A 111,083-nucleotide genomic window follows, 5' to 3' on the forward strand; every position below is an offset into this window, starting at 1 on the left:
TGTTGTTGTTCGCCGCGCCTCCACCGTTGTTGTTGTTATTGTTGTTGTTCGCCGCGCCTCCACCGTTGTTGTTGTTATTGTTGTTGTTCGCCGCGCCTCCACCGTTGTTGTTGTTATTGTTGTTGTTCGCCGCGCCTCCACCGTTGTTGTTGTTATTGTTGTTGTTCGCCGTGCCACCTCCGTTGTTGTTGTTATTGTTGTTGTTCGCCGTGCCCTTGCGGCATTCCGCGTTGTTCGCGCCGTTGCGGCACTTGTTGTTGTTGTTGTTATTGTTGTTGTTGTTGTGGTGTGTTCCGCCTCCACCTCCGTTGTTATTGTTGTTGTTGTTGTTTCCGCCGCCTCCGTTGTTGTTGTTATTGTTGTTGTTGTTTCCACCGCCTCCGTTGTTGTTGTTGTTATTGTTGTTGTTCCCGCCGTTGTCGCTCGGCACCACATGAGTCACCGTGGGCGTCGAAGCGGCAAATGCGACGGAAGGCACCACGGCGCCTCCGACGGCCAGAGCAGCCGATGCGGTCAGCATCGCCGCACGCTTTGCCACGTTGCTGTGCATGACACTTCCTTTCCATCTGAACCCTGCTGATTCGCAACCCGGTTCGGCTCGTCCGCTACTCGCCGCGGACCCGGTACGCAGATGCGCCTCGCGCGCGCTCACCGGCTTCGTTGCCGAGTTTCAGCGGCGCGGGATGGACGGCACGCTGCGCGCGGGGGCCCGGGTAAACGCGGGCCGGGGAGAGCCCCGGGTTCTGGACTCTGCCGCCAGGATGCGCCGCGGTACCCGGGGGTACATCGGGCGCGCACCCCAAGTTCCACGCCGGCCCGCCCCACGTTCGCCCTCAGGCCCGCCCCATCGCGCGCGACAGCGCCTGCGCCACCAGGCGGGGCCGGCCGGCCCCCGGCGCCCGGACCTTTTGCACGGCCCCGGGCACGGGGAGAAAATGGCAGGTGATGGACCTGCTAGAGCGAGAGTTCGTGCTCCAGGCCCTCGTCGGCCACCTACAAGCGGCCGTGAGCGGCCCGGGACGGCTGGTCCTTTTGCGCGGAGAGGCCGGTATCGGCAGAACCGCCGTCGTCCGCCGGCTGGAACAGCTGGCCGATCCGCGCATTCGGGTCCTCGTCGGCGCCTGTGACCCCCTGACCACGCCCCGCCCCCTCGGTCCCCTGATGGACCTGGCCCCGTCCCTGGGCCGACCGGTGCGCGCCGCCCTGGCCGGGGTGCCCGCGGCCTCGTGCCGCGCCGACGAGGTGTTCGACCACCTGCTCGCGGACCTCAGCACCTCCCCGTCCCCCAGCCTGCTGGTCGTGGAGGACGTCCACTGGGCCGACGACGCCACGCTCGACCTGCTCCGCTACCTCGTCCGGCGGCTGCCGAAAGTGCAGGCGCTCGTGGTGGTCACGTACCGCGATGACGAGATCGGCCGCACCCACCGCCTGAACGCGCTCCTCGGCACCCTCGCCGTCTACCCGTGGGTCTACCGGCAGGATCTGGCCCCCTTGAGCCGCCCGGCCGTGGCCCGGCTCGCGACCGGGCGCGCCGTCGACCCCGAGCAGCTCCACCGCCTCTCCGCCGGGAACCCGTTCCTGGTGACCGAGGTCCTGGCCGCACCCGCCGAGCCCATACCGGCCACGGTGCGCGAGGCCGTCGCCGGCCGGCTGGCCGGGCTGTCGGCCGCCGCGCGTGCGGTCGTCGACGTGCTGGCCGTCTTGGGGCGCCGGGCCCCGCTGCCGTTGCTGGTCGGCCTCCTGCCGGACCCGGAGGAGCCCTTGGCCGAGGCCGTGGCCTGCGGGATCGTGCGCACCGACGGGCAGGGCGCCGAGTTCCGGCACGAGCTGACCCGACTGGCGGTGCTGGACGCCGTCCCCGTCGCCTTCCGGCTGCGGGTGCACCGGCACGTGCTGGCGGTACTGGGGGCCGGTCCGGTCGCCGCAGAGGATCTGGCGCTGCTGGCCGATCACTCCGTCGGCGCCGGGGAGCCGAGTTCCGTGCTGAAGTACGCGCCGGCGGCGGCCGCCCACGCCGCCTCGTCGGGCGCGTACCGGGAAGCGGCCACCCAGTACGCCCGTGCCCTGCTGTACGCCGACCGCCTGCCACCCGATCGGCTGGCCCCGCTGCTGGAGGGCCATTCCGAGGCCTGTCTCCTGTCCAGCCGTCTGGATGACGGGATCGCCGCCCGTCGCACCGCGGTACGGGTACGCCGCGCACTCGGTGACCCGCTGCGCGAGGGGGACGATCTGCGCTGGCTGTCCGGCTGGCTGTGGCCGGCCGGGAGGGCCGCCGAAGCCCGACGGACCGGCCTGGACGCCGTACGGGTACTCGAAGGAGTGGGCCCGAGCCGGGAACTGGCGCGGGCGTACCTGAACCTCTGCCGACTGGCCTGCTACGCCCACGACGGGGTGGGGGCGACCGCCGCCCACGCCGAGAAGGCGGCCGCACTCGGCGAGCGCTTCGGCGACGCGGGGGTACCGGTACAGGCACGCTTCCATGCCGCTGCCGCCCGCGTGCTCTGCGAGGAGAGCGGCTGGGAGGGCTGCGAACACGCCTTGGCCGGCGCGATGGCCCAGGATCTGCCGGTGGACGCGGGCCTGTTGGCGCTCGTGACGTGCTGGTTGGCCACGCTGCGACGCGATGTCGACCGGACCGGCGCGGCCGTGAGCCGGGCGGAGTCGTACTGCCTCGATCACGACCTCCCGTCCTACCTGCTGTGCGCGACGGCCTGGGGAAGCGCGGGCCTGCTGAACGGCGGCTCGTGGATCCCGGCCGCCGATGCCGCACGGGCGGTCCTGTTCCATCCCCATGCCCCGCCGCTCGCCCGGTCCACTGCCCTGACCGTCCTGGGGCTGGTGCGGGCCCGTCAGGGCGAGACCGGGGTGTGGCCGCTCCTGGAGCAGGCGGCGGATCTGGTCGACCCCGACTGCCTGCTGGACACGGGCTTGGGCCGGGAGGCCCCTGTGGAGGCGGCCTGGCTGGCCGGTGACCACGAGCTGGTGCGGGCGGAGGCCGGGCGCGCGCTGGCCGCGCTGAACGGTCGCACCCACCCCTGGCTGTCGGGCCCCCTGGCCTGCTGGATCGCGCGCACCGGGGGTACGCCGCCGCAGGTTCCGGCGGCCGGACCCCACAGGCTGGAGCTGGCCCACGACTGGGCCGGCGCCGCGGCTCGGTGGGAGGCGCTCGGCTGCCCGTACGACGCCGCGCTCGCGCGCCTGGCCGGCGATACGCCCGCCCTGCACCAGGCCCTGACCACCTTCGAGGCCCTCGGCGCCCAGCCGGCGGCGGTACACACCCGCGCCGTCATGCGCGCCCGCGGTGTCCGCCCCGGCCGGCGCGGCCCGCGGTCGGCGACCCGGGCCAATCCGTACGGGCTGACCAACCGGGAGCTGGACGTCATAAAGCTGCTGGACGAGGGCCTGACGGATGCCGAGATCGCCGCCCGTCTCTACATCACGCCCAAGACAGCCGGGCATCACGTGGGCGCCGTGCTGGCCAAACTCGGCGTCCACACCCGCCACGAAGCCGCCCGCAAGCTGCACCACCACGAACCCTGACCCGGGTGAAGAGGATGAGGATGAGGATGAGGAAAGCAGCGATTCGACCTACCGTCCTCGCAGCCACAGCCACGGCCGCGGCCTCCTGCTGCATCACCCTCGGCTCCTGGGGCGCGTCGGCAAGTGCGGCAGCCGTCCCGCCACCGAAGTCGCCGATCTCGACCGCGTCCGGCGCGACCACGTCCGCCGCGTCGGCGCCCCGGTGCTACGCGGCACGGGGCGACCCGAGCCGGGTCGTCTGCTACCGGACGTCGTGGAAGGCGGAGTACCGGGGCGGCGACATCGTCTACGTCCCCCGACTCATCCAGGTGCCCACGCCGTCGCCCCCGCCGTCCGCCGTCATCGTGGACAGCCTGAACGACATCCGTCCCGAGGCCGGGCAGGGCAGCGGCTCGTGACTCCGCCCCGTCGGCGAAGCCCTTGTCGACGACCGCGGCGAGGTTCGGCTCGATCCGGGAGGTCAGTGGATCTGGGTGACCACCACGTCCAGGGCCCAAGACCTGCCCGCCTTCGCGGGGGCCTCGGCCTCCACCGTGAGGCCCAGGTCCCGCAGGGCCGTCACCAGCTCCGCCGGGTCCGCCGGGTCCGCACCGGCCAGCAGCAGGTCCCGGACCATCCGGCCCTTGGTGGCCTTGTTGAAGTGGCTCACCACCGACCGCTTCTCCACCCCGTCCACCGTCTGCGAGTGCAGTACCCGCACGGTGGCCGTGCGTCCGGCGAGTTCGCCCTTCGGTTTCCAGGCGGACGCGTACGCCGAGGAGCGCAGGTCGAGCACGAGCCCCTCCCCCGCAGCCTCCGGCATCACCGAGGCCATCGGGGTGCGCCAGTACGCGCCCAGCGCGCCCAGCGCCGGCAACTTGACCCCCATCGAGCAGCGGTACGAGGGGATCCGGTCGCCCACCCGGACCGCGCCCCACAGGCCGGAGAACACCAGCAGCGAGCGCTCGGCCAGGGCCGCCGCCCCGGCGGGCAGGTCGGCCAGGCCGAGGGCGTCGTAGAGGACCCCGGTGTAGATCTCCCCCGCCGGGCGGGCCGGCGCCGAGCGCAGGGCGGTGTTCTTCGCGACCTCGCCCCGCAGCCCCTCGCTCAGCCCGAGGACCTCGCGCGCCTTGAGCTCGTCACCCGCGCACAGCTCGACCAGCTCCTCCAGCACGGCCGCCCGCGCCTCGGCCAGCCCCGGCAGCGACAACGTGCCGGGCTCCAGCGGTGCGCCGGAGCCGCCGGCGGCCTTTCCCTCGGAGGGCGGCAGCAGCACGAGCACGGTGGTTCTCCTTCAGTACGACACGGCGCAGGGGGTGCGGCCCCCAGGTCAGGGTAGACCCGCTCACCGCGCCGCCCGGACCCGCCGGTTCTCAGGGCTGTCCCGCGCTCCCCGGCGGGCGCGCGGCGGCAGCCACGGCACCTCGCCGCGTTGTCGGAACGCCCCGATACGACCGGTATGAGGACGCTCCTCCGCCTTGCGATGCACCGCATCTGCCGCCGCGCGCTGATCCACCAGGGATCACGGGACAGCCCTTAGGCTCGACCCATGCCACGCCGTCACATGCACATGACCGGCGCCGACGGCGCCGCCCTACGGACCGCGCTGCGCGAGCTGCGGACGCGACTGGACGTGCCCGGGGACTTCCCCGCGGCGGTGCTCGCCGAGGCCGAGCGGGCCGCCTCCGCTCCCCGGCTCCCGGACCTGGACGCCACCGACATCCCCCTCTTCACCATCGACCCGCCGACCTCCCTGGACCTCGACCAGGCCATGCACCTGGCGAAACGGCCCTCCGGCGGCTACCGCGTCCACTACGCCATCGCCGACGTCGCCGCCTTCGTCACCCCCGGCGGCCCCCTCGACGCCGAGGCCCACCGCCGGGTCACCACCCTCTACTTCCCCGACGGCAACGTTCCGCTGCACCCGACCGCGCTCTCGCAGGACGCGGCCAGCCTGCTGCCCGACCGGACCCGGCCCGCCCTGCTGTGGCGGCTCGACCTGGACTCCGACGGCCGCGTGGAGAACACCGACGTCCGCCGGGCCCTGGTCCGCAGCCGGGCCAAACTCGACTACGACGGCGTCCAGAAGGCCATCGACAACGGCACCGCCGAGGAGCCCCTCGCCCTCCTCAAGGACATCGGCTCCCTGCGCGAGGCCCTGGAGGTCGAGCGCGGCGGCATCTCCCTCGACGTCCCCGAACAGGAGGTCGTGGCGCGGGACGGCGGCTACACCCTCGTCTACCGGGCCCCGCTGCCCGCCGACGGCTGGAACGCCCAGATCTCCCTGATGACCGGCATGGCCGCCGCCGATCTGATGCTCGCCTCCGGGACCGGCGTCCTGCGCACCCTGCCCGCCGCCCCGGACGGCGCGGTCGGGCGCCTGCGCCGGGCGGCGCAGGCCCTGCGGATCGACTGGCCGCACCACGTCCCGTACGCCCGACTGGTCCGCTCCCTCGACCCGCACCGGCCCGCGCACGCCGCCTTCCTCCAGGAGTGCACCACCCTCCTGCGCGGTGCCGGCTACACGGTCTTCACCGACGGCCGGACCCCCGACCCCGCCGTCCACGCGGCGGTCGCCGCGCCGTACACGCACTGCACGGCCCCGCTGCGCCGGCTCGTCGACCGGTACGCGGGCGAGCTGTGCGTGGCCGCCGTGGCCGGAGTCCCGGCCCCCGACTGGGCGCTCCGGGCCCTGGACGCGCTGCCCCGGGAGATGGCGGAGGGTACCCAGGCGGCCAACACGGTGGAGCGGGAGTGCGTGTCCCTCATCGAGGCGGCCCTGCTCAAGGACCGCGTCGGGGAGACCTTCGAGGCAACGGTGATCGAGGTCAAGGAGCGCGAGCCGCTGGTGGGCACCGTCCACCTGGAGGACCCCGCGGTGGTCGGTCGCGTCGAGTCCGCCTCGGCCCCGCTGCCGCTCGGCGACCGCATCCGGGTCCGCCTCACGCAGGCCGACCCGGGCACCTCGAAGATCCTCTTCGCGCCCGTCTGACCGCCCCCGTCGAGCGCCCACCCTGGTCCCGCACCCACGCGCCTGTCATCATCGGTGCATCAACCGCCCGGGGAGGGACCGGAGATGGGTTCGGTCGACCTGCCGACGAGGCCCACGGCGCGAGGGCCCGCACCACCATCCGCACTCCCGCCCGCACCACCCCCGGGCGGACCCCGACACGGGCAGCCGCCGCCCGGGGGCCCCTCCGGAGCACGGCGGCGGCCCGCCCCCGTGCTGCGCCCGCACATCGTCAACTACACGGGGTTCCAGACCCGCTTCACCGCGCCCCGCCACCGGCTGGAACTCCCCACCGGCTTCGTCACCCTCGTGTTCACCTTCAGCGAGGGCCTGTGGGTGACCCGCACCGGCCAGCTGTCCGGCGCCCGGCTGCGCCCCGCCGCCGTCTCCCGGGCCCTGATCAGCGGCCCCCGTACGATCCCGGCCCTCGGGGTCCACTCGGGCGCGGTGCACGGGCTGGAGGTGAACATGAGCCCGTTGGGCGCCTACCGGCTCTTCGGGGTGCCGATGGCGCAGTTCGACGAGAGCCTGGTCGATCTGTCCGAGGTGCTCGGCCCCGAAGGGCGCCGGCTCGCCGAACGCCTCCAGTCCCTCGCCGGCTGGGCCGAGCGCTTCGACCTCCTCGACTCCGTCTTCGCCGCCCGCCTGGAACGGGGCCCCGTCACCACCCCCGAGGTGCGCGGGGCGCTGGCCGGGCTGTGGGCCGACAGTGGGCCGGGGGCGCTGGCGCGGGCCAGCGCCGAGACCGGCTGGAGCGGGCGCCACCTGCGCTCCCGTTTCCGCGAGCAGGTCGGTCTGGCGCCCAAGGGGGTCGCGCGGGTGTTCCGGCTCCAGCACGCGCTGCGCCGGCTCACGGCCGGGGAGGCCCCGGCCCAGGTCGCGGCCGCCTGCGGCTACCACGACCAGGCGCACTTCAGCCGGGACGTGAAGGCCATGACGGGCCTGGCGCCGAGCCGGTTCGTCCAGCTGCGCGGGGGCCTGCCGCCCGGCTCCGTCCTGGACCGGCTGCCGGGCCGGATCACCAGCGTGCTGCTGCCGCCCGACCTCGGGCAACTGCCGCCCGACCTCGGCTGACTGCCGCCGACAGCCGTTTTCTGCAAGACAGGCGCGTTCCCTCCTTGCCACGCTCGACGGACGACTCCTCCTCCCCCCGGAGAGTCCCCACGCAGTGCGGCAGCCCGTCACGGGGGTGCGGGTTGCCGCACCGCGCCGACCAGCGCGCCCGGGTCGTCCGCGTGGAAGCGGATCGTACGGGCCGACGCGCGGGCCCCGAGCGGCCGGCGGAACTCCAGCGGCCGCTTCAGCTCCACCGTCACCGTCGTCTGGCTGCCCACGATCAGGTCCAGCACCCCGTCCTCGGACAGCGTCACGAGCCGGCCCTCGGGATAGCGCCGGTCCACCCGGACCGAGGCCACCGCCTCCGGCGGGACGGTCAGGTCGAACAGGGCCCCGTAGCGGATCCGCAGGGTCCCGTCGGGGCGCACCACGTGCGGCCGGGTGACGCAGGCGGCGTGCAGGGCGAGCACCAGCAGCACCCCGTACACGTCGAGGACCAGGACCACCCGGTGCACGGCCGGCCAGGGGATCAGCAGGGCCAGCGCGACGGTCTCGATCACCGACACGAAGAGCAGCCCGTACATCATGGCCGTCTGGGGGCCGGTGTAGGCGCCGGCCAGGTCTCCCGGGCGCACCCCGTGCCGACGCCGCAGCACCCAGCGGCCGAGGGAGCCGGCGGCCCGGACCTCGTGGAGCAGGAGGCTGCGCACGGACTCGGGCACGGTGGCCCGCACCGCCTGCCGCCGGGCCGCGCGCGGGTCGGCGCCCCGGGCGCGGGCGGCGGCGTACAGCGATCGCAGCACCCAGGCCTCCAGGGCGAGCACCGCCAGGACGAGCGCCTCGGCGCCGACGAGCAGCCACCCGGGCGGGCGCGGTCCGGCCACGACGCAGAGGACGAGGAGCAGTTCACCCGGGACCACGGCGGCGGCCGCCAGTCGGGCGGCCCGTACCGGCGCGCTCACGGCCGGCCCCCGACCCGGCCCGCGAAGGCCTTCATGACCCGTCGGACCACTTCGGCCTGGGCGGGCGGGAAGTCGGCGAGCAGCGCGTCGGCGAACCCGGGGACCGTCGTCCCGCCGGTCGGGAACGCCGCGAACACCTCGGCGGGAACGGCGGCGACCAGCGCGTCGGCGAGGGGGCCGACGCGGGGGTCGTCGGCGGGGGCGTCCGCCAGCTCGTCGAGGCGCTCGTAGAGGGCGAGGACGGCCGGGTCGGCGGCGACGGGGGCGAGCGCGGCGTAGACCTCCTGGCCGGCGGCTCCGGTGGCGTCGAGCAGGAGGAGGTGCTCGCGGTCCTTGGCGGCCGAGGGCGACGCGGTGGCCGGGGCCCGGGCCAGAAGCGCGGCGAGCGCCGGCGAGACGGGCTCGCCGTACGTGCCGTCGCCGGCCCCGGGGGCGTCGGCGAGGAGCAGGGCGAGCCGGCGGCGGCGTTCGGCCAGGTCGGCCTCCTGGCGGGCGAGGTCGTCGTCCAGTTCCCGGAGCACCTCGGCCAACTCGCGCCCCGCGTCGTCCGCGAGCACGTCGCGCACTTCGTCGAGGCCGAGCCCGAGTTCGGTGAGCCGGCGCACGCGGGCCGTCAGCACCGCGTCGCGCACGGTGTAGGCCCGGTAGCCGTTGGGGCGCCGCTCCGGCTCCGGGAGCAGCCCGACATGGTGGTAGTGCCGGATCGCCCGGGTCGTGACCCCGACAAGCGCGGCGATCTCTCCGATCCGCATGGGGACCAGTAGAAACCCTGCCGCTGCGTCAAGGTCAAGCCGCCGTGACCCAGCCGGTAACATGGTCGCCACGACAGACGAGTCGGCCGGGCGGCCGCGTCGGGGTCTCCGGATCCCGCCGAGGAACGTCCGGGCTCCACAGGGCAGGGTGGTGGCTAACGGCCACCCGGGGTGACCCGCGGGACAGTGCCACAGAAAACAGACCGCCGGGGGCTTCGGCCTCCGGTAAGGGTGAAACGGTGGTGTAAGAGACCACCAGCGCCTGAGGTGACTCAGGCGGCTAGGTAAACCCCACCCGGAGCAAGGTCAAGAGGGGTCCTCCTCGGAGGGCCCTGCGCGGACGATCGAGGGCTGCCCGCCCGATGTTCGCGGGTAGACCGCACGAGACCGGTGGCAACGCCGGTCCTAGATGGATGGCCGTCTCCCCGGCGACCGCGAGGTCTCCGGGCGACAGAACCCGGCGTACAGGCCGGCTCGTCTGCCGACCCGCCCGGTTCGGGGTTCTCCTCGGACCGGGCGGGTTTTCGCATGTCCGGGCCCGGCCCGCGCCTGGGATGATGCCCGGGAGGCGCCGTACGGGCGCGGGAGACGGGGGTGCACGCGGATGACGACGCTGATCCTGATCGGGGTCCTGGTGCTGGCCGTGGGCGGCTGCGCCTGCGTGGTGTGGGCGGAGCGGGGCGGGCCCCGTTGGGTGCGCGCGGTGGCGGCCCTGACCCTGGGCGCGGGCACGATGGTGCGCCGAGCCGAGAAGAAGCGCCGCCGCCGGGGCCTGACGGGCGGCAACAACGGCGGGGGCGACGGGGACTAGGCCGTCTCTTTCGGCTTGGCGGGCCTGGCCCGGCAAGATCCGAGAGAGACGGCCCAGGTGCTGCGTCGGCGCTCCCTGGCGTCGAGAATGTGGCTGCGGCTCCGTCCCGGGGGTACCAGGGGCCGGAACGGTCCGCGCGACGGAGAAGGAGCACCCATGACGCTTCAGCGGATGGACAACGTAGGCATCGTCGTCGACGACCTGAAGGCCGCCGTCGCCTTCTTCACCGAGTTGGGCATGGAGCTGGAGGGCGAAGCGGAGCTGGAGGGGGTCTGCCCGGACCGGATGCTCGGCCTCGACGGGGTCCGCAGCGCCATCGCGATGATGCGCACCCCGGACGGCCACGGCAAGGTGGAACTGACCAAGTTCCACGCCCCCGCGGCGGTCACCGCGGAACCGCTCGACCCGCCGCCCCACACTCTGGGCCTGCACCGTGTCATGTTCGCCGTCGACGACATCGACGACACGGTCACCCGCCTGCGCCGCCATGGCGCCGAACTCCTCGGCGAGGTGGCGCAGTACGAGAACGTCTACCGCCTCTGCAACCTCCGCGGCCCCTCGGGAATCATCGTCGCGCTGGCCGAACGGATCGGCTAAGGGCTGTCCCGTAATCCGTGGCGCCCACCAGGGATGACGGGACAGCCCTCGGAGCGTCTCCTTCGGATCTCGGTGGGCTCGCCGAGATCCGAAAGAGACGGGCCAGACGCCCCCTAGCGCAGGTGCGAGGTGTCGTTCAGGAGGCGGACCGAGGCGTTGCCGTCGGCGTAGTAGGCCACCGCCGAGAGGGAGGCGGCCGACAGTTCCATCTTGAACAGGGACTCCGGCGGTGCGCCGAGCGCGAGCCGGACCAGCGTCTTGACCGGGGTCACGTGCGTGACCAGCAGCACGGTGCGGCCCGCGTACGCGGACAGCAGCCGGTCACGGGCGGCCGAGACGCGGCGGGTGACGGCGGTGAAGCTCTCGCCGCCGCCGGTCGGGGCCGCCTTCGAGGAGTCCAGCCAGGCCTGGAGGTCGGCCGGGAACCGCTCGCGCACCTCGGCGAAGGTCAGGCCCTCCCAGGCCCCGAAGTCCGTTTCGCGCAGGCCCTCTTCGACGACGACGGGCAGCCCGAGGCGGTCGGCGACGGCCTGGGCGGTCTCCCGGCAGCGCAGCAGCGGGGAGCTGACCACGGCCTGTACGGTGCCCCGCGCGGCCAGCGCCTCGGCCACCGCGGCGGCCTGCCGGCGGCCCGCCGGGGACAGCTCCGGGTCGGTGCCACCGCTGCCGGAGAAGCGCTTCTGCGGGGTCAGCGCGGTCTCGCCGTGACGCAGCAGCACGAAGGTGGCGGGGGTGCCGAGGTCCGGGCCCCACCCGGTGGTGGTGGCACCCGCCCGGCCGTCCCGCGCCGGGGGCGAACCGACCTGGCCGGAGCCGGCGACCACGAGGCGCTCCGCCTCGACCGTCGCCGGGGCGGACCCGAACGCTTCCGGGTCGCCGAACAGGGTGTCGCCGCCGGTCGCGCCCGTCGTCCCGGCGGTGACCGTCGCGCCGGCCACGCCCCGGGCGGCCCGGGTGTCCGAGGCGGCGGCCCCGGCCGATCCCGTACCGCCGCCGGAGGCCAGCGCCGCGCGGACGGCCGCCGCGCCCGCCGCCGCGTCGCCGGGGGGTCCTTCCGGGACGGGGGTGGAGCGGAGCGAGGCGGTGGAGGCCGAGGGCTCCCACTGCCGGCCGTGCTTGGCCGCGTCCATCGCCTCGTTGGCGAGCCGGTCGGCGTGCTTGTTCCGCTCGCGCGGGATCCACTCGTAGGTGACCTGCGCGCGCGGCAGGATCTTCGCGGCCTCGGCGGCGAGCGGCTTCATGTCGGGGTGCTTGATCTTCCAGCGCCCCGACATCTGCTCCACGACGAGCTTGGAGTCCATGCGGACCCGCACCTCCGCGTCCGGCGCCAGCTCGCGCGCCGCCTTGAGGCCCGCGATCAGGCCCTTGTACTCGGCGACGTTGTTCGTCGCCACGCCGATGGACTCGGCGCGTTCGGCGAGGGTCTCACCCGTGGCGGGGTCGAGGACGACCGCGCCGTAGCCGGCGGGCCCCGGGTTGCCCCGGGAGCCGCCGTCCGCCTCGACGACGAAACGCGGCATCAGATCCCCGAGTCCGCCGCACGGACCAGGATGCGGCCGCAGTTCTCGTGGCGGACGACCTGGTCGCGGGCCGCGGACTTGATCTCGTTGATCTCGGCCATGTCCAGCTCCAGCCGGCAGCCCTCGCAGCGGCGCTGGTAGAGGCGCGCGGCGCCGACCCCGCCCTGCTTGGTACGGATCTTCTCGTACAGCGCGATCAGGGGGGCCGGCATGGAGCCGACGATGATCTCGCGGTCCTTGCCGATCTTCGCGACCTCGGTGTCGATCTCGCCGGTGGCGGCGTCGCGGCGCGCGGTGGCGTCGACGAGCTTGGCCTCCAGGGCGGCGACGCGGTCGGTCAGCTCGGTGACGCGCTCCTGCGCGGCCTCCAGGCGCTCCATGACCTCCAGGACCACGTCCTCCAGATCGCCCTGGCGCTTGGCGAGGGAGACGACCTCGCTCTGGAGGTTCGCCAGGTCCCGGGCGGAGATGCCCACGCCGGTGTCCAGGCGCTGCTGGTCACGGGCCGCGCGCTGGCGCACCAGGTCGACGTCCTGCTCGGCCTTGGTCTGCTCGCGGGCGGCGTCGGCGGCCTGGGTCTGGGCGGCGACGAGCAGGTCGCGCTGCCGGCTGAGGTCCTTGGTCAGGGAGTCGACCTCGACGTGCTCGGGCAGCGACTTGCGCTTGTGGGCGAGCTGGGACAGCCGGACGTCCAGGGCCTGGACGTCGAGGAGTCGGATCTGGTCGGCGGGCTCGGCGTTCAGTTGGGGGCTCCAGTGTGGGAAGGGGGTGTGACGGACGGGGCGTGCGCCGTCCAGGGGTCGGTGACCGTGCGCGAGACGTGGGTCCGCAGACCCCATCCGTGGCGCTCGGAGATCGCGTCGAGCTGGGCCGCGGCCTGCTCGCACCAGGGCCACTCGGTGGCCCAGTGGGCGGCGTCGACGAGGGCCATCGGGCTCTCGCCGCGGGCCTCGGAGACCGGGTGGTGGCGCAGGTCGGCGGTGAGGAAGGCGTCCACTCCGGCGGCGCGGGCCTGCGCGAAGAGGCTGTCGCCGGAGCCGCCGCTGACGGCGACGGTGCGCACGAGGGCGTCGGGGTCGCCGGCGGCGCGGACGCCCTGCGCGGTGGCGGGCAGCCAGGCGGCGGCGCGGGCGGTGAACTCGCGCAGGGTCTCGGGGCGGTCCAGCTCGCAGATCCGGCCCAGACCCCGGCGGCCCGCCGGGTCGGTGGGGTCGGGCACGAGGGGGCCGGTGACGCGCAGGTCGAGGGCGCCCGCGAGGGCGTCGGAGACCCCGGGGTCGGCCGTGTCGGCGTTGGTGTGGGCGACGTGCAGCGCGATGTCGTTCTTGATCAGCGTGTGCACGACGCGGCCCTTGAAGGAGCCGGCCTCGACGGTGGTGGTCCCGCGCAGGTAGAGGGGGTGGTGGGTGACGACGAGGTCCGCGCCCAGGGTGAGGGCTTCGTCGACGATCTCCTGTACGGGGTCCACGGCGAACAGCACGCGGGAGACCTCGGCGTCGGGGTCGCCGCACACGGTGCCGACGGCGTCCCACTGCTCGGCCCGGGAGGGGGGCCAGAGAGCGTCCAGCGCGGCGATGACTTCGGAGAGACGGGGCACGGGCCAAGGCTACCGTCCGCGCGCCGCCCTCCCTCCGGAGCCCGGGCGCCACCGGGTGCCGCTCGACGGGGAGGCCGCGGAGGTCGTCGGGGACCGGGTCGGCCGCCCCCGTGCCCGGGGGTGGGAGGCGCCTCACCACCCTCTGACCCCAAACGCCCCGGTATGCCACAGCACAGTCGCGCCTCCTGTCACAGGGGAACGGGCGAGTGGCCACCCGTACGTGTGAAGCCTGCTGAGACGTGTTGTCCGGCGGGAAGCCGGAAAACTAGCTTCCTCGGCGGAGGTGACGGCGCCGATGACTGTCTGTGCCACCGAGATCGAGATGACGACCACCGCCCCGTTCACGATCGCCGCCGACGGCTCCTACGCCGCGCGGCTGGCCGGGGAGGGCGATGCGCGGTACCCGGAGCGCTGGACGCTCGGCGGACCGGAGCCCTACGCGGTGCCGTTGCCGCTGGCCCAGCCCGAGGATGCCGACAGCGAGCTGCTGCCGCTGACCGACGGGCGGGTGCTGATCCACCGCCGGGTGGCCGACCGGCACGCGTTCGCCCTGCTGTACCCCTCGGGCGGCCCCTCGACCGGGCCGCGCACCGGGGAGCTGCAACTGGGCTCCGTGCCGGCGCGGGAGGGCGTACGGGTCCGCATGCTGGCGGCCTCCCCGGACGGACACGCCGCCTTCGCCCTGGCGGTGGGGCCCGAGGAGTCCACCGTGTGGCAGGTCGCCGGGATCCCCGGCGGGCCGCGGCGGGCCGCCGTGCTCCCGGGCCGCTGCTCGGGCGGGGTCTGGCTGGACCGGACGGGCCGACTGCTGGCCCTGGACCACGAACTCGGGGGCCGCACCAAGGCCGTCGCCGTGGACCTGGCCCGGGGCGGCGAGGTCAGCCCGCTGCTCCAGATCGCCGAGGACAGCGACGACCGGCTCCTGCTGGCCGCCCCCGACAGCGGGTTGCTGCTGATCCGTTCCGACGCCCCCGGCGAGGACCGGCTCGGCTGGGGGGTGCTGGGCAGCGCCCGCCCGGTGCGGTTCCCGGAGTGCCTGCGGCTGGAGGACGCGCACCCCTTCGCCGTCCAGCCGGGGCAGGTCCTGATGCCGGAGACCTGCGGGGTCGCGCTGCGCGTCGGGGAGTCGGGCATCGCCCTGTGGCGCCCGGCCGACCGGCACGTCTTCCGGCTCGGCGCCCCGGTGGGCTGGCTCGGCGGGACCGGCCTGTGGAGCGCGGAGGGCCGGCTGTGCCTCCCGTACGCCACCCCGGACGCCCCCTGTGGCCTGATGGGGATCGGTCGGCCGGTCGCCCCACCCCCGCCCGTCCGCCTGGAAGCCCCGACTCCGGCCCCGGCGGACGCGCCCGCGCCCCTGCGTCCGGTCCCGCTCCAGCAGGCACCGCTGGGCTGAGCTACGGCCCCGGCCGGGGGCGTGATAGGCAGGGCGGGTGACGATCTCCCCCGCCCCCGGCGCGCCCCGGCCCTTCGACGCGGTCCTCTGCGACGTGGACAACGTCATCCGCTTCTACGACTCCAGCCCGCTCGGCGCCCTCGAACGCGCCGCCGGGCTCCCCGAGGGGACCACCGCCGGGGTGGCCTTCTCCCCCGCGATGGACGGCCCCCTGCTGTTGGGCCGGATCACGATGGAGCAGTGGGCGGACTCGGTCGCCGGGGAACTGGCCGCGACGGCCCCGGTGTCCGGGGAACGGGCCCGGGAACTGGCGGGGGCCCTCGCGGGATCCCCCTTCGCTGCCGACCCGGAGGTGGTCTCCGTCCTGCGGGCGGCCCGCGCGGCCGGGCTGACCCTGGTCCTGGTGACCAACGCCACCCTGGACCTGGAGCGGGACCTGGAGTCGATGGGCCTGACGGACCTCGCGCACCACGTCGTCAGCAGCGCCCGGGTGGGCGTGGTCAAGCCCGACCGGGAGATCTACGAGATCGCCCTCGGCCGGGCCGAGGCCGCGCCGCACCGGTGCCTGTTCGTGGACGACCTGCGGGAGAACGTCGAGGCCGCCGAGGCCCTCGGCATGAAGGGCGTGCACTACGGCGGCCCCGCGGACCTGCGCACGGCGCTCGGCCTGCCGCTCTGAGCGGCCGGAGCTACGTCCGCAGGGTGGCGCGGACCGCGGCGATCCGGGCGTGGTACTCGGCCGCCTCCCGCATCACGGTGTGGGTCACCCATTCCTGCGGGAAGTTCCGGTTCAGTCGAGCCTCGACGGTGTCGAAGACGGTCTGCGGATCGGCCACCGACCAGGTGCGCACCACCCACGCCGGCGGGTCGTTCATCGGCGGCAGTTCGGCCGACGGGAGGAACGGCAGCTGTCGCCAGGCGGTGGTGCTGCCGACCGTGCTCAGCCGGGGCTCGGCGAGGAAGGCCCCGAGCCGGGTGCCGAGCGTGGCGAGGTCGATGGTGCGCCCGCCGCCCCAGAAGGTGCGCATCGCCTCCAGGGTCTCCTGGTCGTCGGGCTTGCGCAGGGTCATGCCCTCGGTGGTGAGTCCGGCCCACCAGGGCGCCGTGTAGGCGCCGATGTAGCCCTGGTGGAGGACCGCCCCCTGGTCGGAGGGGCGCTTCTCGACGACGAAGTGGTGCAGCATCGGGTTGAAGACCTCGTAGACGGTCCGCACCGCGACGGGGGTGAGCAGGAGCTGTCGCAGGGCGGCCCCCTGCCCGTGTCCGAAGGTCGTCTCCGCCTCGCGCTGGATGTCGCCGCCGAGGTCGAGCAGCCGCCCCGTCATGTGTTCGCCGGTCATCCCGCAGGTGCCCCAGGCGTACGAGTAGCGGCGCTCGTGGTCGACGATGTCCTGCGCGCCCGTCACCACGCTCGACGGGTCATAGCGCACGAGCGCCGTCTGTGGCCGCACCGGGATCCTCCCCGCCAGCGCCGCGGGCGGTACGGCGCCCAGCCCGTTCCAGGCGCCGAGGGCGGTGGCCGCGGCCGCCCACGTCGGGAAGGCGTAGCCGTTGAGCGGATCGCTCGCCAGGGCCAGGAGACCCGGGTGGCGGACGGTCGCGGCGAGGGCCACCAGGCCCGTGACGGGCGGGGCCAGGGCGAGGGCCGCCGCGCTCGCGTACGAAACTCCGAGCAGGGTGACGGTTCCGCCGGGCAGGGTGAGGCTTGCCGGACGGCGGGCCACGGTCAGCATGTTGGGCAGGGTCTGCGGGGTGCGCTGCTCGGGCGGCGCGGCCTCGAAGATGTTGAGCGCCCGGTAGAAGGCGTTCTCGTTCGGGAAGGTCCAGGCGCTGCCCGGGACCCCGAACAGGAAGGTCAGCGAGGGGGCGTGGCCGCCCGCGCCGAGCCCGTTGCCGAGCTGGTCGAGCGCCTTGCGCCGGATGGCGATGTCGGCCGGCGGGTACTTGGTCGTGCCGATCTGTACGTACACGGATGCCTCCCCCTCGGGCGTCCGGGCGGCGGACGCCCCCCGGCACCTGCTGCTCCGCGACGCACCGTACTCGCGCGGTGACGCGGCGGCAATGGCCCGGCGGGGCGGGCGGGGACGGCCGTGTGCCCCGGCGGGGAGACCGGGGCACACGGTGGTCGCGAGGGACTCGGGCGGGTCAGCTCACCTGGAGGGTGGCGTCGTCCACCACGAAGGAGGTCTGGAGGGACTGGTCCTCGACCCCCTGGAACTGGAGGGTGACGCTCTGGCCGGCGAAGCGGGAGACGTCGTAGGTCTTCAGGACGTAGCCGGAGCCGGCGTCCACGTTGGACAGGGTCTCCAGCGTCTGGCCGCCGATCGAGACCTTGAGGGTGTCGTAGACGACGCTCTCCGTCTCGTCGGTGTCGATGTGCAGGTAGAAGGCCAGTTGGTAGGTGGAGCAACCCGACGGGACGGTCAGCGACTGGGAGGCGCCGTCCGTGTGCTGGCTGCCCCAGCCGTTGAGCCAGGCCATGTACGAGCCGGCGTGCGGGGCCTGCCCGGCCTGGTTGGTGATGACGCCCGAGGTGGCGCTCCAGGGGCTCGCGCCGTTCTCGAAGCCGCCGTTGGCGACGACCTGGCGCGGGGTGCAGGTGCCGCCGCCGCCCCCGACGGTCAGGGTGTAGGTGGTGCTGTGGGCGACGGTGCCGTTGCCGGTCACGGTCAGGGTGTAGGTGCCCTGCGCGGTGCCCGCGCCGACCTGCACGGAGAGCGTCGAGGACTGCCCGGACTGGACGGACGTCGGGCTCAGCGAGGCGGTCACGCCGGAGGGCGCGCCGGAGACGGACAGGGCGACGGTCTGGGCGGCGCCGCTGATGGTGGTGGTGTTCACGGTGGAGGTGGCGCTGCCGCCGGGGTTGGCGGAACCCGCCGCGGGCGAGGTGGCGAGGGAGAAGTCCTGCGCGGGGCTCTCGCCGCCGACGGCCTGCTTCCAGACGGCGTAGGCGACACCGTCGGCGCTGCGGTCCAGGACCGTGGCGCTGATGTTGTTCGTGGTGTCACAGGCGCTGTGGTAGCAGGAGTCGTAGGCCGCGTTGGCGGTGCCGCCCCACTTCGTGGCCTGGGCCGAGGTCTTGCGGGCGCTGGCGCCGGCCGCGTAGCCGGAGGTGGGGATGCCGGCCTGCTGGAAGGAGTAGTCGTCGCTGCGGCCCTGGCCTTCCACGTTCTCCTCGGGGGCGAGGTTCAGGGAGGTCCAGTAGGCCTTGAGGGGGGCGGAGGTCGTCGAGTTGACGTTGTTGATGAAGTAGCCGCCGTTGGTGGAGCCCACCATGTCGAAGTTGTAGTAGCCCTTGATGGCGGAGCGCTGGGTGGTGCTGAGCTGGTTGACGTAGAACTTGGAGCCGTTGAGGCCCTGCTCCTCGTCGGTCCACCAGGCGAAGCGGACGTGCTTGGTCATGGTGGGGTTCTTCTGGGCCAGGACCAGCGCGTTCTCCAGCAGGGTCGCGGAGCCGGAGCCGTTGTCGTTGATGCCGGGTCCGGCGGAGACGCTGTCGAGGTGGGCGCCGAACATGACGGTCTGGTCGGCGGGGCCGCCGGGCCAGTCGGCGATCAGGTTGTTCGACGGGTAGGTGCAGGAGGTGCAGTTCTGCTCGGTGACGGTGTAGCCGGCCGCCTGGAGCTTGCCCTTCACGTAGGCGAGGGACTGGGTGTATCCGGCGCTGCCGGCGCGGCGGTTGCCGCCGTTCTGCGAGGCGATGGTGTTGAGCTGGGTCAGGTGCGCCTGGACGTTGGCGACGTTGATGTTCGGCGGGTCGTTGCCCGGCTGGGTGCCGCCGACGTTGAGCGCGTAGTCGACGGTGTGCGCGATGCTCGGGCCCTGGGCCTTGACGACGATCGTGGAGGCCCCGGGGGCCGCGCTGGAGTTCGCGGACAGGGTCAGCGTCGAGGACTGGCCGGACTGCACGGTGGCCGGGTTGAAGGCGGCGGTGACGCCGGCGGGCAGGCCGGTGGCGCTGAGGGTCAGCTGCTGGGCCTGGCCGGTGGTGGTGCTGGTGGCGACCGAGGTGGTGACGGATCCGCCCTGCTGGACGGTGCCCGAGGCGGGGTTCAGGGCGAGCGAGAAGTCGTCGTTCTGCCCGCTCGGGGTGCAGGTCGGGTCGGCGCTCTGGGCGGGCACGCTGATGGCGTCCCAGGCGGCCTTCGTCTTGTTGAAGAGGTTGCAGGTGGTCGGGTCGAGCGACTTGGCGGAGCCGAGGGTCGCCGTGCGGTACTTCTTGTAGGACATGCTGCTGGTCTTGAGCAGCATGCCGCCGTAGAAGATCTTGCCCGCGTTCTGGACGCCGACGCCGGTCAGGGTGGTGGAGTTGCAGGTGCTGCTGTTGGGCTTGCCGCCGCCGGGGCTGGTGCCCTCGGCGAGCAGGTAGAACCAGTGGTTCAGCGGGCCCGCCGCCGCGTGCACCTCGGTGCCGGGTATCGCGGAGCTGTAGCAGGCCGGGTCGTTGTTGACGGCCGGCGGGTTGTACATGTTCCGGATCGGGCCCCGACCCTGGAGGTTGATCATCTCGCCGACGGTGTAGTCCGGGGTGTCGTACGGGGACGGCTCGTTGACGTACGCCTCGGTGAGCGCGCCGAAGATGTCTCCGGTGCCCTCGCCCAGACCGGCCTCCTGGCCGCTGGTGCCGCCGGGGGTGTTGGTGTCGATGGCGTGCCCGTACTCGTGGGCGACGACGTCCACGCCGGCGATCCACTCGTTGGCGCTGTTGTGACCGATGGTGACGGAGCTGCCGTCCCAGTAGGCGTTGAGGTCGCTCAGGCCGACCTTGCCGGGGAAGCTGCGGCCGTTGCCGCTGACGCCGTTGCGGCCGAGCCACTGGCCCAGCATGTCCCACTGCTTCTGGGCGGCGAACATCAGGTCCGTACAGCCGGTCTCCTTGGAGGTGGGGTTGCCCGTGCCCCAGGAGTCGGAGGCCTTCGAGAAGACGCTGCCGGAGCTGTAGTCGGCGCAGCTCAGGCCGGTCCGGTTCGGGTCGCGCAGGGAGTAGGTGCCGCCCGAGGCGGTGGTGTCGATCGTGAGCGGGTTCGGCCCGTTCCACTTGCTGGTGCCGCTGCCCGCGACGACCTCGTCGTGCCGGTCGACGACCTTGCCGGTACGGGCGTCCACGAACACGTGCAGTTTGCTGGGCGCGGTCTTGGTGCGGCCGGAAAGGACGGTCTCCCAGGCCAGGACCGGCTTGTCGGCCTTGAGGCGGACGACGAGGCGGCTGTCGAGGACCGTGTCGACCCGCTCCAGCTCGGCGCGGGAGGTCGCCTCGGCCGCCTTGGCGCCGACGGACGGGGTGGTGGCCACGTCGATCACGGTGGCGGAGGCCGACTGCACGGCGCGCACCTTGCCCTCGCCGTCGGCCAGGACGACCGCGTCGCCGCCGACGACCGGCAGCCCGCGGTAGCTGCGCTCGTAGGCGACCGAGTACAGGTCCTGCACCCAGGGGGTGACCAGGCGGCGTTCGTACTGCTGCTGGGGGGAGTTGACGAGGGTGTCGAGGCCGCTGCGAACCGCCGCGTCGGCGGCGGCGACCGCCCGGTCGGCCGACTTGGGGGGGTCGGCCTGGGTCCGGGTCTGGGGCGTGGCCGCCGCGGTGCCGGCCAGCGCGCCGGCGAGGCCCGCGGTCAGCGCCATGGCGGCCACGGAAGCCATCCATCTGGTGGGCTGCAAGAGTCCACTCCGATCGTGTGGGGGGGGTCCGGCCAGCCGTTCGCTCGCCGTTCGCCGCCGAGTATGGGCGTGGACATGGCGAGAACGGGACATCTCTGCGGGCATAAGGTCCGCGTTATGGTGCGCCCGGGTCACCCTGCGTAAGCTGCCCGGATGCAGCTGGAGTTGAGGCATCTGCAGGCCATCTGCGAGATAGCGGAGGTCGGCAGCCTGGGGGGCGCGGCGCGGCGGCTGGGGATCTCGCAGCCGGCGCTCTCGGCCCAGTTGCGCCGGATCGAGCGGGTCGCCGGGGGCGAGCTGTTCGTCCGGGGGCGGCACGGCGTGGAGCCCACGTCGCTGGGCGAGTTCGTACTGGCCAAGGCGCGGCGCGTGCTCAAGGAGATGGACGCCCTCGGCGCCGACGCCCGCGCCATGTCCACCGACGAGCCGCTGCGGCTCGGCTGCATCATGCTGGTGCTCCTGGACGCCCTGCTGGCCCGGACCGATCTGGCCCTGTCGGGCCGCGAGATCACCGTGGACCTGGAGGATTCGGTGACGGCGCTGGTGCGGATGCTCGGCGCGGGCCGCTACGACCTCATCGTGTACGGGGAGGTCAACGACCACGTGGTGCCGCTGCCGGCCGGCGTCCGGGCCCGGACCCTGGTGCCGATGGAGCCGTTCTGCATCCGGATGGCCGCCGGTCACCCGCTCGCGGCGCGCGAGGGCCTGGAGCTGGCCGACCTGGCGGACGAGCAGTGGATGACGCTCGTCGAGGACGACGACGGGGGCCCGGAGGCGCTGGTCGAGGCCTGTGCGAAGGCCGGGTTCGTTCCGTCGGTGCGCTACCGGATCATCGACCGCAAGATGCGGCACGACCTGATCGCGGCGGGCCGCGCGATCGCGCTGAGCCAGCCCACCGCCCCGGTCGCGGAGGGCACGGTGATGCGGCCGCTGATCGGCTCGCCGATCAACGGCCGCATCCGCCTCGCCTGGAACCGCTCGTCGGTCTCGGCGCTCCAGGCCGACATCCTCTACCGGGCGGCGGCCGGCGCGTACCTGGCCAACGTGGACAACCACCCCTTCCACCGGGCCTGGTGGGACGCGCACCCGGAGGCCCACCCGGTCCTGGACTGACCGTCCGAGAGCGCCGCGGTGCCAGCGGTGCTAGTCGTGCTTGAGGCCGAGGACCTCCGTCGCGGCGAAGGTCTCGTTCGCCGGGCGGGAGTCGTAGTGCGGGGTGAGGACCTCGACCAGCTCCTCGAAGGAGAAGGCCTCCTTGGTGGTGTCGAACTTGGCCGCCACCTTGGGCCGTTCCATCACGACGACGATGCCGCCGTGCACCACGAACAGCTGCCCGTTGGCCTTCGCCGAGGCAGGCGAGGCGAGGTAGCCGACCAGCGGGGCCACGTGCTCGGGGGCGAGGGCGTCGAGCCTGCCCTCCTCCGGGACCTGGAAGCCCGCGAAGACGTCCTCGGTCATCCGGGTCCGGGCGCGCGGGCAGATCGCGTTGGCCGTGACCCCGTACTTGGCGAGGGCCAGCGCCGTCGAGGTGGTCAGGCCGACGATGCCGCCCTTGGCCGCCGCGTAGTTCGGCTGCCCCGCCGAGCCGCCGAGGAAGGCCTCGGAGGAGGTGTTGACGATGCGGCCGTAGACCGGGCCGCCCGCCGCCTTGGACCGCTCCCGCCAGTGCACCGAGGCGAAGTGCGTGGTGTTGAAGTGGCCCTTGAGGTGGACCCGGATCACCGAGTCCCACTCCTCCTCCGACATGGAGAAGACCATCCGGTCCCGCAGGATCCCCGCGTTGTTGACGAGGACGTCGAGCTTGCCGAAGGTGGCGACGGCCAGGCCCACGAGGTCCCGGGCCTGCTCGAAGTCGGCCACGTCGCCCAGGTGCGCCACCGCCCGCCCGCCGGCCGCCCGGATCTCCTCGGCGACCTCCTCCGCCGGGGCGGCCGAGGCCTCCCCCGAGCCGTCCCGACCGCTCTGCCCGAAGTCGTTGACGACCACGCTCGCGCCGAGCCGGGCGAGTTCGATCGCCTCGGCCCGGCCGAGCCCGCGGCCGGCGCCCGTGACGATGGCGGAGAGTCCCTCAAGTGGCAGTGACATCCGTACGGTTCCTCTCGAAACGGGTCAGAGTTCGATGCAGGTGCGCAGGGCCACGCCCGTACGCATCTGGTCGAGGGCGTCGTTGATCTCGGCGAGCTTCACCCGGTGGGTGATCAGGCCCGCCAGGTCCACCCGGCCGGCCCGCCACAGGGCGATGGTCCGGTCGTAGGAGCGCAGGACGTCCCCGCCGCCGTACATCGACGGGAGGATCTTCTTCTCGTCGAAGAACAGCGAGAACATGTCGATCTGGTAGGTGTCGTCGAGGGCGCCCGCGCCGACGATGATCACGCTGCCGCCGCGCCGGGTCATCTTGTAGGCGGTGTGGGCGGTGGCGGACTTGCCGACGACCTCGAAGACGTAGTCGAAGCCCTCGCCGGCCGTGATCCGGTTCTTCGCGTCGTCGAAGGCGTCGGGGGCGATGGCCTCCGTGGCTCCGAAGCGCAGGGCGGCCTCGCGCCGGGACTCCACCGGGTCGACGGCGATGATCTGGGCCGCGCCCTGGAGCTTGGCGCCCTGGATGACGGAAATGCCGACGCCGCCGCAGCCGATGACGGCGACGGAGGAACCGGCCTCCACCTTGGCGGTGTTGACGGCCGCGCCGAGTCCGGTGGTGACGCCGCAGCCGATGAGGGCGGCGATGTCGAAGGGCACGTCGTCGGGGATCGGGACGGCGCACTTGGCGTCGACCACGAGTTCCTCGGCGAAGGTTCCGGTGGCGGCGAAGCCGAAGATGTCCCCGCCCGCGCGGCGGAAGTTGGGGGTGCCCGCGTTGACCAGGCTCTCCAGGCACAGGTGGCCCTGGCCCCGCTTGCAGGACGGACAGTGCCCGCAGGGCGGCAGCCAGCAGACCAGGACCCGGTCGCCCTGCTTGAGGTGGGTGACCCCGTCACCGACGTCGGCGATGACCCCGGAGCCCTCGTGGCCGGGGACGAAGGGCGCGGGCTGCGGCAGGACGCCGCTCATCGCGGAGAGGTCGGAGTGGCACAGGCCGGTGGCCTTGATGCGGATCTTCACCTTGCCGGGACCGAGGCCCACGGCCTCCATGTCCTCGACGACCTCCAGCTTGTCCTGGCCTATCTCGCTCTGCAGTGCTGCGCGCACGGTGCGGCTCCTTCGGTCCGTGAGGTGCTGGTTCCACGCGTACGGGACTACGCGTGTTCGACGACGGTGTCGGCGAGGACCGGGGCGTCCGCCCGGTCGGCGGCCGTCACCGAGACCAGGACGCGGCCGGGCTCCTGCCACATCCGGATGCGCAGCGTCTCGCCCGGGAAGACGATCCCGGCGAAGCGCGTGCGGTAGGCGCGGACCCGCGAGACGTCCCCGTCGAGGGCCGTGTCGACGACGGCCTTGAGGGTCATCCCGTACGAGCACAGCCCGTGCAGGATCGGCTTGTCGAAGCCGGCCAGCTTGGCGAACTCGGGGTCGGCGTGGAGCGGGTTCCAGTCTCCGGAGAGCCGGTAGAGCAGCGCCTGGTCCTCGCGGATGGTCCGCTCCTCGACGCGGTCGGGGGCGCGCTCGGGCAGGTCCTCGCGGACGGAGGGCCCGCGTTCGCCGCCGAATCCGCCCTCGCCGCGCACGAAGATCTGGGCGTCGCTGGTCCACAGCGGCCCGTCGGCGTCGGCGACCTCCGAGCGCAGCACGATCACGGCCGCCTTGCCCTTGTCGTAGACGGCGGCGACCTTGGCGCGGGTGGTGGCCTGCCCTTGGACCGGGATCGGCCGGTGCAGCTCGATGGACTGGCCGCCGTGCAGGACGGCGGCGAGGTTCACGTCGATGCCGGGGGCTGCCAGGCCGCCCATCATGGCCATGCCCGAGCCCGCGACGGTGGCGAAGCTGGGCAGGACGTGGAGCTTGGACTCCAGCGTGTAGCGGAGCTCGTCGGGGTCGTTCGCCGGGAGCCCGGCGCCGAGGCCGAGGTGGTAGAGCTGGACGTCCTTGTGGCCCCAGCCGATCTCCCCTTGGCGGGGTTCTGCGGCGAGGGCCTTGGCTGCATCGATCGGCATGGGGACGCGGCTCCCTGTCGTTGGAGTACCGAGGCGTGGAAAGACCTCGGTGCGGCCGTCCGCACCGTCGGCCGCACCGAGGTCGCATGCGGGCCGGTTCTAGAACGCGTTCTAGCGCCGGTGAAGGAATGTATAACGCACGCCCCAGCACATGGGAAGACTCCTGACTTCACGTCAGATGATCTGAGCCGGAAGCGTGTTGCCCGGCGGCCGACCGACGGCCGGTTACGCTGCGGCCGTGGACGAAATGCCCCTGACGTACCGCCGCGCCCGTTCCCTGCGGGTCCTTTTGGACCCGCCCGACCCGGCCCTGGCGATCCTCTTGGGCATGGAACCGGACATCGAGGTGGTGGCCTCCACGACGGCCCGACCGGTGGTGGCGCTGGTGGACGACGTGGCGCGGGTCGCGCCCCTCCTGGCCGAGGACCCCGAGTGCCCCGTGCTGGTGAGCGCCGGCTCGGCGCACCCGGGCCTGCGCGAGGCCGTCCTCGCGGCGGGCGCGTCGGGCCTGGTCCTGCGGGACGGCCCGGTCGGGGATCTGGCGCAGGCCCTGCGCCGGGCGGCGACCGGCGAGACGGTCGTGGATCCGGCGCTCGGGGGCCCGTAGGCACACGGCGGTGCGCGAAGACGGAAACGACCCGGCCCCCCACCGCTCGACGGCGGGGGGTCGGGTCCTGTCACGGGAGCGGCGTGCCGTCAGGCCGCCGGCTCCGGGGCGGTCCAGTCGTCGACCGTCCGCGAGGGGTCCAGGGCCACCGGGAGCTTCTCCAGCCCGCGGAAGGCAGGGAACGGCCCCTTGAGCCAGTCCCCGTCGTGCGCGTCGGGCAGCGCCAGGACCATGTCGGGGAAGCGGTCGAGCAGGGCCGTCAGGCAGATCTCCAGCTCCAGCCGGGCCAGCGGGGCGCCCAGGCAGTAGTGCGCCCCGTAGCCGAAGCCGAGGTGGGTGCTCTGGAGGTGGTCGCGGGTGATGTCGAGGGTGTCGGGCGCGGGGAACTTGTCCGGGTCCCGGTTCGCGGAGGAGAGCGCGATCTGCACGATGGCGCCCTTCGGGATGGTGGTGCCGCCGATCTCCACGTCCTCCAGCGCGTAGCGGAACGTCGAGGTCTCCACGGAGCCCTCGTAGCGCTGGAGTTCCTCGATGGCCTGCGGCAGCAGCTCCCGGTTCTCCTGGAGGAGCTTCAGCTGCTCCGGGTGCGTCAGGAGGTTGTAGACGCAGTTGCCGATCTGGAGGGTGGTCGTCTTGTGTCCGGCGAAGAGCAGCACCCAGATCATGGAGACGAGTTCGTCGTCCTCCAGCGGACCGTCCTCGTGGTCCGTCTCCACGAGCAGGCTCAGGAAGTCGTCCGTGGGGTTCTCGCGGGTGCGGTGCACGAGGCCGTGGAAGTAGTCCCACAGCCAGTGCTCGGCCTCGGCCAGCTGGTCCTTCATGTCCCGGCTGAAGCGGGAGCGGGTCACCTGCCCGAACCACCGCAGGACCTCGACGCGCTCCTCCCCGACGATGCCGAGCAGCTCGCAGATGACCATGACGGGCAGCGGCAGCGCGAACGCGGTCATCAGGTCGACGGGCTCGTCCGTCGGGCAGCGGTCGAGCAGGTCGTCGGCCAGCTCCTGGATGTGCGGGCGCAGCACCTTGACGTGGCGGGGGGTGAAGGCGGCCTTGGCGATCTGCCGCAGCCGGGTGTGCCGGGGCGGGTCGGCGAAGAGCAGGTTGTCGTCGAGGCCCTCGCAGGCGTCGCCGAAGAGCGCGTGGTAGAGGTCGATGGCCTCGTGCATGTCCTTGCCGATGCGCGGGTCGGCGAGGGCCGCGTGGGCCTCCTCGTACCGGGTGATCAGGTACGTGGGCATGCCGTGCGCCGGGTCCAGCCGGGCGACGGGGGCCTGCTCGCGCAGCGACCGGTAGTAGGGGTAGGGGCAGGACCGGTACTCGGGGGCCCCCTTGGTCACCGCCGCCACCGCGACGTCCAGGGGGACGCCGTCGCTCACCGCCACTGTCGGTTCACTCGTCACGTGCCCAGACCTCTCCGCCGCCGTACCGGAATTCGACCGTCCGCTCCTTTCCCCGGGCGGGGAGACGGCAAAACGGCATTGGCCCGTTCGGAGGCGAAACCGCCTCCTCCGGCCCCCCGGTGGAATGTCCGCCCGGAAACGGAACCCGGCCGCTCCTAGGGTGAGTGACCGGCAGCCGCACCGGCATCGGACCGGCGGCCGCACGGGGATCGGGCCAGACGAGAGGGACGCGCGAATGCCGGAATACGGTGCGGGCGGAATCACCGCCGGCGGAACGGTACGGCCGCCGGCCACGGCGGGCGGGGCGGACGCGACGGGCGGGACCGACGTGGCGAGCGGGACCGACGCTGCGGGCGACGACGGCAGCCGCGAGGTCATCGACGTCCACCACCACTTCTGCGCCCCGGCCTGGCGCGACTGGGCCGAGGCCCAGGGCCTGGTGAACCCGAAGGCGCTGCCGCCGTGGGCGCGCTGGGACGCGCGGAGCGCGCTCGACCTCATGGACCGCACCGGGATCGCCACGGCCGTGCTCAAGCCGATGCTGCCGGCCCGCTACACGAGCTCCACGCAGTTGCGGGAGGCGATCGCCGTCACCCTGGAGGCCGCGGTGGAGGCCGTCGAGGCCCATCCGGGGCGGTTCTTCTTCCACGCCCCGCTGTTCCTGGACGACCTCGACGCCTCCTCCTGGGCGCTGCGCCGGGGTCTGGACGAGCTGGGCGCGGTCGGCGTGAACGTCACCGCCAACTACGGCGGCGTCTACCTCGGCGACCCGGTCTACGACGGGATCTTCGCCGAGCTGGACGAGCGCTCGGCGGTCGTGGACACCCACCCGCACAACCTCCCCGGCGGCGCGCCGGGCGCGGCCACCGTGCCGGGGCTGCCGAACTTCCTGTGCGACTTCCTCCTCGACACCACCCGGGCCGCGGCGAACATGATCCGCACCCGGACCCTGGACCGCTTCCCGAACCTGTCGGTGATCCTCCCGCACGGCGGCGGCTTCCTCCCGCACATCGCCACCCGGCTGGAGGCCTTCGCGCACGCCTTCGACCCGCCGGTGGAGCCCGCGGCCGTACGGGACCACCTGCACCGCTTCTTCTACGACACGGCCGGACCGATGTCCCCCGCCGGGACCCTCCTCGCCACCGTGTCCCCGGACCGGATCCTCTTCGGCAGCGACTGGCCCGCCTGCCCCTCCGCCATGGTCGCCGACATCGCCGTGCCCGCCCTGGCCGCCGATCCGGCGCTCGGCGTCGCCCAGCGCCGGGGCATCAACCGGGAGAACGCGCTGCGCCTGATGCCGCGCCTCGCGCGCGTGTGAGCGGCGGGGCCCGCCCCGCCCGGGGCGGGCCCCGCCGTCGTACGTCGCCGCTCGCTCCCGTACGCCGCCGCTCGCGCCCCGTACGGGGCTACTTGCGCAGCAGGGTCACCACCGCCGCGCCGCCCAGCCCGATGTTGTGGGCCAGGCCCACCCGGGCGCCGGCGACCTGTCGGGGTCCGGCCTCTCCGCGCAGTTGCCAGACCAGCTCGGCGGCCTGCGCCAGGCCGGTGGCGCCCAGCGGGTGGCCCTTGGAGATGAGCCCGCCCGAGGGGTTGACCACCCACCGGCCGCCGTAGGTGGTGGCCCCGCTCTCGACGAGCGCGCCGGAGGCCCCGTCGGCGCACAGGCCCAGGGCCTCGTAGGTGAGCAGTTCGTTGACGGAGAAGCAGTCGTGCAGCTCGATGACGTCCACGTCCTCGATGCCGAGCCCGGAGGCCTCGTAGACCTGTCGGCCGGCGGCGGCCGTCATGGGCTTGCCGACCACGTCGATGCAGGAGCCGCCGAAGCTGTCCCCGGTGTCGGTGGTCATCGACTGGGCGACGATCTCCACGGCCTTGTCGTGCAGCCCGTGCGCGACGACGAACCGCTCGGAGACGACGAGGGCCGCCGCGGCCCCGTCCGAGGTGGGCGAGCACTGGAGCTTGGTCAGTGGGTCGTGGATGGGCTTGGCGGCGAGGATCTCCTCGACCGTGTAGACGTCCTGGAACTGGGCGTTGGGGTTGTTCGCGGAGTGCCGGTGGTTCTTGGCGCCGACGGCCGCGAGCTGCGCGGCCGTGGTCCCGTAGCGCTCCATGTGCTCGCGCGCCGCGTTGCCGAAGATCTGCGCGGTGGGCGGGGACATCTCGAAGCCGTGCGCGGCGGCCATGATCCCGTAGTGGCGGGCGACGGGGGAGGTCTTGAAGTCCCCGCCGTCGGCGCCGCCGCCGAGCGCGCCCCGCTTCATCTTCTCGAAGCCGAGGGCCAGGACGCAGTCGTTGATGCCGCCCTCGACGAACTGCCGGGCCATCATCAGCGCGGTGGAGCCGGTGGCGCAGTTGTTGTTGACGTTGTAGACCGGGACCCCGGTGAGGCCCAGTTCGTACGCGGCGCGCTGGCCGGCGGTGGAGGCCTGGAAGCAGTAGCCCACCGGGACCTGCTCGACGAGGCCGTAGTCCACTCCCGCGTCGGCGAGGGCGGCCGTGCCGGCCTCCTTGACCATGTCCCAGTACTGCCAGTCCCGCGACTCCGGCTTCTCGAACTTCGTCATGCCGACGCCCACGATGTACGACTTCATGTCCCTGCTGTCCCTTCAGTCCCTGGGGAGGCCGAGGATCCGCTCGGCGACGACGTTGAGCTGGACCTGGGTGGTGCCCCCGGCGATGGTCAGGCAGCGGGACATGAGCATCCCGTGCACCGCCCGCTCCCCCGCCCCCTCCCGCACCGCGCCCGCCGGACCCAGCAGTTCGAGCGTGAGCTCGGCGGTCCGCTGCTGGTGGGGGGTCTGCACGAGCTTGCGTACGGACGCTCCCGCGCCCGGTTCCAGTCCCGACACCTGCTGGAGGGTGGTGCGCAGCCCGATGCAGGCCAGGGCGTGCGCCTCGGCGGCCAGGGCCCCGATCCGGGCCCGGTAGGAGCCGTCGAGATCGGCGGAGCGGGCCAGGAGGGCTTCCAGGCCGGTGTCGAAGGTCATCTGGTCGGCCATGTGGACGCGTTCGTTGCCGAGGGTGTTGCGGGCGACCTTCCAGCCGCCGTCGGCGGCGCCGACCAGGGCGTCCGCCGGGAGGAGCACGTCGTCGAAGAAGACCTCGTTGAAGAGGGCCTCGCCGGTGATCTCCTTGAGGGGGCGGACGTCGATGCCCGGGGTGTTCTTCATGTCGACGACGAAGTAGCCGAGGCCCTTGTGCTTGGGGGCGTCCGGGTCGGTGCGGGCGAGGAGGATCCCGAAGTCGGCGGTGTGCGCGGAACTCGTCCACACCTTCTGGCCGTTGATCCTCCAGCCGCCGTCCCCGGTCCGCTCGGCCCTCGTCCGCAGTGAGGCGAGGTCGGAGCCGGCCTCCGGCTCGGAGAAGAGCTGGCACCAGGTGGTGTCCCCGCGCAGGGTGGGGCGTACGTACGCCTCGCGCTGGACGTCGGTGCCGTAGGCCAGCAGCGAGGGCAGCACCCAGGTCGCGATGCCGAGGTCGGCGACCCGCACCCCGGCGCGCTTCAGCTCCTGCTGTACGACGAGCTGTTGGGCGGGCCCGGCGCCCAGCCCGTACGGCGGCGGGAGGTAGGGGGCGGCGTATCCGGTGGGGGCGAGGACCCGGCGGGCGGCGGCCGGGTCGAGGCCGCGGGCGTCCTCGATGGCGGCGCGGGCATCGGCCCGGTACTCCTCCGCCCGCGCGGGCAGCTCCAGGCGCAGTTCGCGGCGGGCCCCGCCGGAGGCGAGGCGGACGGCCCGGATGCGGTGCCCGTCGCCGGGGCCGAGGAGCTGGCGGGCGACGAGCGCGCGGCGCAGGTGGATGTGGGCGTCGTGCTCCCAGGTGAAGCCGATGCCGCCGAGGATCTGCACGCAGTCCTTGGCGCAGGAGTAGGAGGCGTCCAGGGCGGCGCCGGCCGCGAGGGCGGCGACGAGGGAGCGCACCTCGGCGGGCTCCCCGGCGCTGTTGGCCGCGTCCCAGGCCAGGGCGCGTGCCTGTTCCAGGCGGACCAGCATGTCGGCGCACAGGTGCTTGACCCCCTGGAACTGTCCGATGGGCCGGCCGAACTGCTCGCGGGTCTTGGCGTGGGCGGCGGCCGTCTCCACCGCCCAGGCGGCGGTGCCGCAGGCGTCGGCGGCGAAGAGCACGCAGGCCAGGTCCCGCACCAGGGCGGCGTCCAGCTCCAGCAGTCGGCCGGGCGGGACGGTGACCCCACGCGCCCGGACCTCGGCGGTGGGGCGGGTCGGGTCGGCGCCCTCGTGGGTGCGGACGTCCAGGGTGGCGGCGTCCACGGCGAACCACCGGGTGCCGTGTGCGGCCTCGGCGGCGAGGAGCACGAGGTCGGCCTCGCCGGCGCCGAGCACGGGGGGCGCCAGGCCGTCCAGGAGGTGCCCGCCGCCTTCGACGGCGACGGCGGTGAGGCTGCCGGGCCCCAGGGCCACCGCCCCGACCCTGCCGTCCAGCGGCTCGGCCCCGGCCCGCTCCAGGAGTACGGAGGCCAGCGCGCTCGGCAGGTACGGTCCGGGCAGCGCCCCCCGGGCGGCCTCCTCCACCACCACGGCCAGGTCCAGCAGGGAGCCCCCGTCCAGGTGGGGCGCGAGCAGTCCGGACGCCGCGAAGGCGTCCCAGTAGTCGGGCCGCGTCCCGCTCCGGGGCGGCGAGTCGAGCAGCTTGCGCACCTCCTCGGGCGGCACGACCCGCGCCACCCACCCGCGCACCGCCTCGGCCAACTCCCGCTGCTCTTGCGTGATTCCGATGCCCATGCGCGGCAGACTAGAACACGTTCCAATCTGACGGAAGGTCAGGTCCACGTGTTCTTCGGTACGGGTGCCGGGGCGGTCGCGCGGAGGGCGGCGGGGGTCAGTGGGGGACGGCGGTCAGGGCGGCGCGGGCGATGTCCGTGGCGGACGCCTCGCAGAAGACGGCCGGGAACTCCCCGCTGCCGAGGTCCACGCGGACGATCAGATTGCCGTCGCGCACGGAGAGGGAGCAGACCGTCGTGGTGTCCGCCGCGCCCCGGAAGGCCTCGTCGCCGAAGCCGAGCCGGCTCGCCCGCACGCCGTCCGCCGCCTGCGCGCGGAAGGACTCCCGCTGGACGGTGGTGGCGTTGCGGGATCCGGAGTAGTCGAGGAGGTCCCAGCGGACCCGGGCACTGCGCGCCCCGCCGTCGGCGGCGCCGAGCCAGGTGCAGGCGGTCCGCGCCTCGCCGGCCGCCACCGAGTGGCTGTCGCCGCCCTTGTCCCGGGGCTGGAGCGGCAGTTGCACCGCGAGGTCGTCACACGTGGGCAGCCTCAGGTACCTGTCCGATGGGCTGTCCTGTCCCCCGGTCGCGGAGGAGCCCCCGCCGGTGGTCCCGGCGGGCGAGAGGCCGTACGCCGTCCCGCCGAGCGCCGCCGCCGCCAGGACACAGGCGACCACGGCCCCCTTCCGACGCGGAATCCGGCGCGGCGGCGCGGGCTCCACCCGCGTGCGGGGCCCTTCGGCAGGGCCGGGCTCGTCCTCGGCGGCTTCGGCATCCTCGGCGTCCTCGGCGTCCTTGACGTCCGGGGGCGTGGGGGCGGCCTCCCCGGCCTTGTCCTCGGGGCCGTCGAGCAGCCGGTCGATGTCTGCCCGCTGCGCGGCGATCATCCGGTGGACCGCCGGCGGCCACTGCCGCCCCGTCGGCGCGACCGGCCCCAACAGCTCCAGCAGCTCCGCCGGGGAGGGTCGGGCGGCCGGGTCCTTGGCCAGGCACCGTTCCACGATCCCGCGCAGCCCCGCCGGGACACCGCTCAGGTCCGGCTCCGCGTGGACCACGTCGTACAGCGTCCGCAGGGTCGACGATCCGACGAACGGGCTCCGGCCCGTGGCCGCCAGGACCAGCACGGAGCCGAGCGAGAACACGTCCCCGGCCGCCGTGAGCCGCTCGCCCTCGGCCTGCTCCGGCGACATGAACGCGGGCGAGCCGATCACCAGGCCGGTCCGCGTCAGTCCCGGCTCGCCCTCGTCCTCCGCGCCCGTCCACGCCGCCCGCGCGATGCCGAAGTCGATGACCCGGACGCCGTCCTCGGCGAGGAGGACGTTGTCGGGCTTGAGGTCGCGGTGGACCAGCCCCACCCGATGGATCTCCGCCAGCGCCGACGCCAGCCCCGCCGCGAGCCGGCGCAGGAGCGGCTCGGGCAGCGGCCCGACGGCCGCCACCGCGGCGCCCAGGGAGGGCCCGGCCACGAACACCGAGGCCAGCCACGGGGTCGGCGCGTCCGCGTCGGAGTCCATCACGGCCGCCGTGTACGCCCCCGACACCTTCCGCGAGGCGGCCACCTCACGCCGGAAGCGGGCACGGAACCCCTCGTCGACGGCCAGGGCGGCGTGCACGTGCTTCACCGCGACGAGGCGCCCGTCCGGCGCGGCCCCCAGCAGCACCCGCCCCATGCCGCCGCTGCCCAGCTCGGCGAGCAGACGGTACGGGCCCGACGCGGCCGGATCAGAGGCCTTCATCGGTCTCATCTCGCGGCCACCAGGGGCAGGGCCGTACGGGCGGCGGCCTTGGCGACGCTCTCGCACTGCCCGGCGGGATAGCGCCCGCTCTCGACGGAGACCGACAGCGTCAGGTTCACGTCCCGCGCGTACAACAGACAGCCCTGCTGTGAGCGGCCGGGCCCCCGCCACATTCCCTCTTCCGCGAAGCCGAGCTTCGTGGCGCGCTTGGTGGTGCCCCGCACGTAGAACTCCTCGTAGTACCGCTTGGCCTGCTCGGCTCCCGACACACCGCCGGGCCGCGTGCCGAAGAGGTCCCAGTAGACCTGGATCCGGTCGCCGTCCGCACCGTTCCAGAAGCAGAAGATCTGCGGGTGCACGGTCCCGTCCGCCGCCGTCTTCTCGTAGCGACCGCTCTTGCCGAACAGCTCGTAGCCGGCCGGCACCGCGACCTTCCCGGCAAAGTCCGCGCAGAGGGCCGGCAGGGGCCCCGCGTACGCGTCGCCCACCAGGGACAAGGGCGTCTTCCCGGGCGTGGGGACGGTGTCGGGCACGACCGCGGTGTACGCCGACCAGACGAGGTGGCGCCCGGCGGCCGTCAGCCCGGTGGTGGCGACGAGCACGGCCGCGACGACCGCCGCGACCAGCAGCGTCCTGCGTCCGCGGGGCGGCGCGGGAGGGGCGGTGGGGACGGGAGGGACGGGCACCACGGAAGCCGCCGCCCCGGCCAGGAGGGCGAGCAGGTCCCGCGGGGTCGGCCGGTCGGCCGGCTCCTTGGCCAGGCAGGAGGCGATCGGCCCGCGCAGCCCGGACGGTACGCCGTCCAGGTCGGGTTCCTCGTAGACCACGTCGTGGAGCACCTTGGGGACGGAGTCGCCGCCGAACGGCGGCTTCCCCGTGGCGGCGGTGACGAGGGTGGCGCCGAGGGAGAACACGTCGCTCGCCGGGGTGAGTTCGCGGCCCAGGATCTGCTCCGGGGACATGTAGGCGGGCGATCCGACGAGCACGCCGGTGTGGGTGATCCGGGTCTGGTCCCCGACGGCCCGCACGATGCCGAAGTCGATGACCCGGACCCCGTCCTCGGCCAGCAGCACGTTGGACGGCTTCAGGTCCCGGTGGATCAGCCCGGCGCCGTGGATCTCGGCGAGGGCGTGGGCCAGCCCGACCGCGAGCCGCCGTACGGCCTCCTCGTCCATCGGCCCGGCGGCGGACAGGGCCTCACCGAGCGCGGGCCCCGGCACGTACTCCGAGGCCAGCCAGGGCGTCGCGGCCTCCGGGTCGGCGTCGACCACGGCGGCCGTGTGCGCTCCGGACACCTTCCGGGAGGCCTCCACCTCACGCCGGAACCGCGCCCGGAACCCCTCGTCGGCGGCCAGGGCGGCGTGCACCTGCTTGACGGCGACCAGTCGCCCGTCCGGCGCCTCGGCCAGGACCACCCGGCCCATCCCGCCCTGCCCGAGCACCCGCAGGACGCGGAACGGCCCGATGTCCTCCACGGCCTTCTCCGACCGGTCTCAGAGCCCGCGCACGAACTCCGCGAAGGCAAGGGGGCCGACGGTGAAGGCGGGCCCCTGGGGGTCCTTGGAGTCCCGGACGGCGACGAGATGGGGCCGGGCGGCGACCTCCACGCAGTCGCCGCCGGTGTCGCCGCTGTAGGAGGACTTACGCCAGGCGGCCCCGCCGAGCGGAGCGCACTCGACGCACTGACCGCCGGTGTCGCTGCTGTACGAGGACTTACGCCACGGCGCGCCCGTCAGGTCCTGGTTGGTGTCCATAGCGTTCCTCCATTACACGGGCGATCCGCGCCGCCGACTCCTCCACCGAGAGGGCGGCGGCCTGCAAATGATCGTATCGGAGCGAACCTTCCCTGAGGGCCTGCGGATTGGCCGTCATGTGTCCCTGGACGAAGTCCTCGGTGTAGACGAGATCCGGGTCGTCGTCGAACCGCAGAAGATTGAACGAGCCGGGCAGCCCCGCATGGGCACCGGCCTCGAAGGGCAGGATCTGCACCTTCGCCCACTCGCGTCTGCGCAGGTCCAACAGGTGGGCGAGTTGCTCGCGCATGACCTCCCCGCCGCCGATCTCCTGGTGCAGGACGGCCTCGCTCATCACCACCCATGTCAGCGGCGGGTGCTCCCGGTCCAGGATCCGCTGTCGCTCGATGCGGGCGGCCACCTTGCCGTCGAGGCCCTCGTCACCCCGCACCCCGAGCACGGCCCGCGCGTAGGCCGGCGTCTGCAACAGCCCATCCACCAGTTGCGCCTGGAACGAGGAGATGTACGCCGCCTTGGCCTCCATCTCCGCGTACGGCTGGAACCACGTCGGCAGTTGACTTCGCAGGACCAGCCCCACCAGCCGGGTGAACACCCCGCCGGTGCCGAGGGCCGCGTCGATGCGTTCGGAGAAGTCCCTGGTCGGGACCTTCCTGGCCGTCTCTATCTGGCCGATCAGGGACCCCGTGCAGAAGACGATGCTCCCGAGCTGTCCCTGTTTCAGCCCCGCCGCCTCCCGCAGGCGGCGCAGTTCGGAGCCGTAGTAGTCCAGCGGAGAGGCGCTGGGATCGAGATCGCGGATGTTGACCACGAGGCGGTCACCCCCAAGTTCACGCCGATGGGCGTTCGTTTCGGTCTGTAGCCGAGCGTAACCACGCGACTCCACGCTGGTGACATGAATCACGCAACTGACCTCTCCGGGGCGGAGAACGTCACCAGCTACCGCATGGGCTTCACCGTCGGCGAGCACTCGGCCCGGCACATGCGGCGGATCCTGGGGATGTTCCTGGACCGCTGGGGCCTCTCCGCGTCGGCCGGGGACGCCGGGCTGGCGTTGACCGAGCTGGTCGCCAACGTGGTCCGGCACGTCCCGGGGCGGCGCTGCGCGGTGCTGATCCTGCGGCGTCCGGGCGGGCTGCGGGTGGAGGTCGCCGACGGCTGCCCCGCGCTCCCCGGGATCCCGGCTGCGGACGGGGATCCGTACGCCGAGGGCGGTCGCGGGCTGCTGCTGGTGGAGGCGGTCACGGACCGTTGGGGCGCCGACCCGGGCCCCGAGGGCAAGACGGTGTGGTTCGAGTGCGACGCCTAGGCCGTCTCTTCCCGCTCGGAGATAATGCCGGTGCGGGTGGGCGATCAAGGGGCGACGGGGGCCGAGGGGCGTGCGGGAACAGATCGAAGGCCGTTACGAGCTGGACGAGTTGCTCGGCCGGGGCGGGTTCGGCGAGGTCTGGCGGGCCAAGGACCCCCGGGTGGGCCGCTGGGTCGCGGTGAAGATCGGCTATCCGCGTACGCCGGAGGACACCCGCCGCTTCGAGCGGGAGGCCGGCCTCGCCGGGAACCTCTCGCATCCGAGCATCGCCACCGTCCACGACTTCGGCCGCACCGAACACGCCGGGCGCGACGCGGTCTTCCTCGTGATGGAGCTGCTCCAGGGCCGGACCCTCGCCGAGGTGGTGGAGGCCGGCGTGCCGCCGCTGGCCGACGCGCTGGAATGGACGGCGCGCGTCGCGGACGCGCTCGGCGCCGCCCACGACGCCGGGATCGTGCACCGGGACGTCAAACCCGCCAACGTGATGGTCACCGACAGCGGGCTGGTCAAGGTCCTGGACTTCGGGATCGCCAAGTCCCGCGACTCGCCCGGTACCGACCTGACGAGCACCGGCATGATCGTCGGCTCCTTCCCCTACATGGCACCGGAGCGCTGGACCGGCGGCGCGAACGGGGCCCCCGTCGACGGGCGGGCCGATCTGTACGCCCTCGGCTGCGTGCTGATGGAACTGCTCACCGGCCGGGTCCCCTTCACCGCGCACGAGATGCACGAGCTGCTGGCCCAGCACCTGACGGTCACGCCCCCGGCGCCCGGTTCGCTGCGCGGGGGGCTGCCGGACGCGCTCGACGCCCTGGTGCTCGACCTACTGGCGAAGGACCCCCGCGCGCGCCCCGCGAGCGCGCGGGAGGTCGTCCGAAGGTTGTCGGAGATCGCCGGCGGCCCGTTCGGCGCACCCGCGCCCGCACCCGTCCCCCTTCCCGTCCCCCCTCCCTCACCGGCTCCGGCTTCGGCTCCGGCTCCCGGCGCTTGGCCACCCCCTCCCGACTTCGCCCCGATCGTGCACACGACGGTCGGGGACCCGGTCCGGACGATGTTGGAACGGCGGCTGAACCAACTGTCGGCGCAGGCCCCGGCCGACCGCGTCGGACAACTGGACGCACTGGTCGCGGACCTGACGGAAAGGCTCGGCGCCGAGGACGCGCTGACGGTGCGGGCCTCGTACCACCGGGCGATGGCCGTACGCGGACACACCCCCACCGACCTGGAGCGCGTCCTGCCCCGGATGATGCGGGTGCTCGGGTCGGAGCACCCCGACACGATCACCGCCAGGGCCGTGCACTTGGGCGAGGCGGCGGCGCGCGGGCCCGGTGACGGCCACGCCCAGGTGGTCGAGCTGCGCGAGGTGGTGGTGCAGGCGGCCCGGGTCTTCGGCGTCCTCGACCCGATCCCCCTGACCGCCAGGTACCACCTGGCCACGGCCATGCACCGCGGCTCCGCCGACCTCGACGGCCCGTGGGACCCCCGGACTCCCGCCCGCGCGCGCAGCGAACGCGCCTGGCTCGGGCCCCTGCTGCCCGACCTGGAGCAGGTCCTGCCCGCCGACGACCCGTTGTTGCTGGACGTACGCCGTCGACTCGCCCACGACGCCTGGCTGCTCGGCGACTTCCCCGTCGCCGCGTTCCTGTACGGGCGCCTGTTCCCCGACCTGGCCGAGCTCGCGGAGTACGGGGACCCCGAGGTGGCCTACCGGGTGCTGCGCAGCATCGGGGAGGCCGGGGACCCCGAGAGCGCGCTCGCGCACATGGACGAGCTGCTGCATCGGCTCCCTCTCCTCTTCGGCAGCACCCACTGGCTGGCGCCGGCGGTCTCGGAGTCCCGGGCGGACTTCCGGCGGGCACTGCGGGAGCAGCGTCGGTCGAGCGGCGGCGCGGGCCTGTCGTGGTTGTTGTTCCGGCGCTGACGGCACCCGGCCGTAGCGTCCTACCGGCGGGTAGGGCAGCATGGGCCGCCACTCACCCGCATCACCCGCACTTCAGCAGGAGGAACGACATGGCCAGCCCCAAGCCGGAGACCCTCGCCGCCTTCGAGGCCGCCAAGGGGTTCATGCCCGTCGGCGAGGGCCTCGCCCTGTACACGGCCGCCGTCGAGGCCGCCGCCCTCGGGCTGCCGCTGCTGGAGGTCGGCACGTACTGCGGGCGCTCCACGATCCTGCTGGCCGACGCGGCCCGCGAGGCCGGCGTGCCCGCGCTCACCGTCGACCACCACCGGGGCAGCGAGGAGCAGCAGCCGGGCTGGGAGTACCACGACCCGACGGTCGTGGACCCGCAGGTCGGGCTGATGGACACCCTCCCCACCTTCCGCCGGACCCTGCACGCGGCCGGTCTGGAGGAGCACGTCATCGCGCTGGTCGGGCGTTCGCCGCAGGTGGCGGCGGCCTGGGGCGGCCCGCTGGGCCTGGTGTTCATCGACGGCGGCCACACCGACGAGCACGCCGCCGGCGACTACGAGGGGTGGGCCCCGCACCTGGCGGTGGGCGGGACTCTGGTGATCCACGACGTCTTCCCGGACCCGGCCGACGGCGGCCAGGCCCCGTACCGGATCTACCTGCGCGCCCTGGCGTCGGGCGCTTTCGAGGAGACCTCCGTCACGGACTCCCTCCGCGTCCTGCGCCGTACGGCCGAGGGCGTCTGAGCGACGAACGGCCTGGTGGGCGCACCGGACGCGGCCGGGCGGGGGCCGGTCACGGTCCCGACGAGCGACGGACCGTGTCCGGACATATAAGCGCACCGCGCCCTCATTCGGCCCAGGGTCCCTCGGGCCGTCGGAGGGCCGGTCTAGCATCGCGGCGTGCGCTACGACGACAGCTCCCCGCTCCCCGAGTCCCGTGAGGCGATCAGCCCGGACCGGCCCTGGTACGCCCGTCGCTCCACCCTCGCGGTGACGGCCGCGGTGCTCGCCCCGACCCTGATCGCCGGCTGGGTCCTGACCCAGGCCCTGACCGGGCCGGACGGCGACGGGCACCGGCCCTCGACAGCCCCGGCGGGGGACGCGAAGCCCGTCGCGTCGGCCTCCCCGTCGAACTCCGCCTCCCCCTCGGCCTCCGCGTCCGCCTCCCCGGCGGCTCCGGCGGTTCCCGCCAAGGGCCCCCTGGCCGGGCGGACGGTGGTGATCGACCCGGGGCACAACACCGGGAACTTCGGGCACACCGCCGAGATCGACAAGCAGGTGGACATCGGCACCACCCGCAAGGAGTGCGACACCACCGGCACCGCCACCAACGCCGGCTACCGGGAGGCGGACTTCACCCTCGACGTCTCGCGCCGCGTCCGGGCCCTGCTGGAGGCCAAGGGCACGACCGTCCGCCTCACCCACCAGGCCGACCGCCCCTTCGGCCCCTGCATCGACGAGCGGGCCCGCATCGGCAACGAGGCCAAGGCCGACGCGGTGGTCTCCGTACACGCCGACGGCGTCTCCTCCGGCAGCCGGGGCTTCCACGTGATCCTCCCGGCCAAGGTCAAGGGCGGCGCGGCGGACACCTCGAAGATCGTCGGCCCCTCGCGGGACCTGGGCGAACGCATCGTGGGGAACTTCGCCCGCGCCACCGGCTCGTCCCCGGCCAACTACCTCGGTTCCGGTACCGGATTGGTGGTCCGCGACGATCTGGGCGGACTGAACCTGTCAACCCGGCCCAAGGTGTTCATCGAATGCGGCAACATGCGTGATGCCAAGGACGCGGCGCAGCTGACGAGTCCGGAGTGGCGGCAGAAGGCGGCCCAGGGCATCGCGGACGGCATCGTCGGGTTCCTGGGCGGGTAGTCCTTCCGGGGCGCTCCGCCCCGACCCCCTCGGTCACGGCAAACCTCCGTACCATGGTGCCGCCCGCCCCGCTCCCGTCACGGTCCGCGACCGCGAACGCGACCTCCGTGCCAGGAGCCGACCGAGACCGAGAAGGACACCCCGAGACGTGAACATCCGCTCCCTCACACGAAGCGACGGCGTGGTGATCGGAGCAGCGGCCCTGCTGTTCATCGCTTCGTTCCTCGACTTCTACACCCAGTCCCGCTACACCACCGCCAGCGCGTGGGACACGGACTTCTACGGGCTGGCCCTGCCGACGATCTTCCTGACCGGGTTCATCGCGGCGGGCCTCCTGATCGCCGCCCGCTTCCAGCCCGAGGGCCGCAAGGTCGTCGGGCTGCCGCTGACCGCCTGGGGCACGGTGCTCGCCGTCGCCGCCGCCTGGGCCTCGCTGTGGTCGCTGATCACCTGCCCGACCCGGTACAGCCTCGGGGCGGGCAGCATCCTCGCCCTCCTCGCCACGCTGGCGCTGGCCGGCGTGGCCGTCGCGGGCTCGAAGATCCCCGCGCTCGCCGGTCCGCTCCTGCCGGAGCCCACCCCGGTCGCCCCGGCCCCCTACGGCCAGCAGCAGGTCCAGCCGGGTGCCGGGTACGGCTACCCGGGCGGCCAGCAGCAGAGCCCGTACGGCGCCACCCCGCAGCCGGTCCCGCCCTACGGCGGCGCCCACGCCCCGCAGGACTCCACCCCCGCGCCCGCTCCGACGCCGACGCCCGCTCCGGCGGACTTCACGCCGTTCTGGTTCGCGGTGCCGGTGGCCCGTCCCCTCTTCGGTGAGGACGGCTCGCCGAACCCGATCGCGGAGCTGGCTCCGGGCACCTGGTACCTGGCCGTCGACCAGCGGGGCCCGGCCTCGCTGATCGCCCAGACCCAGGACGGCCGCCGCGGCGTCCTGAACGACACCTCGGGCATCCAGCGCGGCTAGGGCGCCCCTCGTCGCCCCCCCCTCGCCATCACGGCCCCCTGTCCTCACGGGCAGGGGGCCGTGGCACTTCCGGGCGGGGTCCGCGTGGCCTACAGTCACCTGACGCAGCGTCAGATGAGTGGCTCGACGGGCACGCCCTCGGGCTCGACTCCGGACACCACCTCGCGAAGGGGACCCCCATGCGCCTCGGACTCGCACTCGGCTACTGGGGACGCGGCCCCACCCCGGCCCACCTCGAACTCGCCACCGAGGCCGAGCGCCTCGGCTACGACTCCGTGTGGACCGCCGAGGCCTGGGGCTCCGACGCCTTCACCCCGCTCACCTGGATCGCGGCGCACACCTCACGCATCCGCCTCGGCACCGCCATCGCCCAGATGGCCGCCCGCACCCCCACCGCCACCGCCATGCACGCCCTCACCCTGGACCACCTGTCCGGCGGCCGGATGATGCTGGGCCTGGGCCTGTCGGGCCCCCAGGTGGTCGAGGGCTGGTACGGGCGCCCCTTCCCCGCGAGCCCACTCACCGCGACGCGGGAGTACGTGGACCTCATCCGCCAGGTGCTGCGCCGCGAGGGCCCCGTCGCACTCGACGGCCGCTTCCACAGCCACCCGTACCGGGGCGCGGACGGCACCGGCATCGGCAAGCCCCTCAAGCCCATCACCCACCCGCTGCGCGCGGACCTGCCGATCCTGCTGGGCGCCGAGGGGCCGAAGAACATCGCCCAGACCACCCGGATCGCCGACGGCTGGCTCCCGCTGTACTGGTCGCCGAGCCGCACCGACGTCTACCAGGCCTCGCTGACCGACCTCCCCGAGGGGTTCATGATCGCCCCGATGGCCCGCGCCGCCGTCTGCGACGACGTCACCGAGGGGCTGCTCCCCGTCAAGGCGATGCTCGGCTTCTACATCGGCGGCATGGGCCACGCCGCCCGCAACTTCCACGCCGACCTCATGGGGCGGATGGGGTACGAGGAGGAGGCCCACCGCATCCAGGAACTGTTCCTGGCCGGGCGCAAGGAGGAGGCGGTGCTGGCCGTCCCGGACGCGTTCGCCGACGAGATCTCCCTGATCGGGCCGCGCGAGCGGATCGCGGAGCGCCTGGAGCTGTGGCGCAAGGGCCCGGTCACCGACCTCCTCCTCACCGCCCCCGACCCGCACACCCTGCGGGTCCTGGCGGAACTGAACGCGTAGGGCGAAGGCACCCGGATCCCGGGTCACCGCACACGGGCGAACTTCTCGACGGCGGCCGGGGTGACCGGGGTGAAGAAGTTGACGAGGTTGCCGTCGGGGTCGCGCAGGAGCAGCGACCGGTTGCCCCAGGGCAGGGTCGTGGGCCCGCTCACGAACGCATCGACGAAGCCGGTCAGGTCCTCGTGCACGCGGTCCACGTCGTCGACGAGGAATTCGATGATCACGCTGTGGTTGTCCGCCGGGCGGGCCGACCCCGGAGCGAACAGCGGGACGGTGCGGGTGCTCGCGACGGCGAGGGTGGCGCCCGGGGTACGGAGTTCGGCGAAGTCCTCCGTGGCCCAGATCGCCGGCGCCCCCGTGGCCCTCTCGTAGAACGCGACGAGGCGCGCGACGTCGCCGGTGACGACGCGGATCGAAACGAAGTCCATGGTGTTCTCCCGGGGTGGCGGGGCCGCCGCTCGTCGCGGTGGCCGTACTCCGCAGGCTAGGAGCAATACCGGACAGATCCCGCCCGGTATGCACGTTAGGCTCCCACTCATGTCCCGACCCACCGTGCGCGTGCTGGCCCTCCTGGCGCTGTTGCAGTCCGGCGGCATCCGGACGGTGGCCGAACTCGCCGACCGGCTCGGCGTCGACGGGCGGACCGTGCGGCGGTACGTGGACCACCTGATCGACCTCGACGTGCCGGTGGAAGCGGTCCGGGGCCGCTACGGCGGGTACCGGCTCGCCGCCGGATACCGCCTGCCCCCGCTCATGCTCAGCGACGACGAGGCGCTCGCCGCCCTGCTCGGCCTGCTCGTCGGCCTCCGGACGGGCCTGACGACGGCGGACACCGCGAGCGGGACGGCGGCGGCCAAGATCCGCCGGGTGCTGCCCGAGCGCCTGGCCCGCAGGCTCGACGCGGTCCTGGAATCCCTCGCCTTCACGGCTCCGCCCGGCGGGTTCGCGCATCCGGACGCCGAGGTCCTGCTCACCGTCGCCGACGCGGTGCGTCACCGACGACCGCTCTCGATCAGGTACACCGACCGCAACGGGCGACGCGGCGAACGCCTGCTGCACGCGTACGGGATCGTCGCCCACTCGGGCCGGTGGTACGTCACGGGCGCGGACCCCGCGATCGGCGAGGACCGGACCTTCCGGCTGGACCGCGTCGCGGGCGCGAGGGTCCTGCCCGGCTCGTTCGAGACGCCCGACGGACTCGATCCGGCCCGGCGCGTGCTGTCCGGGTTCGCCACGGCGGAGTACCGGTACGAGGTGACCTTGCGGATCCGGGGGACGGTGGAGCACGTCCGCGCCCGCCTTCCGGCCGCCGTGGCGGTCCTGGAAGAGCCCGCCCGGGCGGCGGGCGCGGATCCGGAGGCCGAGCCCTGGCTGCGCGTCGAACTCCGGGTGGAGGCGCTCGACTGGTTGCCGCCCGTACTCGCCTCGCTCGACCGGCCGTTCGTCATCGAGCGCCCCGACGAACTGCGCGACCTCGTCATCGCGTTCGCCGACCGCCTCCTGTCCCGCGCCCGCCAGGCCTGACGGCCGACGCCAGGGCGTTCCGCCCTAGGGCGTCTGCGCCTGGGGCACGGCCTCCAGGAGTTCGCGCACGTCCAGCGGCATCACGGCGATCTCGACGCTCCCGCCGTCGGGGAGGGCGCAGGTCACGATCCGCGAGCCGGGGTTGATGGCGATGCCCTCGCGCACGGAGGGCACCCGCAGGTCGGTGGCGCGCGCCCCGGCCAGGGCCACGACCGGGCCGCGCTGCGGCTCCCAGCGGGGACCGGTGTCCGGGGCGACGTGCACCCGACCCGCCCGCCAGCGGCCCGTGCCCGCCGGGTGGCGGGCCATGCCGGGGATCCCGGCGGGGCTCCCGGCGGCCTGCCGCTTCAGGTGCTTGCGGCGGAACAGCCAACCGGCGCCGCCGGCCAGGAGGGCGAACATTACGAACTCGATCACGTGGACCATTGAATCAGGGCGGTCCCGCACGGGCCCGCCGAGCGGCCCGAGCCGCCCGGCGGACGCCGAAGCCGCCGCACCGGGTCTCGGTACGGCGGCTTCGCACGCGTCGTCCGGGGCGCCACGGGGGCGCCCGAAGGGCTATCCGCCCAGCTGGGACGCGCTCGGGACCTTGTCGACCACCGGGGCGCCCGCGCTCTTGCCCGCTTCCTTGACTCCGTTGATCACGTCCTGGAAGGAGCTGATGTCGGCGTCACCCGCCTGCCCCTTGCGGAGCTTGGTGCCGAGCCCCTTGAGGGACTCGATGCCCGCCGTCAGCGGGGCCACGGCCTTCGACAGCAGCGGGTCGCCCTTGGCGTTGCCCACGGCGGCCTTGAGCCGGTTGTAGGCGAAGGCACCCGCCAGACCGGCCTTGATCAGCGCGAACGTACGGCCCTTCGCGCCCTTCTTGAACTTGCCCGCCTGGTACGGCTTGACGATCCACTGGTACGTCGCGCCGGCCGCGAGCCCGGCGTTGGCGACGAAGCGCGTCTTGGCGAACTTCTCCTTCTCGGCGGAGGTGCTCGGCGAGGGTGTCGCCGCCGCCAACTCGTCCTCCTGGGCGGCAGCCGGTTCGGCGGCGGCCAAGGCCGCCAGGTCGGCGGCCGAGGAGACCGAGACCTCCTCGCTCTGGGCCTTGGCGCTCCCGCCGTTGCCGCAGGCGGTGGCTCCGGCGACCAGCGCCGTGGACAGGATCAGGGCCGTCAGGGCCCGACGCAGTCGGGAAGTTCTGGAAGTGGACACGATTTCCTCCGGGGACGGGGGTGTCCCCCGCAGCCTCGCCCGGCCGGTCCGCGTCCGCCACTCGGGAGGCCCCGTACGGGTTTACGGCGCGCCGACGCGGCAACACGCTTGACATGTCCCCCTACACCCGAGCACGTACCCGCGCACATTCCCGTGGAGGCAATCCGGTGGCCAGGGTCATCGCCTTGGTGGCGGACGTGGCCGCCTTCCTGATCGTCCTGTGGATCCTGCTGTGGCTGCTGGACGCCAACCAGGGCAACTCCCTGGTCGCCTTCGTGCACGACTGCGCCGATTGGCTCGCCGGCTGGTCGTACGACCTCTTCACCTTCGACCGGGACTGGGTCCAGGTCGTGATCGGCTACGGTCTGGCCGCCGCCCTCTACCTGTTCATCGGCCACGCCGTCGCGGGCCGCCTGGCCCGCAGCTGAGCCCCGGCGCGTACGGTTCCTCCCTCCCCGGGGTCCGTACGCGCCGTCGTCACGCGGCCGATCCCGGCGCGGCCGATCCCGGCGCGCCCGGCCTGACGCGCCCGGCCCCGCGGTCAGACCTGGCAGCAGTCCGGCTCCAGGCCGACCGGCAGGGCCAGGCCGCCGAACACGTCACAGGTCGCCTCGTCCCCGCCCATCGCCGCCACCGCGAGCAGCAGGGACCCCGCCGTCCAGGTGGTCTGCTCGACCGGCCAGAACGCGTCGTCCTCGAACACGTAGCCCGTCCAGTACATGCCGTTGTCGGCACGCAGGTGGCCGATCGAGCGGAGCACCTCCAGGGCGCGGTCCGACTCCCCCGTCACCCACAGGGCCAGCGCCAGTTCGCAGGACTCCCCGCCCGTCACCCACGGGTTCGGCAGCACGCACCGCACCCCGAGGTCCGGGACGACGAACTCCTCCCAGCGCCCCTCGATGCGGGCCTTGGCCTGCGGTCCGGTCACCGCCCCGCCGAGGACCGGGTAGTACCAGTCCATCGAGTAGTGGGACTTGTCGAGGAACCGCTCCGGGTGGTGGCGCACGGCGTGCGCGAGCGCGCCCGTGGCCAACTCCCAGTCGGGCTGCGGCTCTCCGCGGTGGTCGGCGATGGCCAGGGCGCAGCGCAGGGCCTGGTGGATGGAGGAGGAGCCCGTCAGGAGGGCGTCGGTGACGGCCGAGCCGTCGGCCTCCCGCTTCCAGCCGATCTCGCCGCCCGGCTGCTGGAGGGCGAGGACGAACTCCACCGCCGCGAACACCGCCGGCCACATGCGGTCCAGGAAGGAGTCGTCCCCGGTGGCCAGGTAGTGGTGCCAGACGCCGACGGCGATGTACGCGGTGAAGTTGGACTCGCGGCTCGCGTCCTGCGGCCGCTCGGTGTCGACCCCGTCCGGCCGGTCCGCGTAGGCGGCGTACCAGGAGCCGTCCTTGTTCTGGTGGCGCGCGAGCCAGTCGTAGGCCCGCTCGGCGGACTCGTGCGCGCCCGCCGTGTCCAGGGCCATGGCCGCCTCCGTGTGGTCCCACGGGTCGAGGTGGTGACCGCGGAACCACGGTATGGCCCCGTCGGCGCGCTGCCCGTCGAGGATCCCGGCCACCGTCAGCGCGGCCTGCTCGGCGGTCAGGACCCCGTCCAGGACCAGGTGTTCGGGCACCTCGGGCGGGGTCCGGCCGGCGCTCCCGGGAGAGCTCACTGGGCGGCGCCGACGGGGAGGTGGGGCTTGGTCGCGTACGCCACGAAGCTCTTGCCGATGACCGGGTTCAGGGCCTGCTCGGCGAGGCGGGTGGCCAGGGGCTTCTTCATGATGTCCCAGACCAGGAGCTTGTGGTACGCCTTCACCGGGAGCGCCTTGTCGTTGTCCACGCCGAAGGCGCACTTGAGCCACCAGTACGGCGAGTGCAGGCCGTGCGCGTGGTGGGTGCCGTACGGCTTGAGGCCGGCGGCCTCCATCTTGCCGAGCAGCTCGTCCGCCTTGTAGATGCGGATGTGGCCGCCCTCGACCTCGTGGTAGGCGTCCGAGAGCGTCCAGCAAATCTTCTCGGGACCGTAGCGCGGAACGGTGATCGCTATGCGGCCGCCCGGCTTCAGGACGCGGACCATCTCCGCGAGCACGCCCTTGTCGTCGGGGATGTGCTCCATCACCTCGGAGATGATGACGACGTCGAAGGACTCGTCGGGGAAGGGCAGCGCGAGGGCGTCGCCCTCCATGGCGGTGGCCGTGGCGCCCGCGGGGGCCTCTCCGGCCTCCTTCATCGCGGCGAACCACTTGGCGACCTCGCGGATCTCCTCGCCGTTGCGGTCCACGGCGACCACTTGGGCGCCGCGCCGGTAGCACTCGAAGGCGTGCCGGCCTGCGCCGCAGCCCAGGTCGAGTACGCGGTCGCCTGCGGCGAGCGGGAACCGGGAGAAATCGACGGTCAGCACGGGGTCCTGCCTTCGCGGTCGCGGGGGTGAGGAGTGGGACGGGGGTGTGGTCGGTGGCGCACGGGTCGAGGGGTCACCGGGTGGTGCCGCTGCCGCCTCTGCCGGCGGTACGGCGGGCCTCGGCCCGCTCGATCGCGGCCCGGTAGTACCGGACGGTTCCCTCGGCGGCCTTGGCCCAGGTGAAGCGGGCCAGGACCCGCTCGCGGCCCGCGGCCCCGAGCCGGGCGCGCAGGTCAGCGTCGCCGAGCAGCCGGCCCAACGCGGCGGCCAGCGCCCCCGCGTCACCGGGCGGCACGGCCAGGCAGGTCTGACCGTCGGGCCCGGTCACCTCGGGGATGGCCCCGCCGGTGGTGGCCACCAGGGGCGTGCCGGTGGCCATGGCCTCGGCCGCCGGGAGCGAGAAGCCCTCGTAGAGCGACGGCACGCAGGCGACCTGCGCGCCGCGCACGAGGTCGACGAGCTCGGCGTCGGTGATGCCCTTGACGAAGCGCACCGCGTCCTGGAGGTCGTACTTCTCGATCGCGCGGGCGACCGGCCCGCTCTCGGCGCGCTTGCCGACGACGACGAGGTGCGCCTCGGGCCGCTCGGTACGGAGCTTCGCGAGCGCCTCGACGAGGTGCACCAGGCCCTTGAGGGGGACGTCCGCGCTGGAGGTCGTCACGATCCGCCCGGGCACCTCGGCCACGGAGGCGTCGGGCGACCACAGGTCGGTGTCGGCGCCGATGTGGACGACGTGGATGCGCTCGTCGCGCACGCCCAGGTGCTCGGCGATCTCCGCCTGCGAGGAGCCGGAGACGGTGAGCACGGAGGACAGCCGGCGGGCGACGCGGCCCTGCATGCGCGTGAAGCCGTACCAACGGCGCACCGAGAGCCGCTTCTTGCGGTCCTTGGCGGCGGCGAGGTCGAGCTTGCGGTCGACGGTGATGGGGTGGTGGATCGTCGTCACCAGGGGTGCGCCGAGAGAGCCCAGCAGTCCGTAGCCGAGGGTCTGGTTGTCGTGGATGACGTCGAACTCACCGGCTCGGGAGCGCAGATGGCGCCGCGCCCGCAGGGAGAACGTCAGGGGCTCGGGAAAGCCGCCGGTCCACATGGTCGCGACTTCCAGGGCGTCGATCCAGTCCCGGTACTCGTCGCGCTTGGGGGTGCGGAAGGGGTCGGGGCTGCGGTAGAGGTCCAGGCTCGCCAGTTCGGTGAGCGTGGCGCCCGTGTCGAGCACGGGATAGGGCTGCGCCCCGATGACCTCGACGCTGTGCCCGAGCTTCACGAGCTCCCGCGAGAGGTGCCGGACGTAGACGCCCTGGCCGCCGCAGAACGGGTTCCCCTTATAAGTGAGGAGTGCGATGCGCAACGGGCGGTCGCCGTCGGCGGCGGAACCCGCGAAAGGGCTCGTCACCATGGCCTCAGCGGTCACTCTCGGCCCCCTTCTCCCTGCACTTTCGCCGGAGCGTAACCGCTCGGATAATGTAGAACAAGTTTCACACTTGATCCGTTGAAGACCATTGAATCTACCGGCCGGAAACCACACCGTAAGAGGCCAAGCAGGTGATTCGCGCCACGGCTCGGGCGCCTGCCATGCTGACCTCCGGAGCATCCCGGAAACAGCCACCGCACCGACACGGAACGCCAGGAACGGGACACATGACAGCGGAAGCGAAGGCCGTCACGACATCGGCGAGCACACCGGCGTCCCCTCCCCTGACGGAACGACAGGAGGCCCGCCGCCGGCGGATCCTGCACGCGAGCGCCCAGCTGGCGAGCCGGGGCGGCTTCGACGCGGTCCAGATGCGGGAGGTCGCGGAGTCCTCCAGCGTGGCCCTCGGCACCCTGTACCGATACTTCCCCTCCAAGGTGCACCTGCTGGTGGCGACCATGCAGGACCAGCTCCAGCACATGCACACCACCCTCCGCAAACGCCCGCCGGCCTCCGAGGACCCGGCCGAGCGGGTCGCGGAAACCCTGATGCGGGCGTTCCGGGCGCTCCAGCGCGAACCGCACCTGGCGGACGCCATGGTCAGGGCCCTGACCTTCGCGGACCGCAGCGTCAGCCCCGAGGTGGACACGGTCTCCCGCCTGACGACGGCCATCATCCTGGACGCGATGGGCCTGGACGCCCCGCCGACGGCGGAACAGCTCTCGGCGGTCCGCGTCATCGAGCACACCTGGCACTCGGCCCTGATCACCTGGCTCTCGGGCCGCGCCTCGATCGCCCAGGTCAAGATCGACATCGAAACGGTCTGCCGCCTCATCGACCTGACGTCCCCGGAAAAGTCCTGATCCCATCGGGGGGGCGGGGTCGAGGTCGGGGTCGGGGTCGGGGTCGGGGTCGGGGGGGAACCTCGGCGGGGTGCGTGTCGGGCGGGCTCTCGGAACGTTTGGGGGTTTCCCGCCAGTCCACTGTCCTTCCGTGCCGGTCCGGTCCCTCAAGGGCGCTCCTTCGTCGCGTCGCTACGCGATTTCGCTGCGCTCCACCCTTGACCGACCGGCCCGTCACGGAATGCCAAAGACTGTCGGGAAGCCCCCAAAAGAACGGGCTGGTCTGAAGTGACGAGGAGCGGGTCCGTCAGGGGCGATGGGGCGGGCGCTTCGGCCGGCAGGCCGGGCATTCGGGTCCCTCGCAGAACCTTTCAGGACTCGGCTCGGACTTCTCCACACCGGCGGTTGATCAGGACAGTGGAAGGGGACCGGGGGCGCATCGGATCGCTACGCACTGCCACTCGGCTTGGCGACTGCGACCCGGCTGGGGCTGGACATAGACCGCATGAGGCATCGCGCATCCCGGTCGGCTTGGCGACTGCGGGCCGTCAGGGTTGAGGGGGGACTGTGGTCCTGGGCTGGGACGGAAGGGGGACCTGGGTCCTCGTGCCGGCGGGCGATGTGGGGAGGTGGGTCCGATTCCTAGCCTCGGGACATGCGATCAGACGAGGTAACGAACGAGCGGCGTGGGCGAGTTGTGGCACGAAGGGGGCTGGCGGTCCTGGTGGCCGTCTTGGCCGTGGGGGGTGCGGTACCCGCGTCAGCGGTGGCGCGGGGTTCGGGTGACGTCGTACGCCAAGACGTGGAACGACTGGTCCGGGAGGACCGCTATCCGGCGGCCATGGCCGCGACGACGGACCGGGACGGGCGCGTCCGCAACTACACCGCGGGGGTCGCCGATCTGAAGACCAAGGCGAAGGTGCCGGTCGACGGGCAGGTGCGGGTCGGCAGCAACACGAAGACCTTCACCGCCACCGTCGTCCTCCAACTCGTCGGCGAGGGAAAGATCTCCCTGGACGCGCCCATCGAGCAGTACCTGCCCGACCTCGTCCGGGGCGAAGGCATCGACGGCCGGAACATCACGGTGCGCCAACTGCTCCAGCACACCAGCGGGTTGCCCAACTACACACGGTTCATGCTGGACGCCATCATGGGTGAGGGCCGTCACACCTACTACCAGCCCCGCGCCCTCCTCGACGTGGCACTGGCCCACGAGGCCGAGTTCGCACCCGGGACCAGCGTCTCGTACAGCAACACCAACTACATACTGGCCGGCCTGCTCATCGAGAAGGTCACCGGGCGACCGGTGGCCGAGCAGATCACCCAGCGCGTGATCAAGCGCATCGGCCTGCGTCACACGTACTTCCCCGACGTGGGCGAGGAAGGCATCCGCGAGGCCCACCCCAGGGGCTACCACGCTGCCGAATTCGGCAGCCCGCTGGAAGACATCACCGAGCTGGACCCCTCCTGGGGCTGGTCGGCGGGGCAGCTGATCTCCACCCCCTCCGACCTCAACCGCTTCTTCGGCGCGCTCGTCGGCGGCAAGCTCCTGAAGCCCGCCCAACTCGCCGAGATGCGCACCACGATCAAGGCCCCCGAAGGAGCCGGTTACGAGCCCGGCATGCGCTTCGGACTGGGCCTGTTCAGCATCCCCCTGAGCTGCGGCGGTCTCCAGTGGGGCCACGGCGGTGACACCCCCGGCTACGGCACCAAGACGGGCGCCACCGACGACGGCCGGGCGGCGGCGGTCGCCGTCACCGCCAACATGCCCCCCACCCCCGACGCCTCCACACACGCCCAAGCCCTCGTCGACACGGCCCTCTGCCGCAAGTGACGACGAGCCGCCACCCGCTGAACCGAGCGAGACAGGAGAGGCCTCATGCGGCCTATGCCCAGCCCCAGCCGGGTCGCAGCCGCCAAGCCGAGTGGGAGTACGTAGCGATCTGATGCGCCCCAGGTCCCGTTCGGGTGTCCTGATCAACCGCAGGTGTGGAGTAGTCCGAGCCGAGTCCTGAAAGGTTCTGCGAGGGACCCGAATGCCCGGCCTGCCGGCCGAAGCGCCCGCCCCATCGCCCCTGACGGACCCGCTCCTCGTCACTTCAGACCAGCCCGTTCTTTTGGGGGCTTCCCGACAGTCTTTGGCATTCCGTGACGGGCCGGTCGGTCAAGGGTGGAGCGCAGCTCCATCGCGTAGCGACGCGACGAAGGAGCGCCCTTGAGGGACCGGACCGGCACGGAAGGACAGTGGACTGGCGGGAAACCCCCAAACCTTCCGAGAGCCCGCCCCGCACACACCCCGCCGAGGTTCCCCCGCAGCCCCCGCCCCACCCAGCCCCGACCCCGACCCCGCCCCTAATCCTCCGGCGGGAAGACGGGCTCCCCCGTGGCGGCCAGGGTGATCAGGATGGCCTCCACCGGGCAGCCTTCGGCCGCCGTCAGGACCGGCTCGCTCGCGTCCGCCTCCGACGCCCGCGGGTGGGACTGGCGGGCGGAATCGAGGGCGAAGCCGTCCGGGGCGTGGTTCACGCACATGCCCGAGCCGATGCAGACCTTCCGGTCCACCTCGATCTGCCAGCGGTCCCCCATCAGGCACCGGCCGGAAGGTGGATCATCTTGTGCTCCAGGTACTCGCTCAGCCCCTCCGGCCCGAACTCCCTCCCGAGGCCGCTGTTCTTGTAGCCGCCGAACGGGCCGAGCATGTCGAGGCTGAAGGTGTTCACGTTGAACGTGCCGGTGCGCACGCCGCGCGCGAAGTCGATGCCGTGCTCGACGTCGGCGGTCCACACGCTGCCGCTCAGCCCGAACTCGGATTCGTTGGCCACCCGGAGCGCCTCCGCCTCGTCCCCGTAGGGGATCAGGCAGACGACCGGGCCGAAGATCTCCTCGCGGGCGATCCGCATCGAGTTGTCGACGTCGCCGAAGAGGGTGGGCTCGACGTACCAGCCGCGCTCCAGGCCGGCCGGGCGTCCGCCACCGGTGAGGACCTTGGCGCCCTCCTCCTGGCCGATGCGGATGTAGTCCAGCGAGCGTTGCTGCTGGCGCTGCGCGACGAGCGGGCCGAGCTGTGTGGCCGGGTCCAGCGGGTCGCCCACCACCAGCGCTCCGGCGGCGGCGGCGAGGGCCTCGGCGACCTCCCCGTAGCGGCTGCGCGGGGCGAGGATGCGGGTCTGGGCCACGCAGGCCTGACCGTTGTTCATCCAGGCGGCCGGGACGATCCCGGCGACGGCGGACTCCAGGTCGGCGTCGGGCAGGATCACGGCGGCGGACTTGCCGCCGAGTTCGAGGGTGACCCGGGTCAGATTGCGGGCGGCGACCTCCATGACCCGTCGGCCGGCGGCGACGGACCCGGTGAAGGACACCTTGTCGATGCCGGGGTGGCCGACGAGGTATTCGCTGACCTCCCGGTCGGCGGGCAGGATCGACAGCACACCCTCGGGCAGTCCGGCCTCGCGTGCGATGTCGGCCAGGATGTAGGAGTCGAGCGGGGCTTCCGGCGAGGGCTTGAGGATCACCGTGCAGCCGCTGAGCAGCGCCGGTGCCAGTTTCGCCGCGGCGACGAACTGCGGGACGTTCCAGGGGATGACGGCGGCGACCACTCCCACCGGCTCGCGGCGCACGAGGATCGGCCCGAGCGCGCCCTGACGGCGTTCCTCGTAGGGGAACGCGGTGGCGACCTTGATGGCGGAGTCGTAGACCATCATCGCGCCGAGGGCCTGCGCGAGGATGCTCCAGGAGTACGGGGAGCCGTTCTGGGAGCTGATGGAGCGGGCTATCTCCTCGTGGCGGACGGCGATGGCGTCCTTGATCCGGGTGACGACGGCGATCCGCTCCTCCAGGGAGGTGCGGGGCCAGGGGCCCTCGTCGAAGGCCTTGCGGGCAACGGCGACGGCGCGGTCCACGTCGGCGCGGGAGGCGTGCGGGACGCTGCCGATGACCTGCTCGGTGTGGGGCGAGACGATCCGGATGGTGTCGGTGCCCAGCGGATCCGTCCATTCCCCGCCGATGAACAGTTGTCCGTGGTCCACGAGCTCGGTCATCGCTGATGCCTCCTGGGGCTTGGCGTTTCAGAACTGATACCAGTTCTAGTTAGAGGAGTCCACGGCCGTGACGTGATGAGCGGGACGATCCCAGAAGAACCGAGAGGAACCGAGAGCAACGGAGAAGATCCGGCTGCCGGTTGCGACTAGTCAGGAGAACGCGGAGATGGTCGACTTGGGCGACTAGTGGAACAGGTTCTCGTTGTTGCTCAGAGGGGCCAGGGATCTCATGCGGCAGGACAACACCCAAGACAGCGCACCCCACAACACCTCACAGGCCACCGACGCCCAGGTCACCGACCACGGCGGAGGCGTCTGGAGCATCAAGGTCCCGATCCCCGACAACCCCCTCGGCCACACCCTGGTCCACGTCCTCGACACCGACCGCGGGCCCGTCCTCATCGACACCGGCTGGGACGACCCCACCTCCTGGGACGCCCTCGCCGCCGGCCTCGACGCCCTCGGCATCGCGGTCACCGACGTGCACGGGGTCCTCATCACCCACCACCACCCCGACCACCACGGTCTGTCCGGACAGGTCCGGGAGGCCTCGGGGGCCTGGATCGCGATGCACGCCGCCGACACCGAGGTCGTCGTACGGACCCGGTCCGCCGAGCCGGGCGTCTGGTACGACTACATGAGCGAGAAGCTGGCCCTCGCCGGCGCCCCCGAGGAACACCTCGCCCCGCTGCGCGCCGCCCGCGCGGCCGGCCGGCTGCGGACCCTGCCCGGCCTGCGGGCGGCCGTCCCCGACCGGGAGATCGTCCCCGGCGAGCTGCTGCCCCTCGCCGGGCGCCGGCTGCGCGCGATCTGGACCCCCGGGCACACCCCCGGCCACGTCTGCCTGCACCTGGAGGAGGAGCACCCGGCGCACCTCCCCGGGAACGGCCGCCTCTTCTCCGGGGACCACCTCCTCCCCGGGATCTCCCCCCACATCGGCCTCTACGAGGACCCCTCCGACGAGCAGGTCACCGACCCCCTCGGCGACTACCTCGACTCCCTCGAACGCGTCGGCCGCCTCGGCCCCGCCGAGGTGCTCCCGGCCCACCAGTACGCCTTCACCGACGCTCCCGCCCGCGTGCGGGAGCTGCTCGACCACCACGAGGAGCGCCTCGTCGGCTTGCGGTCGCTGCTGGCCGCCGAGCCCCTGACGCCCTGGCAGCTCGCGGAGCGGATGGAGTGGAACCGCCCCTGGGAGCAGATCCCGTACGGCTCCCGGAACATCGCCGTCTCCGAAGCGGAGGCACACCTGCGCCGGCTGGTGAAGCAGGGCCGCGCGGAGGCGGTGCCGGGCACCGACCCGGTGGAGTACCGGCCGCTGTAGGCCGTGCCGTCGGGGCGGAGCACTCGGGCGCGGGGCGTGCCGGGTAAGGGGCACCCCCCGCCGGCGCCCCGGCTCCGGTGGGCTACGGGCCGGTAGAGTGGGCCCGTCGTCCACACTTCCGGGCGGGGGGAAGCCGGTGCGATTCCGGCGCTGACCCGCAACCGTGACCCGATCCCGCCCCGGCGGGCCGGGGAGCCGGAATGCCCCGTACCGGAGTGCGCGGCTCGTGCCGCCGGGGCCTCCGGCGGCCGGCACCGTCGAGGTATACGGAGCCGGAGCCCGGTGCCTGCGCGTGCCTGCCTCCCGCTCCCCAGCACGAGAGGCACCCGCCCCCCATGAACGTCCGCCGCAGCGCCGCCGCGCTCGCCGCCTCCGCCGTGCTCTGCGTGGGTGCCGCCCCCGCAGCCCTCGCCGACACCGCGCCGCCCTCCCCGTCCGCGCCCCCGGTGGTCCCCTCGGGCCTGTTCGGCAAGGCCGATCCGACGTACGACGGCGTGTGGCGCCAGTCGCTCGCGCTGCTCGCCCAGCAGACCGTCGGCGCGAAGCCCGCGCCGAGCGCCGTCCAGTGGCTCGTCGGCCAGCAGTGCGAGAACGGCGGCTTCGCCTCCTTCCGCGCGGACGCGGCGAAGGCCTGCGACGCGACGACGATGCTCGACACCAACGCCACCGCCGTGGCCGTGCAGTCCCTCAAGGCCGTCGGCGGCCAGGACGCCACGGTCAAGAAGGCCGTGGACTGGCTGAAGTCCGTCCAGAACGAGGACGGCGGCTGGTCCTACGTCCCGGGCTCCCCCAGCGAGGGCAGTTCCACCTCGATCGTGATCAGCGCCCTCGCCGTGGCGGGCGAGAAGCCCGCCGAGGTGAAGTCGAAGGCCGGCAAGTCGGCCTACGACGGCCTCCTCTCCTTCCAGCTGGGCTGCGCCACCGAGCCGGCCGCCGACCGGGGCGCCTTCGGGTACCAGCCGGCCGACGGCAAGCTCCCCGCCAACGCCGACGCCACGGCCGCCGCCGCGCTGGCCGGCCTCGGCAAGGGCATCCTCGTGGAGCCCGCCGGCACCGACACCCCCGCCGCCGCGCTGCCCTGCCCGGCCGGCGCCGGCGACCCGGCCGCCGCGGCCCAGGGCGCGGCCGGCCACCTGGCCGAGGCCCTGAAGAAGGACGGCCACCTGACGGCGCTCACCCCGGGCGCCGACCAGCCCACCGCCGACACCGGCAACACCGCCGACGCCGTGATCGCCCTGGCCGCGGCCGGGCACCGCCAGTCCGCGACGGCCGCCCTGGAGTGGCTGGAGAAGAACTCCGCGCAGTGGTCCCAGGGCAACCCGGCCGCGCTGGCCACCCTGGTCCTCGTCGCGCACGCCACCGGCACCGACCCGAAGGCCTTCGGCGGCGCCGACCTCGTCTCCGCGCTGAACGCGACCGGCCCCGCCCCGCAGGCGGCGGACTCCGAGCCGCAGGCGGTGGAGAGCGAGAAGGGCGAGGGCTCCGGCAACCAGAACATCTGGTGGATCGTCGGCGCGGGCGCCGCGGCCGGCATGGGCATCGGCATCCTCCTGAGCGGTCGCCGCAAGAAGAACCAGCTGTGAGCCGCCGCCGTCCGCGCACCCCGGCGGCCGTGGTCCTGGGCCTGGTGGGCGTACTGCTGACCCTGCTCGCCGCCTCCCCGGCCCTGGCGGCGAGCTACCGCTACTGGTCGTTCTGGGACGGCGCCGGCGGCCAGTGGGCGTACGCCACCCAGGGCCCGTCCACGGCCCGCCCCGCGGACGGCAAGACCGTCGGCTTCCGCTTCTCCGTCAGCAAGGACGCGGCGGCGGAGGCGGCCCGGCCGCGCGCCGCCGCCGACTTCGACGCCGTCTGCTCGGGCACCGCCCCCGCGGCCGGCAGGAAGCGGGTCGCGCTGGTCGTCGACTTCGGGCTCCCCGAGGAGGCCCCCGGCGGTGAGAGCCCGCCGCAGGAGGGCCCGCGCACCGCCTGTGCCCAGGTGGCCCCCGACGCCACCGCCGCCGAGGCCCTCGCCTCGGTGGCGAAGCCGCTGCGCTACAACAGCGCCGCGCTGCTGTGCGGGGTGTCCGGCTATCCGAAGTCGGGCTGCGGCGAACCCCTCGCCGACTCCGACCCCGCCTCCGGTTCCGGTTCCGGTTCCGGGACGAAGCCGTCGCCGGCGGCATCGGCACCGGCCGGCCCCGACTCGGCCACGGCCGACTCGTCCTCCGGTCCGTCCTCCGGTCCGTCCGCCGGGCTGCTCGCGGGCGTCGCGGCGGTGGCGGCCCTCGGCGCGGCCGGCGTCTGGCAGTCCCGCCGCCGCAGGCGATGACGGCTCGCGCGGACACCCCCCGGCCCGGCCCGCCCGGGGCGGGTCCCGCCGGTCGGGGCGTGCCGCCCGCGCGACGGGCCCCGGCCCGGACCGGGGCCGGTGGGGCCGGTGGGCGCCCGCACGGGCCGACGTACGAGAAGAAGGACAGGTCCTGGCACGCTCCCGAAGCGAGCCGGGGCAACGCCCTGCACGCCGGGGCCTGGTGGCTGTGGGCCCTCGGGCTGGCCACCGCCGCCTCGCGGACCACCAATCCGCTGCTGCTCGGGCTCATCGTCGGCGTCGCCGGTTACGTGGTCGCCGCCCGCCGCACGGACGCGCCCTGGTCGCGTTCCTACGGGGCCTTCCTCAAGCTCGGGCTCTTCGTGATCGGGCTGCGCCTCGTCTTCTCCATGCTGCTCGGCTCCCCCATCCCGGGCGCGCACCTCCTCTTCACCCTGCCCGAGCTTCCCCTGCCGGCCTGGGCGCAGGGCATCCGCTTCGGCGGTCGGGTCACCGCCGAGCAGCTGGTCTTCGCCTTCTACGACGGGGCGAAGCTCGCCACGCTGCTGGTGTGCGTCGGCGCCGCCAACGCCCTGGCCAATCCGGCGCGACTGCTGAAGTCGCTGCCCGCCGCCCTGTACGAGGCGGGCGTGGCGGTGGTCGTGGCCATGACCTTCGCGCCGAACATGGTCGCCGACGTGGCCCGCCTGCGCACCGCCCGACGGCTGCGCGGGCGCCCGACGGGCGGGGTGCGGGCCGTCCTCCAGATCGGCCTGCCCGTGTTGGAGGGGGCCCTGGAGCGTTCCGTGGCCGTGGCCGCCTCGATGGACGCGCGCGGCTACGGTCGGACCGCGCACGTCCCGCCCGCCGTCCGGCACACCACCAACGCCCTCACCCTCGGCGGCCTGCTCGGCATGTGCGCGGGCACGTACGGGCTGCTCGCGGCGGAGGGCGCCGCGTTCGGGCTGCCCGTCCTCGGCATCGGCCTGGTGCTGGCCCTCGCGGGGCTGCGGCTGGGGGGCCGGCGCAGCCTCCGGACCCGTTACCGGCCGGACCGGTGGGGGGTGCGGGCGTGGCTGGTCGCCGGTTCGGGGGCGGTGGTCGCGGCCCTGTTGATCCACGCCGGGTCGGTGGACCCGGAGGGGTTGCGGCCGGGTGTGGTGCCGCTGGTCGCGCCCTCACTGCCGCTGTGGCCCGCGGCGGCGATCCTGATCGGCCTGCTGCCGGCGTTCGTGGCCCCCGTACCCCCCAAGGAGTCTGCACAGTGATCCGCTTCGAGCAGGTGTCGGTGACGTACGACGGCGCCGACCGTCCCTCCCTCCGCGATGCGGACTTCACCCTTCCGGAAGGGGAGCTGACCCTCCTCGTCGGCCCGTCGGGGGTCGGCAAGTCCACTCTGCTCGGCGCCGTCTGCGGGCTGGTCCCGCACTTCACGGGGGGCACCCTGCGCGGGCGGGTGACGGTCGCGGGCCGCGACACCCGGACCCACCTGCCGAGGGAGCTGGCGGACGTGGTGGGCACGGTCGGGCAGGACCCGCCGGCGCACTTCGTGACGGACGTGGTGGAGGACGAGCTGGCGTACGGCATGGAGTCCCTGGGCCTGGCCCCTTCCGTCATGCGCCGCCGGGTGGAGGAGACCCTCGACCTGCTGGGCCTCAACGAACTGCGCGACCGTCCGATCGCCACCCTGTCGGGGGGCCAGCAGCAGCGGGTCGCGATCGGCTCGGTCCTGACCCCGCACCCCCGGGTCCTGGTGCTGGACGAGCCGACGTCCGCGTTGGACCCGGCGGCCGCGGAGGAGGTCCTGGCGGTGCTCCAGCGGCTGGTGCACGACCTCGGGACGACCGTGCTGATGGCGGAACACCGCCTGGAGCGGGTGGTCCAGTACGCGGACCGGGTCCTGCTCCTCCCCTCCCCGGGCGCGGCCCCCGTCCTCGGCACCCCGGCGGAGATCATGGCCCTCTCCCCCGTCCACCCCCCGGTGGTGGCCCTGGGCCGGCTGGCGGGCTGGTCCCCCCTCCCCCTCTCCATCCGCGACGCCCGCCGCCTCTCCACCCCCCTCCACACCCACCTCTCCCCCCTCGCCGCCGCCCACCCCACCCCGCCACCCGGCACCGCCGCCCTTCCAGCCCCGCCGGCGTTTGAGGCGCGGGTCCGGGCAGAGCCCGGTTTCGGGAAGGGGCGGGGCGGGGAGAAAGCCGCGCGCAGCGCCCCCGCACCCGCACCCGCACCCGCACCCGGCAGCGCCCCTACCCCCGGCCCGGGCCAAGGCCCCGCCCCGAGCCCCACGCCCACCCCCACGCCCACCCCCACCCCCACGCCCGACCAGGGCAAGCCGCCCACGCCCGACCAGGGCAAGCCCGGCCTGCTCTCCCGTCTGCTCCGCCGCACGGCGCCGCCCGCGCCGCCCACCCACCCCACCCCCCGCGCAGCAGACGCCGCCCGGGCCACCGCCCTCGGCATCCGCCGCGCCCGCACCGAGGTGCTCCGCGACATCACCCTCACCGTCGCCCCCGGCGAAACCGTCGCCCTCATGGGCCGCAACGGCGCCGGCAAGTCCACGCTGCTCGCCGCGCTCGTCGGCACGCTCCCGCCCACCACCGGCGAGGTGACCGTCGGCGGCGTCGCCCCGCACCGCACCCCGCCCGGGGAGATGGTCCGCCGGGTCGGCCTGGTCCCCCAGGAACCCCGCGACCTCCTCTACGCCGACACCGTCGCCGCCGAATGCGCCGCCGCCGACTCCGACGCCGGCGCCGCCCCCGGCACCTGCCGCGATCTGGTCAGCGCCCTGCTCCCCGGCGTACCGGACGACACCCACCCCCGGGACCTGTCCGAGGGACAGCGCCTGACCCTGGCCCTCGCACTGGTGCTGACCGGCCGGCCCGCCCTGCTGCTCCTCGACGAGCCCACCCGCGGCCTGGACTACTCCGCCAAGGCCCGCCTGGTCGAGCTGCTGCGCGCGCTCGCCGCCGACGGGCACGCCATCGTGCTGGCCACGCACGACGTGGAGCTGGCCGCCGAGCTGGCGCACCGGGTGGTGATCCTGGCCGGCGGCGAGATCGTCGCGGACGGTCCGACGGCCGAGGTGGTCGTCTCCTCCCCCGCCTTCGCCCCGCAGGTGGCCAAGATCCTCGCCCCGGGCCACTGGCTCACGGTGTCCCAGGTGGCCGCCGCCCTCGCGGGCTCCCCCCTACCAGCAGGGGAGCCCGGATGACCCACCCCGCCACCCCCAACACCACCCGCCCCCTCCGCATCGGCCCCCGCGCCGCCGCGGCCCTGATCCTCGTCACCCTCATCGGCGTCGCCGCCTTCGGCTGGCCCCTGCTCGCCGACCGGCAGTCCGGCCTGGCGCACTCCCAGGACGCCCCCTGGCTCTTCGCCGCGCTGCTCCCGCTCCTCGTCGCGGTCGTCGTCGCGACCATCGCCGACCAGGGCATGGACGCCAAGGCCGTCGCGATGCTCGGCGTGCTCGCGGCCGTCGGGGCGGCCCTCAGACCGTTGGGCGCCGGCACCGCCGGGCTGGAGCCCATGTTCTTCCTGATGGTGCTCAGCGGTCGCGTCCTCGGCCCCGGCTTCGGCTTCGTCCTGGGCTCCGTCACGATGTTCGCGTCCGCCCTGCTCACGGGCGGGGTCGGGCCGTGGATGCCGTTCCAGATGCTGGCCCTGGGCTGGTTCTCGCTGGGCGCCGGGCTGCTGCCCGGGCCCGCGCGGATCCGCGGTCGGGCCGAGCCGGCGATGCTCGCGGCGTACGGGTTCGTCGGCTCCTTCGCGTACGGCGCGATCATGAACCTCCAGGGCTGGGTCATCCTCCAGGGCATGGGCCAGGGCATCTCCTTCCACCCGGGCGACCCGGTGGCGGAGAACCTGGCGCGCTTCGTCGCGTACTGCGCGGCGACCTCGCTGGGCTGGGACCTGGGGCGGGCCGCCCTCACCGTCGTCCTGACCCTGACCGTCGGGGCCACCCTGCTCAAGGCGCTGCGCCGAGCCACGCGAAAGGCCGCGTTCGACGCGCCCGTCTCCTTCGATTCCGGGGCGGAAGCAGGCGGCAACCACCCCCTCGAAAGGGATACGGTCCGCCACGCAGGGTGAGATCCGGGGCCCTCACCGGTGACCCGCCCCACAGGACCCACGTCACATACGAACCGGGATCGTAGTCCCAGAAGGTCCTTTACGCGGCCTTGAGAACGGGCCCCCACCTGCGCGAACACCCACCCGCCGGGTGGGGGGCCGTTCCGCCCCGACTGCGAGGGCCACTAGTAAGAGGGCTCGTTGCCAGGCCGTCGGGGCGTCTGTAGAACTGGATGAGTCGCAAGGCGGCAGGAACGGATCAGCTCCTCCGGAACGGATCCGACTCCCCGCCGACGAACCCCTCTCCTTCGCGTGAGTGGCTCACGCATGTCCTCGGCATGCCGCGACGCCCCTTGTCCCCTGTGAAAGGTTCATCCGTGTCGCACACCGTCATCCGCCGCATCGCCGCTTCCAAGAAGGCCCTCGCCGGCACCGTCCTCGCGCTCGGTGTCGCCGGTTCCATGCTGGCCACCGCCCCCGCCCAGGCCGCCCCGACGAGCGCCAAGGCGATCGCCCAGCAGATGATCAAGGACCCGGCGCAGTTCGCGGCCTTCAACAAGATCGTGACCCGCGAGTCCGGCTGGAACCACACCGCCACGAACTCCGCCTCCGGCGCCTACGGCCTGGTCCAGGCCCTCCCCGCCTCCAAGATGTCCTCGGCGGGCTCGGACTGGAAGACCAACCCGGCCACCCAGATCAAGTGGGGCCTGGACTACATGAACTCCCGCTACGGCAGCCCCGTCGGCGCCTGGAACTTCTGGCAGTCCCACCACTGGTACTAAGCCGACCCACGGCACCCACGACCAGTGGCAGTGAGCACCACCCGAAGCACGACCGGCGCCGCCGGCAACACCGGCGCCACCCGCACCACCCCGGGCGCCGGCTGACCACGCGCCGCGCCCGTCACACCCGCAGCACCCGCAGCACCCCGGCAGCACAGGCACCACCCGCAGCAGCCGAACACACGCATACGCACAGACATGCGAAGGCCCCGACGGCCGACCTCCCCAGGTCCGGCCCCCGGGGCCTTCGGCTTCCCATCCCACTGGGTCCGTTGCGCGGCGACCGTAACCGGCCGCCACGAGGCGACGGGGCCTAGAGGCGCTGGATGATCGTGCCCGTCGCCAGCGCGCCGCCGGCGCACATGGTGATCAGCGCGAACTCCTTGTCGCGCCGTTCCAGCTCGTGCAGCGCGGTGGTGATCAGCCGGGCGCCGGTGGCGCCGACGGGGTGGCCGAGCGCGATGCCGCCACCGTTGACGTTGACCTTCTCCAGGTCCTGGTCGAAGACCTGGGCCCAGCTGAGGACGACGGAGGCGAAGGCCTCGTTGATCTCGACCAGGTCGATGTCCCTCAGGGACATGCCCGCCTTGCCCAGCACGGCCCGGGTGGCGTCGATCGGCCCGTCCAGGTGGAAGTGCGGGTCGGAGCCGACCAGCGCCTGGGCGACGATGCGGGCGCGCGGGCGCAGCTTGAGGGCGCGCGCCATCTTCCGCGAGGCCCACATCACCGCGGCGGCCCCGTCGGATATCTGCGAGGAGTTCCCGGCGGTGTGCACGGCCGTCGGCATGACCGGCTTGAGCCGGGCCAGGCCCTCCATGTTGGTGTCCCGCAGGCCCTCGTCCCGGTCGACCAGTCGCCACATACCCTGCCCGGCGGCCTGCTCGGCCTCGGTGGTCGGCACCTGCACGGCGAAGGTCTCGCGCTTGAAGCGTTCCTCGGCCCAGGCGGCCGCGGCCCGCTCCTGGGAGAGCACGCCCAGCGTGTCGACGTCCTGGCGGGTGAGGCCCCGGTGACGGGCGATGCGCTCGGCGGCCTCGAACTGGTTCGGGAGGTCCACGTTCCACTCGTCCGGGAAGGGCTTGCCCGGGCCGTGCTTGGACCCCGAGCCCAGCGGGACGCGACTCATCGCCTCGACCCCGCAGGCGATGCCGATGTCGATGACCCCGCCCGAGATCATGTTGGCGACCATGTGGTTGGCCTGCTGAGAGCTGCCGCACTGACAGTCCACGGTGGTCGCGGCGGTCTCGTAGGGCAGTCCCATGGCGAGCCAGGCGGTGCGCGCCGGGTTCATCGACTGTTCGCCGGCGTGGGTGACGGTGCCGCCGACGACCTGCTCGACGCAGTCGGGCTGGATGCCGGTGCGGGCGAGGAGTTCGCGGTAGGTCTCGCCGAGCAGGTAGGCGGGATGGAGGTTCGCCAGGGCTCCCCCGCGTTTCCCGATGGGGGTGCGTACGGCTTCGACGATGACGGGTTCCGCGGCCATGAGCTCGTCCTCTCCTGCACAGCTGTGTCCGTACTGCTGCACGGCACAGCACGCCTGCGCGGCGGGCCCGTCCCGGCGGCCCCGCCCCAACCAGCCCTAACTAGTACGCGTTCTAGTTCTCTCCCGCAGTCTTATGACCTGAGGCCCCGGCACGCAAGGGTCTTGCACGCGGCTCCACGGATTCCACACGCAACAGGTGGCGCGCGGACCCTTGTCACTTGTAGAACTCGTTATTACCTTCGAGCCAACATCTGATGGGCCGTCAGACTCTGGAGTCGCCCGATGCCCTGCCCCGTGCTGCCCGAAGGCTTCGACGCCACCGACCCCGACCTGCTCCAAGACCGGGTCCCCTTCCCGGAGTTCGCGCAGCTTCGGCAGACCGCCCCCGTGTGGTGGTGCCCGCAGCGACGCGGCATCACCGGCTTCGACGACGAGGGCTACTGGGCCGTCACCCGGCACGCGGACGTCAAGTACGTGTCCACCCACCCGGAACTGTTCTCCTCCACCACCAACACGGCGATCATCCGGTTCAACGAGCACATCCCGCGCGATGCGATAGATGCCCAGCGCCTGATCATGCTGAACATGGACCCGCCCGAACACACCCGGGTACGCCAGATCGTGCAGCGGGGCTTCACCCCCCGCGCCATCCGCGGCCTGGAGCAGGCCCTGCGCGACCGGGCCCGGCGGATCGTCGAGGAGGCCTCGGCCGCCTGCGCCGACGGCTCCTTCGACTTCGTCACGCAGGTCGCCTGCGAACTCCCCCTCCAGGCCATCGCCGAGCTGATCGGCGTACCGCAGGAGGACCGTTCCCGGATCTTCGACTGGTCGAACAAGATGATCGCCTACGACGACCCGGAGTACGCGATCACCGAAGAGGTCGGCGCCAACGCGGCGGTGGAACTCATCGGGTACGCGATGAACCTGGCGGCCGCGCGCAAGGAGTGCCCCGCCAAGGACATCGTCACGCAGCTGGTGGCGGCGGAGGGTCAGGGCAACCTGGGCTCCGACGAGTTCGGCTTCTTCGTGCTGCTGCTGGCGGTCGCGGGCAACGAGACCACGCGCAACGCCATCAGCCACGGCATGCACGCCTTCCTCACCCACCCCGAGCAGTGGGAGCTGTACAAGGCGACCCGGCCCTCGACGACCGCGGAGGAGATCGTCCGCTGGGCCACCCCGGTGGTGTCCTTCCAGCGGACCGCCACCCAGGACACCGAACTGGGCGGGCAGAAGATCTCGGCCGGCGACCGGGTCGGGATGTTCTACTCCTCGGCCAACCACGACCCGGAGGTCTTCGAGAACCCGGAGTCCTTCGACATCACCCGCGACCCGAACCCCCACCTCGGCTTCGGCGGCGGCGGACCGCACTTCTGCCTCGGCAAGTCCCTGGCCGTCATGGAGATCGATCTGATCTTCAACGCCCTCGCCGACACCCTGCCCGACCTGCGGCTCGTCGGCCCGGGCCCGCGCCGACTGCGCGCGGCCTGGCTGAACGGCATCAAGGAACTCCGGGTCGGCAACGGCTGACCCGCCGCCGGGACGACGACCTGCGCGACCCCCGCCGCTCAGCCCGCGCGCAGGATCGCGCAGGTCGTCGTCCCGTGGGCGTACAGCTTGCCGTCGTGGGTGCCCACCACGCGGGCCTCGGCGGTGGCCGTGGTGCGGCCCACGTGCAGGGCGGTGCCCTCGCACCGCAGGGTCGGGGTGTCCGCGAGGACCGGGCGGATCATGTGCACGCCGAGCTGGACGGTGGTGTACGCGGTCCCGGCCGGCAGCCGCGTCATCACGGCCGAGCCCAGCGCCGAGTCCAGCAGGGTGGCGAGGAATCCGCCGTGGACCGTACCCATGGGGTTGAGCAGGTGATCGCCCGGGTCCCCCTCGAAGACGGTGAAGCCCTCCCCCACCTCGGTGAGCCGAAACCCGAGGGTGCTCATGACGGAGGCGGCCGGCAAGGTCCCCTTGAGGGCCGCCTCCAGGATCTCCCGTCCGCTCATGGCCATGATTTCGGGGGTGACTTCGGGGCGCGGTCGCCAGGTGTGCGTGCGGGTGCGCAGGGCCTCGGGGGCCTCGGTCTCGTACGGGTTCATGTCACCGACCCTAGGCAGCGGCGGGGGCGGCCGCGAGTGTCGGATCCGGCGGTTCGCGCATCGATTCCGACAGCGCGACAGCACGACGACACGCCCGACCGACCCGTTACCGTGGGCCCGTGAGAATCGCCGTCCTGGCCCTCGACGGGGTCTTCGACTCCGGGATCTCGGCCGTCCTCGACGTGCTGCACACCGCCAACGCCCTGCGCGGACAGCTCGCCGGGGCCGCGCCGCCCGCCTTCGACATCCGTACGGTCGGCGTCCGGCGGCGGATCCGCACCGGCCTGGGCCACCGGATCGACACCGAACCCCTCGCGGTGGCCGCCGACGCGGGGTTGCTGGTCGTACCGGCCCTGAGGGAACGGCGCCCCGGCGTCCTGCTGGAGACCGTGGCCTCGCCCGCGCACCGCGCCGCGCGCCGGCTGCTCGTCGAGGCGCGGGAGCGGCGCACCCCGCTGGCGACCTCCTGCACCGGCACGTTCCTCCTCGCCGAGTCCGGGGTCCTCGACGGGCTCCGGGCCACCACCAGTTGGTGGCTGGCTCCCGTGTTCCGCGAGCGCTACCGCGCGGTGACGGTGGAGGAGACCCGGATGGTGACGACCTGCGACGGTGTCACCACCGCCGGCGCGGCCTTCGGCCACCTCGACCTGGCACTGTCCCTCGTAGGCGGGCGCAGTCCGGCGCTGGCCGCCCTGGTGCGGCGCTACCTCGTGGTCGACGACCGGGCCTCGCAGGCCGCGTACATGATCCCGAGCGCCATGGCCCGCCACGATCCGCTGGTCGCCGCCTTCGAGGAGTGGGTACGGGCCCGCATGGCCGAGCCCCTCTCGATCGCCGACGCCGCCCACGACCTCGGCGTCAGCGAGCGCACCCTCCAGCGCACCATGGCGCGCTCCCTGGGCGTCTCCCCGCTCCGCCTGGTGCAGGACCTGCGCGTCGAGCAGGCGGAACACCTGCTGGCCACCGGGCTCCCGCTGACGGCGGTGGCCCGACGGGTGGGGTACGAGAGCCCGGGCCCGTTGCGCGCCCTCCTGCGCCGCCGCTCCGCGCCGCGGGCGTAGGACGCCCGACTCACGCCGGGGGCGCGCTCCTCACGCCGGGGTTAGTGCGCTCCTCAGGCGGAATGCGCACCTCAGGCGGGGGTGCGCACCGGTTCCGCCCGTGCGGGGGCCTCCGCGCGCTGGGCCGGCAGGTCGACCCGGACCCGGCGCGGGCCCGAGAGGACGTGGACCAGACCGAATCCGGCGACGACGACGGCCGCCCCGCCCACGGCGTCCAGCACCCAGTGGTTGGCGGTCGCGACGATCGCGCACACCGTGATCAGCGGGTGCAGGGCGCCGAGCAGCTTCTGCCAGCCCTTCGGCGCGAGGACGACGATCACGATCCCGCACCACAGCGACCAGCCGAAGTGCAGGGAGGGCATCGCCGCGTACTGGTTGGAGATCGCGGTCATCGCCCCGTACGAGGGGTTCGCGAGGTCCTGCACCCCGTGCACGGTGTCGATGAAGCCCAGGTCCGGCATCAGGCGCGGCGGGGCCAGCGGGTAGAGCCAGAAGCCGAGGAGGGCGATGACGGTGGCCAGGCCGAGGGAGGCGCGGGCCCAGCGGTAGTCGGCCGGACGGCGCCAGTAGAGGACCGCGAGGATCGTGAGGGGGACCACGAAGTGGAAGGAGGTGTAGTAGAAGTTGAAGAACGCCTCCAGCCAGGGCGTCCTGACGACGGCGTGGTTCACGGCGTACTCGATGTCGATGCCGAGCGCCCGCTCGATGGCGTGGATCCGACTGCCGTTGCCCTCGGCGAGGGAGCGGCTGGTGGGGGCGGCGGCGCGGATGTGCGAGTAGAGCGAGTAGCCGACCCGTATCAGCAGCAGTTCCAGCAGCAGGTTCGGGCGGGACAGCACGCGCCGCCAGAACGGCAGCAGCGGCACCTTGGCCCAGCGGGAGGCGGCGGGACGCCCGTAGCGGGTGGGCACGGGCTCGCGCCAGTACGGGGACGAGCGCGGCAGGAACGGCACGGCGCAGGCCGCCGCGAGGGCGGCGAGGAGCAGCACGTTGTCGTGCACGGGGGCCAGCGGGGCCAGGTTCGGCAGCAGGACGGCGCTGGGCAGGGTCATGGCGAGGACCACGGCCACCGGCCACACGGGCCGGTCGGCGGCGCGCCTGCCCACCTTGCCGGCCATCGCGAGCAGCACCCACAGCAGTTGGTGGCGCCAGCCGGTGGGGGCCACGACGACGGCCAGGCAGCCGGTGACGGCGACGGCGAGCAGCAGTTGCCCGTCGCGGGCGTAGCGGGCCGCGCGGCGCAGGCCGATCCAGGCGAGGCCGGCGGCGAGGGCGACGTAGAGCAGGATCTCGGCGGGCCCGCTGAGGCCGAGCCGGAGCAGGGCGCCGTGCAGGGACTGGTTGGCGAGGCTGTCGGGGGCGCCGCCGAGGCCGGTGCCGGCGAGGTGCTCGACCCAGTACGTCCACGAGTCGCGCGGCAGCGAGGCCCAGGACAGCGCGGTGGCCACGGCGAAGGTCACGGCGGCGGTCTTGGCGGTCGGGCGTCTCCCGGCCAGCCACAGCAACGGGGCGAAGAGCAGCAGTCCGGGCTGGAGCGCTGCGGCGAGACCGATCAGGAGACCGGCGGGGCGCTCGCCCGGCACCCGGAACACCGCCAGCAGGACCAGCAGCACCGGCAGGACGGCGGTCTGTCCGGGGGAGGCGGCCTCACGGACGGGCAGCGAGACCATCATCAGCGCGACCAGCGCGGGCGCGGCGAGCAGCGCGGTGCGCCGGGGCACGGGATCGGGCAGTCCGCGCGCGGCGACCAACCCGATCGCGGCGACGAACAACAGGGTCACGCAGGTCCACGCCACTTCCAGGGAGGGCGCGGCAAAGCCGGTCAGCGGCTTGAGGACCAGCCCCGCGAAGGGGGTGCCGGTGAACTGGCCCGCGTCGTAGAGCGAGCCGGGCACGGTGCCGGGTCCGCCCGGGAGGTGGAAGCCGCTGAGCCACTCGCCCGGTGGCACGCGCAGCACGATGGCGGCCTGCCTCAGGGCGAGGACGGCCGCCAGCGCCCACAGCACGAGGCGCGCCGCCCCGAGCCTGCCGCCGGTACCGCCTATGACTCCGGCATGTCCGTTCGCACCGCCGTGCTCCGCCGCGTCAGCCACGCCTCGCCGTCCTCCCGCCCTGTAGACCGCAACCGTGACTTCGCTTGGCTGCCGCTCTCCGTGCCCCGGTTCATGCCCCGGTTCTTTACCTGGGAGGACGATATCCCGCACGGCGTGCCCGGGACCCTCACACGGTCTTCATGGTCAGGTGTAGGAGACTGCACCTCGGATCGGCTTTCCTTCTGAGAGGTGTCCTGTGCCCAGCGTCGTAAAGATCAACGTACTGACCGTGCCCACCGAGCAGCGCGAGGTGCTGGAGCAGCGTTTCGCCTCGCGGGCGGGCACCGTGGAGGGCTCCGACGGCTTCGAGTGGTTCGAGCTGCTGCGCCCCGTCGAGGGCACCGACCAGTACCTCGTCTACACCCGCTGGCGTTCGGAGGCGGACTTCCAGGCCTGGATGGAGGGCCCGATGAAGGCCGCCCACCAGGGCGGGGGCGGTGCGGGTGCCGGTGCGGGTGCTGGTGGCGCTGCGGGGTCGGGCTCGGGTGAGCGGCCGAAGCCGGCCGCGTCCGCCTCGCAGGTGTGGTCGTTCGAGGTCGTGCAGCAGGCGGCGCCGAAGCAGGCCTGAGGCCGCGCCGGGTCACGTCGTACGGAGGGGCCCGGGGGTGTGAGGACCACCCCCGGGCCCCTCCGCGTTCGCGGGCCCTCGTCCGCAGGTCAGCGGCGGTCAGCCGTCGGCCGTCACGAACGCCACAGCCGCCACAGCCGCCACAGCCGCCACAGCCAGTCAGCCCCAGAAGGCGTCGTTCTCGTCGATGTCCTCGACGCACGCGTCGATGTCGCTGATCTTGCCGCCCACGATGGTGAAGAAGAGTCCCTCGTGGATCTCGATGCCCCGGTCACCCCGGTCGCCCTGGGCGAGGTGGAGCGAGATTACGTGGCCCCGGCCGTCCGGCAGGATCTGGTCCACGCGGACGCGGAAGGTGCCCTTCGTCTCCTCGCCGAGCCTGCGGTAGAGGTCGAGGACGGCCTCGCGCCCCTTGTGGTGCCCCGACATCGGGTTGTTGCCGGGAACGTGGTGGATGACGTCGGCCGTCATCAGCGTGCCCATGGTCTCCATGTCGCCCTTGCCGAAGGCCTCGTAGGCCCGGCGGATCAGGGCACGGTCCGGATGCTCCGACATGACGGTCCACCCTCCGGTCGTGTGTTTTACACCTCGTCCCATCATCTGCCCGTGCCTGTGGATATTCCACAGCGGAGATCGCGCACCGGGTCCCACAATGGCGCCATGAACAGCGAATCCACCCCCACCGACACCACGGAGGGACCCGTCACCGGCGGCTGGCAGGTCGCGGCGGAACCCTTCACCGACCCGGACGCCACCGCCCTGCGCCGGGCGTACTACGCGGAGGTCGCCGGCCGGTACTGGAAACGGTCCGTCACCGAGGCGGAGATCGACCAGGGCATGCTCGACTTCCCCTCCGAGGACCTGGCCGCACCGACGGGAGCGTTCCTGGTCGGCCGGCTCGACGGCCGGCCACTGGCCTGCGGCGGCATACGGCTCCTCGACCCGGAGACCGCCGAACTGACCCGGATCTACGTGGACCGTGCCGCCCGCGGCACCGGCGGCGGGGCGGCGCTGCTCGCGGGGCTGGAGGAGGCGGGCCGCTCGCTCGGCGCCCGGCGGGTGCGACTGGACACCCGGTCCGACCTCGTGGAGGCGCGCGCCCTGTACGCGCGTCACGGGTACCGGGAGATACCGGCGTACAGCTCCGGGCCCTACGCGCAGCACTGGTTCGAGAAGCTCCTGCCGTGACCGGCGGCGGTTCGCGAGCCGCGGGCCGTTCGGGCTGCGGCCGGGTCAGGGGGCCGCGTGGTCCCGGCGGGACAGGGTGTCGTAGGGCTCCTCGGAGTCGGACCCGCACAGCTCCCGGTTGATCTCGGTGACCAGTTTGACCAGGTCGGTGGGTCGCTCGGGGCCCCACCAGTCGCCCAGCAGCTCGGCGAGGGACTCCTCGCGGGCGGCGAACAGCCGCGCGGCGGCTTGTCGGCCCCGGTCGGTCAGGACCAGGGAGAGTCCGTCGCGGACCGCGAGTCCACGTTCCTCGACCTCTCGGGCGGCGTCCGTGATGGTCTTGATCGGCACCGCCGTGCGTTCCGCCAGCATCGAGGGCTCCGTCGAGCCGTACTTCTTGATCCGCAGCAGGATCCAACTGGAGGCGGGGAACAGGTCGTAGCCCGCCCTCTCGGTGATCTTCTCGTAGACGTGCCGGCGTCCTTCACGGGTCCCCAGCACGGACAGCGCGCGGGCCACCTCGTCGTGCGATGAGCGCTGCACCGGGTTGGAGGCGAGGGTCTCCGTCACATCGGGCGCGGTGACGGAGGCGCGGAGCTTGTCCTCCTTGAGGAACCAGGCGAACACGAAGGCGACGAGCACCACGGGGACGGCGTAGAGGAACACGTCGGTGATGGCGCTGGAGTAGGCGTCCAGCAGCTTGGGCTGGAGCTCGGCCGGGAGGGTCGCGATGGCCCGCGGGTCGGCCTCCAGCCGCTCGGGGGTCACCCCGGCGGGCAGCGGGACGCCGGCGAGGGCATCGGTGAGTTTGGCACCGAGCCGGTTGGTGAAGATCGTGCCGAAGATGGCGACGCCGAAGGAGGCGCCGATGGAGCGGAAGAAGGTGGCACCGGAGGTGGCGACGCCCAGGTCGGAGTAGCTGACGGAATTCTGCACGACCAGCACCAGGACCTGCATGACCAAACCCAGGCCGACGCCGAAGACGAAGAAGTAGGCGCTCATCTCCCAGTCGGAACTGGTGCGCTCCAGTTGGTGCAGGAGCAGCAGTCCGACGGCGGTGACGGCCGTGCCGACGATGGGGAAGACCTTCCAGCGGCCGGTGCGGCTCACGATCTGCCCGGAGGCGGTGGAGGCGATCAGCAGGCCGAGGACCATCGGCAGCATGTGGACGCCGGACATGGTCGGTGAGACGCCCCGTACGACCTGGAGGAAGGTCGGCAGGTAGACCATCGCGCCGAACATCGCGAAGCCGACGACGAAGCTGATCACCGAGCAGAGGGTGAAGGTGCGGATGCGGAACAGCCCGAGGGGCAGGACGGGTTCGGCGGCCCGTCGCTCGACGGCCACGAAGGCGACGAGCAGGACCACGCCGAGGACGGCCAGTCCGATGATCTGCGCCGATCCCCAGCCCCAGGTCGTGCCGCCGAGGGAGGCGACGAGGACGAGGCAGGTGGCGACGGAGGCGATGAGGAAGGTGCCGAGGTAGTCGATCGTGTGCCGGTCGGAGCGGCTCGGGATGTGCAGGGCGGCCGCGATGACGACGAGCGCGACGAGTCCGATGGGGAGGTTGATGTAGAAGACCCAGCGCCAGGAGAGGTGGTCCACGAACAGCCCGCCGAGCAGGGGCCCGAGCACACTGGTCGCACCGAAGACGGCACCGAACAGGCCCTGGTACTTGCCTCGTTCGCGGGGCGGCACGATGTCGCCGACGATCGCCATCGACAGCACCATCAGTCCACCGCCGCCCAGGCCCTGAAGGGCACGGAAGCCGATCAGCTGCGGCATGTTCTGGGCGAGGCCGCACAGGGCCGAGCCTATGAGGAACAGGACGATGGCGTACTGGAAGAGCTTCTTGCGCCCGTACTGGTCGCCGAGCTTGCCCCACAGGGGCGTGGCGGCGGTCGAGGCCAGCATGTAGGCGGTGACCACCCACGACAGGTGATCCATGCCCCCGAGGTCGCTGACGATGGTCGGGAGCGCCGTCGAGACGATGGTCTGGTCGAGGGAGGAGATCAGCAGGCCCAACAACAGGGCGCCGATCGAGACGAGTACTTCACGGGAGGCGTGCTCGGCGCCGGGACCGGGGTCCACGGCCGACGCGGTCACTTCCTGGGCCATCGGCTCCTCCTCGGGCGAGATCAGCCCTTCCATCCTGAGCGGTGTGTCCCGTTATGGCCTGTCGGGGGGGTTGGGCAACGGCTTGGGCGGGGCCTGAGGGGTCTGCATAATCGCAGGCAGTTGCCCAGGGAGGGGTTCCAGTGAGCGCTGAGCGCTGTCCAGATTGCCGCGCCGTGGCCGCGGGCTGCGAGTGCGGACCGAGGGACGAGTTCGAGCCGCTGCGCGTCCGCCCGTACATCGGCCTGCCCGAGCCCGACCAGCAGAGCCCGAACCAGACGCCCCCACAGCCGGTCCTGGGCGCGATAGCCCACCCCGGCGGGACGGGCATGACCCGGCCCGGCGGGGAGAACATGGCCCGGCCCGGCGGGGAGGACATGGCTCAGCCCGGTCAGGAAGGCATGGCCGGCCCCGGAGGGGAAGGCATGGCCCGGCCTGGTGGGGCGGGCGCGGCCCGGCCCGGTCAGGAAGGCAATGCCGCGCCCGGCGAGGAAGGCATAGCCCGGCCCGGTGGGGCGGCTGTGACCCCGCCCGGCGGCGAGGGCTTGGCCCGACCCGGTGGGGCGGGCATGGCCGGACCCGGCGGTGCGGGCTCGGCCCGACCCGGCGGGCAGGCGGTGGCCCAGCCCGGCGGTGAAGGCATGGCCTGGCCCCGCGGGGCGGGCACACACGCCGCGATGGGCGGAGCCGGTGTGTCGGGTGGGGCCGGTGTGTCGGGTGGCGGGGGCGGGGGCGGGGGGAACGAGGAGCGGCACGACGAGGCTCCGACCGCCCTCCTCCCACCGGTTCCCCCGGCCCCGGCCGGCCGGCCGTCCGCACCGCCGGTTCCGCACGCCGTTCCGGCGGTGCCGGGCGGGGCGGTGGAGTCGGACACCCCCGCGTACGGGATGGAAGTACCGCCCGCGCCGGAGCAGACCGTGCAGCTGCGGGCCGTTCCGCCGCAGGGTCCCGGCGCGGGCACGACCGCGGGCCCGGGCCCGGCCGGGTACGCCGATCACCCCGGCGAGTCCGGGTACGGCGGTCAGCCCGGCCCGTCCGGGCACGCCGAGCCCGCCGGTTACCCCGGGCCCCACGGATACGCCGATCCCGCCGGGCCCGCCGGCCACTCCGGCTACCCCGGCCACCCCGACCACTCGGGCCACCCCGGACCCGCCGGGTACCCCGGACCGGCCGACCACGCCGGTTCGCCGGGGCCGCACGCTCCCGCGCGGCGCTCGTCCCGGCGGCTGGTGCCGCTGCTGGTCGGCGTCGGTGCAGTGGTGGCCGCCGCAGTGGTGGCGCTGGCCCTCGGCCTGTTCTCGGGCTCCGGGGAGAGCGGCTCCCCCCAGGCCGACGCGAAGCCCTCGGGCCCGTCGGCCGCCCCCGTGGCCCCGGTCGACCCCAGTGCCTCGGGGGCTTCCACCGGGCCGACGCCGAGCGCCTCCACGTCCGCGTCCCCGTCGGCGAGCCCCTCGCGCTCCGCGTCGCCGTCCGCCTCGCCGAGCGCGTCCCGGACCTCGGCCGCCCCGTCGCCGTCCGCGAGCCGTACCGCCAAGCCGACCCCGTCGCCGCCGAAGCCGCCCGTCCAGGCGCCGACCCTGCGGTACGGGGACTCCGGCCCCGAGGTGCTGAAGCTCCAGCAGGCCCTGGCCGGCCAAGGCCTCTACCGGGGTCGCCTGGACAGCCGGTTCGGTCGCTCCGTGGAGAACGCGGTGCAGAGCTTCCAGTTCGAGAACGGCATCTACGAGGACGGCTTGGGCGTCTACGGGGCCGCGACCCGCCGCGCCCTGGAGGGATGAGGCGCGGCTCGGAGGGACGGGCTCCTGAGGGAGGGGCTTCCAAGGAACGGGCCGGGGAGCGATAGGGGATACGTCACTCGCCGCCGGGTGGCGCGAACCCTCCCCGGTTTTGTATCGTGTAGAAACAAAGTGGTTCCGTCCGCACTCCCTGACCGGTGGACGGAACCACTTGTTCTCTTTCCCGCCCCGTCTGGAGCCCCGCCGATGTCGGCCAGCACCACCACCGCCCCCACCGTCCTCACCGCCAAGGCGTTGCTGCTGGACATGGACGGCACGATCGTCAACTCCGACGCGGTGGTCGAGCGCTGCTGGCGCGACTGGGCGGTCTCCCACGGGCTGGACCCGGAGGAAGCCCTCAAGGTGGTCCACGGCCGGCAGGGCTACGCCACCATGGCGATCCTGCTGCCCGAGCGTCCGATGGAGCTGAACCACGCCGACAACAAGGTGATGCTCGCCCGCGAGACCGCCGACACCGACGGGGTGGTCCCGGTCGGTGGCGCTCCGGAGTTCATGGCCGCCCTCGCGGAGCTGCCGCACGCGCTGGTCACCTCCGCCGACGCCGCTCTGGCCGAGGCCCGGATGACGGCGGCCGCGCTCCCGATGCCACGGATCCGCGTCACCGCCGAGTCGGTCGGCGCCAGCAAGCCCGACCCCGAGGGCTTCCTCAAGGGCGCCGCCGAGCTGGGCGTGGACCCCGCCGACTGCGTGGTCTTCGAGGACTCCGCCGCAGGCATCGCCGCCGGTCTCGCGGCCGGCATGCGCGTGATCGGCATCGGCCCCCGCGCCGCCGCCCACGCCCCGACGGCCCACGTCCCGGACCTCACCTCGGTCGACGTCTCCGCCTCCCCCGAGGGCCTGATCACCCTCACCCTCACCCTCACCCCGCGCGCGTAGGCAGCACACCGCCCACCCCGATCCGAAGGCCGGCCAACGCACCCACCCCCGTACCGGGTCGAGGCGCCCCGGCGGCCGGGTGACGGCGGCCCCCGACGCGGGTCGGCCACCGACCCGCCCACCGCCCCCGCGGGCCGGGGCCTACTGGCCCACGCGCCCGTCGATCCGCTCCCGCAGGAAATCGGCGTGCCCGTTGTGCCGGGCGTACTCCTCGATCATGTGCACCAGCACCTCCCGCAGCTCCATCGGCTCACCGCCGCAGTCGCCCGTGACCCCCAGGTCCGGAGCCCCCTCGACGAGCCGTTCCGCGAAGGCGACCTCGGCCTTCCAGGTCACCCACGCCTCCGCGACGACCTCGGGGTCGGGCACGGCGCCGGTGAACTCCCCCTCGGGCTCCTCCGGCGACCGGTAGAGCCGCTCCGTCCGCTCCCCCGCCATGACCTGGCGGAACCACTTCCGCTCCACTCCCGCGAGGTGGCGCACCAGGCCCAGCAGGGACAGGGTCGAGGGTTCGACGGCCCGGCGGGCCATCGCGTCGGCGTCGAGCCCGGCGCACTTCAGTTCCAACGTCAGCCGCTGGTCCCGCAAGTACCCGGCCAGGATGGCCCGTTCACCCCGGAAGCCGCCGTCGGAACGGGCGTCCTCGTCGGGGTGGACGAACATGTTGGACCACGCGAAACCCCCGGACCCCGAAGCGGGTTCGACGGCCGGTGCGAGCTCGGGTGCGGGTACGGATACGGGCTCGGGTGCGGGTACGGGTACGGGTGCGGGCTCGGGTACGGGTACGGGTACGGGCTCGAATACGGAATCAGGTGCGCTCACGCCGACGAGCGTCGCCGCGGGCCCGGAGCCCCGCAAGGGGTTTTCCGGGCCCGCGACCAGCCCACCGCGCTACGCGCGCCACCGCGAAGCCGCACCGCCGATCAGCCCGCGATCGCCTCGTACAGCGAGAACACCGCCAGGGCCGCCATGACGGCTGCGGCGATCTTGGTGATAAGCCGCAGCGGCACGTACTTCATGAGCGTGCGCCCACCCAGGATGCCGATGCCCGCGACGGCCCACAGGGCCAGGACGGCGCCGAGGCCCACGGAGACCGGATTGTCGTAGCGCGCCGCGAGGTTGGCGGTCATTATCTGGGTCAGGTCGCCGAACTCGGCGACCAGGATCAGCATGAAGCCGGCCCCCGAGACCTTCCAGAAGGACTGGTCGGCGGGCGGCTTGACCTCCTCGTCCTCGTCGTTTTTCTTCAGGAGCAGCACGGCCGCGCCCGCGAGGAAGAGGACACCGACAACGGCTTGGACCAGCCGGTGCGGGAGCAGGGTGAGCACGCTGCCGGCCGCGATGGCGAGGGCCACGTGCACGGCGAAGGCGGCGGCGACGCCGACGAAGACGTAGGAGGCGCGGTAGCGGGTACCGAGCATCAGTCCGGCGAGGGCCGTCTTGTCCGGGAGTTCGGCGAGGAAGACGACTCCGAAGGCGATCGCCATGACGGTGAAACTGAACACGGGGTGAAACCTCGATCGGTCGGGCAGACGCCATCGAACCGAGAGGACCTGGGGTGTTTCAGGGGTCGCTTCGGCACGGCGGCGCCCTGAGGGTGTGAACACACGACGCGTTTACGTGCGTCACGCGGACAGGACACTGCGGCCGAAGGTCTCGCTGGCCGACCGCTGACGCTGCCTGCCTCCGGGCGCCGGCTGGAGTGACCCAGCAGTATGTCGACGGTCCGGCGAAGAGCTACTCCCCTTCTGCGCCTCCAGGGTACGTGATCGAGCCCGCCGCCCACAGCCCGCCCGCTATGTGAGCTTGGCCCCACTTCGCCGCGACCGCTGCGGCGCGATCCCTTCACCCGAACCCGCCCACGCGCCCCACGTGCCCCGCACGCCCCGCACGCCCCGCACGCCCCGCCGCAGCCTTCCACCACCTCCGCCGCACTTCCATCACCCTTTCGCCGCCCTGCCGTCGCCCTTCCGCGACTCTTCACACGGGCGCGCACCTACGGAATCCCAACTTCCCTTTCGCTCCTGCGGATTGCACACCTTGATGTGACGTGCACATGTCGGCAATCTGTCACCTGGTGCCCGTCCCCGCGACATCCGGCGCCGCCAGCATGGCCGCGCCCCGCCGGGGTCGTACGGCCACCACTCCCCCGCACGCAGGAGTCCCCGATGTCCTTCACCACCCCCCGCACGTCCTCCGTCTACGCGCGTGGAGCCGGGCGCCTCGGGCGTTTCGGTCGCCTCGGAGTCCTCGCCTCCACCGTCGCCCTCGCCTCCCTCACCTCGCTCGTGAACGCCCCCGCGGCGCTGGCTTCCCCTCCCACCCCCATCAGCGCGGCGGCGGCCCGCTCCTACCTGGCCACGGTGAGCCCCGCGGCCGAGGGGTCCCTCAGCGGCTACAGCCGCACCCTGTTCCCGCACTGGAGCACGGTCTCCGGCACCTGTAACACCCGCGAGACGGTCCTCAAGCGGGACGGGGTCAACGTCTCCGTCGACTCGGCCTGCGCCGCCGTGAGCGGAAGCTGGTACTCCGAGTACGACGGCGCCACTTGGACCGCCGCGTCCGACATCGACATCGACCACATGGTCCCCCTCGCCGAGGCCTGGCGTTCGGGCGCCAGTTCCTGGACCACGGCGCAGCGCCAGCAGTTCGCGAACGACCTCACCCGCCCCCAGCTCATAGCGGTCACCGACAACGTCAACCAGGCCAAGGGCGACCTCGACCCGGGCAAGTGGCTGCCGTCGCGCACCGCCTACCGCTGCACGTACGCCCGGATGTGGGTCCAGGTGAAGCAGTACTGGAACCTGGCCATGGACTCCGGCGAGAAGACGGCCCTGGTCAACATCCTCAACGGCTGCTGACCTGCTGATCCGGGCCATCGCGGCCGGCCTCCCGGGCCGGCTCCCACGACATTAACCCCTCCTCTCCCCCGCCAGGGGGAGGCCAGGCCGCCCCTGCGCCCCGTACCGTGATCGAAAGGGCTGTTGAGGAGGGGGAGTTGCATGGCCGCACTGCGTCTTGGGCCTCTGCTGCGCTATGTCGACTGGGACACGGGTGGATCCGCCACGATATGGATCGAGGCGGATCGCCCGTGCACGGCGCGGGTACGGTGCGCCGACGGCTCCGGGGGGACTTCCCGCACCTTCCAGATAGCGGGCCACCACTACGCGCTCGTACCGGTCACCGGTCTGAGCCCGGGCTCCACCACGGCCTACGAGGTGTCGCTCGACGGGATCCTCGTCTGGCCGGACCCCGGAAGCGCCTTCCCCCCGAGCACGATCAGCACCCCGGCCGTCGGACCCACGCCCGCGCCCGCCTCCGCACCCATACGCACGCCCACATCCACGGCCACATCTGCATCCGCATCCACGTCCGCGCCGGTTCTCCGGGTCACCTTCGGCTCCTGCCGGCAGGCCGCCCCGCCGGCCGACCGGCGCGGACCGCACGGCGCGGACGCCCTCGACACCCTGGCCGCACGCCTCGCGGCGGAACCGGACGCGCTCCGGCCGGACGTCCTGCTCCTGCTCGGCGACCAGGTCTACGCCGACCAACTGTCCCGGGCGACCAGACGCTGGCTCGCCGGCCGCCGGGACCTGCGGGAGGCGCCGGGCGCGCAGGTCGCGGACTACGAGGAGTACACCCGGCTCTACTACGAGTCCTGGCTCGACCCCGAGATCCGCTGGCTGCTCTCCACCGTGCCGAGCCTGCACATGTTCGACGACCACGACGTCATCGACGACTGGAACACCAGCGCGGCCTGGTTGGCGGAGATGCGGGCCACTCCGTGGTGGTCGGAGCGGGTGCTCAGCGGGCTGATGTCGTACTGGGTGTACCAGCACCTCGGCAACCTCTCCCCCGCCGAACTCGACGCCGACGCGCTGTACGCGGCGATACGCGCGTCCCCCGACGGCACCGAGGCCCTGCGTGCCTTCGCGGCCGCGGCGGACGCCGACCCCGCCTCGACCCGCTGGAGTTACCGCCGCGACTTCGGCCGGTCACGGCTGTTGATGGTCGACACCCGCGCGGCGCGGGTGCTGGCCGAGGACGGGCGGGCGATGCTCGACCCGGCCGAGTTCGCCTGGCTCCGGGAGAACGCCCTGGCCGGGCAGGGCCGTTACGACCACCTGCTGATCGGCTCCTCCCTGCCGTGGTTGATGCCGCCGCTCATCCACGACGCGGAAGTGTGGAACGCCGCGCTGTGCCGGGGCGAGCGCGGTGACCGGTGGGCGCGCGTCGGTGAGGACCTGCGTCGGCGCAGCGATCTGGAGCACTGGGCCGCCTTCCCGTCCTCCTTCGCGATGTTGAGCGATCTGATCGAGGAGGTGGGGACGGGGCCGAGGGCTCCCGCGACGGTCTGCGTCCTTTCCGGAGACGTGCACCACGCGTACGTGGCCGAGCCCCTCATACCGAGCACGGCCCGGGTGTTCCAGCTGACCTGCTCGCCGGTGCACAACTCGATCCACACGGCGGTGAAGTGGGGATTCCGGCTGGGCTGGTCACGACTGGGCCGGTGGCTGGGACGGGGCTTCTCACGGCACGGGCGCACGGGCCGCCCGCCCGTGAGTTGGCGGCGTACGGGTGGCCCCTGGTTCGGCAACCAGCTGATGACCCTGGCCCTGTCGGGTCGCAGTGCGCGGCTGCGGCTGGACCAGGCCCGCAAAGGACGGTCTGGGGCCCGGCTGGTGACGGTGCTGGACCGGGAGCTGACGTCGGCGGAGTAGGGGGCAGGGCGTATTCTGTATGGCTGTCAAGCCGCCCCTGCCGCTCCCCGCGACGACGCGGCGCTTCGGACTGGGGAGTTCCGCTGTGCTTGAGACGCTGGGGTCGCTGACCGCGAGCCCCTGGATCTACGTCGTGGTGGCGGTGTCCGTCGTCCTCGACGTGTTCCTGCCGGTCCTGCCGAGCGGCGTACTGGTGATCACCGCCGCTGCCGCCGCGGCGGCAGCCGGCACCGCCGCGGGTACTCCGGCGCGGGTGCCGGACATCATGGCGCTGCTGGTCATCGCCACGACCGCCTCGGTGCTGGGCGACATGGCGGCGTACCGGCTGGCCCGGCGCGGCGGAGCCCGACTGGACCGCGCCATCGCCCGGTCCCGCCGCCTGACCCGGGCCCACGAACGCCTGGGCACGGCCCTGGCGCGCGGCGGCGGCGCCTTGGTGGTGATCGCCCGCTTCGCCCCGGCGGGCCGCTCGGTGGTGTCCCTGGGTGCGGGCAAGACCCAGCGCGAGGTGAAGGAGTTCCTGCCCTGGTCGGTCCTGGCCGGGATGACCTGGGCGGGCTACAGCGTGGCGCTGGGCTACTTCGGCACCCAGTGGCTGGGCACGACCTGGCTCGGCACCGCGGTCTCCCTGTTCGCCCTCTTCGCGGCGGGCTCCTTGGCCGCCTTCCTCATCCGCCGCCCACCCCCGGCCCCGACCCCCGCCACCTGAGGATCCGAAAGCGACGGCCCAGGGCCCTGCACCCGCGTTCGGGCCCCCGTACCCCCGTCCGGCCTAGGCCGGACGGGGCAGCCGTTCACCCGTTCACCCGACACCGATCGCCGCCTCCCTGCCGGGCTTCTAGCGTCCAGAGCACGACGCACCACCGAGTGCGCGTCACATCCGTGCCCTGGCCGCGCCATTTCGAGGAGCCCGAGGAGTCCATTCCATGTCCCCGTCCCGCCCGCGCACCCGCACCCGCACCCTCCACAGCCACCGTCAACGCCTGACGGGACTCGCGGCCACGGCCCTCATCGTCGCCGCCGTCACCCCCGTCGCGCTCGTCGTCACCGTGACCACCGCTTCGGCCGCCCCCACCGCCACCGTCTCGCCCGGCACCGTCGCCCCCGGTGGTCGGGTCAGCCTCAACGTGGAGGGCTGCGGCACCAAGACCGGCAAGGCCACTTCCCGCGCCTTCGGCGACGTCACGCTGACGCCGGGCAACCTGGAGGCGACCAACCTCTTCGGCGCGGCCACGGTCTACCGCGACGCCCCCACCGGCTCCCACCCGGTCACCTTCGAGTGCGCAAACACGGGCCGGCGCGTCACCGTCAGCCTCCAGGTCACTCCCGGAGCCGCCCGCGGCGGCCTCGGCGGCAGCGTCGACCCGATGAGCCCGGGCCAGATGGCACTGGGCGGCACCTTCGCGGCCACCGCGCTCGGCGCCGGTGTGTGGGTGCTGCGCCGCCGCTCGGCAACGGCCCACTGACGGGGCCCCGCCCGCACCCCCCGCGCGCGGCAGCCGCACCCCGCACGGCACGGGGGTGGCCGATGGTCCCGCCGACTCGGGACCTTCCCCACTCCCTCCCCGCGTCCGGCGCCACGAGGCTGGGTCCACGGACCCACCTCGAAGGAGCCAGCCATGCACCGGACGCCCGAGCACCCCGTGATCGCCGCCGTGGACGGTTCCGAGAGCGGCAACCGGGCGCTGGAGTGGGCCGTCTCCCAGGCCCTGTTGGTCGGCGCCCCGCTCCGGATCGTGCACGCCCGGCTCTACATGAACACCATCGGCGCGATCATGTCGGCGGGCTTCCAGGAGTCCGGCGCGGACGACGACCCCGTGCTCGTCCGGGTCGGGGCGGCTCTGGCAGGACGCACCGGGCTCCCCCCGATCGAGTACGCCTCCCACCCCGGCACCCCGGACGAGGTGCTGCCGAACCTCGGTGAGGGCGCCCAGCTGATGGTCCTCGGCTCGCGCGGGCGCGGCGGCTTCGCGAGCCTGCTGCTCGGGTCGAACGGCCTGGCCTGCGCCGCCCGCGCCGCCTGCCCGGTCGTGGTGGTCCCCCGCGCCCCGGCGGCGCTCCGCGACCCGTACGGGCAGCTCGTGCTCGGCGTGAACGCGGCGGCCCCGGACGACAGCACCACCCACTTCGCCTTCCGCGAGGCGTCCCGGCGCGGGGCTCGGCTGCGGGTGGTCGTGGCGCACCCGTGGGCCGGTCCCGTGTTCACTCCGGCCGGCCCGCTCGCCGCCGCCGCACACCCCGACGGCCCCGCCCAGGATCGCGCCCGGCACCAGGTGGCCGCCCTGGTCGCGGCGCACCTGCGCCCGCACACGGAGCGTTTCCCCGAGGTGGAGGTCGAGGTGGTCGTGGCCCCGGGAGACGCCGCCGGGCACCTGGTCGCCGCGTCCATGGCCGCTGATCTCGTCGTCATCGGCCGCCACCGCAGGCGTCCGCTCTCCCCGCGCCTGGGCTCCGTCACCAACGCGGTCCTGCTGCACACGGGCTGCCCCGTCGCGGTGGTCCCCCTGGAGGAATGCGCGGTCCCGGCGACGGCCTCGTAGGCGGATCTAGGCCGTCGCCGACGCCGCCGTCGCCGCCTGTCCGCGGACGTGGACCCCGTCGAGGAGGTCACGGGTGGCCTCGGCGACGGCATCGACGGCGGCCTCGAACACCTCCCGGTTGTGCGCGGCGGGGGCCCGGAAGCCGGACACCTTCCTCACGTACTGGAGCGCGGCCGCGCGGATCTCCTCCTCGGTGGCCTTCTCGGGGATGGCGGGCGGGCGCAGGGTCTTAATGGAACGGCACATACCTCCACTATCGCGCGCCCCGCGCTACGCCGGAGGGAGTTCGGCTCCGGACAGTTTCATGACCAGCCCGGCCTGGAGGCGCCCTCTCATCACCGGGTCGGCGACCTCGTCCAGCAGCCCGATCGCCTGCTGGATGCTCTCGGCCGCCCGCCGGTCCTCCCGGAGGGCCGCGGTCTGGGCGGCCATGTGTCGCAGCGCGATGTCGGCCCGCCGGTGGAAGAGCTGCCCGACCAGGGTGACGACCAGCCCGACGGAGCTGGTCACGACCCCGAGGTACGCGTCCCCCGCGCTCTGCGCCTTCCAGACCGCGAGCCCCACCCCGAAGAGCAGGATCGCCGCGCCGATCGCGGCGAACCCCTGACTGGTCGCGAAGCTGCTGCGCGCCTGCGTCAGTCCGTAGGCGTAGTACTCCACGAGGATCGGGGTGAAGTCGTCGTGCCGGTCTCCGAGTTCGGCGGGGCCCACCCCCCTCGCCCCGGCGTCGACGAGCCGGTGGTCCGCCGGCTCCCCCTCCGCGACGGGAATCCCCGTCGCGGCGAGCAGCCGCCTGCGCTCCTCGTCCCGCCGCCGGTCGAACCGTCGCGACCCGAACCTCTCGACGACCACCGCGCCACCACCGAGCAACCCAATGGCCCCCGCCCCCCACAGCCACTCCGCCACACCTGCCATCACCACCACCCCCGCGGGTAGATCCCCCTCAGCCCCGCCCGGAAACATGCGGGCCCGCGACCGGGAACCTAGACTGGCGAAGCCCGAAATATCCGGGAAAGGGAGACGCACCATGGCCAAGCGAGGAAACAAGCGCCGCGCCCGCAAGAAGAAGAACGCCAACCACGGCAAGCGCCCCAACGCCTGACCCTCAACGCCACCCGGCGAAACAGCCGTTGCCCACGGCCGTCGCCGCGTCGGCCGTATGACGCGAAAGGCCCCCGACCGTGTTCGGTCGGGGGCCTTCGTGCTGGTGGGCGCGGACGGTTTCGAACCGCCGACATCTGCTTTGTAAGAGCAGCGCTCTACCCCTGAGCTACGCACCCGTGGATGAGTGGACAGCCTACATGGGCGGCGCACCCCCCACGCAAACCCGTTCCCGTGGGGGAGAATGGAGCGGGGCATGGCGGACGCGGTACGGGAGAGGGATTGTGACGACGGCATCCCGACGGTGGTTCGGCGGGCGGGACGAGGGTCGGCGGGCGGACGCGCAGGCGGCGAAGGATGCCGCCGCGGCGGCGTTCTACGAGCTGGACACGGCGCAGCGCGACCTGCGGATCTCGATGGAGACCATCGCCGCGGCGGACGGCTCGCCCGAGGCGCGGCACGCCGCCGAGGGTTTCGTGGCGCTCGGGCAGCGCATCGACGAGGCGAGCCGGGTGTACATCGAGGCGGTGGACGCGCACGACCTGGACCGGGTCGATCTGGAGGGGTCCGCCGCCGCGCAGGCACGGGAGCAGCTGACCCGGGCGCGCGAGGAACTGGTCCGGGTCCAGGGGGAGCTGGAGCGGTTCGAGCAGGGGCTGCGGCCGCTGTTGGACCGGGCGGAGACGCAGTTGGCCCGGGTCGCGCCTGCCCGGGAGCGGGCGAAGGCGGCGCTGCTGGCGGCGAGTGACGCGCTGGACGGCGCGCGGGCCAAGGGGATGCGGGCCGACGACCTGGCGGCCCGGCTGGCCGCGCTGGGGCCGGAGCTGACCAAGCTGAACCAGGGCGCGGCCGTGCACGGGGTCCAGGAGACCGTGCGGCGCTCGGACAGGATCCTGCGGGACGCGGAGGCGATACGGGCCGAGGCGGCGCGGCTTCCGGAGCGGGCGGCGGAGATCGATCGGCGGTTGGTGAGCCTGCGGACCCGGGCCCAGGCGTTGCGCAACCGGGCGGACCGGGTGGATCCGGTGCTCAGCGAGCTGAGGCGCCGCTTCAGCGCGGCCTGCTGGCAGGACCTCCAGCAGGTCCCCGACCAGGCGGTACGGGACGTCGCGCGGGCGGAGGACCGTCTCGGGGAGGCCGGTCGGGCGCGGGAGGAACAGCGCTGGGCCGACGTCGGCACGCTCCTGGAGGAGATCCGGGATTCGCTGGAGGCGACCGACGAGGCGGTGTCGGCGGCGCAGGACCGGCTCACACGGCTGGAGGCGGTGGCGCGGGATCCGCAGGCGGAGGTGCAGCGGACCCGGTTCGCGATCCGGGACGCGCAGCGGCTGGCGATGGCCGGGCGGAGCGTGCCCGATCCGCGGCACGCGGGACCGTTGGACGCGGCGGTGGCCCGGGTCGAACGGGCGCTGGCCGCGCTGGAGGGACGGCATCCGGACTACTGGGCGTTCCTGCTGGAGATGGAGGACGTACGGGGCTCCGTGCACCGCGTGGTCGACGGGATCCGCACGCAGCGCGGCCAGGGCTGAGGTCGGCCGGGCCCCGGGAGCGGCCGGGGCTGTGGCAAGGCCGAGGCCTGAGGTCGGCCGGGCCCCGGGAGCGGCCGGGGCTGTGGCAAGGCCGAGGCCTGAGGCCGGCCGGGCCCCGGGAGCGGCCGGGGGCTGTGGCAAGGCCGGGGGCTGTGGCCGGGCGGGGCCGGGTGGGCCGCCGGCCCCGCGCGGGGTCGAGTTGTCGCGGGGCTTGGGGCGGCGGATGCTGGAGGGACCGCACGGCCCGAACAGAGGAGGCCGTCATGGCTTCGCACGCCGCGCCCCGCGTCCGCCGGCCCGTCACCACCCGGATCGACGAGCACCTGCCGGTCGACCACAAGCTCAGCAAGGTCTACCGGGTGGGCGCCGGTCTGACGGGTCTCGTGCTGCTGGTGTTCGGGATCCTCGGGCTCACGCACCGGATCGGCTTCTTCAGCGTGGGCGGGGACACCGTGATGTCCATGAACACGAACGGGGCGCTGAGCGTCCTGTCGATCCTGGTGGGACTGCTGCTCCTCTACGGGATGCTGGTCGGCGGGAACCTCGCCTCGACGATGAACATCGTGCTCGGTCTGCTGTTCATCGCGAGCGGGTTCGTGAACCTGGCCCTGCTGGACACCAGTCTGAACTTCCTCGCCTTCAGGATCCCGAACGTGCTGTTCAGCTTCGTGGTGGGCGTGATGCTGATGTGGTTCGGGATGTACGGGCGGGTGGGCAGCGCGCTGCCGCACGACAACCCGTACTGGCGCGCCAGGCACCCCGAGGAGGCGGCCCGGGAGCAGCGGGCGGGACGGCCGGAGCCGACGCGGCGACCCGACCAGGCGCCCCGCTGACGGCCCATGGTGCGGCGCCGCGCTCGGACAGAGCGCGGCCCCGGTCGGCGGTCGCGCCGGCCCCCGTCGCCGGGACGGTGGCCCGACCCGCGCCGTGCCGCTTCCCGGGGGGAGCCGCGCTGCGTAGCCTGTGTTCATGCCCCGCTACGAATACCGCTGCCGCACCTGCGACGACACCTTCGAGGTCAGTCGTCCGATGGTCGAGTCCTCCGCGCCCGCCGACTGCCCCGCCGGGCACGCCGACACCGTCAAGCTGCTCTCCGCCGTCGCCGTCGGCGGCTCCGGCAGTGCCCCCGCACCCGCCCGGGCCATGAGCGGCGGGGGCGGAGGCGGGGGCTGCTGCGGCGGCGGGGGCTGCGGCTGACGCCCCGGAGCGATCGCCGGGGGCGCGGGCCGACCGGCCCGGGCCCCCACGGCTCCCCGCCCGCCTGCGACCGGCGCGAGCGGGAACACGAGCGCCTAGCGCTTGCGCGAGAGCGTGAGCCCGTCCGAGATCCCCAGCAGCACCGACTCCATGCGCGTGTCGGCCGCCGCGTGCTCGTTGAAGGCGTGGACGCTCGCGCCCCGGCTGCCCGGGGAGGTGTCCAGCACCGACCCGTGGAAGAGGGTGTTGTCCGTGACGATCAGCCCGCCCGGACGCAGCCTCGGCACCAGTTCCTCCCAGTAGAGGATCTGGCTCTCCTTGTCCGCGTCCACGTACGCCATGTCGACGTGGGGCTCGGTCGGCATCGCGCGGAGCGTCTCCAGCGCCGGGGCGATCCGCAGGTCGATGCGGTCGGCGACGCCCGCCGCCTCCCAGGCCTCGCGGCCGTAGTCCGTCCACTCACGTGACACGTCGCAGGCGATCAGACGGCCGCCTTGCGGCAGCGCCTGGGCCATGGAGAGGGCCGAGAAACCCGTGAAGGTGCCCACCTCGACGATGTGCCGGGCACCCGTCAGTCGGACGAGGAAGGCCAGCAGCGGCCCCTGTTCCTCGGCCGACTGCATGCCCGCCGACTCCGGGAACTTCTCCCGGGTGGTCACCACCAGCCCCCGCTGGACCGCGTCCAACGGGGGGTTGTGGGCGAGGACGTACGCGTAGAGATCGTCAGTGATCTTGGTGCTGTTGCCCTTGGTCATGCGGTCAGTGTCGCAACCGCCGGCCCCTACGCGGTCAGTGTCGCGACGGCCCGTCCGAATTCGCGCAGGATCTCCTCGCCCGCGAGCACCCCGCCCACCGCGAGCGAGGTCACCGAGGGCGCCGTCCACCCCGCGTCGGCCAGTTCCCCGTGCCCCGGGCGCCAGCCCAGGTCCGCCGCCAACAGCAGGTCGGCGTCCAGCAGCGAGTCCCCCGCCGCCAGGGTGGTGCCGGCTCCGGTGCGCCGGGCCACCTCCCGCATGGCCGCGCTCTTGGTCAGCGGGACCGGTACGGCGTAGATCTTGCGGCCCTGGAGCGAGACGGTCCAGCCGCGCGCCCCCGCCCACTCCGTCAGCGCCTTGAGCCACTCGTCCGGGACCAGCGCCCGCTCCACGACCAGGTACGCGAACAGGTCCTCCGCCACCCGTGCCTTGCGCAGCCACGCCGGGTCCGAGGTCGCCAGCAGGTGCGCGTGCACCTCCTCCAGCGGGGCGCACTCCTGGGCCAGCCGCGCGGCCACCGCGCGCCGCCAGTCCCGGTCCGGCACCCCGTCCACCAGCAGTTGACCGCCGTTGGCGCAGATCGCGTACCGGGCCGGGCGTCCGGGGAAGCGGATGCGCTGGTACTGCTTGCGCGTGCGGGTCGTCGTCGGGACGAAGACCACCGACGGGTCCGCGGTCAGCTCCGCCAGCAGAGCGGCGGCCGTCTCCGTCATGTACGACAGCGGCTTGCTCTCGTGCACCTCGACGCACAGCAGCCGGGGGGCCACCGGGTCGGGCATGGTCAGGGCGAGGGCGGCCGACGAGTAGATGAGCGTACGGTCGAGGTCACTGGCTACGAGGACGGTCACTTGACGGTCACGGCCTTTCCGTCGGCGCCGGTGGCGCCGCGCGTGAAGCGGGGATGGATGAGTCCGACGCACGTGTAGGGCAGCCCGTCGACTTCCTCGACCGGCACCCCCCGCTGCTCCGCGAGCAGGCGAACGTGGTCCAGGTCTGCCCCGGCCCCGCGCTGGGCCAGGATCTTCCAGGGGACACGGCGCAGCAGCACCCGGGTGGTCTCGCCGACTCCGGGCTTGACCAGGTTCACGTCGTGGATGCCGTACTCCTCGCTGATCCGCTCGACGGCCGCCCAGCCCACCCAGGTGGGCGTGCGGTCGGCCGCGAGCAGCTCCTTGACCTCGGCCTCGACGGCTTCGGCCACCTCGTCGAAGTGGGCGGCGACGGAGTCGACGAAGCCGGTGGAGACGTCGGCGCCGGCGAGTTCGCGGTAGAACTTGGCGCCGTGGAAGTCCCCGGGCCCGACCAGGTCGGACCTCAGCACCGTACGCGAGACGAGTCCGGAAACGGTGGAGTTCAGGCAGGCGGAGGGGATCAGGAAGTCCTCGCGGGTGCCGTACGTCTCCACGCAGGAGCCGGGGTCGGCCAGGACGACGATGTCTGGGTTGAAGCCGGGGCCGCCCTCCTCGCGCTGGTGGGCCGCGAGGGCCTCGCGCAGCTCCCGGGTGATGGCGCCCTTGCCGGTCCAGCCGTCGACGAAGACCACGTCGGCGGGGTCGTGGTGGGCGGCGAGCCAGCGCAGGGCGTTGGGGTCGATGCCGCGGCCTCGCACGATGGAGACGGCGTAGTGCGGCAGGTCCAGGCCGTGGCGCAGTTGGGCCCAGCGGCGCATCAGCACGCCGACGGGGGTGCCGGCGCGGGCCAGGGAGACCAGGACGGGCCTGGGGGTGCGCTCGGCGAGCACGGTCTCGGTGACGGTCCCGACCGCCCGGGCTATGCGGGCGGCGGAGGCGGTCAGGGCGCTGAGGTACAGCTCCTGATAGGCCTCGGAGGGCTGGTACTCGACGGGCAGGGACTCGGCGTAGTGGGCGCCGCCGGCCTGGATGGCCTCCTCGCGCTCCTCGGTCGGGGCCTCCAGCTCGACCTCGGAGAGGTCCTGGAGCAGCCAGCCGACGTCCTCGGGGGCGTACGAGGAGAAGGCCGGGCCGCGCAGGGGTTCCGGCAGCCGGGGCTCGGTCATGATCGGCTCCTGCCGGTCGGTTTCGCGCGCCACGACGCGCGAAGGGGCGTGCGACGGGACGTGCGTGGGGGTGTGCGAGGGGGCGTACGGCCGGGCGTACGAGGGGGTGTACGACGGTATGACGGCCAGCAGGACCCGGCCGGTGTGCGGGGCGAGGGCCGCCAGCAGGCCGGTGTGCAGTTCGGGGGTGTCCCCGGCGGAGTCGACGACGGCGACGACGGTGTCGAAGCCGGTCCCGTCCGTGGCCCGGACGTTGTAGGCGTACCGCTCGCCGGGGCCGTCGGCGGGGGCGTCGTGGGCGGGGAAGACCAGGCGGGTGCGGATGGCGTAGCCGGGGTCGTCGACGGCCAGGACGGGCGAGCGGGTGGTGGTGGAGAACCGCACCTCGGCGGCGGCCCCGGACTCCTCCAGGGCGAGGGCGAGGCGCAGCGGCGCGTACATCAGCTCCTCGTTGCCGAGTACGAGGACCCGCCCGGGCGCCCTGTCCCGCCCGGCCCCCGCGTCCCGCCCGGGCGCCCCGTCCAGGGCGTCGGCGAGCTGTCGGGCCAGGCGCGGGAGCGCCGCCTCCAGGGTGGTGCGGTGGGCGGGGGTGAAGCCGTGTCGGCCGCCGTCGGGGAGCCCGGCGGGCCAGTCGAGCGCGACCCGTACGACGGGGGCGGGGGCCGGGGTCGGCGTTGCGGGGGCCGGCTCGACGGCGCGGCTCTCGTACGCCTCGACCAGGGCCTGGCCCTTGGCCAGCACGCCTTCGGGGAGGGTGACGGTGCCCGAGGCGAGGGCGATCAGGTCGACCCGGGCGCCCAGCTCGGCGGCGAAGGCGGTGAGGCGGTCGCGGTCGGCGGCGCCGCGCATGTCCACGAGGGCGACGACGACGTAGTGGTCGCGGGGGTGGCGGGCGTGCAGGTCGCGGATGGTGTTCAGGACGGTGTTGCCGGTGGAGAACTCGTCGTCGACGAGGACCAGCGGTCCTGCGCCGGCCAGCAGTTCCGGGTCCTCGGGCAGCAGGAGGTGCGAGGTGGCGTGCGAGTGGGCCTCCTCGAAGCCTCCCGCGGGCTCCACTCCGGGCACGGGCCGGCGGGTGGAGTGCAGGTAGGGGGCGGGGCCCAGGCCGTCGGCGACGCAGTGGCCGAGGCCGGTGGCGGTCTCGGCGTATCCCAGGACCACCGCCGTGGCGGCCGTCTCCTCGCCCAGGAGAGCCCGTACCCGCTCGCCGAGGCCGCGGCCCGCGGCGTGCACGACGGCCGGGGACTGCGGGACGTGCTTGCCGAGCACCTGTGAGACCAGCAGGTGGGCCCGCTTGGGGTTGCGCCGCAGGGCGAGCCCGAGCAGGTCGGCGAGCCGGGGCGCGGCGGGGTCGTCGCCGTCCCGCAGGCCGACGCCCAGGCGCTCGGCGACCCACGTTCCCGACCACACCGTGTCGGTCAGGTCGCTCGGGTCGGCGTGCTTGTTCTTCTCCACTGGTCCCTCTGTCCTCGGGGTCGGGCTCACACCTGGAGTCCGGCCGTGAGCAGGTCGACGAAGCCGACCTCCTCCTTCGCCACACCGAAGACCTCGGCGCGCAGCATGGTGCGCTCGGCCCAGGCCCGGTGGGGCTTCACTTCGTTCATTTTGTTCGTATAAGCCGACCTCATCACACCGCCGCCGTCCCGTTCGGGTCGCAGGATGTCCTGGGCGTCGCAGAACTCCTCGTGGGAGACCACCGACAGCGCGTGGACGGGGGTGACGTGGGCGGGGTGGATGCAGGTCTTTCCGAGCAGTCCGTTGGCCCGGTCGAGTTCGATCTCGCGCAGCAGTCCGTCGAGGTCGTGCTCGATCAGCGCGGTGCGCAGTTCCTCGACGCCCTCCTCCAGGAAGGGGCTGCGGCGCAGCTGCGGTTTGAAGAGGCGCTGCTGGCTGCGGAAGTACTCCCAGACGGGGCCGGTGACGGTGAAGCCGGTGCCGTCGGCGCGGCTGAGGACGTTGACCACGTCGGCGATGACCCCGGCGACGATCTGGACGTCGTAGGCGGTCATGTCGGGGGTGCGGCGCAGTCCGTACACGGAGCAGAAGTCGGTGACGCCGAGCCGGAGGGCCAGGACGCGCTCGCGGTAGCGGTTCACGGTGCGGGAGATGCCGGCGAGTGCCTGCGCCCGGGTTTCCAGGTGGAGGAGGTCGGGGGTCTCCAGGACGGGCATGGCGTACAGCCGGTTCAGTCCGGCGGCGCTCTCGGCGTCGGCGATGGCGTCGAGGAAGGCGGTTCCGCGGCTCTCCGTGAACTTGGGGAGTACGAATCCGGCCAGATGTCGTACCGAGGGGCCGAGGCGGCGGACGAGATCGGCGATCTGCTCGGGCTCGCGGACCCGGATGAACAGGAGGGGGATCTCGGGGGCCCCGTCACCCTCGGCGTCGAGGTCGGCGAACTGCCGGACGAGGTTCTCCTCGCCGCCGACGACATCGGCGTCGCTGATGGAATCCTCCAGGCAGAGGACCATGGAGACGACTCCGAGGCCCGCCTGTTTGCGAATGTCGGCGGCCAGGGCGGGCCGGGTGGCCGGGCTGTAGAGGGTGGCTCCCAGCGCTGCGGCGAGCGTGCGGGCCGGGGAGGCGAGGGTGAACTCGACCGGCTCCTGGTGGAAGAGGTCCTTGCGGACAGTGGGCGTGATGTGCCCGAAGTGACGCATGTGCTTCCCCCGTACTGCCTCGGCGGCCCAACTGGCGTGGCCGGTAATAGTACGTACGAACGTGAGTCAAGAGTTCCTCAAGCACATGAAGTTCAGGTAACCCTCTTGCACCATGCCCAGCTCGGCCCGTCGGTACAAGCCCCGGACCCGTTCACAGGCCCCGGACCCGTTCACAACGTCCGGGTCCCTTCGGGGGGCCGCATTGTCCCGGTCCCGTCCGGGAGGGCAGGATGACCGGCATGACGCACGCGATGCAGAAGGGCTCGAACATCCCGGTGGCCCCCGTGGCGGTCCGGGCGGTGCTCCGCTGGACCGACGGGCCCGAGGTTCCGGACGTGGACGCCTCCGCGCTGCTCGTGGGCGCGGACGGGCGTGTGCGCTCGGACGAGGACTTCGTGTTCTACAACCAGCCCCGGCACCCCTCGGGGGCGGTCTGGCGGCTGGGCAAGAAGCAGCTGGGCGACGGGGTCACCGACGCCGTCCAGGCGGACCTGAGGGCCGTCACCCCCGCGGTGGACCGGATCCTGGTGGTGGCCTCCGCCGAGGACGTGCCGTTCCAGCGGGTCCACGACCTGCGGATCCTCCTCTACGACGCCACCCCGGGCGGCGGCTCCGAGCCGCTGGCCTACTTCGACGTCCGGCCGGAGACCGGCGCCGAGACGGCCCTGATCTGCGGGGAGCTGTACCGCCGCGGGGACGGGTGGAAGTTCCGCGCGCTGGGCGAGGGCTACTCGGACGGCCTTGTGGGGCTGGCCACCGACCACGGGATCTCCGTAGACGAGAACGCCGCCGCGTCGGCGGCGTCCGCCCCGGCCGGCTCCGGGGCGGAGCGGGCGGGCACGGACGAGGCCACCGCCCTGATGCGCCCGCAACCCCCGGCGCCGCCCACGCAGGCCCCGCCGGCCGTCCAGCCCGCGTACGGGTACCCGCAGCCGGTGTCCCCGGCCCCGGTGCCCGCTCCGGTGCCGGCTCCGGGCGGCGGTGACCCCGGTTTCCGGCTCCCGGCGCAGGGGCCGCAGTTCATCCGGCGCTGACCGGCACGGGGCCCCACGGGCCGTCCCGTACGACGGGCGGCCCGGCCGGGACTCCGTTCAGGACTTGGCGCTCTTGTAGCCCCGTCCCCACTGGAGCCCCCAGCCGTACAGCCGGTCCAGCTCGGCCTGGAAGCCGTAGACGAACTTCACCTCGCGGCGCACGATCAGCTCGCCCTTGACGTTCTCGAACGAGACCACCGCGCAGGAACGCGCCTGCGGATGCCGTTCGTCCAGGGGGATCTCGATCCTGGGGCCGGCGGTCGGGTAGAGCGTGACCAGGGCGTGGGTGCGGTCGAAGGCCGGGGTCTGGTCGTAGATGTAGACGAAGACGAGCAGGCGCTTGATCTCGTCGGCGTGGTCGAGGTTGACGTAGAGGGTCTCCCCGGAGCCCGAGCCGAAGCGGTCGTCGCCGCTGAGCTTTATGTACGGCGGGTCGTTGAGGTCGCCGAGCAGGTTGCCGAGGGGCTGGACGGCGCCCCGGGTGCCGTCGGTCAGCTCGTAGAGGCAGCCCATGTCGAGGTCCACGTTGACCATGCCCTGGGTGTGGGCCTGCACCATGTCGGGCTTGAACAGCTTGAACGGGTGGCGCAGGAGCTGCCCGCTCTGGCCGGGGGAGCGGCCTCCGATGTCAGAGGTGCGCATCCGCCAGGAGAGGTTCACGCGCAGATTGCCGTGGACCGCCTGCTGTTTGGTCAGCGACACCGTCGGATGTCGCCGTGTGAGCTCGATGGCGTTCGACCCGGCCTGGCCGGAGTCGAAGCCCATGGCGCGCGCGCCCCTGATCCCGTCGAAGAACCCCATCGCCAACCCCCCAGGTCGGTCTGCACCGGATGTGCGTCGGGGCGGTCGCGCGGTTCCGTGGATCCGCGCGGCCGCCCCGTCGTCATGAAGCGTTCCGCATTCGGGGCCGGGTCACACCCGGTCCCGTGCTCGGGTGGGCTCAGCCCCCCGCGGCGACCTGCGCCGGCTCGACCTCGCCACCCGCCGACTCCAGACGCTTGTTGCGGCGTACGGAGGACCAGAAGGACCAGGCGATCAGGACGACGCCGACGAGACCGGTGATGATCTCGTTGATCTCGTACTGGATGGTGACGAGCAGGATCACGGCGAGCGCGCCGATGGCGTAGTGCGCGCCGTGCTCCAGGTAGACGTAGTCGTCGAGGGTGCCCTGGCGGACCAGGTAGACCGTCAGCGAACGGACGTACATGGCACCGATGCCGAGGCCGAGGGCCATCAGCACGATGTCGTTGGTGATGGCGAAGGCGCCGATGACCCCGTCGAAGGAGAAGGAGGCGTCGAGGACTTCGAGGTAGAGGAACATGAAGAAGGCGGCCTTGCCGGCCATGGCCACGGCCGAGACCGCGTTACCGGTCCGCTTGGCCTCTTCCTCCGCCTCGTGCTCGGCTTCCTCCTCTTCCTCCAGCTTGTTCTCGAAGTAGCCGGAGAGACCGCCGACGATCATGTAGGTGATCAGGCCGAGGACGCCGGAGACCAGAACGGTCTGCGCCTTGTCCACGTGGACGCCGCCGTGCTGGTGGGCGTTGGCGGCGAAGGTCATCGAGGTGACGACCAGGACGATCAGCGCGATGCACGCCGACAGCATGTCGATCTTGCCGAGCTTCGCGAGCGGGCGCTCCAGCCACGCGAGCCACTTGATGTCACGGTCCTCGAAAATGAAGTCGAGGAAGATCATCAGAAGGAACATGCCACCGAAGGCGGCGATGGACGGGTGGGCGTCCGTCACCAGCTGCTGGTAGCGGTCCTTGTCCGTCAGCGCGAGATTGACGGCGTCGATGGGACCGATCTTGGCGCTGATCGCGACGATCACGATGGGGAAGACCAGGCGCATGCCGAATACGGCGATGAGCACGCCGACCGTGAGGAAGATCTTTTGCCAGAAGGCATTCATCTTCTTCAGGATTCCGGCGTTGACCACCGCGTTGTCGAAGGACAGCGAGATCTCGAGGACAGTCAGGATCGCCACGATCCCGAGAGCGGTCCACCCCCCGTACAACACCGCTGCGACTAGGCCGAGCGCAGTGATTGCGAACGACCAGCCGAAGGTTTTGAGAACCACTGGCACCCCATCGTCTTGTAAGCCTTTACGAAACGTTGACCCCGAAGTCTAGAGCGATGCCGCGCAGCCCCGACGCGTACCCCTGCCCTACCGCACGGAACTTCCATTCACCGCCGTACCGGTAGACCTCGCCGAAGATCATCGCGGTCTCGCTGGAGGCGTCCTCCGTGAGGTCGTAGCGGGCCAGTTCCTGGTCGTCCGCCATGTTGACCACACGAATGAAGGCGTTGCTCACCTGGCCGAAGCTCTGCCGCCGGCTGTCCGCGTCGTGGATCGACACCGGAAAGACGATCTTGTCGACCTGGGCGGGCACCTTCGTCAGGTCGATGATGATCGACTCGTCGTCGCCTTCACCCTCGCCGGTGAGGTTGTCCCCGGTATGTTCGACGGAGCCCTCGGGGCTCTTGAGGTTGTTGTAGAACACGAAGTACTCGTCCCCGAGCACGCGGCCGCTGTTGCACAGCAGTGCGCTGGCGTCGAGGTCGAAGTCCGCTCCCGTGGTCGAGCGCGCGTCCCATCCGAGACCCACCAGAACCCGGGTCAGGTTCGGTGCGGCCTTGGACAGGGAAACGTTGCCCCCCTTGGCGAGTGTCACGCCCATTTGTGGTCCTCCCCGGACGACGTGGTGATGGTGGCCGAGCCATGGAGCCATGGCGCTCGTGGTGGCGAAGCCGGTCCGGCGCCGCACACACTCGGTGCACGGCGCCGGACGGGGACTGCTCTCGGGCTCAGACGTTGACGCCGAAGTCCTGCGCGATGCCCCGCAGGCCGGAGGCGTAGCCCTGGCCGATCGCGCGGAACTTCCACTCCGCGCCGTTGCGGTACAGCTCGCCGAAGACCATGGCGGTCTCGGTCGAGGCGTCCTCGGAGAGGTCGTAGCGGGCCAGCTCGGTGTTGTCGGCCTGGTTCACCACGCGGATGTACGCGTTGCGGACCTGGCCGAAGCTCTGCTGGCGGCTCTCGGCCTCGTAGATCGAGACGGGGAAGACGATCTTGGCGACATCGGCGGGCACGCCGGCGAGGTTGACCTTGATGGCCTCGTCGTCGCCCTCGCCCTCACCGGTGGTGTTGTCACCGGTGTGCTCGACCGAGCCGTCCGGGCTCTTCAGGTTGTTGAAGAACACGAAGTTCGAGTCGCTGGCGACCTTGCCCTGGTCGTTGGTCAGGATCGCGCTGGCGTCGAGGTCGAAGTCGACACCGGTGGTGGTGCGAGCGTCCCAGCCCAGACCGACGATGACCGCCGTCAGGTTAGGCGCGGCCTTGGTCAGCGAGACGTTGCCGCCCTTGCTGAGGCTGACTCCCACAGGTCCTCCATTGGTTATGTGTGTGGGGCGGAGCCCCGTCGTACAGGGCCCTCCCAGCGGTGACTGGGGGAGCTACCTGGATCAACGTTTCGATCCTAGTGACGGGTTCCCGCCCGTAGACGGGTTTTAACGCGACGGACCGGACGGAGGCCGACGAACCGGCCCCGAGGGCGGTCGCGGGCGGTCAGAGGCTGTCGAGGGCCTTGATGTACTCGTTCAGGTCACGCGCGTCGGGCAGACCGTTGACGACGGACCAGCGCACGACGCCGTCCCGGTCGATGACGAACGTGCCGCGGACCGCGCAGCCCTTCTCCTCGTCGAACACCCGGTAGGCGCGGGAGACCTCGCCGTGCGGCCAGAAGTCCGACAGCAGCGGGTACTCCAGACCCTCCTGCTCGGCGAAGACCCGCAGGGTGGGAACCGAGTCGTTGGAGACGGCGAGGAGCTGGACGTCGTCGTTCTGGAACCGGGGCAGCCGGTCGCGCAGCTCGCACAGCTCGCCGGTGCAGACACCGGTGAACGCGAACGGGTAGAAGAGCAGCACGACGGCCTTCTCGCCCCGGAAGTCGGAGAGCCGCACGGTGGCGCCGTGGTTGTCCTTGAGCTCGAAGTCCGGGGCCTTGTCGCCGACCTCGATCGCCATCTGTCGCATCCCTTCGTTCCTGCGTTCCCTCACGGGTCCGTTCGGGTGAGGCCCAGCCTATGGCGTCCCTCCCGGATCGCGCCCGATCCGCGCCGCCGGACGGGCTCCGGAACGCCCACACCCCGCCGACCGCGGGGTGAACCGGGTCGACGGGGTGTGCGTCCGCTTGGCTGCGGGGCGCGGTTCAGCGCTTCTTGGCGGCCGTCTTGGGCGTCACCAGCTTGGTGGAGGTCCACTCCTTGCCGACGGGCAGACCCTTGGCAAGGGACAGGCCCGCCGTTTCGGCGGCCTCGCTGATGTCGCTGGCCTCGACGTAGCCGTCACGGCCCGTCTTGGGGGTCAGCAGCAGGATCAGTGCGCCGTCCTCGACCAGCTCGGTCGCGTCGACCAGGGCGTCCGTCAGGTCTCCGTCCTCGTCACGGAACCACAACAGCACCGCGTCGGCGACGTCGTCGTAGTCCTCGTCTGCGAGTACATCGACGAGCTTGTCGACGGTGTCACGGAATTCCTGATCGACGTCCTCGTCGTAGCCGATCTCCTGGACCACCTGTTCGGACTGGAAACCCAGCCGGGCGGCCAGGCTCTCCGCGTGGTCCGCGGTCGCGCTCACGGGGTGCCTCCTGCTCATGTTCGGTGAATGTCTTTCGGCGGCGCGCGTACGCGCAGCATTGGGCGTAGTCCACACGGGCGCGGCGGATCGCGCAAGTACCCGACCGCCAAGACCGTCGAAACGGTGACGATTGCGGCCGTCTCGCCGCAACTTTCAAGCTTGCCCGACGGACCACTGGTGATTCATCCCACACCATTCCAGCTCATTCGGCATCGCAAGAGGACTTTCCTACCTGTTTGAGGGACGAACGACCTTACGAAACCACTGATCGTCTTGGGCGTAAGGTTGCCATTTGACCGACCCGCGAACCGGCCCCGCGGCCGCTCCCCCGACGCTCAAGGGGTTACCCAAGGGTAGAGGTGAAGATTTCGGCCGGGCGTAAGACCATGGGAGGCGGCGACCCCAAGGCACGACTCCCCCGACAGCGAAGGAACAGCGTGGCTTCCGCATCCGATCGCAATCCGATCATCATTGGCGGCCTGCCGAGCCAGGTCCCGGACTTCGATCCGGAGGAAACCCTGGAGTGGCTCGACTCCCTGGACGCCGCGGTCGACGAGCGGGGTCGCGAAAGGGCCCGCTACCTGATGCTGCGCCTGATCGAGCGGGCCCGCGAGAAGCGCGTGGCCGTGCCCGAGATGCGCAGCTCGGACTACGTCAACACGATCGCCACCAAGGACGAGCCGTTCTTCCCCGGCAACGAGGAGATCGAGCGCAAGGTCCTCAACGCCACCCGCTGGAACGCGGCCGTGATGGTCTCGCGCGCGCAGCGCCCCGGCATCGGCGTCGGCGGCCACATCGCGACGTTCGCCTCCTCCGCCTCGCTCTACGACGTCGGCTTCAACCACTTCTTCCGGGGCAAGGACGAGGGCGACGGCGGCGACCAGATCTTCTTCCAGGGCCACGCCTCCCCCGGCATCTACGCCCGCGCCTACCTCCTGGACCGGCTCTCCGAGCAGCAGCTCGACGCGTTCCGGCAGGAGAAGTCGAAGGCTCCGTACGGTCTCTCCAGCTATCCGCACCCGCGGCTGATGCCGGACTTCTGGGAGTTCCCGACCGTCTCGATGGGCCTCGGTCCGCTCGGCGCGATCTACCAGGCGCGGATGAACCGGTACATGCAGGCGCGCGGGATCGCGGACACCTCGAAGTCACACGTCTGGGCGTATCTCGGCGACGGCGAGATGGACGAGCCGGAGTCGCTCGGCCAGCTGTCCATCGCCGCCCGTGAGGGTCTGGACAACCTGACGTTCGTCGTCAACTGCAACCTCCAGCGCCTCGACGGCCCGGTGCGCGGCAACGGAAAGATCATCCAGGAGCTGGAGTCGATCTTCCGCGGCGCCGGCTGGAACGTGATCAAGCTGATCTGGGACCGTTCGTGGGACCCGCTGCTGGCCCAGGACCGCGACGGCATCCTGGTCAACAAGATGAACTCCACGCCCGACGGGCAGTTCCAGACGTACGCCACCGAGTCCGGCGGCTACATCAGGGAGCACTTCTTCGGCGGTGACCAGCGGCTGCGGGCGATGGTCGAGAACATGACCGACCAGCAGATCCAGCACCTGGGTCGCGGCGGCCACGACCACAAGAAGGTCTACGCGGCGTACGCGGCGGCCAAGGCCCACAAGGGCCAGCCGACGGTGATCCTGGCGCAGACCGTCAAGGGCTGGACGCTCGGCCCGAACTTCGAGGGTCGCAACGCCACCCACCAGATGAAGAAGCTGACGGTCGACGACCTCAAGCGCTTCCGCGACCGTCTGCACATCCCGATCACGGACGCGCAGCTGGAGAGCGGCGCCCCGCCGTACTACCACCCGGGCCGCAACTCGCCCGAGATCCAGTACATGCACGACCAGCGCAGCGCCCACGGCGGCTACGTGCCCACCCGTGTGGTGCGCGCCAAGCCGCTGCAGCTGCCGGACGACACGACGTACGCGGCCGCCAAGAAGGGCTCGGGGCAGCAGTCGATCGCCACCACGATGGCCTTCGTCCGCATCCTGAAGGACCTGATGCGGGACAAGGAGATCGGCAAGCGGTTCGTGCTGATCGCCCCCGACGAGTACCGCACCTTCGGCATGGACGCGTTCTTCCCGAGCGCCAAGATCTACAACCCGCTGGGCCAGCAGTACGAGGCGGTCGACCGCGACCTGCTGCTCGCGTACAAGGAGTCGCCGACCGGCCAGATGCTGCACGACGGCATCTCGGAGGCGGGCTGCACGGCCTCGCTGATCGCCGCCGGTTCGGCGTACGCGACGCACGGCGAGCCGCTGATCCCGGTCTACGTCTTCTATTCGATGTTCGGTTTCCAGCGCACCGGTGACCAGTTCTGGCAGATGGCCGACCAGTTGGCGCGCGGTTTCGTCCTGGGCGCCACCGCGGGCCGGACCACCCTGACCGGTGAGGGCCTCCAGCACGCCGACGGTCATTCCCAGCTGCTGGCGTCGACCAACCCGGGCTGCGTCGCGTACGACCCGGCGTACGGGTACGAGATCGCGCACATCGTCAAGGACGGCCTGCGCCGCATGTACGGCCCCGACGCCGAGGACGTCTTCTACTACCTGACGGTCTACAACGAGCCGATCCAGCACCCGGCCGAGCCCGCCGACGTGGACGTGGACGGCATCCTCAAGGGCATCCACCGGGTCTCGCGGGGCTCCGAGGGCGCCATCGGGGCGCAGATCATGGCCTCGGGCGTGTCCGTGCCGTGGGCGCTGGAGGCCCAGCGGATCCTGGCTGCCGACTGGAACGTCCGGGCGGACGTCTGGTCGGCGACCTCCTGGAACGAGCTGCGCCGCGAGGCCGTGGCGGTGGAGGAGTTCAACCTGCTCCACCCGGAGGAGGAGCAGCGCGTCCCGTACGTGACGCGGAAGCTCTCGGGCGCCGAGGGGCCGTTCGTGGCGGTCTCGGACTGGATGCGTTCGGTGCCGGACCAGATCTCGCGCTGGATTCCGGGGACGTACACCTCGCTCGGCGCCGACGGCTTCGGCTTCGCCGACACCCGGGGCGCGGCGCGGCGCTTCTTCCACATCGACGCCCAGTCGGTGGTGCTGGCGACCCTGACGGAGCTGGCCCGCGAGGGGAAGGTCGACCGCTCGGTGCTGAAGCAGGCCGTCGACCGTTACCAGCTGCTGAACGTGGCGGCGGCGGACCCGGGCGCGGCGGGCGGCGACGCGTAGCCGTCACCCTTCCGAGGGGGCGTCGGGACAGGTGTCCCGGCGCCCCTTACCCGTTCTTTACGATGCTCGGCATGAAGGAACCCTCCCGTCAGGCGCGCTGGGAGCGCCGTACGCAGCTCCCGCTGCTGGTGCTCGCCGTGACCTTCGCCGTCGCCTACGCCGTACCGATCGTCGTCCCCGACGCGGGTGCGGAGGTGCACCGGGCCTGTACGCACGCCGAGTGGGTGGTCTGGGCGGCCTTCGCCGTGGACTACCTGGTGCGCCTGGTCCTCGCCCGGGACCGCCGGCTGTTCGTGCGGACGCACTGGCTGGACCTGGCGGCTGTGGTGCTGCCGCTGGCGCAGCCGCTGCGGCTGCTTCGCCTGGTCGCGACCCTGATGCTGGTGGGCCGGCGGGCCCGGATGGCCCCGCAGGTGCGGCTGACCACGTACGTGGCCGGGGCCGTGGTGGGCCTGTTGATGTTCGGCTCCCTCGCCGTGCTGAGCGTGGAGCGCGACGCCCCGAGGGGCAACATCAAGAACCTGGGCGACGCGGTGTGGTGGTCCTTCACCACGATGACGACGGTCGGGTACGGGGACCACTCCCCCACCACGGGGCTCGGTCGGCTGGTCGCGGTCGGTCTGATGCTGTCGGGGATCGCCCTGCTCGGTGTGGTGACCGCCAACATCGCCGCCTGGTTCATCGCCCGCTTCGAGCGGGACGACCAGGTGGAGCGGCTCCAGTTGGCGGCGATCCACGAACTCCGGTCCGAGGTGCGGGCGCTGCGGGGCGAGGTCGCCCGGCTGGGGGTCGCCGGGCCGGGGCCGTTGCCCGCCCAGGCCGACCAGCCGGCCGGCGAAGACGAGCCGGCCGCCCGGGATCGGCCGGTCACCGGGGATCAGCCGGTCACCACCCCCGTCACCTCTCCCACACCTTGAACGCCCTGATCTGGTAGGGGGACTGGGGCAGCCAGACCCCGTCCCCCGGGTAGGTCTGGAACTCTCCCGTCTCCGCGCAGTCCGCCGACTGGTAGGTGGTCACGGGGCGCCCGATCCGGTTGGTGAGGGACTGGGCGCTCGCTCCGGCCGGCAGCGCGGTGCAGCTGTTGATGTCGAGGGTGCTCAGTTCGAAGACGTACCGGGTCCCCTTGAACTCGGGCTTCGCCCACAGGCACAACTGCCCGGTGGCGCAGGCTCCCAGGGTCGGCGGGCCGGCCGCGTGCGCGTCCGCGGCCGTGCCGGGGACGAGGGCGGTGGCGGCGAGCAGGGTGGCGGCGAGGGTGATGACGCGTGCGGTGCTCCACGTACGCATGACGGATCGTCTCCTGGTGGACGGGCGGGCTCCGGACCGTTTCCGAATGCTCCGCTGCACCCACGCTGACCTGCGATGACGTCTGGGCGAAAGGGGCTGCTGGGCAGTCCATCCGGATAGGCGACAGCCCCGCCGGAACCATCCGGCGGGGCTGTCTCGGGCGTCGGGTTGACCCGGCCGTAACGGTCGGGCGTACGGCTCAGATGTGGGCCGCTCCCGCTCCGGCGGCGGCGTTGTCCCCGCGCTTGGTGAAGCAGGCCACGATCGCGGCGAGGACCGCGACGACCCCGGCGACGGTGAAGGCGGTGCTCATGCCGGACACGAACGTGTCGTGCGCGACGGCGGTGATGGCCCGCGCGACCGGCTCGGGAGCGCCGGGCGGGACCGGCGCGATGCCGACCTGGACTCCCTTCTCGGCGAGGTCGAGCTGCTCGGGGGTGAGCGGAGGCAGCTGCGCCGCCCGCCAGTTGTCCCCGAAGGCGTCGCCGACCTTGGCGGCCATGACGGCGCCGAGGACGGCGGTGCCGAGGCTGCCGCCCACCTGCATGGCGGCCTGCTGGAGTCCGCCGGCCACGCCGGACAGTTCGAGCGGGGCGTTGCCGACGATGACCTCGGTGGCGCCGACCATGACGGGGGCGAGGCCGAGGCCGAGCAGGGCGAACCAGAGCGACATGGTCAGGGTGCCGCTGTCCGGGGTGAGCCGCGCCATCCCGAAGCAGGCGACGGCGGTGGCGACCATGCCCGCGACGAGCGGGGCGCGCGGGCCGACCTTGGTGATGGCCGCTCCCGCCAGGGGCGAGCCGACGATCATCATGCCGGTCAGCGGCAGCAGGTGCATGCCGCTGTCGACGGGGCTCATGCCGTGCACGTTCTGCAGGTAGAAGGTGACGAAGAAGAGGCCGCCCATGAAGGCGAAGGCCATCAGCACCATCAGCACGGTGCCGGCGGACAGGGGCAGCGAGCGGAACATGCCGAGCGGGATCAGCGGTTCGGAGATCTTCGATTCCCAGATGGCGAAGAGGACGAAGCAGAGCACGGAGCCGCCGAGGAAGGCCAGCGTCCTGGTGTCGCCCCAACCCCATTCCGAGGCCTTGATGAGGGACCAGATCAGGGAGAACATCGCGCCCGAGAGCAGCAGGATGCCGACGATGTCGAAGGAGCGCGGGGCGTTCTCGGCCCGGTGGTCGAGCAGGATGAACAGGCCGAAGAGCAGGGCGACGACCCCGACCGGCACGTTGATGAAGAAGACGGACTGCCAGCTGACGTGCTCGACGAGCAGTCCGCCGACGATGGGGCCGGCGGCGGTCGAGGCGCCGATCACCATGCCCCAGATGCCGATCGCCATGTTCAGCTTCTCGGCGGGGAAGGTGGCGCGCAGCAGCCCGAGGGCGGCGGGCATCAGCAGGGCGCCGAAGACGCCCTGGGCGACGCGGAAGCCGATGACGAGCCCGACCCCCGTGGAGAGGCCGATCGCGGCGGAGGACAGCGCGAATCCGGCGATGCCGATGAGGAAGGTCTGACGGTGCCCGAAGCGGTCGCCGAGCTTGCCCGCGGTGATCAGGGAGACCGCGAGGGCCAGCAGGTAGCCGTTGGTGATCCACTGCACTTGGGCGAGCGAGGCGCCGAGGTCCTTCTGGATCGCGGGGTTGGCGACGGCGACGATCGTGCCGTCGAGGGTGACCATCATGACGCCGATCGCCACGGCGAAGAGGGTCAGCCATGGGTGTCCGCGCAGTCCCGATCGGACCGGTGCGGGGCCTTCGCCCGAGCCCGGCCCCTTGGTCAGATCAAGCTTTGAGACGGTGGTCTGACTAGTCATGCGAACAGGCTAGTGACAGCGACTGACACTTCACAAACGGCTTGGTGGGACGGTCTCTGTCACGTCGGTCACAGGTACCCTGACCGCTCACTCAGCGTCAGAAAGGACCCTCCGGTGATGACCGATCTGCGGCCGGCGCCGACCGCCCCGGCGGCCGGACTGCGCGAACGCAAGAAGCGGCGCACCCGGGACGCCCTGCTGCGCGCCGCCCTCCTCCTCTTCGTCTCCCAGGGGTACGAACGGACCACGGTCGACGAGATCACCGACACCGTCGACGTATCCCAGCGCACCTTCTTCCGCTACTTCGCGAACAAGGAGGAGGTCGCCTTCGCGGTCCAGGACCTGGTCGAGTCGCACTTCATCGCCGCGCTGCGGGCCCGGCCCGCCGCCGAGGGGCCCCTGGAGGCCATGCGCAACGCGGTGCTCGCCGCCTGGGACACCGTCGACGAGGCCATCTCCGAGGTCGTACCCGTCGAGCTGTACATGCGCGGCTACCGACTGATCGAGTCCACCCCCGCCCTGCTCGCCGTCCACCTGCGGCGTTCCATCGAGTTGGAGGAGCAGATCGCCCGGCTGATCGCCGACCGCGAGGGGCTGGACCTCGACCTCGATCCGCGGCCGCGGGTCGCGGTCGCCGCGTTCTCCGGCGTGATGCGGGTCACCGAGCGGCTGTGGGGGCGGGGCGAGGACACGAGCGTCGCCGCGATCCGCCGGATGACCGAGGCGCACCTCGACCAGATCGGCCCGGCCCTGGCCGGGGACTGGCGCGGACCCCGGTCGGGCACCGGCGCATCTCACGACAACGGAAAGTGACGCTCTCGTAGGTCCGTCCCACGGTCGGCCGTGAGCCCGGTCACCCGGCGCGCCACAGCCTCCCACGGTCTCCTACGCTGACCGTAGTGAACCTGCCCGGGCACCTCGCCCTCCCCCACCCGGACGCCCCCTCGCGCCTCACCGCCCTGCGCACCCTGCTCGCGCTGGCGGTGGTCTTCGTCATGCTGGCGACGACGGGCTGGACCGCCGTCCACCGCCCCGAGGCCGCAGCTCCCCCGCGCGTCGCCGCCCTCGCGGCCTGGGCCGCGGCCCGGATCGACGGCCGCGCCGTACCGCTCGCCGACGCCCCCGCGCGCACGGTGGCCCGCTTCTTCTCCTCCCTCGACGGAGCGCAGCGGACCCGACTGGCCGAGGGGTACCCGCTCATCGTGGGCAACCTCGACGGCGTCCCCCCGGAGACCCGCTACCGGGCCAACCGTCAGTCCCTGACCCAGTTCGCCCGGCTGGAGGAGACCCGCGGTCGGGACGTGGGCCTGGCCCCGTCCGACCGCACCACCGCCGTCCGCCGCGCCCACCGCTTCGAGTCCCTCGCCGAGCCCGACCGGCAGATCCTCCTCTTCGACCCCACCGGCAGCGGCCGCGTCGCCGAGGTCTTCGGCGACCTCGACACGGCCCGCCGGGTCTCGGTGGTCGTCCCCGGCGTCGACACCGACGCCGTCACCTTCGAGCGCAGCCAGCGCCGACTGACCGCCCCCGTCGGCATGGCCGAGTCCCTGTACGAGGCCGAGCGCGCGGCGGCGCCCCGCGGCCGCACCGCCGTCATCGCCTGGGCCGGCTACACCGCGCCGACCGGGGTGGGCGTGGACGCCGCCACCGGCCGGCTCGCCGCGCTGGGCGCCGTACGACTGGAAGCGCTGGCGTCGACCCTGCCGGGGAACGCGACCATGGCCCTGTTCTGCCACAGCTACGGGTCGGTGGTGTGCGGGGTCGCCGCGCACCGGCTGCCCGGCAGGGTCACGGACCTGGTGGTGGCCGGCAGCCCCGGCATGCGCGCCGAGAACGCCGCCGAGCTGCACACCACGGCACGGGTCTGGGCGATGCGCGACGAGGGCGACTGGATCGCCGACGTGCCGCATCTGGAGGTCGGCGGCCTCGGCCACGGGGCCGACCCGGTGTCCCAGGAGTTCGGCGCCCGGCTGCTGTCCTCGGCCGGAGCACGCACCCACACGGGCTACTTCGAGCCGGGAACCGCCTCGTTGGACAACTTCGCGAAGATCGGAACCGGCGCCTTCGGTTCCGTCGCGTGCGCGAACGGCACCGACGACTGCCGCCGCGAGATCGCCACGACGGACGCCGGCTGAGCCTCCCCGCCCCGCCCGCCGGTCGTTTCGTCTTCTCGGGAAACCGTCCTGCGCGACGAGGGGGACGTACGGGGGCACATCCCCTTACGATGAGCCGCATGGGTGACGTACTGGCCGGAAATCACGCCGTCTGGGAGTTCGACTCGGACTCGGTGCTCATCCGCTTCGCACGGGGGATGCGCACTCCACGGCTCTGGCACGCCTTGGGCGAACGCCGGATGCCCTTCGAAGCGCTGTCCGAGGTGACCACCGCCGCCGTGAGCACCGGCCGGCGGGAATCGATCGTGCTGCGCGCCGTCCCTCGGGCGGGCGCCGACCCCCTCGCGGAGGCCGCCGCGGGCCAGCTCAGGGAGGTCCTCGACCCCTACCGCCTCGTACTGCCCGCCGACCGGGGGCCGGAGGCCGAGGCCTTCGCCGAAGCGATCCGCGAACGGCTCGGCCCCGACGCCGGCCGACCCGCCGACCGCTTCCTCGTGGGGGCCCCGCAGCCGCCCCTGCTGCTGAAGGCGTACGACGCCCGGGTCGCCTTCGACGGCGCCACCGTCACCTTCCACTGGTCCAGGACCGGCGCCACCGGCACGAAGTGGAAAGCGGGCGACCAGCGTTGCGCGCTCGCCGCCGTCACCGACGTGGAGTGGACCGCCCCCGGCCGCCCCGGCGGCGGCCACCTGCGGCTGCGCCTGCGCGACACCCCCGGTGACCCCCGCCCCGACCACGACCTGACCACCGCGGTCTTCGGCGTCGGCTCCGGCGCCGTGCACGACTCCCTGCCGTTCGCGGCGGCGCTGCTCGGGGCCCTCAAGAGGGCCCGCTCCACCTCCGAGGTGCTCGAAGCCTGACTGGAGCCCGACCCCGGCGCGCCGGGCGGAGGGGGACGGAGCGGGACGGGCCGCGCCGGCTACTCCTCCCGCGAGGCCGAGGTGGAGGACATGTCCGGGTAGCGGTCGCCGGAGACCCGGGCGGCGATCGGCTCCAGCAGGGCCAGCTCCGCGTCCGTCAGGGTGATCCGGGTCGCGGCGGCGTTCTCCGCCAGCCGGGACGGCTTGCGGGTGCCCGGGATCGGGACCACCGCCAGGCCGTGCACCGCCGACCGCCGCTGCACCCAGGCCAGCGCGATCTGCGCCGGGGTGGCCCCGTGCGCCGCGGCGATCTCCAGCACCGGGGCCAGCAGGGCCGCGTTGGCCCGTGCGTTGGCCCCGGTGAAGCGGGGCTGCGCGCGCCGGAAGTCGTTGGCCGGGAGGTCCGCCGAGGCGTCCTTGAAGGCGCCCGTCAGGAAGCCCCGGCCCAGCGGGGAGTACGGCACGAACGCCACGCCCAGCTCCGCCGCCGCGCCCACCGCGCTGCGCTCGACGTCCCGGCTGAACAGGGACCACTCCGACTGGAGCGCCGCGATCGGGTGCACCGCGTGCGCCTCGCGCAGCTCCGCGCCGGTGACCTCGCTCAGGCCCAGGTGGCGCACCTTGCCCTCCCGCACCAGCTCGGCCATGGCGCCCACCGACTCGGCCAGCGGCACGGCCGGGTCGCGCCGGTGCATGTAGTAGAGGTCGATCACGTCCACGCCGAGCCGGCGCAGGCTGCCCTCGACGGCCTGCCGTACGTACGCCGGATCGTTGCGGATCCCCCGGTACGCGGGGTCGTCGCTGCGCTCGATGGCGAACTTCGTGGCCAGGGTGATCTCGTCGCGGTGGGCGGCCACGAAGGGCGCGAGGAACTCCTCGTTCGCGCCCCGCCCGTAGACGTCCGCCGTGTCGATGAGGGTGACCCCGGCGGCCAGGGCCGCTTCCAGGGTCGCGCGGGCCGCGCCCTCGTCGGTGTCCCCGTAGAACTCGCTCATGCCCATGCAGCCGAGGCCCTGGACGCCGACGACCGGGCCGCCCTTGCCCAGTTCGGTCCGCTCGATGGTGGTGCCGTGCTCCGTCATGACTGTGCCTTCGCCTTCCCCGCGACCGTGTTCATCGCATACATGCCGATCTTGAAGTCCAATACGCCCAGCGCGTCGTTCAGCTCCGTGATCCGGGCCCGCACTTCCTCGCGGGTCCGTTCCAGCAGCTCCCTGCGCTGCTCGGTGGTGTGCTCCCCCTCGCGGACCAGTTCCGCGTACCTGACCATGTCCGCCACCGACATTCCGGTGGCGCGCAGCTTGCCGACGAAGGCGAGCCAGCCGAGGTCCTGGTCGGTGAACCGTCGCTGGCCCGAGTGCGAGCGGTCCACGTGCGGCATCAGGCCGATCCGCTCGTACCAGCGCAGGGTGTGCTGGGTCAGGCCGGTCCTGGCCTCGACCTCGCTGATCGTGTAGCGCGTCTGCGTCTGCATCTGCGTCAGGCTCATGGCTCCACGCTAAAACCCTGGAGTGCACTCCAAGCAAGTAGGCTCGGCGCATGGAGAGCCTGGAGATCATCGAGAGCTGGCCGGTGCCGACCGCGGCGGCGGCCGTCGTGCGCGCCGACGGGAGCCTGGCGGGTGCCCACGGCCCCGTCGACCACCGCTTCCCGCTGGCCTCGGTGACCAAGCCGCTCGCCGCGTACGCCGTCCTCGTCGCGTACGAGGAAGGGGCGCTGGAGCTGGACGAGCCGGCCGGGCCCGAGGGATCGACGGTCCGTCACCTCCTCGCGCACACCAGCGGCCTGGCCTTCGACGAGCACCGTGTGATGGGGCCGCCCGGGCAGCGCAGGCTCTACTCCAACGCCGGTTTCGAGGTGCTGGGCGACCACCTCGCCAAGGCCACCGGGATCCCCTTCGCCGAGTACCTGCACCAGGCCGTCTTCGAGCCGCTGGGCATGGCCTCCTCCGGCCTGCGGGGCTCGCCCGCCAAGGACGGCGTCTCCACCGTCTCCGACCTGGCGCGTTTCGTCGCCGAGCTACAGGCTCCCCGGCTGCTGGACGTCCGGACGGTCACGGAGGCCACCTCCGTGGTGCACGGCGGCCTCAAGGGCGTGCTGCCGGGCTACGGGCACCAGTCCCCCAACGACTGGGGCCTCGGCCTGGAGATCCGCGACGGAAAGTCCCCGCACTGGACGGGCCTGACCTCCTCGCCGCGCACCTTCGGCCACTTCGGCCAGTCCGGCACCTTCCTGTGGGTGGACCCGGACGCCCGCGCCGCGTGCGTGGCGCTGACCGACCGCGCCTTCGGCCCCTGGGCCGTGGAGGCCTGGACCCCCTTCACCGACGCGGTCCTCGCGGAACTCCGCACGGCGTAGGGCGGCGGGGCTTCAGGCCGGGAGTTCCCAGATCAGGAGTTCGCCCGGGGAGCCCGCCGTGATCACCAGATCCTTCTCGCCGGTGATCCGCGCCGCGTCCCCGGGTCCCAGCTCCTGCCCGTCCACCCGCAGGTCCCCGCGCACCACGTGCAGGTAGACCCGCTCGGCGCCCGGTACGGGGATCCGCTCGCCCGCCCCCGGCCGGCGTACGTGCAGCACCGCGCCGGCCGTCGGCACCTCGTACGGCGTCCCCTCCGCGAGGCCCCGTACGACCTCGTACGCCGGCTCCCCGCCGGCGGCGAGCGGGGCCAGCCAGGTCTGTACGAACCGCAGCGGGGTCGCGCCGTCGTTGCGCTCCACGTGCCGCGCGCCGTCCCCGGCGCCGAGCCGCTGCACGTCACCGGGGCGGACCAGTCCGGTGTCGCCGGTGCTGCCGTCCTGGTGGGTCAGTTCGCCCTCGACCACCCAGGTGACGATCTCGGTGTGGCTGTGGGGGTGCTCGTCGAAGCCGGATCCGGGGGCGAGGCTCTCCTCGTTGCAGGCCAGGACCGGACCGAAGCGGATGTTGTCCGGGTCGTAGAAGGAGCCGAAGGAGAAGGCGTGCCGGGTGGCGATCCCGGCGCCGGGGTCCCCTCCCTCGTACCGGTCGGCGGCGCGGCGTACGTCAATCATGGGGGCCACCGTAGCCCCAGGCCGGAGACCTGTCGTGGACCGGAGTCCGCGCCGGTGCGCTGATAAGGCAGTCTTGTCCCGTGCCCCAACCCGAACGTGAGCAGTCCCCCGAGAGCCGCCCCGCGCATCCGGCCCACCCGCATGCCGCGACGCTGCGGCGGCTGGAGAAGTCGTCCGGACGGCTCGCCGCCAACGCCATCGCGCGCATGGACGAGACCCTGCCGTGGTACCGGGCGATGCCACCGGAGAACCGTTCGTGGATCGGCCTGGTCGCACAGGCCGGCATCGCGGCGTTCACGGAGTGGTTCCGGCACCCGGAGACCCCGCAGGCCATCTCCACGGACGTCTTCGGGACGGCTCCGCGCGAGCTGACCCGGGCGATCACCCTGCGCCAGACCGTCGAGATGGTCCGTACGACGATCGAGGTCATGGAGACCGCGATCGACGAGGTGGCGGCCCCCGGCGACGAGTCGATCCTGCGCGAGGCGCTGCTGGTGTACGCCCGGGAGATCGCCTTCGCGACCGCCCAGGTCTACGCCCAGGCCGCCGAGGCGCGCGGGGCGTGGGACGCCCGCCTGGAGTCCCTGGTGGTCAACGCGGTGCTGTCGGGCGAAGCCGACGAGGGCGCGCTGTCGCGGGCGGCGGCGCTCGGCTGGAATTCGCCGGAGCACGTCTGCGTGATCCTGGGGACCGCCCCGGAGGGGGACAGCGAGCTGACGGTCGAGGCGATCCGCCGCGCGGCGCGCCACCACAAGTTGCAGGTGCTGACCGGAGTGCTCGGCGACCGCCTCGTGGTGATCACGGGCGGCAGCGACAATCCGATGCAGGTGGCCAAGTCCCTGATCGGGCCGTTCGCCGCCGGCGCGGTGGTGGCGGGGCCGGTGGTCCCCGACCTGCTGAACGCCACCAAGTCCGCCCAGGCGGCGGCGGCCGGGCTCAAGGCCTGCACGGCCTGGCAGGACGCGCCGAGGCCGGTGCTGGCGGACGATCTGCTGCCGGAGCGCGCCATTGCCTCGGATCCCTCCGCCAGGGAGCAGCTGGTGGAGGAGATCTACAGGCCGCTGGAGGAGGCGGGCTCGGCGCTGTTGGAGACGC

102 protein-coding genes, 1 tRNA gene, 1 other RNA gene and 1 riboswitch (1 of these 105 cut by a window edge) are annotated in these 111,083 nt (G+C 72.9%); of the genes, 52 read left to right on the forward strand and 52 right to left on the reverse strand.

All coding sequences use genetic code 11. The annotated features are described in order from the left end of the window. On the reverse strand, positions 1–550 hold a 550-nt coding region (locus tag ACIOD1_RS20660), incomplete at its 3' end, for a hypothetical protein (RefSeq protein WP_401903787.1). 395 nt (positions 551–945) lie between these two features. Here ACIOD1_RS20660 and ACIOD1_RS20665 point away from each other — a divergent pair. Then, entirely contained in the window at positions 946–3,540 is a 2,595-nt protein-coding gene (locus tag ACIOD1_RS20665) for an ATP-binding protein (RefSeq protein WP_401903789.1), read from the forward strand. A gap of 26 nt (positions 3,541–3,566) precedes the next feature. Then, positions 3,567–3,938, forward strand: a complete 372-nt coding sequence (locus ACIOD1_RS20670) for a hypothetical protein (protein ID WP_401903790.1) — start codon at positions 3,567–3,569, stop codon at positions 3,936–3,938. A gap of 62 nt (positions 3,939–4,000) precedes the next feature. Here the strand turns inward: ACIOD1_RS20670 and yaaA are convergent, their stop codons facing one another. Then, entirely contained in the window at positions 4,001–4,801 is an 801-nt protein-coding gene (gene yaaA / locus ACIOD1_RS20675) for a peroxide stress protein YaaA (protein WP_365614051.1), read from the reverse strand. 267 nt (positions 4,802–5,068) lie between these two features. On the opposite strand from yaaA, the gene ACIOD1_RS20680 reads away from it, so the two are divergent. Continuing rightward, a complete protein-coding gene (locus tag ACIOD1_RS20680) occupies positions 5,069–6,511 on the forward strand; it encodes an RNB domain-containing ribonuclease (protein WP_401903792.1) in 1,443 nt (480 codons plus the stop codon). An 84-nt stretch (positions 6,512–6,595) separates the two neighbouring features. Continuing rightward, entirely contained in the window at positions 6,596–7,603 is a 1,008-nt protein-coding gene (locus tag ACIOD1_RS20685; protein ID WP_365614057.1) for a helix-turn-helix transcriptional regulator, read from the forward strand. A gap of 107 nt (positions 7,604–7,710) precedes the next feature. Here ACIOD1_RS20685 and ACIOD1_RS20690 read toward each other — a convergent pair whose 3' ends face one another. Both ACIOD1_RS20690 and ACIOD1_RS20695 read right to left on the reverse strand, forming a co-directional pair. Continuing rightward, positions 7,711–8,547, reverse strand: coding sequence for a hypothetical protein (locus tag ACIOD1_RS20690; RefSeq protein WP_365614060.1), 837 nt, complete (start codon positions 8,545–8,547; stop codon positions 7,711–7,713). Continuing rightward, positions 8,544–9,299: a MerR family transcriptional regulator gene (locus tag ACIOD1_RS20695; protein ID WP_401903795.1), complete on the reverse strand. Its 756-nt coding sequence runs from the start codon at positions 9,297–9,299 to the stop codon at positions 8,544–8,546. Before ACIOD1_RS20695 ends, ACIOD1_RS20690 begins: the two co-directional genes overlap by 4 nt. Before the next feature lie 78 nt (positions 9,300–9,377). On the opposite strand from ACIOD1_RS20695, the gene rnpB reads away from it, so the two are divergent. From rnpB to ACIOD1_RS20710, 3 genes are all read left to right on the forward strand, one after another. Beyond that, positions 9,378–9,780: RNase P RNA component class A (gene rnpB / locus ACIOD1_RS20700), an RNA gene on the forward strand. Positions 9,781–9,903: 123 nt separating this feature from the next. After that, positions 9,904–10,110, forward strand: coding sequence for a hypothetical protein (locus ACIOD1_RS20705; protein WP_365614066.1), 207 nt, complete (start codon positions 9,904–9,906; stop codon positions 10,108–10,110). Between the two features lie 156 nt (positions 10,111–10,266). Further along, on the forward strand, positions 10,267–10,707 hold the full coding sequence (locus tag ACIOD1_RS20710; protein WP_401903798.1) for a VOC family protein: 441 nt from the start codon (positions 10,267–10,269) through the stop codon (positions 10,705–10,707). Positions 10,708–10,820: 113 nt separating this feature from the next. Here the strand turns inward: ACIOD1_RS20710 and ACIOD1_RS20715 are convergent, their stop codons facing one another. The 3 genes from ACIOD1_RS20715 to ACIOD1_RS20725 are packed head-to-tail and all read right to left on the reverse strand — an operon-like array spanning position 10,821 to position 13,824. After that, complete coding sequence (locus tag ACIOD1_RS20715; RefSeq protein WP_401903800.1) at positions 10,821–12,227, reverse strand: bifunctional RNase H/acid phosphatase; 1,407 nt, start codon at positions 12,225–12,227, stop codon at positions 10,821–10,823. Next, positions 12,227–12,970, reverse strand: a complete 744-nt coding sequence (locus ACIOD1_RS20720; RefSeq protein WP_365615015.1) for a C4-type zinc ribbon domain-containing protein — start codon at positions 12,968–12,970, stop codon at positions 12,227–12,229. Before ACIOD1_RS20720 ends, ACIOD1_RS20715 begins: the two co-directional genes overlap by 1 nt. Continuing rightward, positions 12,967–13,824 carry a Nif3-like dinuclear metal center hexameric protein gene (locus ACIOD1_RS20725; protein ID WP_365614075.1) on the reverse strand — a complete coding sequence of 286 codons (858 nt, stop codon included), beginning with the start codon at positions 13,822–13,824 and terminating at the stop codon, positions 12,967–12,969. The genes ACIOD1_RS20720 and ACIOD1_RS20725 overlap by 4 nt, the downstream gene beginning before the upstream one ends. 295 nt (positions 13,825–14,119) lie before the next feature. Here ACIOD1_RS20725 and ACIOD1_RS20730 point away from each other — a divergent pair, with 295 nt between their 5' ends. Then, positions 14,120–15,217: a hypothetical protein gene (locus ACIOD1_RS20730; RefSeq protein ID WP_365614078.1), complete on the forward strand. Its 1,098-nt coding sequence runs from the start codon at positions 14,120–14,122 to the stop codon at positions 15,215–15,217. A gap of 37 nt (positions 15,218–15,254) precedes the next feature. Continuing rightward, complete coding sequence (locus ACIOD1_RS20735; protein ID WP_365614081.1) at positions 15,255–15,896, forward strand: HAD-IA family hydrolase; 642 nt, start codon at positions 15,255–15,257, stop codon at positions 15,894–15,896. A 10-nt stretch (positions 15,897–15,906) separates the two neighbouring features. On the opposite strand, the gene ACIOD1_RS20740 is transcribed toward ACIOD1_RS20735, so the two are convergent. Continuing rightward, positions 15,907–17,187 (reverse strand): hypothetical protein, encoded by a 1,281-nt coding sequence (locus ACIOD1_RS20740; protein WP_365614084.1) that lies wholly within the window; start codon positions 17,185–17,187, stop codon positions 15,907–15,909. Positions 17,188–17,362: 175 nt separating this feature from the next. After that, on the reverse strand, positions 17,363–20,857 hold the full coding sequence (locus tag ACIOD1_RS20745; protein WP_401903898.1) for a M28 family peptidase: 3,495 nt from the start codon (positions 20,855–20,857) through the stop codon (positions 17,363–17,365). Between the two features lie 171 nt (positions 20,858–21,028). Between ACIOD1_RS20745 and ACIOD1_RS20750 the strand changes: the two genes are divergently transcribed. Beyond that, positions 21,029–21,988 (forward strand): LysR family transcriptional regulator, encoded by a 960-nt coding sequence (locus tag ACIOD1_RS20750; RefSeq protein ID WP_365614087.1) that lies wholly within the window; start codon positions 21,029–21,031, stop codon positions 21,986–21,988. Between the two features lie 30 nt (positions 21,989–22,018). Here ACIOD1_RS20750 and ACIOD1_RS20755 read toward each other — a convergent pair whose 3' ends face one another. The 3 genes from ACIOD1_RS20755 to ACIOD1_RS20765 are packed head-to-tail and all read right to left on the reverse strand — an operon-like array spanning position 22,019 to position 24,963. Then, the gene (locus ACIOD1_RS20755) at positions 22,019–22,960 is read right to left on the reverse strand and encodes a 3-oxoacyl-ACP reductase (protein ID WP_365614090.1); all 942 of its coding nucleotides are present in this window, start codon (positions 22,958–22,960) and stop codon (positions 22,019–22,021) included. A gap of 24 nt (positions 22,961–22,984) precedes the next feature. After that, on the reverse strand, positions 22,985–24,061 hold the full coding sequence (locus ACIOD1_RS20760) for a Zn-dependent alcohol dehydrogenase (protein ID WP_365614093.1): 1,077 nt from the start codon (positions 24,059–24,061) through the stop codon (positions 22,985–22,987). 47 nt (positions 24,062–24,108) lie between these two features. Next, entirely contained in the window at positions 24,109–24,963 is an 855-nt protein-coding gene (locus ACIOD1_RS20765) for a MaoC/PaaZ C-terminal domain-containing protein (RefSeq protein ID WP_365614096.1), read from the reverse strand. A gap of 247 nt (positions 24,964–25,210) precedes the next feature. Here ACIOD1_RS20765 and ACIOD1_RS20770 point away from each other — a divergent pair, with 247 nt between their 5' ends. Further along, positions 25,211–25,570 carry a DNA-binding response regulator gene (locus tag ACIOD1_RS20770; protein ID WP_365615021.1) on the forward strand — a complete coding sequence of 120 codons (360 nt, stop codon included), beginning with the start codon at positions 25,211–25,213 and terminating at the stop codon, positions 25,568–25,570. An 89-nt stretch (positions 25,571–25,659) separates the two neighbouring features. On the opposite strand, the gene ACIOD1_RS20775 is transcribed toward ACIOD1_RS20770, so the two are convergent. Then, positions 25,660–26,970 (reverse strand): cytochrome P450, encoded by a 1,311-nt coding sequence (locus ACIOD1_RS20775; RefSeq protein ID WP_365614099.1) that lies wholly within the window; start codon positions 26,968–26,970, stop codon positions 25,660–25,662. Between the two features lie 235 nt (positions 26,971–27,205). Between ACIOD1_RS20775 and ACIOD1_RS20780 the strand changes: the two genes are divergently transcribed. After that, positions 27,206–28,288, forward strand: a complete 1,083-nt coding sequence (locus tag ACIOD1_RS20780; RefSeq protein ID WP_401903808.1) for an amidohydrolase family protein — start codon at positions 27,206–27,208, stop codon at positions 28,286–28,288. Between the two features lie 88 nt (positions 28,289–28,376). Here the strand turns inward: ACIOD1_RS20780 and ACIOD1_RS20785 are convergent, their stop codons facing one another. From ACIOD1_RS20785 to ACIOD1_RS20810, 6 genes are all read right to left on the reverse strand, one after another. Next, positions 28,377–29,561, reverse strand: a complete 1,185-nt coding sequence (locus tag ACIOD1_RS20785; RefSeq protein WP_365614105.1) for a lipid-transfer protein — start codon at positions 29,559–29,561, stop codon at positions 28,377–28,379. Between the two features lie 15 nt (positions 29,562–29,576). Then, entirely contained in the window at positions 29,577–31,709 is a 2,133-nt protein-coding gene (locus ACIOD1_RS20790; protein ID WP_365614108.1) for an acyl-CoA dehydrogenase family protein, read from the reverse strand. Positions 31,710–31,806: 97 nt separating this feature from the next. After that, entirely contained in the window at positions 31,807–33,423 is a 1,617-nt protein-coding gene (locus ACIOD1_RS20795) for a serine/threonine-protein kinase (protein WP_401903810.1), read from the reverse strand. 5 nt (positions 33,424–33,428) lie between these two features. After that, positions 33,429–34,898, reverse strand: coding sequence for a serine/threonine-protein kinase (locus ACIOD1_RS20800; RefSeq protein WP_401903813.1), 1,470 nt, complete (start codon positions 34,896–34,898; stop codon positions 33,429–33,431). A gap of 18 nt (positions 34,899–34,916) precedes the next feature. Continuing rightward, complete coding sequence (locus ACIOD1_RS20805; RefSeq protein WP_401903816.1) at positions 34,917–35,177, reverse strand: DUF397 domain-containing protein; 261 nt, start codon at positions 35,175–35,177, stop codon at positions 34,917–34,919. Beyond that, positions 35,137–35,985, reverse strand: a complete 849-nt coding sequence (locus tag ACIOD1_RS20810) for a helix-turn-helix domain-containing protein (RefSeq protein WP_401903817.1) — start codon at positions 35,983–35,985, stop codon at positions 35,137–35,139. Before ACIOD1_RS20810 ends, ACIOD1_RS20805 begins: the two co-directional genes overlap by 41 nt. 84 nt (positions 35,986–36,069) lie before the next feature. On the opposite strand from ACIOD1_RS20810, the gene ACIOD1_RS20815 reads away from it, so the two are divergent. The 6 genes from ACIOD1_RS20815 to ACIOD1_RS20840 all read left to right on the forward strand — a co-directional run bounded on the left by ACIOD1_RS20815 (position 36,070) and on the right by ACIOD1_RS20840 (position 42,414). Then, on the forward strand, positions 36,070–36,483 hold the full coding sequence (locus tag ACIOD1_RS20815) for an ATP-binding protein (protein WP_365614122.1): 414 nt from the start codon (positions 36,070–36,072) through the stop codon (positions 36,481–36,483). Positions 36,484–36,553: 70 nt separating this feature from the next. Continuing rightward, entirely contained in the window at positions 36,554–38,404 is a 1,851-nt protein-coding gene (locus ACIOD1_RS20820) for a protein kinase (RefSeq protein WP_401903819.1), read from the forward strand. Positions 38,405–38,493: 89 nt separating this feature from the next. Continuing rightward, on the forward strand, positions 38,494–39,135 hold the full coding sequence (locus ACIOD1_RS20825) for a class I SAM-dependent methyltransferase (protein ID WP_401903822.1): 642 nt from the start codon (positions 38,494–38,496) through the stop codon (positions 39,133–39,135). A gap of 156 nt (positions 39,136–39,291) precedes the next feature. Beyond that, entirely contained in the window at positions 39,292–40,260 is a 969-nt protein-coding gene (locus ACIOD1_RS20830) for an N-acetylmuramoyl-L-alanine amidase (RefSeq protein WP_365614131.1), read from the forward strand. Between the two features lie 148 nt (positions 40,261–40,408). Next, positions 40,409–41,224: a hypothetical protein gene (locus ACIOD1_RS20835; protein WP_365614134.1), complete on the forward strand. Its 816-nt coding sequence runs from the start codon at positions 40,409–40,411 to the stop codon at positions 41,222–41,224. A gap of 179 nt (positions 41,225–41,403) precedes the next feature. Beyond that, a complete protein-coding gene (locus tag ACIOD1_RS20840; RefSeq protein WP_365614137.1) occupies positions 41,404–42,414 on the forward strand; it encodes an LLM class F420-dependent oxidoreductase in 1,011 nt (336 codons plus the stop codon). A gap of 23 nt (positions 42,415–42,437) precedes the next feature. On the opposite strand, the gene ACIOD1_RS20845 is transcribed toward ACIOD1_RS20840, so the two are convergent. Further along, positions 42,438–42,842: a VOC family protein gene (locus ACIOD1_RS20845; protein ID WP_365614140.1), complete on the reverse strand. Its 405-nt coding sequence runs from the start codon at positions 42,840–42,842 to the stop codon at positions 42,438–42,440. A gap of 109 nt (positions 42,843–42,951) precedes the next feature. Between ACIOD1_RS20845 and ACIOD1_RS20850 the strand changes: the two genes are divergently transcribed. Next, entirely contained in the window at positions 42,952–43,938 is a 987-nt protein-coding gene (locus tag ACIOD1_RS20850; protein ID WP_401903827.1) for a helix-turn-helix transcriptional regulator, read from the forward strand. 24 nt (positions 43,939–43,962) lie between these two features. Here the strand turns inward: ACIOD1_RS20850 and ACIOD1_RS20855 are convergent, their stop codons facing one another. Both ACIOD1_RS20855 and ACIOD1_RS20860 read right to left on the reverse strand, forming a co-directional pair. Beyond that, complete coding sequence (locus tag ACIOD1_RS20855) at positions 43,963–44,355, reverse strand: hypothetical protein (RefSeq protein WP_401903829.1); 393 nt, start codon at positions 44,353–44,355, stop codon at positions 43,963–43,965. 141 nt (positions 44,356–44,496) lie between these two features. Continuing rightward, positions 44,497–45,138, reverse strand: a complete 642-nt coding sequence (locus ACIOD1_RS20860) for a hypothetical protein (RefSeq protein WP_365614149.1) — start codon at positions 45,136–45,138, stop codon at positions 44,497–44,499. A gap of 113 nt (positions 45,139–45,251) precedes the next feature. Between ACIOD1_RS20860 and ACIOD1_RS20865 the strand changes: the two genes are divergently transcribed. Continuing rightward, positions 45,252–45,566: a hypothetical protein gene (locus ACIOD1_RS20865; protein WP_365614152.1), complete on the forward strand. Its 315-nt coding sequence runs from the start codon at positions 45,252–45,254 to the stop codon at positions 45,564–45,566. 113 nt (positions 45,567–45,679) lie between these two features. Here ACIOD1_RS20865 and ACIOD1_RS20870 read toward each other — a convergent pair whose 3' ends face one another. From ACIOD1_RS20870 to ACIOD1_RS20880, 3 genes are all read right to left on the reverse strand, one after another. Then, entirely contained in the window at positions 45,680–46,789 is a 1,110-nt protein-coding gene (locus ACIOD1_RS20870) for a prenyltransferase (RefSeq protein WP_401903832.1), read from the reverse strand. Beyond that, positions 46,786–47,520: a class I SAM-dependent methyltransferase gene (locus tag ACIOD1_RS20875; RefSeq protein WP_365614158.1), complete on the reverse strand. Its 735-nt coding sequence runs from the start codon at positions 47,518–47,520 to the stop codon at positions 46,786–46,788. The genes ACIOD1_RS20870 and ACIOD1_RS20875 overlap by 4 nt, the downstream gene beginning before the upstream one ends. A gap of 73 nt (positions 47,521–47,593) precedes the next feature. Further along, positions 47,594–48,931 (reverse strand): glycosyltransferase family 4 protein, encoded by a 1,338-nt coding sequence (locus ACIOD1_RS20880; RefSeq protein ID WP_365614160.1) that lies wholly within the window; start codon positions 48,929–48,931, stop codon positions 47,594–47,596. Positions 48,932–49,158: 227 nt separating this feature from the next. Here ACIOD1_RS20880 and ACIOD1_RS20885 point away from each other — a divergent pair, with 227 nt between their 5' ends. Together ACIOD1_RS20885 and ACIOD1_RS20890 are read left to right on the forward strand one after the other, a co-directional pair. Continuing rightward, a complete protein-coding gene (locus ACIOD1_RS20885) occupies positions 49,159–49,794 on the forward strand; it encodes a TetR family transcriptional regulator (protein ID WP_365614163.1) in 636 nt (211 codons plus the stop codon). A 781-nt stretch (positions 49,795–50,575) separates the two neighbouring features. Next, a complete protein-coding gene (locus ACIOD1_RS20890; RefSeq protein ID WP_365614165.1) occupies positions 50,576–51,607 on the forward strand; it encodes a serine hydrolase domain-containing protein in 1,032 nt (343 codons plus the stop codon). A gap of 518 nt (positions 51,608–52,125) precedes the next feature. Here the strand turns inward: ACIOD1_RS20890 and ACIOD1_RS20895 are convergent. Together ACIOD1_RS20895 and ACIOD1_RS20900 are read right to left on the reverse strand one after the other, a co-directional pair. Continuing rightward, positions 52,126–52,359, reverse strand: a complete 234-nt coding sequence (locus ACIOD1_RS20895) for a ferredoxin (RefSeq protein ID WP_365614168.1) — start codon at positions 52,357–52,359, stop codon at positions 52,126–52,128. Continuing rightward, the gene (locus ACIOD1_RS20900) at positions 52,359–53,810 is read right to left on the reverse strand and encodes an aldehyde dehydrogenase (RefSeq protein ID WP_365614171.1); all 1,452 of its coding nucleotides are present in this window, start codon (positions 53,808–53,810) and stop codon (positions 52,359–52,361) included. Before ACIOD1_RS20900 ends, ACIOD1_RS20895 begins: the two co-directional genes overlap by 1 nt. Positions 53,811–54,039: 229 nt before the next feature. Here ACIOD1_RS20900 and ACIOD1_RS20905 point away from each other — a divergent pair, with 229 nt between their 5' ends. The 7 genes from ACIOD1_RS20905 (at position 54,040) to ACIOD1_RS20935 (ending at position 62,274) form a co-directional block, all read left to right on the forward strand. Continuing rightward, entirely contained in the window at positions 54,040–55,134 is a 1,095-nt protein-coding gene (locus ACIOD1_RS20905; RefSeq protein ID WP_365614174.1) for an MBL fold metallo-hydrolase, read from the forward strand. A 126-nt stretch (positions 55,135–55,260) separates the two neighbouring features. Beyond that, positions 55,261–55,340, forward strand: a riboswitch (cobalamin riboswitch). Positions 55,341–55,469: 129 nt separating this feature from the next. Then, positions 55,470–56,717: a prenyltransferase/squalene oxidase repeat-containing protein gene (locus ACIOD1_RS20910; RefSeq protein WP_365614177.1), complete on the forward strand. Its 1,248-nt coding sequence runs from the start codon at positions 55,470–55,472 to the stop codon at positions 56,715–56,717. Further along, on the forward strand, positions 56,714–57,445 hold the full coding sequence (locus tag ACIOD1_RS20915; RefSeq protein ID WP_365614180.1) for an SCO2322 family protein: 732 nt from the start codon (positions 56,714–56,716) through the stop codon (positions 57,443–57,445). Before ACIOD1_RS20910 ends, ACIOD1_RS20915 begins: the two co-directional genes overlap by 4 nt. Next, positions 57,442–58,692, forward strand: a complete 1,251-nt coding sequence (locus ACIOD1_RS20920; RefSeq protein WP_401903835.1) for an energy-coupling factor transporter transmembrane protein EcfT — start codon at positions 57,442–57,444, stop codon at positions 58,690–58,692. The genes ACIOD1_RS20915 and ACIOD1_RS20920 overlap by 4 nt, the downstream gene beginning before the upstream one ends. Next, the gene (locus tag ACIOD1_RS20925) at positions 58,689–60,638 is read left to right on the forward strand and encodes an ABC transporter ATP-binding protein (protein WP_401903837.1); all 1,950 of its coding nucleotides are present in this window, start codon (positions 58,689–58,691) and stop codon (positions 60,636–60,638) included. Before ACIOD1_RS20920 ends, ACIOD1_RS20925 begins: the two co-directional genes overlap by 4 nt. Continuing rightward, positions 60,635–61,513 (forward strand): ECF transporter S component, encoded by an 879-nt coding sequence (locus ACIOD1_RS20930; RefSeq protein WP_401903839.1) that lies wholly within the window; start codon positions 60,635–60,637, stop codon positions 61,511–61,513. Before ACIOD1_RS20925 ends, ACIOD1_RS20930 begins: the two co-directional genes overlap by 4 nt. 317 nt (positions 61,514–61,830) lie before the next feature. Then, the gene (locus ACIOD1_RS20935; RefSeq protein ID WP_401903842.1) at positions 61,831–62,274 is read left to right on the forward strand and encodes a transglycosylase SLT domain-containing protein; all 444 of its coding nucleotides are present in this window, start codon (positions 61,831–61,833) and stop codon (positions 62,272–62,274) included. Between the two features lie 313 nt (positions 62,275–62,587). Here ACIOD1_RS20935 and ACIOD1_RS20940 read toward each other — a convergent pair whose 3' ends face one another. Continuing rightward, positions 62,588–63,757 (reverse strand): steroid 3-ketoacyl-CoA thiolase, encoded by a 1,170-nt coding sequence (locus ACIOD1_RS20940; RefSeq protein ID WP_365614195.1) that lies wholly within the window; start codon positions 63,755–63,757, stop codon positions 62,588–62,590. Positions 63,758–64,039: 282 nt separating this feature from the next. On the opposite strand from ACIOD1_RS20940, the gene ACIOD1_RS20945 reads away from it, so the two are divergent. Further along, positions 64,040–65,284, forward strand: coding sequence for a cytochrome P450 (locus ACIOD1_RS20945; protein WP_401903845.1), 1,245 nt, complete (start codon positions 64,040–64,042; stop codon positions 65,282–65,284). A 38-nt stretch (positions 65,285–65,322) separates the two neighbouring features. Here the strand turns inward: ACIOD1_RS20945 and ACIOD1_RS20950 are convergent, their stop codons facing one another. Continuing rightward, positions 65,323–65,844 (reverse strand): PaaI family thioesterase, encoded by a 522-nt coding sequence (locus ACIOD1_RS20950; RefSeq protein ID WP_365614201.1) that lies wholly within the window; start codon positions 65,842–65,844, stop codon positions 65,323–65,325. Between the two features lie 119 nt (positions 65,845–65,963). On the opposite strand from ACIOD1_RS20950, the gene ACIOD1_RS20955 reads away from it, so the two are divergent. Further along, positions 65,964–66,905, forward strand: a complete 942-nt coding sequence (locus tag ACIOD1_RS20955; RefSeq protein ID WP_365614204.1) for a helix-turn-helix domain-containing protein — start codon at positions 65,964–65,966, stop codon at positions 66,903–66,905. Between the two features lie 71 nt (positions 66,906–66,976). Here ACIOD1_RS20955 and ACIOD1_RS20960 read toward each other — a convergent pair whose 3' ends face one another. Beyond that, positions 66,977–68,998: a bifunctional glycosyltransferase 87/phosphatase PAP2 family protein gene (locus ACIOD1_RS20960; protein ID WP_365614206.1), complete on the reverse strand. Its 2,022-nt coding sequence runs from the start codon at positions 68,996–68,998 to the stop codon at positions 66,977–66,979. A gap of 196 nt (positions 68,999–69,194) precedes the next feature. On the opposite strand from ACIOD1_RS20960, the gene ACIOD1_RS20965 reads away from it, so the two are divergent. Continuing rightward, positions 69,195–69,566 carry an antibiotic biosynthesis monooxygenase family protein gene (locus ACIOD1_RS20965; RefSeq protein WP_401903849.1) on the forward strand — a complete coding sequence of 124 codons (372 nt, stop codon included), beginning with the start codon at positions 69,195–69,197 and terminating at the stop codon, positions 69,564–69,566. 159 nt (positions 69,567–69,725) lie between these two features. Here ACIOD1_RS20965 and ACIOD1_RS20970 read toward each other — a convergent pair whose 3' ends face one another. Beyond that, the gene (locus ACIOD1_RS20970; RefSeq protein WP_365614211.1) at positions 69,726–70,121 is read right to left on the reverse strand and encodes a nuclear transport factor 2 family protein; all 396 of its coding nucleotides are present in this window, start codon (positions 70,119–70,121) and stop codon (positions 69,726–69,728) included. Positions 70,122–70,226: 105 nt separating this feature from the next. Between ACIOD1_RS20970 and ACIOD1_RS20975 the strand changes: the two genes are divergently transcribed. After that, positions 70,227–70,754, forward strand: coding sequence for a GNAT family N-acetyltransferase (locus tag ACIOD1_RS20975; RefSeq protein ID WP_365614214.1), 528 nt, complete (start codon positions 70,227–70,229; stop codon positions 70,752–70,754). Positions 70,755–70,799: 45 nt separating this feature from the next. Here the strand turns inward: ACIOD1_RS20975 and ACIOD1_RS20980 are convergent, their stop codons facing one another. After that, the gene (locus tag ACIOD1_RS20980; RefSeq protein WP_401903852.1) at positions 70,800–72,851 is read right to left on the reverse strand and encodes an MFS transporter; all 2,052 of its coding nucleotides are present in this window, start codon (positions 72,849–72,851) and stop codon (positions 70,800–70,802) included. A gap of 140 nt (positions 72,852–72,991) precedes the next feature. Here ACIOD1_RS20980 and ACIOD1_RS20985 point away from each other — a divergent pair, with 140 nt between their 5' ends. Continuing rightward, a complete protein-coding gene (locus ACIOD1_RS20985) occupies positions 72,992–74,626 on the forward strand; it encodes a peptidoglycan-binding protein (protein ID WP_401903855.1) in 1,635 nt (544 codons plus the stop codon). Between the two features lie 204 nt (positions 74,627–74,830). Then, positions 74,831–75,520 (forward strand): HAD-IA family hydrolase, encoded by a 690-nt coding sequence (locus ACIOD1_RS20990; protein WP_365614222.1) that lies wholly within the window; start codon positions 74,831–74,833, stop codon positions 75,518–75,520. A gap of 141 nt (positions 75,521–75,661) precedes the next feature. On the opposite strand, the gene ACIOD1_RS20995 is transcribed toward ACIOD1_RS20990, so the two are convergent. Then, entirely contained in the window at positions 75,662–76,183 is a 522-nt protein-coding gene (locus ACIOD1_RS20995; RefSeq protein WP_365615024.1) for a DinB family protein, read from the reverse strand. Between the two features lie 260 nt (positions 76,184–76,443). Further along, positions 76,444–77,025, reverse strand: a complete 582-nt coding sequence (locus ACIOD1_RS21000; RefSeq protein WP_365614225.1) for a TMEM165/GDT1 family protein — start codon at positions 77,023–77,025, stop codon at positions 76,444–76,446. A 663-nt stretch (positions 77,026–77,688) separates the two neighbouring features. Here ACIOD1_RS21000 and ACIOD1_RS21005 point away from each other — a divergent pair. From ACIOD1_RS21005 to ACIOD1_RS21025, 5 genes are all read left to right on the forward strand, one after another. Then, entirely contained in the window at positions 77,689–78,381 is a 693-nt protein-coding gene (locus ACIOD1_RS21005) for an HNH endonuclease family protein (RefSeq protein WP_365614228.1), read from the forward strand. 141 nt (positions 78,382–78,522) lie between these two features. Continuing rightward, complete coding sequence (locus tag ACIOD1_RS21010; protein WP_401903858.1) at positions 78,523–80,241, forward strand: alkaline phosphatase D family protein; 1,719 nt, start codon at positions 78,523–78,525, stop codon at positions 80,239–80,241. Positions 80,242–80,326: 85 nt separating this feature from the next. Then, the gene (locus ACIOD1_RS21015) at positions 80,327–80,950 is read left to right on the forward strand and encodes a VTT domain-containing protein (protein ID WP_365614234.1); all 624 of its coding nucleotides are present in this window, start codon (positions 80,327–80,329) and stop codon (positions 80,948–80,950) included. Between the two features lie 217 nt (positions 80,951–81,167). Continuing rightward, the gene (locus ACIOD1_RS21020; protein WP_401903860.1) at positions 81,168–81,707 is read left to right on the forward strand and encodes a hypothetical protein; all 540 of its coding nucleotides are present in this window, start codon (positions 81,168–81,170) and stop codon (positions 81,705–81,707) included. A gap of 153 nt (positions 81,708–81,860) precedes the next feature. Beyond that, positions 81,861–82,781 carry a universal stress protein gene (locus ACIOD1_RS21025; RefSeq protein WP_401903862.1) on the forward strand — a complete coding sequence of 307 codons (921 nt, stop codon included), beginning with the start codon at positions 81,861–81,863 and terminating at the stop codon, positions 82,779–82,781. 6 nt (positions 82,782–82,787) lie between these two features. Here the strand turns inward: ACIOD1_RS21025 and ACIOD1_RS21030 are convergent, their stop codons facing one another. After that, positions 82,788–83,027 (reverse strand): DUF2277 domain-containing protein, encoded by a 240-nt coding sequence (locus ACIOD1_RS21030; RefSeq protein WP_365614243.1) that lies wholly within the window; start codon positions 83,025–83,027, stop codon positions 82,788–82,790. A 24-nt stretch (positions 83,028–83,051) separates the two neighbouring features. Next, entirely contained in the window at positions 83,052–83,696 is a 645-nt protein-coding gene (locus ACIOD1_RS21035) for a hypothetical protein (RefSeq protein ID WP_365614246.1), read from the reverse strand. 112 nt (positions 83,697–83,808) lie between these two features. On the opposite strand from ACIOD1_RS21035, the gene ACIOD1_RS21040 reads away from it, so the two are divergent. Continuing rightward, positions 83,809–83,883: a 50S ribosomal protein bL37 gene (locus tag ACIOD1_RS21040; protein ID WP_015034725.1), complete on the forward strand. Its 75-nt coding sequence runs from the start codon at positions 83,809–83,811 to the stop codon at positions 83,881–83,883. 103 nt (positions 83,884–83,986) lie between these two features. Here the strand turns inward: ACIOD1_RS21040 and ACIOD1_RS21045 are convergent. After that, positions 83,987–84,061: transfer RNA gene (locus ACIOD1_RS21045), tRNA-Val, on the reverse strand. Between the two features lie 105 nt (positions 84,062–84,166). Between ACIOD1_RS21045 and ACIOD1_RS21050 the strand changes: the two genes are divergently transcribed. From ACIOD1_RS21050 to ACIOD1_RS21060, 3 genes are all read left to right on the forward strand, one after another. Continuing rightward, positions 84,167–85,411: a hypothetical protein gene (locus tag ACIOD1_RS21050; RefSeq protein ID WP_365614249.1), complete on the forward strand. Its 1,245-nt coding sequence runs from the start codon at positions 84,167–84,169 to the stop codon at positions 85,409–85,411. Between the two features lie 263 nt (positions 85,412–85,674). Beyond that, positions 85,675–86,244, forward strand: a complete 570-nt coding sequence (locus tag ACIOD1_RS21055; protein WP_401903864.1) for a DUF4383 domain-containing protein — start codon at positions 85,675–85,677, stop codon at positions 86,242–86,244. A gap of 136 nt (positions 86,245–86,380) precedes the next feature. Further along, the gene (locus ACIOD1_RS21060) at positions 86,381–86,608 is read left to right on the forward strand and encodes a zinc ribbon domain-containing protein (protein WP_365614255.1); all 228 of its coding nucleotides are present in this window, start codon (positions 86,381–86,383) and stop codon (positions 86,606–86,608) included. 95 nt (positions 86,609–86,703) lie between these two features. Here the strand turns inward: ACIOD1_RS21060 and ACIOD1_RS21065 are convergent, their stop codons facing one another. Genes ACIOD1_RS21065 through ACIOD1_RS21080 form a run of 4 tightly spaced genes read right to left on the reverse strand, consistent with a single transcriptional unit; the run spans position 86,704 to position 92,037 of the window. Continuing rightward, the gene (locus tag ACIOD1_RS21065) at positions 86,704–87,363 is read right to left on the reverse strand and encodes an O-methyltransferase (protein ID WP_401903866.1); all 660 of its coding nucleotides are present in this window, start codon (positions 87,361–87,363) and stop codon (positions 86,704–86,706) included. Positions 87,364–87,389: 26 nt separating this feature from the next. Then, entirely contained in the window at positions 87,390–88,211 is an 822-nt protein-coding gene (locus ACIOD1_RS21070; RefSeq protein WP_365614261.1) for an HAD family hydrolase, read from the reverse strand. Continuing rightward, on the reverse strand, positions 88,208–90,835 hold the full coding sequence (locus ACIOD1_RS21075; protein WP_401903868.1) for a phosphoribosyltransferase: 2,628 nt from the start codon (positions 90,833–90,835) through the stop codon (positions 88,208–88,210). Before ACIOD1_RS21075 ends, ACIOD1_RS21070 begins: the two co-directional genes overlap by 4 nt. A 26-nt stretch (positions 90,836–90,861) precedes the next feature. Beyond that, positions 90,862–92,037, reverse strand: coding sequence for an HpcH/HpaI aldolase/citrate lyase family protein (locus tag ACIOD1_RS21080; protein WP_365614267.1), 1,176 nt, complete (start codon positions 92,035–92,037; stop codon positions 90,862–90,864). A 239-nt stretch (positions 92,038–92,276) separates the two neighbouring features. Here ACIOD1_RS21080 and ACIOD1_RS21085 point away from each other — a divergent pair, with 239 nt between their 5' ends. After that, entirely contained in the window at positions 92,277–93,071 is a 795-nt protein-coding gene (locus ACIOD1_RS21085) for a TerD family protein (RefSeq protein WP_365615026.1), read from the forward strand. A gap of 57 nt (positions 93,072–93,128) precedes the next feature. On the opposite strand, the gene ACIOD1_RS21090 is transcribed toward ACIOD1_RS21085, so the two are convergent. The 6 genes from ACIOD1_RS21090 to ACIOD1_RS21115 form a co-directional block, all read right to left on the reverse strand. Then, complete coding sequence (locus tag ACIOD1_RS21090; protein WP_365614270.1) at positions 93,129–93,872, reverse strand: Tellurium resistance; 744 nt, start codon at positions 93,870–93,872, stop codon at positions 93,129–93,131. A 139-nt stretch (positions 93,873–94,011) separates the two neighbouring features. Then, the gene (locus ACIOD1_RS21095; RefSeq protein WP_365614273.1) at positions 94,012–95,148 is read right to left on the reverse strand and encodes a DUF475 domain-containing protein; all 1,137 of its coding nucleotides are present in this window, start codon (positions 95,146–95,148) and stop codon (positions 94,012–94,014) included. A gap of 25 nt (positions 95,149–95,173) precedes the next feature. Then, positions 95,174–95,749: a TerD family protein gene (locus tag ACIOD1_RS21100; RefSeq protein WP_365614276.1), complete on the reverse strand. Its 576-nt coding sequence runs from the start codon at positions 95,747–95,749 to the stop codon at positions 95,174–95,176. A gap of 127 nt (positions 95,750–95,876) precedes the next feature. After that, a complete protein-coding gene (locus ACIOD1_RS21105) occupies positions 95,877–96,452 on the reverse strand; it encodes a TerD family protein (protein WP_365614279.1) in 576 nt (191 codons plus the stop codon). A 184-nt stretch (positions 96,453–96,636) separates the two neighbouring features. Then, complete coding sequence (locus ACIOD1_RS21110) at positions 96,637–97,095, reverse strand: peroxiredoxin (protein ID WP_401903900.1); 459 nt, start codon at positions 97,093–97,095, stop codon at positions 96,637–96,639. Positions 97,096–97,279: 184 nt separating this feature from the next. Next, positions 97,280–97,705, reverse strand: coding sequence for a DUF3052 domain-containing protein (locus tag ACIOD1_RS21115; RefSeq protein WP_365614282.1), 426 nt, complete (start codon positions 97,703–97,705; stop codon positions 97,280–97,282). A gap of 437 nt (positions 97,706–98,142) precedes the next feature. On the opposite strand from ACIOD1_RS21115, the gene aceE reads away from it, so the two are divergent. Together aceE and ACIOD1_RS21125 are read left to right on the forward strand one after the other, a co-directional pair. Next, positions 98,143–100,875 carry a pyruvate dehydrogenase (acetyl-transferring), homodimeric type gene (gene aceE / locus ACIOD1_RS21120; RefSeq protein WP_365614285.1) on the forward strand — a complete coding sequence of 911 codons (2,733 nt, stop codon included), beginning with the start codon at positions 98,143–98,145 and terminating at the stop codon, positions 100,873–100,875. 71 nt (positions 100,876–100,946) lie between these two features. Next, positions 100,947–101,792 (forward strand): potassium channel family protein, encoded by an 846-nt coding sequence (locus ACIOD1_RS21125; RefSeq protein ID WP_401903872.1) that lies wholly within the window; start codon positions 100,947–100,949, stop codon positions 101,790–101,792. On the opposite strand, the gene ACIOD1_RS21130 is transcribed toward ACIOD1_RS21125, so the two are convergent. Next, complete coding sequence (locus ACIOD1_RS21130; RefSeq protein ID WP_401903875.1) at positions 101,773–102,165, reverse strand: peptidase inhibitor family I36 protein; 393 nt, start codon at positions 102,163–102,165, stop codon at positions 101,773–101,775. The two genes, ACIOD1_RS21125 and ACIOD1_RS21130, sit on opposite strands and share 20 nt — an antisense overlap. A gap of 199 nt (positions 102,166–102,364) precedes the next feature. Then, positions 102,365–103,984, reverse strand: coding sequence for an MFS transporter (locus ACIOD1_RS21135; RefSeq protein WP_365614294.1), 1,620 nt, complete (start codon positions 103,982–103,984; stop codon positions 102,365–102,367). 117 nt (positions 103,985–104,101) lie between these two features. Here ACIOD1_RS21135 and ACIOD1_RS21140 point away from each other — a divergent pair, with 117 nt between their 5' ends. The 3 genes from ACIOD1_RS21140 (at position 104,102) to ACIOD1_RS21150 (ending at position 106,958) form a co-directional block, all read left to right on the forward strand. After that, positions 104,102–104,797: a TetR family transcriptional regulator gene (locus tag ACIOD1_RS21140; RefSeq protein WP_365614297.1), complete on the forward strand. Its 696-nt coding sequence runs from the start codon at positions 104,102–104,104 to the stop codon at positions 104,795–104,797. A 182-nt stretch (positions 104,798–104,979) separates the two neighbouring features. Continuing rightward, entirely contained in the window at positions 104,980–106,119 is a 1,140-nt protein-coding gene (locus ACIOD1_RS21145) for an alpha/beta hydrolase (protein WP_365615032.1), read from the forward strand. Between the two features lie 98 nt (positions 106,120–106,217). Then, complete coding sequence (locus ACIOD1_RS21150; protein WP_401903877.1) at positions 106,218–106,958, forward strand: DUF4429 domain-containing protein; 741 nt, start codon at positions 106,218–106,220, stop codon at positions 106,956–106,958. A 59-nt stretch (positions 106,959–107,017) separates the two neighbouring features. Here ACIOD1_RS21150 and ACIOD1_RS21155 read toward each other — a convergent pair whose 3' ends face one another. Further along, complete coding sequence (locus ACIOD1_RS21155) at positions 107,018–108,040, reverse strand: aldo/keto reductase (RefSeq protein WP_365614303.1); 1,023 nt, start codon at positions 108,038–108,040, stop codon at positions 107,018–107,020. Beyond that, entirely contained in the window at positions 108,037–108,447 is a 411-nt protein-coding gene (locus ACIOD1_RS21160) for a MerR family transcriptional regulator (protein WP_365614306.1), read from the reverse strand. Before ACIOD1_RS21160 ends, ACIOD1_RS21155 begins: the two co-directional genes overlap by 4 nt. A 50-nt stretch (positions 108,448–108,497) precedes the next feature. On the opposite strand from ACIOD1_RS21160, the gene ACIOD1_RS21165 reads away from it, so the two are divergent. Next, positions 108,498–109,316, forward strand: coding sequence for a serine hydrolase domain-containing protein (locus tag ACIOD1_RS21165; protein WP_401903880.1), 819 nt, complete (start codon positions 108,498–108,500; stop codon positions 109,314–109,316). 12 nt (positions 109,317–109,328) lie between these two features. On the opposite strand, the gene ACIOD1_RS21170 is transcribed toward ACIOD1_RS21165, so the two are convergent. Further along, on the reverse strand, positions 109,329–109,988 hold the full coding sequence (locus tag ACIOD1_RS21170; protein WP_365614312.1) for a pirin family protein: 660 nt from the start codon (positions 109,986–109,988) through the stop codon (positions 109,329–109,331). A gap of 80 nt (positions 109,989–110,068) precedes the next feature. Between ACIOD1_RS21170 and ACIOD1_RS21175 the strand changes: the two genes are divergently transcribed. Continuing rightward, a protein-coding gene (locus ACIOD1_RS21175) for a helix-turn-helix domain-containing protein (protein WP_365614315.1) crosses the window boundary here: on the forward strand, positions 110,069–111,083 show its 5' portion. Its footprint extends 197 nt past the window's final position; 1,015 of the gene's 1,212 nt are visible here — the first part of the coding sequence; its start codon is at positions 110,069–110,071; its stop codon lies beyond the right edge, outside the window.

Source organism: Streptomyces sp. NPDC088097, assembly GCF_044741845.1.
GTDB lineage: Bacteria > Actinomycetota > Actinomycetes > Streptomycetales > Streptomycetaceae > Streptomyces.

What these genes read in the sequence shown, in the direction of transcription:
- ACIOD1_RS21035 (WP_365614246.1), bottom strand. Translation starts at nt 83,696, where the DNA reads ATGGCAGGTGTGGCGGAGTGGCTGTGGGGGGCGGGGGCCATTGGGTTG.
- ACIOD1_RS21100 (WP_365614276.1), bottom strand. Translation starts at nt 95,749, where the DNA reads ATGGGCGTGACACTCGCCAAGGGGGGCAACGTTTCCCTGTCCAAGGCC.
- ACIOD1_RS21055 (WP_401903864.1), top strand. Translation starts at nt 85,675, where the DNA reads ATGGCTTCGCACGCCGCGCCCCGCGTCCGCCGGCCCGTCACCACCCGG.
- ACIOD1_RS20845 (WP_365614140.1), bottom strand. Translation starts at nt 42,842, where the DNA reads ATGGACTTCGTTTCGATCCGCGTCGTCACCGGCGACGTCGCGCGCCTC.
- ACIOD1_RS21145 (WP_365615032.1), top strand. Translation starts at nt 104,980, where the DNA reads ATGCTGGCGACGACGGGCTGGACCGCCGTCCACCGCCCCGAGGCCGCA.
- ACIOD1_RS21170 (WP_365614312.1), bottom strand. Translation starts at nt 109,988, where the DNA reads ATGATTGACGTACGCCGCGCCGCCGACCGGTACGAGGGAGGGGACCCC.
- ACIOD1_RS21090 (WP_365614270.1), bottom strand. Translation starts at nt 93,872, where the DNA reads ATGGGGTTCTTCGACGGGATCAGGGGCGCGCGCGCCATGGGCTTCGAC.
- ACIOD1_RS21025 (WP_401903862.1), top strand. Translation starts at nt 81,861, where the DNA reads ATGCACCGGACGCCCGAGCACCCCGTGATCGCCGCCGTGGACGGTTCC.
- ACIOD1_RS20905 (WP_365614174.1), top strand. Translation starts at nt 54,040, where the DNA reads ATGCGGCAGGACAACACCCAAGACAGCGCACCCCACAACACCTCACAG.
- ACIOD1_RS20825 (WP_401903822.1), top strand. Translation starts at nt 38,494, where the DNA reads ATGGCCAGCCCCAAGCCGGAGACCCTCGCCGCCTTCGAGGCCGCCAAG.
- ACIOD1_RS20930 (WP_401903839.1), top strand. Translation starts at nt 60,635, where the DNA reads ATGACCCACCCCGCCACCCCCAACACCACCCGCCCCCTCCGCATCGGC.
- ACIOD1_RS21060 (WP_365614255.1), top strand. Translation starts at nt 86,381, where the DNA reads ATGCCCCGCTACGAATACCGCTGCCGCACCTGCGACGACACCTTCGAG.
- ACIOD1_RS20795 (WP_401903810.1), bottom strand. Translation starts at nt 33,423, where the DNA reads ATGAAGGCCTCTGATCCGGCCGCGTCGGGCCCGTACCGTCTGCTCGCC.
- ACIOD1_RS21065 (WP_401903866.1), bottom strand. Translation starts at nt 87,363, where the DNA reads ATGACCAAGGGCAACAGCACCAAGATCACTGACGATCTCTACGCGTAC.
- ACIOD1_RS20945 (WP_401903845.1), top strand. Translation starts at nt 64,040, where the DNA reads ATGCCCTGCCCCGTGCTGCCCGAAGGCTTCGACGCCACCGACCCCGAC.
- ACIOD1_RS20745 (WP_401903898.1), bottom strand. Translation starts at nt 20,857, where the DNA reads ATGGCTTCCGTGGCCGCCATGGCGCTGACCGCGGGCCTCGCCGGCGCG.
- ACIOD1_RS21005 (WP_365614228.1), top strand. Translation starts at nt 77,689, where the DNA reads ATGTCCTTCACCACCCCCCGCACGTCCTCCGTCTACGCGCGTGGAGCC.
- ACIOD1_RS20680 (WP_401903792.1), top strand. Translation starts at nt 5,069, where the DNA reads ATGCCACGCCGTCACATGCACATGACCGGCGCCGACGGCGCCGCCCTA.
- ACIOD1_RS20670 (WP_401903790.1), top strand. Translation starts at nt 3,567, where the DNA reads ATGAGGAAAGCAGCGATTCGACCTACCGTCCTCGCAGCCACAGCCACG.
- ACIOD1_RS20840 (WP_365614137.1), top strand. Translation starts at nt 41,404, where the DNA reads ATGCGCCTCGGACTCGCACTCGGCTACTGGGGACGCGGCCCCACCCCG.
- ACIOD1_RS21010 (WP_401903858.1), top strand. Translation starts at nt 78,523, where the DNA reads ATGGCCGCACTGCGTCTTGGGCCTCTGCTGCGCTATGTCGACTGGGAC.
- ACIOD1_RS21130 (WP_401903875.1), bottom strand. Translation starts at nt 102,165, where the DNA reads ATGCGTACGTGGAGCACCGCACGCGTCATCACCCTCGCCGCCACCCTG.
- ACIOD1_RS20895 (WP_365614168.1), bottom strand. Translation starts at nt 52,359, where the DNA reads ATGGGGGACCGCTGGCAGATCGAGGTGGACCGGAAGGTCTGCATCGGC.
- ACIOD1_RS20765 (WP_365614096.1), bottom strand. Translation starts at nt 24,963, where the DNA reads ATGCCGATCGATGCAGCCAAGGCCCTCGCCGCAGAACCCCGCCAAGGG.
- ACIOD1_RS20950 (WP_365614201.1), bottom strand. Translation starts at nt 65,844, where the DNA reads ATGAACCCGTACGAGACCGAGGCCCCCGAGGCCCTGCGCACCCGCACG.
- ACIOD1_RS20715 (WP_401903800.1), bottom strand. Translation starts at nt 12,227, where the DNA reads ATGCCGCGTTTCGTCGTCGAGGCGGACGGCGGCTCCCGGGGCAACCCG.
- ACIOD1_RS20665 (WP_401903789.1), top strand. Translation starts at nt 946, where the DNA reads ATGGACCTGCTAGAGCGAGAGTTCGTGCTCCAGGCCCTCGTCGGCCAC.
- ACIOD1_RS21135 (WP_365614294.1), bottom strand. Translation starts at nt 103,984, where the DNA reads ATGACTAGTCAGACCACCGTCTCAAAGCTTGATCTGACCAAGGGGCCG.
- ACIOD1_RS20865 (WP_365614152.1), top strand. Translation starts at nt 45,252, where the DNA reads ATGTCCCCCTACACCCGAGCACGTACCCGCGCACATTCCCGTGGAGGC.
- ACIOD1_RS20940 (WP_365614195.1), bottom strand. Translation starts at nt 63,757, where the DNA reads ATGGCCGCGGAACCCGTCATCGTCGAAGCCGTACGCACCCCCATCGGG.
- ACIOD1_RS20920 (WP_401903835.1), top strand. Translation starts at nt 57,442, where the DNA reads ATGACGGCTCGCGCGGACACCCCCCGGCCCGGCCCGCCCGGGGCGGGT.
- ACIOD1_RS21140 (WP_365614297.1), top strand. Translation starts at nt 104,102, where the DNA reads ATGACCGATCTGCGGCCGGCGCCGACCGCCCCGGCGGCCGGACTGCGC.
- ACIOD1_RS20805 (WP_401903816.1), bottom strand. Translation starts at nt 35,177, where the DNA reads ATGGACACCAACCAGGACCTGACGGGCGCGCCGTGGCGTAAGTCCTCG.
- ACIOD1_RS20885 (WP_365614163.1), top strand. Translation starts at nt 49,159, where the DNA reads ATGACAGCGGAAGCGAAGGCCGTCACGACATCGGCGAGCACACCGGCG.
- ACIOD1_RS20710 (WP_401903798.1), top strand. Translation starts at nt 10,267, where the DNA reads ATGACGCTTCAGCGGATGGACAACGTAGGCATCGTCGTCGACGACCTG.
- ACIOD1_RS21080 (WP_365614267.1), bottom strand. Translation starts at nt 92,037, where the DNA reads ATGCGTCACTTCGGGCACATCACGCCCACTGTCCGCAAGGACCTCTTC.
- ACIOD1_RS20935 (WP_401903842.1), top strand. Translation starts at nt 61,831, where the DNA reads ATGCCGCGACGCCCCTTGTCCCCTGTGAAAGGTTCATCCGTGTCGCAC.
- ACIOD1_RS21125 (WP_401903872.1), top strand. Translation starts at nt 100,947, where the DNA reads ATGAAGGAACCCTCCCGTCAGGCGCGCTGGGAGCGCCGTACGCAGCTC.
- ACIOD1_RS20815 (WP_365614122.1), top strand. Translation starts at nt 36,070, where the DNA reads ATGAATCACGCAACTGACCTCTCCGGGGCGGAGAACGTCACCAGCTAC.
- ACIOD1_RS20970 (WP_365614211.1), bottom strand. Translation starts at nt 70,121, where the DNA reads ATGTCGGAGCATCCGGACCGTGCCCTGATCCGCCGGGCCTACGAGGCC.
- ACIOD1_RS21030 (WP_365614243.1), bottom strand. Translation starts at nt 83,027, where the DNA reads ATGTGCCGTTCCATTAAGACCCTGCGCCCGCCCGCCATCCCCGAGAAG.
- ACIOD1_RS20750 (WP_365614087.1), top strand. Translation starts at nt 21,029, where the DNA reads ATGCAGCTGGAGTTGAGGCATCTGCAGGCCATCTGCGAGATAGCGGAG.
- ACIOD1_RS20975 (WP_365614214.1), top strand. Translation starts at nt 70,227, where the DNA reads ATGAACAGCGAATCCACCCCCACCGACACCACGGAGGGACCCGTCACC.
- ACIOD1_RS21160 (WP_365614306.1), bottom strand. Translation starts at nt 108,447, where the DNA reads ATGAGCCTGACGCAGATGCAGACGCAGACGCGCTACACGATCAGCGAG.
- ACIOD1_RS21165 (WP_401903880.1), top strand. Translation starts at nt 108,498, where the DNA reads ATGGAGAGCCTGGAGATCATCGAGAGCTGGCCGGTGCCGACCGCGGCG.
- ACIOD1_RS20785 (WP_365614105.1), bottom strand. Translation starts at nt 29,561, where the DNA reads ATGAAGTCGTACATCGTGGGCGTCGGCATGACGAAGTTCGAGAAGCCG.
- ACIOD1_RS20850 (WP_401903827.1), top strand. Translation starts at nt 42,952, where the DNA reads ATGTCCCGACCCACCGTGCGCGTGCTGGCCCTCCTGGCGCTGTTGCAG.
- ACIOD1_RS20980 (WP_401903852.1), bottom strand. Translation starts at nt 72,851, where the DNA reads ATGGCCCAGGAAGTGACCGCGTCGGCCGTGGACCCCGGTCCCGGCGCC.
- ACIOD1_RS20705 (WP_365614066.1), top strand. Translation starts at nt 9,904, where the DNA reads ATGACGACGCTGATCCTGATCGGGGTCCTGGTGCTGGCCGTGGGCGGC.
- ACIOD1_RS20995 (WP_365615024.1), bottom strand. Translation starts at nt 76,183, where the DNA reads ATGTTCGTCCACCCCGACGAGGACGCCCGTTCCGACGGCGGCTTCCGG.
- ACIOD1_RS21150 (WP_401903877.1), top strand. Translation starts at nt 106,218, where the DNA reads ATGGGTGACGTACTGGCCGGAAATCACGCCGTCTGGGAGTTCGACTCG.
- ACIOD1_RS20910 (WP_365614177.1), top strand. Translation starts at nt 55,470, where the DNA reads ATGAACGTCCGCCGCAGCGCCGCCGCGCTCGCCGCCTCCGCCGTGCTC.
- ACIOD1_RS21020 (WP_401903860.1), top strand. Translation starts at nt 81,168, where the DNA reads ATGTCCCCGTCCCGCCCGCGCACCCGCACCCGCACCCTCCACAGCCAC.
- ACIOD1_RS21110 (WP_401903900.1), bottom strand. Translation starts at nt 97,095, where the DNA reads ATGGCGATCGAGGTCGGCGACAAGGCCCCGGACTTCGAGCTCAAGGAC.
- ACIOD1_RS20695 (WP_401903795.1), bottom strand. Translation starts at nt 9,299, where the DNA reads ATGCGGATCGGAGAGATCGCCGCGCTTGTCGGGGTCACGACCCGGGCG.
- ACIOD1_RS20770 (WP_365615021.1), top strand. Translation starts at nt 25,211, where the DNA reads ATGCCCCTGACGTACCGCCGCGCCCGTTCCCTGCGGGTCCTTTTGGAC.
- ACIOD1_RS20755 (WP_365614090.1), bottom strand. Translation starts at nt 22,960, where the DNA reads ATGTCACTGCCACTTGAGGGACTCTCCGCCATCGTCACGGGCGCCGGC.
- ACIOD1_RS20790 (WP_365614108.1), bottom strand. Translation starts at nt 31,709, where the DNA reads ATGGGCATCGGAATCACGCAAGAGCAGCGGGAGTTGGCCGAGGCGGTG.
- ACIOD1_RS20780 (WP_401903808.1), top strand. Translation starts at nt 27,206, where the DNA reads ATGCCGGAATACGGTGCGGGCGGAATCACCGCCGGCGGAACGGTACGG.
- ACIOD1_RS20900 (WP_365614171.1), bottom strand. Translation starts at nt 53,810, where the DNA reads ATGACCGAGCTCGTGGACCACGGACAACTGTTCATCGGCGGGGAATGG.
- ACIOD1_RS20730 (WP_365614078.1), top strand. Translation starts at nt 14,120, where the DNA reads ATGACTGTCTGTGCCACCGAGATCGAGATGACGACCACCGCCCCGTTC.
- ACIOD1_RS21155 (WP_365614303.1), bottom strand. Translation starts at nt 108,040, where the DNA reads ATGACGGAGCACGGCACCACCATCGAGCGGACCGAACTGGGCAAGGGC.
- ACIOD1_RS20990 (WP_365614222.1), top strand. Translation starts at nt 74,831, where the DNA reads ATGTCGGCCAGCACCACCACCGCCCCCACCGTCCTCACCGCCAAGGCG.
- ACIOD1_RS21085 (WP_365615026.1), top strand. Translation starts at nt 92,277, where the DNA reads ATGACGCACGCGATGCAGAAGGGCTCGAACATCCCGGTGGCCCCCGTG.
- ACIOD1_RS20685 (WP_365614057.1), top strand. Translation starts at nt 6,596, where the DNA reads ATGGGTTCGGTCGACCTGCCGACGAGGCCCACGGCGCGAGGGCCCGCA.